Origin of the sequence: Streptomyces sp. VNUA24 (genome assembly GCF_029167005.1) — a bacterium.
Lineage (GTDB): Bacteria > Actinomycetota > Actinomycetes > Streptomycetales > Streptomycetaceae > Streptomyces > Streptomyces scabiei.
Genome location: NZ_CP119143.1, coordinates 1,324,225 through 1,438,602, shown reverse-complemented (window position 1 = coordinate 1,438,602; position 114,378 = coordinate 1,324,225). Strand labels below are relative to the sequence as shown.

97 protein-coding genes and 4 pseudogenes (2 of these 101 cut by a window edge) are annotated in these 114,378 nt (G+C 70.7%); 34 read left to right on the top strand and 67 right to left on the bottom strand.

What is annotated here, in order from left to right; all coding sequences use genetic code 11:
* The 4 genes from PYR72_RS05795 to PYR72_RS05780 form a co-directional block, all read right to left on the bottom strand.
* Positions 1 to 705, bottom strand: the beginning of a protein-coding gene (locus tag PYR72_RS05795; RefSeq protein WP_275454227.1) for a methyltransferase. It extends 999 nt beyond the left edge of the window; only the first 705 of its 1,704 coding nucleotides appear in the window; the start codon lies at positions 703 to 705; its stop codon lies beyond the left edge, outside the window.
* Positions 706 to 858: 153 nt separating this feature from the next.
* Positions 859 to 2,127, bottom strand: a complete 1,269-nt coding sequence (locus PYR72_RS05790; protein ID WP_275454226.1) for a 4-hydroxybenzoate 3-monooxygenase — start codon at positions 2,125 to 2,127, stop codon at positions 859 to 861.
* A gap of 237 nt (positions 2,128 to 2,364) precedes the next feature.
* Positions 2,365 to 3,915, bottom strand: coding sequence for a fused MFS/spermidine synthase (locus PYR72_RS05785; protein WP_275454225.1), 1,551 nt, complete (start codon positions 3,913 to 3,915; stop codon positions 2,365 to 2,367).
* Positions 3,916 to 3,987: 72 nt separating this feature from the next.
* The gene (locus PYR72_RS05780; RefSeq protein ID WP_275454224.1) at positions 3,988 to 4,878 is read right to left on the bottom strand and encodes an aminoglycoside phosphotransferase family protein; all 891 of its coding nucleotides are present in this window, start codon (positions 4,876 to 4,878) and stop codon (positions 3,988 to 3,990) included.
* A gap of 540 nt (positions 4,879 to 5,418) precedes the next feature.
* Here PYR72_RS05780 and PYR72_RS05775 point away from each other — a divergent pair.
* Entirely contained in the window at positions 5,419 to 6,447 is a 1,029-nt protein-coding gene (locus PYR72_RS05775) for a LacI family DNA-binding transcriptional regulator (protein WP_275454223.1), read from the top strand.
* A gap of 303 nt (positions 6,448 to 6,750) precedes the next feature.
* On the opposite strand, the gene PYR72_RS05770 is transcribed toward PYR72_RS05775, so the two are convergent.
* From PYR72_RS05770 to PYR72_RS05750, 5 genes are all read right to left on the bottom strand, one after another.
* Positions 6,751 to 8,031, bottom strand: a complete 1,281-nt coding sequence (locus PYR72_RS05770; RefSeq protein WP_275454222.1) for an amidohydrolase family protein — start codon at positions 8,029 to 8,031, stop codon at positions 6,751 to 6,753.
* A complete protein-coding gene (locus tag PYR72_RS05765; RefSeq protein ID WP_275454221.1) occupies positions 8,028 to 8,936 on the bottom strand; it encodes an alpha/beta hydrolase in 909 nt (302 codons plus the stop codon). Before PYR72_RS05765 ends, PYR72_RS05770 begins: the two co-directional genes overlap by 4 nt.
* Positions 8,933 to 9,844 carry a fumarylacetoacetate hydrolase family protein gene (locus PYR72_RS05760; protein ID WP_275454220.1) on the bottom strand — a complete coding sequence of 304 codons (912 nt, stop codon included), beginning with the start codon at positions 9,842 to 9,844 and terminating at the stop codon, positions 8,933 to 8,935. The genes PYR72_RS05765 and PYR72_RS05760 overlap by 4 nt, the downstream gene beginning before the upstream one ends.
* A 107-nt stretch (positions 9,845 to 9,951) precedes the next feature.
* Positions 9,952 to 11,274, bottom strand: a complete 1,323-nt coding sequence (locus tag PYR72_RS05755) for an MFS transporter (RefSeq protein ID WP_275454219.1) — start codon at positions 11,272 to 11,274, stop codon at positions 9,952 to 9,954.
* A 110-nt stretch (positions 11,275 to 11,384) separates the two neighbouring features.
* Positions 11,385 to 12,605: an NAD(P)/FAD-dependent oxidoreductase gene (locus PYR72_RS05750; protein ID WP_275454218.1), complete on the bottom strand. Its 1,221-nt coding sequence runs from the start codon at positions 12,603 to 12,605 to the stop codon at positions 11,385 to 11,387.
* Positions 12,606 to 12,898: 293 nt separating this feature from the next.
* On the opposite strand from PYR72_RS05750, the gene PYR72_RS05745 reads away from it, so the two are divergent.
* The gene (locus PYR72_RS05745) at positions 12,899 to 13,795 is read left to right on the top strand and encodes a LysR family transcriptional regulator (protein WP_275454217.1); all 897 of its coding nucleotides are present in this window, start codon (positions 12,899 to 12,901) and stop codon (positions 13,793 to 13,795) included.
* A 43-nt stretch (positions 13,796 to 13,838) separates the two neighbouring features.
* Here PYR72_RS05745 and PYR72_RS05740 read toward each other — a convergent pair whose 3' ends face one another.
* The 3 genes from PYR72_RS05740 to PYR72_RS05730 form a co-directional block, all read right to left on the bottom strand.
* Complete coding sequence (locus tag PYR72_RS05740) at positions 13,839 to 14,462, bottom strand: HAD family phosphatase (RefSeq protein WP_275454216.1); 624 nt, start codon at positions 14,460 to 14,462, stop codon at positions 13,839 to 13,841.
* A 37-nt stretch (positions 14,463 to 14,499) separates the two neighbouring features.
* Positions 14,500 to 15,489: an LLM class flavin-dependent oxidoreductase gene (locus PYR72_RS05735; RefSeq protein ID WP_275454215.1), complete on the bottom strand. Its 990-nt coding sequence runs from the start codon at positions 15,487 to 15,489 to the stop codon at positions 14,500 to 14,502.
* Between the two features lie 104 nt (positions 15,490 to 15,593).
* Entirely contained in the window at positions 15,594 to 16,844 is a 1,251-nt protein-coding gene (locus PYR72_RS05730; RefSeq protein ID WP_275454214.1) for an MFS transporter, read from the bottom strand.
* An 81-nt stretch (positions 16,845 to 16,925) separates the two neighbouring features.
* Here PYR72_RS05730 and PYR72_RS05725 point away from each other — a divergent pair, with 81 nt between their 5' ends.
* Positions 16,926 to 17,687, top strand: a complete 762-nt coding sequence (locus tag PYR72_RS05725) for a DeoR/GlpR family DNA-binding transcription regulator (protein ID WP_275454213.1) — start codon at positions 16,926 to 16,928, stop codon at positions 17,685 to 17,687.
* Positions 17,688 to 17,770: 83 nt separating this feature from the next.
* Here PYR72_RS05725 and PYR72_RS05720 read toward each other — a convergent pair whose 3' ends face one another.
* The gene (locus PYR72_RS05720) at positions 17,771 to 19,351 is read right to left on the bottom strand and encodes a GMC family oxidoreductase N-terminal domain-containing protein (protein ID WP_275454212.1); all 1,581 of its coding nucleotides are present in this window, start codon (positions 19,349 to 19,351) and stop codon (positions 17,771 to 17,773) included.
* Positions 19,352 to 19,729: 378 nt separating this feature from the next.
* Here PYR72_RS05720 and PYR72_RS05715 point away from each other — a divergent pair, with 378 nt between their 5' ends.
* Positions 19,730 to 21,313, top strand: coding sequence for a GMC family oxidoreductase (locus PYR72_RS05715; RefSeq protein ID WP_275454211.1), 1,584 nt, complete (start codon positions 19,730 to 19,732; stop codon positions 21,311 to 21,313).
* Between the two features lie 42 nt (positions 21,314 to 21,355).
* Here the strand turns inward: PYR72_RS05715 and PYR72_RS05710 are convergent, their stop codons facing one another.
* Complete coding sequence (locus tag PYR72_RS05710) at positions 21,356 to 22,963, bottom strand: PucR family transcriptional regulator (protein WP_275454210.1); 1,608 nt, start codon at positions 22,961 to 22,963, stop codon at positions 21,356 to 21,358.
* A gap of 126 nt (positions 22,964 to 23,089) precedes the next feature.
* Between PYR72_RS05710 and hisD the strand changes: the two genes are divergently transcribed.
* The 4 genes from hisD (at position 23,090) to PYR72_RS05690 (ending at position 28,610) form a co-directional block, all read left to right on the top strand.
* Entirely contained in the window at positions 23,090 to 24,415 is a 1,326-nt protein-coding gene (gene hisD, locus PYR72_RS05705; RefSeq protein WP_275454209.1) for a histidinol dehydrogenase, read from the top strand.
* A gap of 95 nt (positions 24,416 to 24,510) precedes the next feature.
* On the top strand, positions 24,511 to 26,121 hold the full coding sequence (locus tag PYR72_RS05700) for an amino acid permease (RefSeq protein WP_275454208.1): 1,611 nt from the start codon (positions 24,511 to 24,513) through the stop codon (positions 26,119 to 26,121).
* The gene (locus PYR72_RS05695) at positions 26,118 to 26,786 is read left to right on the top strand and encodes a ThuA domain-containing protein (RefSeq protein ID WP_275454207.1); all 669 of its coding nucleotides are present in this window, start codon (positions 26,118 to 26,120) and stop codon (positions 26,784 to 26,786) included. The genes PYR72_RS05700 and PYR72_RS05695 overlap by 4 nt, the downstream gene beginning before the upstream one ends.
* 36 nt (positions 26,787 to 26,822) lie before the next feature.
* Positions 26,823 to 28,610 carry a thiamine pyrophosphate-binding protein gene (locus tag PYR72_RS05690; protein WP_275454206.1) on the top strand — a complete coding sequence of 596 codons (1,788 nt, stop codon included), beginning with the start codon at positions 26,823 to 26,825 and terminating at the stop codon, positions 28,608 to 28,610.
* 77 nt (positions 28,611 to 28,687) lie between these two features.
* On the opposite strand, the gene PYR72_RS05685 is transcribed toward PYR72_RS05690, so the two are convergent.
* The 11 genes from PYR72_RS05685 to PYR72_RS05635 all read right to left on the bottom strand — a co-directional run bounded on the left by PYR72_RS05685 (position 28,688) and on the right by PYR72_RS05635 (position 43,583).
* Positions 28,688 to 30,382 carry a TROVE domain-containing protein gene (locus PYR72_RS05685; protein WP_275454205.1) on the bottom strand — a complete coding sequence of 565 codons (1,695 nt, stop codon included), beginning with the start codon at positions 30,380 to 30,382 and terminating at the stop codon, positions 28,688 to 28,690.
* 286 nt (positions 30,383 to 30,668) lie between these two features.
* Positions 30,669 to 33,770 carry an RICIN domain-containing protein gene (locus PYR72_RS05680; protein WP_275454204.1) on the bottom strand — a complete coding sequence of 1,034 codons (3,102 nt, stop codon included), beginning with the start codon at positions 33,768 to 33,770 and terminating at the stop codon, positions 30,669 to 30,671.
* A 311-nt stretch (positions 33,771 to 34,081) separates the two neighbouring features.
* Entirely contained in the window at positions 34,082 to 35,107 is a 1,026-nt protein-coding gene (locus PYR72_RS05675) for an aldo/keto reductase (protein ID WP_275454203.1), read from the bottom strand.
* Positions 35,104 to 35,865 carry an SDR family oxidoreductase gene (locus PYR72_RS05670; protein WP_275454202.1) on the bottom strand — a complete coding sequence of 254 codons (762 nt, stop codon included), beginning with the start codon at positions 35,863 to 35,865 and terminating at the stop codon, positions 35,104 to 35,106. Before PYR72_RS05670 ends, PYR72_RS05675 begins: the two co-directional genes overlap by 4 nt.
* Positions 35,862 to 36,935 (bottom strand): alcohol dehydrogenase catalytic domain-containing protein, encoded by a 1,074-nt coding sequence (locus PYR72_RS05665; RefSeq protein ID WP_275454201.1) that lies wholly within the window; start codon positions 36,933 to 36,935, stop codon positions 35,862 to 35,864. The genes PYR72_RS05670 and PYR72_RS05665 overlap by 4 nt, the downstream gene beginning before the upstream one ends.
* A gap of 38 nt (positions 36,936 to 36,973) precedes the next feature.
* Positions 36,974 to 37,852, bottom strand: coding sequence for an amidohydrolase family protein (locus tag PYR72_RS05660; RefSeq protein WP_275460338.1), 879 nt, complete (start codon positions 37,850 to 37,852; stop codon positions 36,974 to 36,976).
* Between the two features lie 75 nt (positions 37,853 to 37,927).
* A complete protein-coding gene (locus PYR72_RS05655) occupies positions 37,928 to 38,275 on the bottom strand; it encodes an L-rhamnose mutarotase (RefSeq protein ID WP_275454200.1) in 348 nt (115 codons plus the stop codon).
* The gene (locus PYR72_RS05650) at positions 38,272 to 40,269 is read right to left on the bottom strand and encodes a hypothetical protein (protein ID WP_275454199.1); all 1,998 of its coding nucleotides are present in this window, start codon (positions 40,267 to 40,269) and stop codon (positions 38,272 to 38,274) included. The genes PYR72_RS05655 and PYR72_RS05650 overlap by 4 nt, the downstream gene beginning before the upstream one ends.
* 74 nt (positions 40,270 to 40,343) lie before the next feature.
* On the bottom strand, positions 40,344 to 41,252 hold the full coding sequence (locus PYR72_RS05645) for a carbohydrate ABC transporter permease (protein WP_275454198.1): 909 nt from the start codon (positions 41,250 to 41,252) through the stop codon (positions 40,344 to 40,346).
* A 55-nt stretch (positions 41,253 to 41,307) separates the two neighbouring features.
* On the bottom strand, positions 41,308 to 42,204 hold the full coding sequence (locus PYR72_RS05640) for a sugar ABC transporter permease (protein WP_275460337.1): 897 nt from the start codon (positions 42,202 to 42,204) through the stop codon (positions 41,308 to 41,310).
* 14 nt (positions 42,205 to 42,218) lie between these two features.
* The gene (locus PYR72_RS05635; protein ID WP_275454197.1) at positions 42,219 to 43,583 is read right to left on the bottom strand and encodes an extracellular solute-binding protein; all 1,365 of its coding nucleotides are present in this window, start codon (positions 43,581 to 43,583) and stop codon (positions 42,219 to 42,221) included.
* 378 nt (positions 43,584 to 43,961) lie between these two features.
* Here PYR72_RS05635 and PYR72_RS05630 point away from each other — a divergent pair, with 378 nt between their 5' ends.
* Positions 43,962 to 44,759 carry an FCD domain-containing protein gene (locus PYR72_RS05630; RefSeq protein ID WP_275454196.1) on the top strand — a complete coding sequence of 266 codons (798 nt, stop codon included), beginning with the start codon at positions 43,962 to 43,964 and terminating at the stop codon, positions 44,757 to 44,759.
* Positions 44,760 to 44,839: 80 nt separating this feature from the next.
* Here PYR72_RS05630 and PYR72_RS05625 read toward each other — a convergent pair whose 3' ends face one another.
* Positions 44,840 to 45,175 carry a YnfA family protein gene (locus PYR72_RS05625; RefSeq protein WP_275454195.1) on the bottom strand — a complete coding sequence of 112 codons (336 nt, stop codon included), beginning with the start codon at positions 45,173 to 45,175 and terminating at the stop codon, positions 44,840 to 44,842.
* An 11-nt stretch (positions 45,176 to 45,186) separates the two neighbouring features.
* Positions 45,187 to 45,476, bottom strand: a pseudogene (locus PYR72_RS05620) (nuclear transport factor 2 family protein); the annotation flags it as partial.
* 71 nt (positions 45,477 to 45,547) lie between these two features.
* Here PYR72_RS05620 and PYR72_RS05615 point away from each other — a divergent pair.
* Positions 45,548 to 45,943 carry a hypothetical protein gene (locus PYR72_RS05615; protein ID WP_275454194.1) on the top strand — a complete coding sequence of 132 codons (396 nt, stop codon included), beginning with the start codon at positions 45,548 to 45,550 and terminating at the stop codon, positions 45,941 to 45,943.
* Positions 45,944 to 45,980: 37 nt separating this feature from the next.
* Here the strand turns inward: PYR72_RS05615 and PYR72_RS05610 are convergent, their stop codons facing one another.
* The 13 genes from PYR72_RS05610 to PYR72_RS05550 form a co-directional block, all read right to left on the bottom strand.
* Entirely contained in the window at positions 45,981 to 46,361 is a 381-nt protein-coding gene (locus tag PYR72_RS05610) for a hypothetical protein (protein WP_275454193.1), read from the bottom strand.
* Positions 46,362 to 46,446: 85 nt separating this feature from the next.
* Positions 46,447 to 47,478 (bottom strand): LacI family DNA-binding transcriptional regulator, encoded by a 1,032-nt coding sequence (locus tag PYR72_RS05605; RefSeq protein ID WP_275454192.1) that lies wholly within the window; start codon positions 47,476 to 47,478, stop codon positions 46,447 to 46,449.
* A gap of 84 nt (positions 47,479 to 47,562) precedes the next feature.
* On the bottom strand, positions 47,563 to 48,525 hold the full coding sequence (locus PYR72_RS05600) for an electron transfer flavoprotein subunit alpha/FixB family protein (protein ID WP_275454191.1): 963 nt from the start codon (positions 48,523 to 48,525) through the stop codon (positions 47,563 to 47,565).
* A gap of 93 nt (positions 48,526 to 48,618) precedes the next feature.
* A complete protein-coding gene (locus PYR72_RS05595; protein ID WP_275460336.1) occupies positions 48,619 to 49,380 on the bottom strand; it encodes an electron transfer flavoprotein subunit beta/FixA family protein in 762 nt (253 codons plus the stop codon).
* A 31-nt stretch (positions 49,381 to 49,411) separates the two neighbouring features.
* A complete protein-coding gene (locus PYR72_RS05590; protein WP_275454190.1) occupies positions 49,412 to 51,241 on the bottom strand; it encodes a putative nucleotidyltransferase substrate binding domain-containing protein in 1,830 nt (609 codons plus the stop codon).
* 26 nt (positions 51,242 to 51,267) lie between these two features.
* Positions 51,268 to 52,302 carry a proline racemase family protein gene (locus PYR72_RS05585; protein WP_275454189.1) on the bottom strand — a complete coding sequence of 345 codons (1,035 nt, stop codon included), beginning with the start codon at positions 52,300 to 52,302 and terminating at the stop codon, positions 51,268 to 51,270.
* A gap of 104 nt (positions 52,303 to 52,406) precedes the next feature.
* Positions 52,407 to 52,901 carry a hypothetical protein gene (locus PYR72_RS05580; RefSeq protein ID WP_275454188.1) on the bottom strand — a complete coding sequence of 165 codons (495 nt, stop codon included), beginning with the start codon at positions 52,899 to 52,901 and terminating at the stop codon, positions 52,407 to 52,409.
* Positions 52,898 to 54,520 (bottom strand): GMC family oxidoreductase, encoded by a 1,623-nt coding sequence (locus PYR72_RS05575; RefSeq protein ID WP_275454187.1) that lies wholly within the window; start codon positions 54,518 to 54,520, stop codon positions 52,898 to 52,900. Before PYR72_RS05575 ends, PYR72_RS05580 begins: the two co-directional genes overlap by 4 nt.
* A 74-nt stretch (positions 54,521 to 54,594) precedes the next feature.
* A complete protein-coding gene (locus PYR72_RS05570) occupies positions 54,595 to 55,887 on the bottom strand; it encodes an FAD-dependent oxidoreductase (protein WP_275454186.1) in 1,293 nt (430 codons plus the stop codon).
* The gene (locus PYR72_RS05565) at positions 55,884 to 57,290 is read right to left on the bottom strand and encodes an NAD(P)/FAD-dependent oxidoreductase (RefSeq protein WP_275454185.1); all 1,407 of its coding nucleotides are present in this window, start codon (positions 57,288 to 57,290) and stop codon (positions 55,884 to 55,886) included. The genes PYR72_RS05570 and PYR72_RS05565 overlap by 4 nt, the downstream gene beginning before the upstream one ends.
* Positions 57,287 to 58,735, bottom strand: coding sequence for an FGGY family carbohydrate kinase (locus PYR72_RS05560; RefSeq protein WP_275454184.1), 1,449 nt, complete (start codon positions 58,733 to 58,735; stop codon positions 57,287 to 57,289). The genes PYR72_RS05565 and PYR72_RS05560 overlap by 4 nt, the downstream gene beginning before the upstream one ends.
* Positions 58,736 to 58,769: 34 nt before the next feature.
* Positions 58,770 to 59,531, bottom strand: a complete 762-nt coding sequence (locus PYR72_RS05555; RefSeq protein WP_275454183.1) for an SDR family oxidoreductase — start codon at positions 59,529 to 59,531, stop codon at positions 58,770 to 58,772.
* Between the two features lie 114 nt (positions 59,532 to 59,645).
* Positions 59,646 to 60,353, bottom strand: coding sequence for a GntR family transcriptional regulator (locus tag PYR72_RS05550; protein ID WP_275454182.1), 708 nt, complete (start codon positions 60,351 to 60,353; stop codon positions 59,646 to 59,648).
* 192 nt (positions 60,354 to 60,545) lie between these two features.
* On the opposite strand from PYR72_RS05550, the gene PYR72_RS05545 reads away from it, so the two are divergent.
* The 3 genes from PYR72_RS05545 to PYR72_RS05535 all read left to right on the top strand — a co-directional run bounded on the left by PYR72_RS05545 (position 60,546) and on the right by PYR72_RS05535 (position 64,588).
* Complete coding sequence (locus PYR72_RS05545; protein ID WP_275454181.1) at positions 60,546 to 61,430, top strand: dihydrodipicolinate synthase family protein; 885 nt, start codon at positions 60,546 to 60,548, stop codon at positions 61,428 to 61,430.
* 127 nt (positions 61,431 to 61,557) lie between these two features.
* Positions 61,558 to 63,105 (top strand): amino acid permease, encoded by a 1,548-nt coding sequence (locus PYR72_RS05540; RefSeq protein WP_275454180.1) that lies wholly within the window; start codon positions 61,558 to 61,560, stop codon positions 63,103 to 63,105.
* Positions 63,106 to 63,145: 40 nt separating this feature from the next.
* Complete coding sequence (locus PYR72_RS05535) at positions 63,146 to 64,588, top strand: aldehyde dehydrogenase family protein (protein ID WP_275454179.1); 1,443 nt, start codon at positions 63,146 to 63,148, stop codon at positions 64,586 to 64,588.
* Between the two features lie 56 nt (positions 64,589 to 64,644).
* On the opposite strand, the gene PYR72_RS05530 is transcribed toward PYR72_RS05535, so the two are convergent.
* The 5 genes from PYR72_RS05530 to PYR72_RS05510 form a co-directional block, all read right to left on the bottom strand.
* The gene (locus PYR72_RS05530) at positions 64,645 to 65,502 is read right to left on the bottom strand and encodes a peptidase E (RefSeq protein WP_275460335.1); all 858 of its coding nucleotides are present in this window, start codon (positions 65,500 to 65,502) and stop codon (positions 64,645 to 64,647) included.
* Positions 65,503 to 65,601: 99 nt separating this feature from the next.
* Positions 65,602 to 66,150: a putative immunity protein gene (locus PYR72_RS05525; RefSeq protein ID WP_275454178.1), complete on the bottom strand. Its 549-nt coding sequence runs from the start codon at positions 66,148 to 66,150 to the stop codon at positions 65,602 to 65,604.
* 106 nt (positions 66,151 to 66,256) lie between these two features.
* Positions 66,257 to 66,946 carry an HAD family hydrolase gene (locus tag PYR72_RS05520; protein WP_275454177.1) on the bottom strand — a complete coding sequence of 230 codons (690 nt, stop codon included), beginning with the start codon at positions 66,944 to 66,946 and terminating at the stop codon, positions 66,257 to 66,259.
* Between the two features lie 30 nt (positions 66,947 to 66,976).
* Positions 66,977 to 67,624 (bottom strand): 3'-5' exonuclease, encoded by a 648-nt coding sequence (locus PYR72_RS05515; protein ID WP_275454176.1) that lies wholly within the window; start codon positions 67,622 to 67,624, stop codon positions 66,977 to 66,979.
* Between the two features lie 137 nt (positions 67,625 to 67,761).
* The gene (locus PYR72_RS05510; RefSeq protein WP_275454175.1) at positions 67,762 to 68,721 is read right to left on the bottom strand and encodes a helix-turn-helix domain-containing protein; all 960 of its coding nucleotides are present in this window, start codon (positions 68,719 to 68,721) and stop codon (positions 67,762 to 67,764) included.
* Between the two features lie 235 nt (positions 68,722 to 68,956).
* On the opposite strand from PYR72_RS05510, the gene PYR72_RS05505 reads away from it, so the two are divergent.
* The 8 genes from PYR72_RS05505 (at position 68,957) to PYR72_RS05470 (ending at position 77,016) form a co-directional block, all read left to right on the top strand.
* Positions 68,957 to 70,075: a DUF5938 domain-containing protein gene (locus PYR72_RS05505; RefSeq protein WP_275454174.1), complete on the top strand. Its 1,119-nt coding sequence runs from the start codon at positions 68,957 to 68,959 to the stop codon at positions 70,073 to 70,075.
* The gene (locus PYR72_RS05500) at positions 70,072 to 71,298 is read left to right on the top strand and encodes a thiolase family protein (protein ID WP_275454173.1); all 1,227 of its coding nucleotides are present in this window, start codon (positions 70,072 to 70,074) and stop codon (positions 71,296 to 71,298) included. The genes PYR72_RS05505 and PYR72_RS05500 overlap by 4 nt, the downstream gene beginning before the upstream one ends.
* Before the next feature lie 21 nt (positions 71,299 to 71,319).
* Positions 71,320 to 72,165, top strand: a complete 846-nt coding sequence (locus PYR72_RS05495; protein ID WP_275454172.1) for an enoyl-CoA hydratase/isomerase family protein — start codon at positions 71,320 to 71,322, stop codon at positions 72,163 to 72,165.
* Positions 72,165 to 72,542, top strand: a complete 378-nt coding sequence (locus PYR72_RS05490; RefSeq protein WP_275454171.1) for a hypothetical protein — start codon at positions 72,165 to 72,167, stop codon at positions 72,540 to 72,542. Before PYR72_RS05495 ends, PYR72_RS05490 begins: the two co-directional genes overlap by 1 nt.
* On the top strand, positions 72,529 to 74,094 hold the full coding sequence (locus PYR72_RS05485; protein ID WP_275454170.1) for an AMP-binding protein: 1,566 nt from the start codon (positions 72,529 to 72,531) through the stop codon (positions 74,092 to 74,094). The genes PYR72_RS05490 and PYR72_RS05485 overlap by 14 nt, the downstream gene beginning before the upstream one ends.
* A gap of 15 nt (positions 74,095 to 74,109) precedes the next feature.
* Positions 74,110 to 75,255 (top strand): acyl-CoA dehydrogenase family protein, encoded by a 1,146-nt coding sequence (locus PYR72_RS05480; protein ID WP_275454169.1) that lies wholly within the window; start codon positions 74,110 to 74,112, stop codon positions 75,253 to 75,255.
* A gap of 36 nt (positions 75,256 to 75,291) precedes the next feature.
* Complete coding sequence (locus tag PYR72_RS05475; RefSeq protein ID WP_275454168.1) at positions 75,292 to 76,323, top strand: NADP-dependent oxidoreductase; 1,032 nt, start codon at positions 75,292 to 75,294, stop codon at positions 76,321 to 76,323.
* Positions 76,324 to 76,398: 75 nt separating this feature from the next.
* Positions 76,399 to 77,016 (top strand): cadmium resistance transporter, encoded by a 618-nt coding sequence (locus PYR72_RS05470; RefSeq protein WP_275454167.1) that lies wholly within the window; start codon positions 76,399 to 76,401, stop codon positions 77,014 to 77,016.
* Positions 77,017 to 77,080: 64 nt separating this feature from the next.
* Here PYR72_RS05470 and PYR72_RS05465 read toward each other — a convergent pair whose 3' ends face one another.
* Positions 77,081 to 77,767 (bottom strand): TetR/AcrR family transcriptional regulator C-terminal domain-containing protein, encoded by a 687-nt coding sequence (locus PYR72_RS05465; RefSeq protein ID WP_275454166.1) that lies wholly within the window; start codon positions 77,765 to 77,767, stop codon positions 77,081 to 77,083.
* Positions 77,768 to 77,876: 109 nt separating this feature from the next.
* On the opposite strand from PYR72_RS05465, the gene PYR72_RS05460 reads away from it, so the two are divergent.
* A complete protein-coding gene (locus tag PYR72_RS05460; RefSeq protein WP_275454165.1) occupies positions 77,877 to 79,010 on the top strand; it encodes an NAD(P)/FAD-dependent oxidoreductase in 1,134 nt (377 codons plus the stop codon).
* Between the two features lie 63 nt (positions 79,011 to 79,073).
* Here PYR72_RS05460 and PYR72_RS05455 read toward each other — a convergent pair whose 3' ends face one another.
* The 4 genes from PYR72_RS05455 to PYR72_RS05440 form a co-directional block, all read right to left on the bottom strand.
* Entirely contained in the window at positions 79,074 to 79,847 is a 774-nt protein-coding gene (locus tag PYR72_RS05455; protein WP_275454164.1) for a DJ-1/PfpI family protein, read from the bottom strand.
* Positions 79,844 to 80,878: a DJ-1/PfpI family protein gene (locus PYR72_RS05450; protein WP_275454163.1), complete on the bottom strand. Its 1,035-nt coding sequence runs from the start codon at positions 80,876 to 80,878 to the stop codon at positions 79,844 to 79,846. The genes PYR72_RS05455 and PYR72_RS05450 overlap by 4 nt, the downstream gene beginning before the upstream one ends.
* 101 nt (positions 80,879 to 80,979) lie before the next feature.
* Entirely contained in the window at positions 80,980 to 81,723 is a 744-nt protein-coding gene (locus PYR72_RS05445; RefSeq protein WP_275454162.1) for a DUF1775 domain-containing protein, read from the bottom strand.
* Between the two features lie 266 nt (positions 81,724 to 81,989).
* Positions 81,990 to 82,646, bottom strand: coding sequence for a hypothetical protein (locus tag PYR72_RS05440; RefSeq protein ID WP_275454161.1), 657 nt, complete (start codon positions 82,644 to 82,646; stop codon positions 81,990 to 81,992).
* Positions 82,647 to 82,884: 238 nt separating this feature from the next.
* On the opposite strand from PYR72_RS05440, the gene PYR72_RS05435 reads away from it, so the two are divergent.
* Positions 82,885 to 83,553 carry a Type 1 glutamine amidotransferase-like domain-containing protein gene (locus tag PYR72_RS05435; RefSeq protein WP_275454160.1) on the top strand — a complete coding sequence of 223 codons (669 nt, stop codon included), beginning with the start codon at positions 82,885 to 82,887 and terminating at the stop codon, positions 83,551 to 83,553.
* Between the two features lie 17 nt (positions 83,554 to 83,570).
* Here the strand turns inward: PYR72_RS05435 and PYR72_RS05430 are convergent, their stop codons facing one another.
* Complete coding sequence (locus PYR72_RS05430; protein ID WP_275454159.1) at positions 83,571 to 84,080, bottom strand: MarR family transcriptional regulator; 510 nt, start codon at positions 84,078 to 84,080, stop codon at positions 83,571 to 83,573.
* Positions 84,081 to 84,371: 291 nt separating this feature from the next.
* On the opposite strand from PYR72_RS05430, the gene PYR72_RS05425 reads away from it, so the two are divergent.
* Positions 84,372 to 84,812 (top strand): DUF6069 family protein, encoded by a 441-nt coding sequence (locus PYR72_RS05425; protein ID WP_275454158.1) that lies wholly within the window; start codon positions 84,372 to 84,374, stop codon positions 84,810 to 84,812.
* Positions 84,813 to 84,834: 22 nt separating this feature from the next.
* Here PYR72_RS05425 and PYR72_RS05420 read toward each other — a convergent pair whose 3' ends face one another.
* The 3 genes from PYR72_RS05420 to PYR72_RS05410 all read right to left on the bottom strand — a co-directional run bounded on the left by PYR72_RS05420 (position 84,835) and on the right by PYR72_RS05410 (position 88,147).
* On the bottom strand, positions 84,835 to 85,875 hold the full coding sequence (locus PYR72_RS05420) for a PP2C family protein-serine/threonine phosphatase (protein ID WP_275454157.1): 1,041 nt from the start codon (positions 85,873 to 85,875) through the stop codon (positions 84,835 to 84,837).
* A 282-nt stretch (positions 85,876 to 86,157) separates the two neighbouring features.
* Positions 86,158 to 86,610 (bottom strand): hypothetical protein, encoded by a 453-nt coding sequence (locus PYR72_RS05415; protein ID WP_275454156.1) that lies wholly within the window; start codon positions 86,608 to 86,610, stop codon positions 86,158 to 86,160.
* 121 nt (positions 86,611 to 86,731) lie between these two features.
* Positions 86,732 to 88,147: a M1 family metallopeptidase gene (locus tag PYR72_RS05410; RefSeq protein ID WP_275454155.1), complete on the bottom strand. Its 1,416-nt coding sequence runs from the start codon at positions 88,145 to 88,147 to the stop codon at positions 86,732 to 86,734.
* A 314-nt stretch (positions 88,148 to 88,461) separates the two neighbouring features.
* Between PYR72_RS05410 and PYR72_RS05405 the strand changes: the two genes are divergently transcribed.
* A complete protein-coding gene (locus PYR72_RS05405) occupies positions 88,462 to 89,631 on the top strand; it encodes a DUF418 domain-containing protein (RefSeq protein WP_275454154.1) in 1,170 nt (389 codons plus the stop codon).
* A gap of 55 nt (positions 89,632 to 89,686) precedes the next feature.
* Here the strand turns inward: PYR72_RS05405 and PYR72_RS05400 are convergent, their stop codons facing one another.
* Positions 89,687 to 90,664 carry a teichoic acid biosynthesis protein C gene (locus PYR72_RS05400; protein WP_275454153.1) on the bottom strand — a complete coding sequence of 326 codons (978 nt, stop codon included), beginning with the start codon at positions 90,662 to 90,664 and terminating at the stop codon, positions 89,687 to 89,689.
* A gap of 883 nt (positions 90,665 to 91,547) precedes the next feature.
* Here PYR72_RS05400 and PYR72_RS05395 point away from each other — a divergent pair.
* Positions 91,548 to 91,700, top strand: a complete 153-nt coding sequence (locus PYR72_RS05395; protein WP_275454152.1) for a hypothetical protein — start codon at positions 91,548 to 91,550, stop codon at positions 91,698 to 91,700.
* Between the two features lie 240 nt (positions 91,701 to 91,940).
* Here PYR72_RS05395 and PYR72_RS05390 read toward each other — a convergent pair whose 3' ends face one another.
* Positions 91,941 to 93,701, bottom strand: a complete 1,761-nt coding sequence (locus PYR72_RS05390; protein WP_275460334.1) for a S8 family serine peptidase — start codon at positions 93,699 to 93,701, stop codon at positions 91,941 to 91,943.
* A 294-nt stretch (positions 93,702 to 93,995) separates the two neighbouring features.
* Entirely contained in the window at positions 93,996 to 94,694 is a 699-nt protein-coding gene (locus tag PYR72_RS05385) for a hypothetical protein (protein ID WP_275454151.1), read from the bottom strand.
* 266 nt (positions 94,695 to 94,960) lie between these two features.
* Here PYR72_RS05385 and PYR72_RS05380 point away from each other — a divergent pair, with 266 nt between their 5' ends.
* Complete coding sequence (locus tag PYR72_RS05380; RefSeq protein ID WP_275454150.1) at positions 94,961 to 95,686, top strand: ferritin-like domain-containing protein; 726 nt, start codon at positions 94,961 to 94,963, stop codon at positions 95,684 to 95,686.
* 94 nt (positions 95,687 to 95,780) lie between these two features.
* On the opposite strand, the gene PYR72_RS05375 is transcribed toward PYR72_RS05380, so the two are convergent.
* The 4 genes from PYR72_RS05375 to PYR72_RS05360 all read right to left on the bottom strand — a co-directional run bounded on the left by PYR72_RS05375 (position 95,781) and on the right by PYR72_RS05360 (position 99,310).
* On the bottom strand, positions 95,781 to 96,605 hold the full coding sequence (locus PYR72_RS05375) for a maleylpyruvate isomerase family mycothiol-dependent enzyme (protein ID WP_275454149.1): 825 nt from the start codon (positions 96,603 to 96,605) through the stop codon (positions 95,781 to 95,783).
* Positions 96,606 to 96,903: 298 nt separating this feature from the next.
* On the bottom strand, positions 96,904 to 97,509 hold the full coding sequence (locus PYR72_RS05370) for a lytic polysaccharide monooxygenase (RefSeq protein WP_037729039.1): 606 nt from the start codon (positions 97,507 to 97,509) through the stop codon (positions 96,904 to 96,906).
* Positions 97,510 to 97,835: 326 nt separating this feature from the next.
* Positions 97,836 to 98,423, bottom strand: coding sequence for a GNAT family protein (locus PYR72_RS05365; protein ID WP_275454148.1), 588 nt, complete (start codon positions 98,421 to 98,423; stop codon positions 97,836 to 97,838).
* Positions 98,424 to 98,932: 509 nt separating this feature from the next.
* The gene (locus tag PYR72_RS05360) at positions 98,933 to 99,310 is read right to left on the bottom strand and encodes a helix-turn-helix domain-containing protein (protein ID WP_275454147.1); all 378 of its coding nucleotides are present in this window, start codon (positions 99,308 to 99,310) and stop codon (positions 98,933 to 98,935) included.
* Positions 99,311 to 99,455: 145 nt separating this feature from the next.
* Between PYR72_RS05360 and PYR72_RS05355 the strand changes: the two genes are divergently transcribed.
* The 3 genes from PYR72_RS05355 (at position 99,456) to PYR72_RS05345 (ending at position 103,950) form a co-directional block, all read left to right on the top strand.
* Complete coding sequence (locus tag PYR72_RS05355; protein WP_275454146.1) at positions 99,456 to 99,863, top strand: RidA family protein; 408 nt, start codon at positions 99,456 to 99,458, stop codon at positions 99,861 to 99,863.
* Between the two features lie 1,631 nt (positions 99,864 to 101,494).
* Positions 101,495 to 102,649: a PLP-dependent cysteine synthase family protein gene (locus PYR72_RS05350; protein ID WP_275454145.1), complete on the top strand. Its 1,155-nt coding sequence runs from the start codon at positions 101,495 to 101,497 to the stop codon at positions 102,647 to 102,649.
* Entirely contained in the window at positions 102,646 to 103,950 is a 1,305-nt protein-coding gene (locus tag PYR72_RS05345) for an MFS transporter (protein WP_275454144.1), read from the top strand. Before PYR72_RS05350 ends, PYR72_RS05345 begins: the two co-directional genes overlap by 4 nt.
* 101 nt (positions 103,951 to 104,051) lie before the next feature.
* Here PYR72_RS05345 and PYR72_RS05340 read toward each other — a convergent pair whose 3' ends face one another.
* Positions 104,052 to 104,681 (bottom strand): hypothetical protein, encoded by a 630-nt coding sequence (locus tag PYR72_RS05340; protein WP_275454143.1) that lies wholly within the window; start codon positions 104,679 to 104,681, stop codon positions 104,052 to 104,054.
* A 1,252-nt stretch (positions 104,682 to 105,933) separates the two neighbouring features.
* On the opposite strand from PYR72_RS05340, the gene PYR72_RS05335 reads away from it, so the two are divergent.
* Complete coding sequence (locus PYR72_RS05335; RefSeq protein ID WP_275454142.1) at positions 105,934 to 106,578, top strand: hypothetical protein; 645 nt, start codon at positions 105,934 to 105,936, stop codon at positions 106,576 to 106,578.
* Between the two features lie 55 nt (positions 106,579 to 106,633).
* A pseudogene (locus PYR72_RS05330) lies at positions 106,634 to 107,637 on the top strand (IS5 family transposase).
* Positions 107,638 to 107,820: 183 nt separating this feature from the next.
* On the opposite strand, the pseudogene PYR72_RS05325 reads toward PYR72_RS05330, so the two are convergent.
* Positions 107,821 to 108,108, bottom strand: a pseudogene (locus PYR72_RS05325) (IS701 family transposase); the annotation flags it as partial.
* 72 nt (positions 108,109 to 108,180) lie between these two features.
* Between PYR72_RS05325 and PYR72_RS05320 the strand changes: the two are divergent.
* Positions 108,181 to 109,373, top strand: a protein-coding gene (locus tag PYR72_RS05320; RefSeq protein ID WP_275454074.1) for an IS3 family transposase whose coding sequence is annotated in 2 segments (ribosomal slippage) — positions 108,181 to 108,445 and positions 108,445 to 109,373 — 1,194 coding nt in all. Because the reading frame shifts where the segments join, the coding sequence is not laid out codon by codon here.
* A gap of 39 nt (positions 109,374 to 109,412) precedes the next feature.
* Here the strand turns inward: PYR72_RS05320 and PYR72_RS05315 are convergent.
* The 4 genes and pseudogenes from PYR72_RS05315 to PYR72_RS05300 all read right to left on the bottom strand — a co-directional run.
* Positions 109,413 to 110,312 (bottom strand): annotated as a pseudogene (locus tag PYR72_RS05315) (IS701 family transposase); the annotation flags it as partial.
* Positions 110,313 to 110,554: 242 nt separating this feature from the next.
* On the bottom strand, positions 110,555 to 111,469 hold the full coding sequence (locus tag PYR72_RS05310; protein ID WP_275454141.1) for a carbohydrate ABC transporter permease: 915 nt from the start codon (positions 111,467 to 111,469) through the stop codon (positions 110,555 to 110,557).
* A complete protein-coding gene (locus PYR72_RS05305) occupies positions 111,466 to 112,311 on the bottom strand; it encodes a sugar ABC transporter permease (RefSeq protein ID WP_275460333.1) in 846 nt (281 codons plus the stop codon). Before PYR72_RS05305 ends, PYR72_RS05310 begins: the two co-directional genes overlap by 4 nt.
* 56 nt (positions 112,312 to 112,367) lie before the next feature.
* The gene (locus PYR72_RS05300; protein WP_275454140.1) at positions 112,368 to 113,687 is read right to left on the bottom strand and encodes an extracellular solute-binding protein; all 1,320 of its coding nucleotides are present in this window, start codon (positions 113,685 to 113,687) and stop codon (positions 112,368 to 112,370) included.
* Between the two features lie 191 nt (positions 113,688 to 113,878).
* Between PYR72_RS05300 and PYR72_RS05295 the strand changes: the two genes are divergently transcribed.
* Positions 113,879 to 114,378, top strand: partial view of a LacI family DNA-binding transcriptional regulator gene (locus PYR72_RS05295; RefSeq protein WP_275454139.1) — the 5' end (the start) only. The gene runs 532 nt beyond the window's last position; only the first 500 of its 1,032 coding nucleotides appear in the window; its start codon is at positions 113,879 to 113,881; the stop codon falls past the right edge of the window.

Genomic DNA, 114,378 nt, shown 5'->3' with positions numbered 1-114,378 from the left:
CAGCAGGCGCAGGAGCGTTTCGGCAGGCTGCCGGGCGCGGTGCTCGTCGAGATGCGCGGCGAGTACGTCCCGGTGGTCGCCGGGCACGTACAGCTCCACGCGCCGGTACCCGACCTTGGCCTCCGCGGCGGCGCCGAAGTAGAAGACGGTGCCGTTCTCGTGCGGGTTGTAGCCCCCGCCGTCCGGGGTCGCTCCGAAGCGCGCGAAGGTCGCGCACAGGCCGCGCAACACCAACGAGCTGGGCGAGGCGACGTCGAAGGCGACATGCGTCTCGTGCTCGTGTGCACGCTCATGCGCGGCGATCGCGTCGAGCCCCGATCCCGGTGCCACGGTCAGTGCGAAGACCTCGACCGTACGGCGATCACCGTCCGCGCCGAGCACCCCGGGGCGCAGGATGCCGACGTCCAGTTCGGCGGCCGGACGCCGATGCCGTACGGCCAGCCGCTCGCGTACGACCACACTCGGCCGCGGCGGAGCGACCGCGTCGAGGCCGCAGCCGGAGAGCAGGGCCCGCAACTCGGCCTCGTCCGAAGGGAAGACGAGCAGGGCGGCATGGGAGAAGCGGCAGTGCTCCACGAGCGTGCGCAGCTCCGGACCGTCCAGTCCCGGAAACAGCAGCGGAAGCAGGGTGGCGGTGTCCTGCTCCTTGACGAAGTCGACCGTCGCGAGCAGCCGTGACGAGTCGTCCGGCAACGTCGTGATCATGTTGGGGAACCTCATTCGGTACATGTCGGAAAAGGCAAGACGAAAGATCGGAAAGCGAGGCGAAAAATCGGAAAGGCGGGGCGGAAGACCGGAATGCAGGGCGAAGGCAGGGCGAAGGAAACGAGGGATGTGAGGGACGTGGGGGAGGGAGCCTCATACGCCCACGTAGTGCTCGGCGAACCAGTCCTGGTGGCTGCGCGAGGTCCGCAGCGAAGCGATGCGGGAACGCCGCAGGGAGTCGTGGAACAGTGACGTGCCGCACCCTGCCCCGAGCGCCCCGCCGTCCGCCGTGCTGCCGTCCGCCGTGCTGCCGTCCGGCCTGCTGTCCGCCGGGCGGTTCGTCCCGTGCAGCAACCGGATCATCCAGTGCGAGAACTCCTGGGCACGCCACAGGTACGCCAGGCACCGGGCGGAGTAGGCGTCGAGCCCGGCGGAATCGCCGTCGACGAGGTCGGAGACGAGAGCCTCGGCGAGGATCTCCGCCTCCAGGACCGCGAGATTGGCGCCCTTGGCCGCGGAGGGGCTGACGAGACCGGCGGCGTCGCCGGCCAGGAACAGCGAGCCGTGTCGCAGTGGTTCGAGCACGTCGGACTCCAGGTCGACGACGCTCCGCTGCACGACACGGCCACGGTTGAGCGGGCCGTACTCCCTCCCGCGCATGCGCAGTTCCAGCTCGTCCCAGATCCGCTCCTCGGACCAGGCGTCGGCCGGCGTCCCGCGTGCGCACTGCAGGTAGTAGCGCGTGACCTCGGGGGTCCGCGCCATGTGCCCGGCGAAGCCCCGCTCGTGCACCGCGTACCCGACGGCGTCCATGCTCGGCGGTGCCTCGGCGAGAAGCCCGAGCCAGGTCACGCCGTGGTCGCAGTGGTACCGGCGTACGGAATCGGCCGGCAGCGACCGCCGTGCCGCGCCGTGCCGCCCGTCGCACCCGGCCACGTACCGTCCCTGCCATCGGCCGGGCCGCCCGTCCGCGTCCCGTACGGCCACGGAGGGCCGATCGGTGTCGGCGTCCAGGACGGCGACCGCCTCGGTGCCGAAGTCGATTCGTCCGCCGGAGGCGACGAACCGTGTCAACAGGTCGGTGACCAGGAGCTGTTGGGGGTACACGGTGTGCCGCTCACCGCGTCCGAGCCCGCCGTAGTCCAGTCGGAACCGGCCGTCCGCGCTGCGGAACTCGCACACGCTGTGCGCCTGCCCGCGCTGCCGCAAGCCGTCCGCCAGCCCGTGCCGTTCCAGGATGCGCACGGTGTGGGCCGCCAGGAACCCGGCACGCGCCCGCGTCCGGACGTACGCCTGCTCGGCGCGCTCCAGGACGACACAGTCGACCCCGCTGTTCTGCAGAAGATTCCCGAGCACGAGCCCGGCCGGTCCGGCTCCGAGGATGATCACATCGGTCGCATTCCGGGTTTGTTTGTCTGTCACGAAAGGGGATGGTAGGTCCCATGAAGTGACTTACTTGACATAAATCACCTGAATGGGAAGGGCCGTAGCAGTGAGGTGGGGCGCGCGCCGTGAGGCGACGCGCCCTCCGGCCGGGCGCGCGCGGCCACGGGAGTACGTCGCGACCGCGCGGGCAGCGCTCGACGCCGGACCGGACGCCGAACTGGACGCCGGCGCGGACGAGTCGGGGCCGAGCGCCGGGGCGTCAGGGGTGCCGCGTCACCGATCGCGGTGGGTGCGGGACGGCTGGAGAAGTTGGTCGACGGGCGCGTAGTCGTCGGTGAGCGGTCGGGCGTCGTCGATCCAGGCGGTGAGTGCGTCGCCGGTGGCGATCTTCCAGCCGGTTCGCCGGGCGTCGAGGATCTTCTGCGCCGCGCGCAGGTCGACGGGCCGGTCGGAGGCGAGCACCACCAGGTTGCCGCCCTCGGGCGCGGTCGTCGGGTCGAGGCCGATGTCGACCGGGGCGCCGACGAGGGCGATGTGCTCGAACGTCTCGCCGAGGGTGGCCACTTCGGCACGTGCGAAGTCCAGGTGCCCGTGGTCGATGAGGTTGGCGAGGTACACGCCGTCCTCGTCGAGCACCCGCCGTACGTCGGTCATCGCCTCCACCGTGGTCAGGTGCCACGGCACGCTCACGCCCCCGAAGGCGTCGCCGACGACGAGGTCCCGACTGCCGTCCTCCAGCCGCCGCAGACCGAGCCTGCCGTCCTCGACCCGTACGTCGATCCCGGAACCGGCTTCCGGCGAGAGACCGAGGCGCTCACGGTCGATGCGCACGACCCCGCCGTCGATCTCGGACACGAGACTGCGCGTCCCGGGCCGCGTGGCGGCGAGATAGCGGGGGAAGGTGAGTCCGCCACCGCCGAGATGATGGGCGGTGAGAGGCTCGCCCTCGGGGAAGGCGGAGTCGACCACCGACGCGAGGGCGCGCACATAGGTGAACTCCAGGAAGGTCGGATCGTCGAGGTCGACGTAGGAGTGCCGCACGCCGTCCAGCAGCAGTGTGCGGCCGCCGTCCCGGTCGGGGTCCGTGACGACCTGCGCGCAGTGGTACCGGGTCTCCGCGTCGCAGCCGCCGGGCGCCACCGTGGTGGCGAGGCCGCCGGCGACGACCACGGCCGTCAGGGCAGGGGTCCCGGTCCACCCGCGCGTGCGCCACTCGACCAGCGCCGCACCCGCCACCAGCAGCGTTCCCAGACCGATCAGGATGCCGCTGACTGGCAACCGCGCCACCAGGACGAAGCCGGTGAGAACAGTGCCGACGATGGCGCCGAACGTACCGACGCCGGACAGTCCGCCGACGACCGTCCCGGTGTCGGCGAGTCTGGTGAGACGCAACTTCGTCACGATCGGCGTCACCGCGGAGAGCAGCGCGCCCGGCACCAGGATGGTCAGCGACGCGATCAACAGCAGCAGCGCGGGCGCCCCTTCCGCGGTGCTGCGCAGCACCGCGGGGGTGAGTGCCACGACCACTCCCGACACCCCGAGGGAGGGGCCCAGGAGCCGCCGGGGATCGAGCTGGTCGGCGACGCGCCCGCCGAGCCAGGAGCCGACGGCGATGGCCGTGAGGGCGATCCCGATCACCATGGTGCTGGTCTCCAGCGTAAGGCCGAGATAGGGGGCCAGCAGGCGCAGAGCGACGATCTCGACCACCAGCACCGCGGCCGAGGAACCGAACACCAACGCGGCAGCGGCCCGTGAACCCAGGCCGCGACCACGCGGGTTGCCTTCAGCGACAGGTAAGGACGACGATCCGCTCACGGCCGCCATCCTCGCACGGGCCCCCTCGCGCGTGTCCCGTCGCACGGGCCGCACGCGGCCCCTCGTGGGCGCGCGGCGGCCTCACCCCGTCGACTTCATGATGCGGTCGAGCGTCCGGCGTCCCAAGCCGCTCATCGCGGGATTGCTCTCGACGTAGTACCAGACCAGGCCCACCGCCTGTTCGAACGCCCATGCCTTGCCGCGCTCCCACTCCAGATCGTCGCAGCGCAGTGCCCGCCGGAGCACGTCCCGGGGGCCCGGCCGCAACAGGTGCCAGGCGCTGACCAGGTCGAGCGCCGGGTCGGCCGGTCCGAAGCCACCGGTGTCGAGGACCCCGCCGAGTCGGCCTCCCGCGACCAGGACATTGCCGGGGATCAGGTCACCGTGGCTCATCACGTCGGCGCCCCGGCGTGGCAACTCCCGGAAGCGGCTCCACGCCCGGCGCAGACGGGGCACGTCGAGCAGTCCCTCGCTCTGCGCGAAGCACGTCTCCATCCAGGTGTCATGGCGCGTGAGAGCGCCGCCGCGATGGTCGCCGTCGAACGAGCGCCCTCGCGTATCGGCTTCCCGCAGCGCTGAGATGAAGGCCGCGAGGTCCTCGGCGAAGGCGTCCGACCCGCTGGGGTCGGCATCGGCGGCGACCGTTCCCGGCAGCCATGTCTGGACCGACCAGGGCATGGGGTGACCCGCGCCGGGCTTTCCCAGGGCGACCGGCTCGGGTGCGGGGAACGGGGACACTCGTGCCAGCTCGGCGCTTGCCTCCGCCTCCCGTTCCAGGGTCGCCAGCGCCTCGGCGGCGTCGGCCCGGCGGAGCGGGAAACGTGCGGAGAGACCGTCGCCGATGCGGAAGACGGCGTTGACCGTCCCGGTCGACGCCAGGGGGCGGATCTTCTTGCCGCTCCACTGAGGGAACTGTTCCCGGACCAGGGCCGCGACGGTGTCGGTGGCCACCTCCACCTGGTCATCGTGCATGGTCACCTCCCGCGGTCCCGTCCCCCGCCCCGATGCGCGACGCCGGAAGCCGATCGGAGCCCGCAGCGGATCGGACCGACCGGGAGGACAGCCGGTACGCGCTCGACAGGGTCAAGTGCGGCCGCCCCCGCTGGGAGCAGGGCAGCCGCCCCGGGCGGGTGCCGTGGACCGGCTGGGCGAGGGGGCGCCACTGCGCGGCCTCTGTCGCCGTCGCACCCTCAGCCGGTGCCACCAGGGAGGCGGATCATCCGGCTGCACAGGGGCGTCCGGCAGAGCCGAGAAGACGTCGGCCTGCGCGTGCCAGCCGCGGAACACGCTCCGGAACATCCCGTGGGGCTCGTGCGGTACGGGACCCCTCGAAGCCGTCATCATGCTCTCCTCACCGTGTGCCGTTAACGTTAACGTGACCGTTAACGGGATTGTTGCTCAGAGGGGCGGGCATCGTCAACGCCTGCGCCCGGGCCGGCGATGACGCGGCAGGCCGGTGAACCTGATTGACTGGCGCACAGGGCGGCACAGGACGAGAAGTGAGTGGGCAGCGTGGCCGGACGGCGGGAAACGGAAGACCAGCGGGCGCGGGGTGCGGGAACCGTCAAGCGCGTCACGCTCCGCGATGTCGCGCAGGCGGCGGGCGTGTCCCATCAGACCGTCTCCCGGGCGATCAACGGCAAGGGGGAGATCGACCCGAAGACCCAGCAGCGCGTGCTCGATGTCGCCCGCGAACTGCGCTACCGGCCCAGCCGGTTCGGCCGGGGCCTCGTCCAGCAGGATGTCGTCTCCGTCGGCCTCATCGTTCCCGACGTGGTCAACCCCTTCTTCCCGGAGTTCGTGGCGGGAGTGATCGCCGCCGCGGACGAACGCGGCTGGCAGGTGCTCGTGGCCAGCACGGAGAACGACCGGTCCCGGGAGCTGTCCCTGGTCCGTTCACTCGGCCGGCAGGTGGACGCTCTCGTCGGCTACCTCAGCCAACCCGACGCGGAGCTGGAGCCGCATGTGGGAACGGTGCCGCTGGTCCTGGTCGATCGCGGGCTGGACTCGTCGAAGCACGCGCTGGTCCATATCGACGCCGCGGCCGGAATCCGGGCCGGTCTGCAGCACCTCGTCGACCGGGGGCACCGCAGGATCGGCATGATCGACTGCGAGTGCGTGACCGCCCCGATGCTCCGGCGCCGCACCTTCCTGGAGGTCGTCGGCGAGCAGGCGCTGCCCGTCGACGAGGACTGGATCGTGAGGGGGGAGCAGTCCCCGGCCGGCGGCGCCGCCGCGTTCGAGGCGCTGCATGCCGCGCACCCGGACCTCACCGCGGTGGTCGCCTTCAACGACCTGGTCGCGCTCGGCGCGCTCCGGGCCACCCGTCGACTGGGCGTCCGGGTACCGGACGACTGTGCCCTGGTCGGCTACGACGGGCTGAGTGTCGTCGATCTCGTCGACCCCCCGCTGACCACGCTCCATCTCGACAAGCGACGACTGGGCGAACTGGCCGTCCACCAGGTCGACCGGCTGCTCGCGGGCGAACTGCCACCCCCGATCGTCCTGACACCGACCCTGGACGTCCGCGGCACGACGTGACCCGCCCCCGGCCCTGATCCGGCAGCGGGGTACGACCGCCCGGTGGCCCGGTGGCCCGGTGGCCCGGTGGCCCGGTGGCCCGGTGGCCCGGTGGCCCGGTGGCCCGGCGGCCCGGCGGCCCAGCGGCCCAGCGGCCCGCGGCCCGGCGGCGCGTCCGCGCGTCCGCGCATGCCGGACGGGCCGTCCCCGCACGGCCCACCTCCGGCTCCGCCGTTCACCGCGGCCATCCGTCCCCTTCCCGGGGCCGGACCAGTGCTGGTCCCGGGAAGGCGACGCATACAACCTGCCGCCGTGCGCCGGTCGTCAGGCGGAGGACGCCTGCCCTGCCGGTGTGAACAGACGCTCGTACTCCTCACGCTGCGGGCGCTTGTGGAAGCGGCCGCCCTGCATGATGTGGGTGATCCGGTCGCGGTCGCGCAGGAGCGAGATGTCCTGGAGCGGGTCGCCGTCGACCAGCAGCAGGTCGGCGAGGTACCCCTCACGGACCAGGCCGAGCTCGTCGCCCATGCCCATCAGCTGCCCGCCGTACATGGTGGCCGCGCGGAGCGCCTCGGCAGGGGTGAAGCCGTACAGCTCGACGAAGTACTGCAGGTCGCGCGCATTGGCGCCGTTGGGGTTCCACAGGAAGCCGTAGTCGCCGCCGGGCAGGACGCGGATGCCCCGGCGCCGCATCTCGGGAATGACCTTGCTCCAGCGTTCGAGGGTCTCCAGCAGCCCCTTCTCGGCGGCGGCCTCCTGCGTCACGCCGAACCGCTGTGCCTCGTGGGCGCCGGTGTAGATCACCCCGACCGCCGGTGCCACGAAGACCCGGTCCTTCGCCGCCTCCAGGAGATCCAGGGCCTCCTCGTCGGCGTGCGTGCAGTGGTAGATGATGCGGAAGCCGTTGTTCACGGCCTGCTTGATCGAGCCGGCGGCATGGGCGTGGCAGGCGAGCCACACGCCCGACTCCCTGGCCTGCTCCCCGGCCGCCCTGACCTCCTCGTCGGTGTAGAGGAGCTGCTTCGAGCCGCCGGGAACGAACGCGTCGTCGCTGGACAGCAGGAACTTGATGGTGTCCACGCCGTTCGCGGCCCACTTGCGGACGAACTCGCGTACGGCCTCGGGGCCGCGGCGGTGGTCGTCGGCGTCGTGCACGTCCGGAACCGCGGTGTCGCCCTCCGGCGCCCGCTCGATGCACGAGGCGCGCAGCCTCGGCCCCGGCAGCCACCCGCCGTCGATCTCCGCACGCAACGCGATCTCGAACCGCGCTCCGAGCGAACCGGCGGAGTACGCGCTGGTGAACCCGGCGTCCAGCAGGACACGGGCGTTGCGCGCGGTGATCAGCAGATGCTCCTCCACGGGCAGTTCCATGGTGGGGATCGGCCGGTCCACCGCCGACGGCCAGGAGATGTGCGCGTGGGCCTCGACGAGACCCGGCAGCAGGGTCTTCCCCGCGGCGTCGACGACATCGGCGCCCTCCCGGCTGACCCGTTCCCGGCCCGCGGCCAGTTGGGTGATCCGGTCGCCCTCGACGCGCACTTCCCCTTCGAAGGGATCGCTTCCGCTGCCGTCGAAGATCCGCGCGTCGGTGAACACGGTGGTCATCGGTCTCCTCCTGAAGGTGTGCCGGCGTACAGGTGCCGTCCGGCGAACTCGAGAACGGTGGCGACGAGCGGCCCGGTGTCGTCCATCCCGAACCACCCGTGCTCGCCGCCGGGCACGGCGATCAGTTCGGCCGCGGCTCCCACACGGGTCAGCGCCTCGGCCAGCTGCCGGCTCTGTTCGAAGGGCACCAGGGAGTCCGCGGTGCCGTGCATGATGAGGAACGGCGGGGCGTCCGGGCGGACATGGGTGACCGGGCCGGCCGCGCGGGCCTCGGCGGGGCGCTCGGCCGGCGGACCGCCCAGCAGCCGGGCCTCCCGGGTGCGCGGATCGGCCGGATCGCCCATCGTGAGCAGGTCGGCCGGACCGAACCAGTCGACGACGCCGACGATCGCCGGCCCCGGCGCGCCGGCGGGGGCATCCTGTCCGGCGGGCGCGCCCAGGCCCGCCAGGGCCGCGAGGTGGGCGCCCGCCGACTCGCCCCAGAGCACGACACCGGCCATGTCGAGGTCGAGTTCGGGATCCTCGCCACGGGCGGCGAGCCAGCGCAGTCCGGCGTGGACGTCGGCGAGTTGGGCGGGGAAGGCGGCCTCGCCGCTCAGCCGGTAGTCCAGGCACGCGACAGCGAATCCGGACGCGGTGATCTCCGGCACCGGCAGGGAGTGCCTGCGCCGTGAACCCCGCATCCACCCGCCTCCGTGCACATGGACGAGGAGCCCGGCGCGGCCCGGGGGAGCGGGACGGTGCACGTCCAGCAGCAGCGGCCGGTAGCCCTCCTCGGCCGCGAACTCGATGTCGCAGTAGGAGCGCACTCCCGGGTACAGCGTCCGCGCGGCCGGCAGGGGCTGGCCGAGGGGGTCGGGCTGGACGGCCTCACGCAGGGCCGCCAGCAGTGCCGGAGTGATCACGGCCTGCCTCCCAGCGGGTGAGACGTGCCCGTGCCGACCGCCCGCTCCGGCGCGGCACCGACGGTGGTGACGGCGTCCGTCATGACGTGGGACATCTCGCCGAGCCCTTCGATACGGCTGACGAGCCGGTCACCGCTGTGCAGGAAGCGGCGCGGGGTACGGCCGAGGCCCACGCCCGCCGGCGTTCCGGTGAACAGCAGGTCGCCGGGCAGCAGCGGCAGCACGCGCGAGAGGCGGGCGATGAGTTCTCCGACGCCGAACAACATCGAGGAGGTGCGGTCGCGCTGCATCACCTCGCCGTTGACGGAGCACTCCAGAGCGAGATCGTCGGGATCGGGCACCTCGTCCGTGGTGACGACGTACGGTCCCACCGGGCTGAATCCCGGTGCCGACTTGGCCAGACTGAACTGGGGCGGCGAGTCGGTGAACTGCCGTTCCCGGTCGGACAGGTCCTGTCCCACCGTCAGGCCGGCCACGTACTCCCAGGCCCGCTCCGCCGGGACGCAGCGGGCGGTGCGTCCGATCACCACGACCAGTTCGACCTCCCAGTCCACCGAGGTGCCGGTCAGGGCGACGGGGCCGGTCGGGCCGGTGAGGCTGGAGGCGTACTTGGTGAAGACCATCGGTTCCTTCGGCGGCACCACCTCCGCCTCGTCCGCATGCGCCCGGTAGTTGAGACCGATGGCGAAGATCTGATGCGGACGGGGCACCGGAGTCAGCAACTCCTCGTTCCGGTACGGCCGTCCGCCGCGCAGGTCGTGTGCGGCGGCCCAGTCGGTCAACTCGTCCCAGCGGGCGTAGACGGCCTGTGGATCCGAGGAGAAGCGGCCGGCACCGGCCTGTTCGAGGTCGAAGCAGAGTCCGGCGGCGATCAGGTGCGCGCGCCCGCCGATGTTGGCGAACTTCATGTACGTGGGTCCTTCGGTGCTCGGGGTCCGTGGCGGGATACGGGAAGGAGGCGGGCCTCCGGTCGGCGTGGTGCCGCGACGGAGGCCACGGGTCCGTCGCGACGGGGTCAGTGGGCGACCGGGGAGGCGACCGGTTCGGCGGCGGGCGGTATCAGCGGGTCGCTCTGGCGGCGCAGGCCCCACAGCACGGCTGCGGCGAGCAGCACGGCCACCGCCGTCAGCGCGGCCAGGGCCGGCCGGAGACCGCCCGCCGCGGCACTCAGGGCGGCGACGATCAGAGGGCAGAAGAACTGCCCGAGGGTCAGGGCACCGCCCCACCAGCCGGTGCCCCGGCCGCGCTGGGTGTAGCTCAGCCGGTGGACCGCCCACACCAGCAGCGTCGGCAGCAGCAGTCCGGTGCTGAATCCGGTGACCATCGAGCCGGCCACGACGACGGGCAGCGCCCCGGTCGCGAAGACGGTGGCGAGACCGAGGGCCACACCGACGAACTCGAGCGGCACGAGTACGCGCGCCGGGTGCCCGGACAGCCGGGGGAAGAGTGCCGAACCGGCGGCCGTGGCCAGCGCCATGACGGCGGAGACGGCACCGACGGTGGCGGTGGAGCGGATGCCGATCCCGTCCAGGATGAAGGGCAGTTCGACGACCAGGACGAAGAAGAACACCCCGCCGAACAGCGTCACCAGACTCGTCACCGCGACCTGGCGGCGCGGCAACGGCTCCAGAGGTGTTCTGACGCCCGGGGCGTCCGCGCGGGGCGGCTGCCACAGCAGCCGGGCCATCGGCACCAGCAACAGCAGCGGCAGCACGTACATCCAGAACGGGGTCCGCCAGCCCGACACCCCGAGGACTCCGCCGATGGCCAGGAAGACCGTCGCGGCGAGCGCCGTCACCAGCGTGGACAGGGAGAGGTACTTCGCTCGCCGCGCTCCGGACCAGTAGTCGCCGATCAGCGTCGTGCAACAGGTCATGATCACGCCTTCGCAGGCCCCCAGCAGGACCCTGCTGACGGCGATCGCCGTCAGCGAGCCCAGGTAGAGCGGGGCGCTGCCGACCACGGCGTACAGGCCCATGGCGATCAGCAGGAGCATCTTGCGGTTGGTCCGGTCGGCGAAGAAGCCGGCGAGCGGGGCGGACAGGGCGAGGAGCAGTCCCGGCAGGGCGAGCACCATGGGCACCAGGACATCGCTGCCCGGGGTGTCGGCGAAGTGCCGTTGCATCTGCGGCAGTACGGGCGCGATCAGGGCGGTGCCGAGTACCGGCATGCAGATCCCCGTCAGGAGCAGCGCCAGCTGGGCATGGCCTGCCCGGCGTCCGGTCGGCGTGGGAACCGCCTGATCTGCTGCGGTCGCTCGATCTGCCGCAGTCGCCTGGTCCGTCGAGATCGGCGACGGCTCGGTCTGCGGCCGGTCACGGTCGATGGCGTCGGTCATGAGGACACACCTCCTTGTGATGTCACGGGCGGGGCAGTGGGGGGTGATCCGTGGGGGCGCTCGGTGGCGGCGGTCACCGCGGGCGGGGGACAGCCGTCAAGAACGGCGGCTCAGACCTTCGCCACCGGAAGGTCCTCCGGCACGAACTCGGGCTCCTGCGCCCGCGGGTCGGACGCGGCGCGCAGGATCGGGAAGACCTCCGCCCGCATCTCCTCCTCGTACGCGGCGATCGCCTCCAGCAGCGGGGCCTCGCCGCGGGCGACCCGGCTCAGGGTCTCGGTGAGGGCGGCGGCGTCGCGCAGCGTGGTGTTGGCGCCGGTGCCGTACGAGGGCGGCATGCCGTGGATGGCGTCGCCGAGCAGGGTGACCCGGCTGGTGGGCCACGGGTCGGCCGGCTGCAGGTGGCGTACGGCCACGGGGAAGACGGTCGACCGGTCGGCGCGCTCCACCAGGGCGGACAGGCCGGGATGCCAGTCCTTCACGACCTCGCACATCACCGCATGGCGGGCCTCGCTCGTGGCCCGGTACAGCTCCTCGTCGCCGGGGAAGAGTTCACCGTGCGGCGGGGCGAACAGCCCGGCCATCACATACGGTCCGACGGGGTCCACGGCGGCGCCCGGCACCAGCTCGGCCACGGCCTCGGCGATCGGCCGACGCGGCTGGTAGACGCCGGCCACGAGCACGGCCCCGTTCGGGGCGGAGGCCATGGAGAACCCGTCGAAGACTCCGTCGGGCAGGGCCGCCGCCAGCGCGTCGGTGAGCGGGGCGACCGCGTACAGGCCGCGCAGACCGGTGTCGACGACCGGTACCTCGGGAAGCAGTTGTCCACGGACGACGGAGTTGATGCCGTCGGCGGCCACCAGCACGTCCCCGGTGGCGGAGGAGCCGTCCTCGAACACCACGCGTACGCCGTCCTCGTCGGCCTCGAAGCCGCTGACGGTGTGGCCGAAGTGGAGCACGTCCTCCAGGCCGACGGCCATGATCTGGCGCAGGGTGCGCCGGTTGACCGCCGTGTGCGGGCGCACCGGGTCGTTGGGCGGGTCGATGTGGGGGCGGGTGCCCAGTTCGTTGCCCAGGTGGTCGAGGTGGACCATGAGGGCGCGGCGCGGGGCGACCCGTGAGGTCTGGGCGTACAGCTCGAACAGCGGGTCGGGCAGGCATCGCTGCAGCGCCCGTCCGCCGTCACCGTTCATGTGCAGGCGGTACCCGGTCCGCACGATGTCGGGAGCGCTCTCGTACACGGCGCAGCTGACACCGGCCTTGCGCAGGCCCTGGGCCAGGCACAGCCCACCGATGCCGCCTCCGGCGACGATGACATGGAACGACGGCATGACGGCTCCTCGGCAGATGGGGGAACGCACCGGGGCGGCCGACCGGTCGGCCCGCGCGTCCCCGGGACGCGGAGTCCCGGACGGACCGGCACAGCCCGAGCAGACCGGAACGGCGGCTGCGTGGCGAAGGGTTCGGTCCGCGACGTGCGGTTCGGCGTGCGGTGCGGCGTGCGGTGCGGTGGGTTCTGAGCGGCTTCACGCACAGTTCTAGCCGTGGGCCGGGGTATCGGGGAACATGCAATCGCCGATGGTGCTCATCGGTCGGACCGATAACCCCGCGGAGGCTCGACGCCATGAGTCTGGACCTGAACCTGCTGGTGTCCCTCAACGCCCTGCTGCAGGAGCGCAGTGTGACCCGGGCGGCCCTCCGGCTCGGTCTGAGCCAGCCGACGCTGAGCGCCGCCCTGGCCCGGCTGCGCCGCCACTACGGCGACGACCTGCTCACCCGGGTCGGGAACTCCTACGAGCTGACGCCCCTGGCCGAGCGCCTGTCCGAGAACACGGCACAGGCGCTCGCCCTGGCCGACCGGGTCTTCCAGACCGGCCCCGACTTCGATCCGGCCCGTGCGGATCACCAGTTCACCCTGGTGGGCACCGACGCCCATCTGGCCCTCTTCGGCCGGGCACTGACCGGACTGATGCGCGAGGTCGCGCCGGGGGTGCGGGTGCACTTCCAGCACCTCACCTCGCAGATCGTGCGGCGCGCCCAGGAGGACCTGCGCACCGTCGACGGCATCCTGCTTCCCCAGGGGCTGCTGGCCAGGGTTCCGTCCATCGACCTCTACGACGACCGCTGGGTCTGTGTCGTGGCGTCGGAGGCCCCGCTGCCGACGAGCCCCGTGGAGCTGGCGGCCCGGCCCTGGGTGATGCCGTACAACTCCCCCCGGTTCGCGCTTCCTCCGCTGCACTGGCTGCGGGCCCGCGGGCTGGAGCCGCGGCTGGAACTGACCAGCGAGAGCTTCCTGACCGTGCCCCATCTGGTGGCCGGCACCGACCGGGTGGGCGTGGTCCCGGAGCGCGCGGCCCGTCTCTTCCTCGCGGACACCGGCACGGTCATCGTCGACCTGCCCTTCGAGGCGGGGCCCCTGGTGGAGTCCCTGTGGTGGCATCCGCTGCACGAGCGTGAACCCGCGCACATGTGGCTGCGTCAGATGGCCTCGGAGGCGGGGAGGTTGGTCCACGCCCTGTGAGTGCCGCGGCAGGGCACGGGCGGGACGCGATCCGGTCCCCGGTTCAGCCGGCCGTCGGCAGCCAGGTGTCGAGGACGGCCGCGAGTTCCTCCTGCCCTCGGAACAGATGGCCGTTCATGCCGACGGCCTCGGCCGCGAGGACGTTCTCCTCACGGTCGTCGACGAAGAGGAAGTCGGCGGGCGAGGTGTGCATCGCGTCGACGCAGTGCAGGAAGGCGGCCGGGTCCGGCTTGGCCGTAGCGATCTTGCCGGAGAAGGCGACGTGGTCGAGGTCGTGCAGCCAGGGCTGGGCGGTGAGGAAGGCGTCCGCGTGGTCCGCGGGGATGTTGGACAGCAGGGCGACCCGGGCACGGCCGCGGAGGCTGCGCACATAGGCCACCATGCCGTCGTCGACGCGGGACCAGCTGTCGATGTCGGTGAGCCGCAGCTCCTCGGCCGTCTCGGGGTCGGCGGGCCGGAACAACGACTGCAGTACGTCCGTCCAGTACGCGGAAGCGGAATGCCGGCCGGCGTCGTAGGGCGGGCGGTGGGCCCAGTAGGCCGTGGTGAACGCGTCGGGCGCGGCGTGGCAGCGGGCGGCCATCGTCTCCAGGGCACCCGGGCGCTGGTGGCGGGCGATGACCCCGAAGAGGTCGAAGAGCACGACACGGCGACGGTCGATGGACATGGGGGTCCCTTCCCTCGGGCTTTGGGTGTGGTCCGGTTCAGTGCCGCGGGGGCAGGGCGCGGGCGAGTGCGTCGAGCGCGGCCAGGGGATCGGGGCCCGCCGGGGCGAGGACGACACTGGTCGCGCCGGCCGCGTGACGGGCGTCGATCGCGGCGCGGGCCTGGGCGGGAGTGCCGGAGACGCTCAGCGCACGGACCCACTCGGCGGGCATGGTCCGGGCGAACTGCCGTCCGTCGGAGCAGGCGGCGCGGTGTGCGCGCAGCTCGGCGGCGAAGGGCAGGGGGTCGATGTGCGCGGCCCACTGCGGTTCGCCGACCGATTCCAGGACGGTGCGGACGCGGGCCAGAGCGGCCTCCTCGTCGTCGTCCACGGCGGCGGCGTCGTAGACCACGATCTCCGGGGAGTGCGCCGCGGCGGGGCCCAGGTGGCGCAGGGAGGCGGTGATGTAGCCGGGTGCGGCGGGTTCGGCCAGGAGGAGTCCGTCGGCGACCTCACCCGCGACCGCCTGCGACTTGGGGCCGCGCACACCCAGGATCACCGGGGGCACCACGTCCGGGACCTCGGTGATGACCACGCCCTCGCAGCGCACGTACCGGCCGTTCTCGGGGCCCGGCTCACCGGCGACGAGCAGGCGCAGCGCCCGCGCGTACTCCTTGATCAACGTCAGGGGGCTGGCGGGCCAGGACCCGGCCTGCCGCATCCAGCCGGGCATGCCGTGGCCGATCCCCGCGACGAGCCGGCCGGGGTGGAGCTGCGCGAGCGTGGCCAGCTCCATCGCCGCGAAGCACACGTTGCGGGCGCCGGCGGGCATGATGCCGATCCCGACCGTCAGCTTCGTGGTGGAGGCCAGGACGGTGGCGGCCTGGGCGACACCGCCGCGCCAGCCGAGGTCTTCCACCACCCAGACCTGGTCGAACCCCAGCTCCTCGGCGCGCCGGACGTAGGGCAGCACCTGGGCGACCGGGAGGTCCAGGGGCAGCATGACACCGACGGCGCCGCGGGCGGGACGTGCGGGGGACTCGGACATCGGGGGCTCCTTCGGTCGGCTGAGGGCTCGTGGACCGGCCGTGGTGACCGGGGGAGAGGAGAGCTTGTGCGGCACGGGTGTCAGGGACCGTGCCGCACAAGCGGTCAGTGGGTGTGGGCTGCCATGTCGCGCTCGCGCGCAGGGTCCGCCGTGCCTTCGCCGCGGCGGACGACGACGGGGTCGGTGCGCAGGACGCGGGCGCCCACGGCGGTGGTCAGGCACAGCAGGGCCAGCAGCACGAAGGCGTGGTCGAGGGCGACGAGGTGGGTCAGCCAGCCGATCACGGCGGGCCCGGCGAGCATGCCGACGTAGCCGAGCCCGGCGACGCGGGACATGTTCGCGCCGGCGGCGGAGGGGTCGGCGTGTCCGGCCGCGCTGAACAGCTGGGGGACGCAGCCGGACAGGCCCAGGCCGAACAGCGCCCAGCCGGTGAACACGACCGGTATCGACGGACCGAGGATCACGAGGGTGATGCCGACGGCGGCCGTGGCCGCCCCGTACCGCAGGATCGCCGGGGAACCGAACCGCATGACGACGCGGTCCGCGAGCAGTCGGCCGACGGTCATGGCCGCGGCGAACGTGCCGTAGGCGAAGGCCGCCGTGCCCGCCGAGGCGCCGAGGGCGTCCTTGAGGTGCAGGGCGCTCCAGTCGTTCGCGGCGCCTTCGCACAGCATGACCATCAGCGCCAGGACGGCCAGCAGCCAGACCCGGCCCCGGCCCGTGGGGGCACGCCCGGCGGCCGGTGACGTCCCCGACTCCCGCGCGGAAGCGGGGCTCTCGGCGGCGGGAGCGGCGGGCAGCAGACCACGGGCCGCGACCAGGGCGGTCACGATGCCCACGGCTCCCACGGCGGCCATGCCCACGGCCGGGTTCAGGCCCGTGCTCGCCGTACCCGCTCCGGCGAGCGCGGCGAGGACACCGCCGACGGAGAACGTGGCGTGGAAGCCGGACATCACGGGGCGACCGTACGCCTTCTCCACGTGTACGGCGTGGGCGTTCATGCTCACGTCCAGGCAGCCGTTGCAGAAGCCGAAGACCAGCAGCGCGCCGGCCAGCGTCCACGCGTCGTGGGCGAGACCCGGCAGGAACAGGGTCGTGCCGCAGAGCACGCCGCCGACGGGCACCACCACACGGGTGCCGAGGCGGTCGGTCAGGGGACCCGCCACCCGCATCCCCGCGAAGGCCCCGACGCCGAGCACCACCAGCAGGCCGCCGAGCTCGGCGTGGCTGATGCCCACCCGCTCCTCGACGGCGGGGATGTGCACCACCCAGGTGCCCAGCAGGGTGCCGTACAGGACGAAGTAGGCGTAGGTCGCCACACGGGCGGATCGCAGGGGGTGTTCCATGCAGACCATCGTAACGAACATCTGTGGTGTTCGAAAATGGGGATAACTCACACGTTGGATGTGCGCTTGCTGGTGGTGTTCAATCACGGCATGAGCAACGCAGACCGGCACGGGTTGATCGCGAAGACCGTCAGGGACTCCGGAGGAGCCACGGTCCAGGAACTCGCGGAGCTGACCGGAGCCTCGGAGATGACGATCCGGCGCGACCTCGACACCCTCGCCGCCCAGGGCGTCCTCGAACGGGTCCGCGGAGGAGCGCGCACCCTGCTGCTGCGGGGCGAGGAGCCGCCCTTCGCGCTGCGCGCCCACGAGGGGGTCGAGGTCAAACGCCGGATCGCCGCCGAGGTCTGCGCACTCGTCGCCGACGGTGAGACCGTCCTGCTGGACAGCGGCACCACCTGCCTGGAGGTCGCGCGCCTCCTGCGCGAGCGGCCCGTCACCGTGATGCCGCTGTCCCTGCAGGCCATCCAGCTGCTCGGCGAGACACCCGGCCCGGCCACCCTGGTCGTACCCGGCGGACAGCCCCGCGCGGCCGAGGGCGCCCTCACCGGCCCCCTCACCCTCGCCTCCCTGGCCGCCCTGCGCTTCGACACCGCCGTCATCGGCTGCTGCGGGCTGACCGCGGCGGACGGTCTCACCGCGTACGACCTCGACGACGCGGCGGTGAAGAAGGCGGGCATCGCCTCCGCCCGCCGCGTGATCGCCGCCTCCGACGCCGGCAAGCTCGGCCACACCGCCTACGCCTACGTCGGCCCCGCGGCCCTCCTGCACACCCTCGTCACCGACACCACGGCCGATGCCGGCGAAGTCGCCGCACTGGAGGCCGGCGGCACCGTCGTCCGGACCGTGTGACGGACCCGCGCACACCGCCCGACGGCCTTCCGCGCCTCGTACCGGTCCGGCGACGGCCGCCGGGGCGAGCCGGAGAGCCGGGCTCACCCCGCCGACGCCCGGATGAACGCGGCGGCCCTCTCCCCGATCATGATGGCGGGAGCATTGGTGTTCCCGGTGACGAGGGTCGGCATGATCGACGTGTCCGCCACGCGGACGTTCTCGAGCCCCCGCACCCGGAGTTCATGGTCGACGACCTTGCCCATCATGCAGGTGCCCGACGGGTGGTAGAACGAGAACGACTGCGTGCGAATGAAGTCGTCGATGTCCTGGTCACTGTCCGAGATTGGGGCGAGTCCGGCGTCGGCGGCCGCACGCAGGTCCGCCTGCAGCAGGGACGTCAGCCGCTGCTCGCGCGCGATGCGCATACACAGCCGGACGCCCTCCCGCAGCCGTCGGCGGTCGTCGGGGTCGGCGAGGTAGTTGTGGAAGATGCGGGGCTTGGCGTAGGGGTGGGAGTGCCGCAGCCGCACCGCGCCGCGGCTCGCGGGCCGCGCCACGTACGGACCGAACGACATTCCGGGCTCCAGCGGGGCGGCAAGCCCCTCGTCACGGACGATGCCCAGTGCGGCATGCACCTGGATGTCGGGCGCGGGGAGGTCGTCGCTGGAGCTGAAGAAGCCGCCGGTCTCGTTCCAGGCCATCGGGCCGATGCCCTCCCGGCGCAGGAGTTCCTCCTCGCGCGAGGTGTCCGGGCCGAGCAGCGGCTCCGTCTCGCTGAAGAAACTGATGAAGCACCCGGTGTGGTCCTGCATGTTCCGGCCCACGTCCGGCAGGTCGTGCAGCGGGGTGATCCCTCCCGCGGTCAGCTCGTCGGCCGGTCCGACACCGGACTGGAGGAGCAGGTGGGGCGAGTTGTACGCCCCGAGGGACAGCACGATCTCGCGGTCGACCCGGATCGTCCGGACGCTGCCGAGGTGGTCGACCTCCAGGCCGGTGGCCCGGGAGCCGTCGAAGCTCAGGCGCAGAGCGGTCGTCGAGGGCAGGACGGTGAGGTTCGGGCGCCCCGCGGCCGGCTCCAGGAACGCCCGCGCGCTGCTGCAGCGCAGACCGTTGCGCTGGGTGACCTGGTGGTAGCCGACGCCCTCCTGCTCGGCTCCGTTGAAGTCCGCGTTGTACTTGTGGCCCGCGTCCTGGGCCGCCTCGACCCAGGCCGTGAGCAGCGGGTGGACGGAGTTGGGGTTGCTGACGGTGAGGGGGCCGCCGACACCGTGGAAGTCGTCCGCCCCGCGCTCGTTGTCCTCGGACTTCTTGAAGAACGGCAGGACGTCGTCGTACCCCCAGCCCGGGTTGCCGAGCCGCTCCCAGGTGTCGTAGTCGTAGCGGTGACCGCGCACGTAGAGCATCGTGTTCATCGAGCTGGTGCCGCCGACCACCCGGCCGCGGGGCAGGTAGGCACGGCGCCCGCCGAGCTGCGGCTCGGGGTCCGTCTCGAAGTCCCAGTCGTACGCCGTCTTCAGCTGCTGCGAGAACAGCGCGGGGATCTCGAAGAGACGGCCCCGGGCCGGCGGCCCCGCTTCGATGAGCGCGACCGTGACGTCTGGATTCTCGGACAGGCGGGCCGCGACCGCACAGCCGGACGAGCCGGCTCCGACGACGATGTAGTCATACGATTCGCTGTCCATTGCGCCTCCATGAAAGTTCCGCGGCCCTGATCGACGCCGTGGCTCCTGGAGACGCTAGAGACGCCGGGGACACCCGGCACATGCACGAGGTGAGCAAAATTCGGCCAGGCGCATACACACCATGGTCGCCGCCGCCACGGGTGGCGGGCCGAGCGGGTGCTCCGGGAAGCCGACTTCCGCGACCGCGGGCCCGAAGCGGCGTCCAGGGGAGCGGTGGACGGTGCACACACTGTGTGCCCCGGTCGGCCGTCATTACGCATCTCGTGCATGGGACGAATCCCCACCGATGCTTAGGCTCACGGGGAACCATGGCCACAGGGGGCCTTCGAAGTCCCGCCTCCCGAGCCCGTACCCGAGCGTCCAAGGGGATTGCGACCCATGTCCGACCCGGTCCGTCAGGATTACACACCCCCGGAGCTTCGGCCCGAAGCCCTCGTCTCACCCGGCACCGCAGCAGAGATCAGCACCGACGTCCTGATCGTCGGCTCCGGCATGGGCGGGTCCTCGCTGGCCTGGGCGCTGAAGGACTCCGGACTCGACGTCCTCGTCGTGGAACGGGGCCGCTTCCTTCCCCGCGAACCCGAGAACTCGCAGCCCGCCGAGATGTACATGAAGGGCCGGTACAAGAACGCCGGCTACTGGTACGACGGCAGCAACGGCGAGCCGTTCGCGCCCGGCGTGTACTACTGGGTCGGCGGAAACACGCGCTTCTACGGCGCCATGCTGCCCCGCTTCCGCCGCAGCGACTTCACCGAGGTGGAACACCACGAAGGCGTCTCGCGGGCCTGGCCCTTCGACTACGACGACCTGGAGCCCTTCTACACCGCGATGGAGGAGCTGCTCCAGGTGCACGGGCAGACCGGCGAGGACCCGACCGAGCCGCCCCGCTCCAAGCCCTACCCCTACCCGGCGCTCCAGCACGAACCGGAGATCGAGCGGTTCGCCCGGTCGCTGCGCCGGCAGGGGCTGCACCCGTTCCACACCCCGAACGCCCTGAACATCGAGACGCAGGCCGACCGCGCCGCCGTGACCACCGCCGACGGCTGCCCGGACGAGACGGGCATGAAGTCCGACGCCGAGAACCGGATCCTGCTCCCCGCGCTGCGCGACGGCGCGCGGATCCTCACCGGCGCGGAGATCACCCGTCTGATCACCTCGCCCGACGGCCGGCGCATCGTCGCCGCCGAGGCACGGCACGCGGGCCGGACCCTCCGGATCAACGCCAAGTCCTTCGCCCTCGCCGGAGGCGCCGTCAACTCGGCCGCCCTGCTGCTCCGTTCGGCCGACGACGCGCACCCCCAGGGACTCGCCAACTCCTCGGGCCTGCTCGGCCGCAACTACATGGTCCACAACAGCACGTTCTTCGTCGGGGTGAACCCCTTGCGGACCAACCCCACCAAGTGGCAGAAGACGCTCGGCCTGAACGACTTCTACGAGGCCGGACCGGGAACCCGCTTCCCGCTCGGGAACCTCCAGATGCTGGGCAAGCTGCAGGCCCCCATGCTCAAGCCCGCGCGTCCGTGGGCGCCGACGTGGGCCCTGAAACTCATGGCGGCCAGAAGTCTCGACATCTACCTGACCACCGAGGACCTGCCGTCCCGCAACAACCGGGTCCGCGTGGACGGCGACCGCATCCTCATCGACTGGAAGCCGACCAACCTCGCACCCCATCACGAACTCGTGCGCCGGGTGACCCGGGCCGTCCGCAGGGCCGGCTATCCGCTGATCTTCACCCAGCGCATGGGGATCGAGACCAACTCCCACATGTGCGGAACGGCCGTGGCGGGTCACGACCCGGCCGAGAGCGTGCTCGATCCCCTGTGCCGCAGCCATGACATCGACAACCTCTGGGTGACCGACTCGTCGTTCTTCCCGTCCTCCGCGGCGCTCAATCCGGCGCTGACGATCGGGGCGAACGCCCTGCGCATCGCGCCGTCCCTGGCCCGGGCGACGAAGGGCTGACGTCGTGGTGGCCGGGCCCGCATCCCGGGCCCGGCCCCCTGGTCAGGTGCGCCGCAGTGTCGGCTTGCGCAGCAGATCGTGTCCGCGGACGGCCAGTTGCAGCCGCTGCTGATTGCTGACCTGCGCGAGGTCCAGGCCGAGGATCTCGGAGAGCCTGTCGAGGCGGTGGTACAGGGTGCGCCGCTGGATGAAGAGTTCCTCCGCGGCCCGCGCCTTGTTGCCCCCGCAGTCGAGGAACGTCCGCAGGGTGGGCAGCAGAGGGTTCTTCGCCAGCGCGTCGTGCTCCAGGAGCGACCCGAGTTCGTCCTCCACGTACCGCCGCAGCTCGGGACCCTCGGAGAGGGCGACCAGGAGGCGCAGCGCCCCCAGATCGTCGAAGTGACGCACCTCCGCGGTCGAGGCCGCGGCGGCGACGGACGCCGCACTGCGGCTCTGGCGCAGCGCCAAGGGCAGCACCGGCGGCTCCACGATCCGGCTGATGCCGCCCCGTATCCCGTGATCGGCCAGCAGCGTGCGCACATGACCGGCGTCGGCGCGGGTGGGCAGGCCCACGACCGCCACGTCGAAGTCCCCGGTGTCGCCCACGACGGCCGGCCATCCCGCCTCCTGCAGCAGGCGCGCGAGGAGGTGGTCCTTGGTGGGCTCCTCGTCCCCCGCCCAGGCCGTGACGACGACCAGGTCCCGCCCGCGCAGATCCTGGCCGAGCGCCAGACCGAGGGTCACGAACCGCTCTCCCGTGATGTCGCCGAGCAGCAGCCGGTTGAGCAGGGCCGTCTGGCGCTGGGAGGCGCGGGCGCCGCTCTCCCGCTCGCTCAGCAGGGAGATCGCGATGGCCGCGGCGGCCCGCTCCAGCGTGCGCAGTTCGGGCGGGCTCGGCCGTGCACCCCCGTGCAGCAGGTGGAGCCACCCCCATGACTCGCCCCGCAGCACCACCGGCTGGCGTGCGCACGGCGCGACCTCGCGGAACGACGCCGCCGGCGCGGTCGGCACCCCGGGACCCTGCGCCGAGACCGTGGGGTGGCGCTCATGGATCGCCCGGGAGTGCGCACTCCACTCGTCCACCACCCGGTCGGCCTCCGGCGTCGCGCCGCCGTACGCCAGCATCTGATGGGCGACGTCCTCCAGCACGACGGGGTGCCCCGTGCGACGGGCCAGCTCCCTCACCACCCCGACGTAGTCCTCGTCCGCCAGCAGCAGATCCATGAACGCCTGGCTGGTGGCCTCCTCGGCGATCAGCTGCTTGACGCGCATGCCGACGAGCACCTCGTGGACCTGGGCCGACGTCTCGACGAAGGGAATCTCGTCGGCGAGTCCCACCAGGGGCAGGCCGACCGCCTCGGCCTCCTCGATCGCCGCTTCCGGCATCGAGTCGAACATACGCCCGGCCAGTTCCACCACGAGGACGGCCGCGTGGGCGTCCGCGAGCCGGCGGACGAAGGCGCGCTGCTCATGGTGGGTCACGCCCATGCCGAGGCCGGCCGTCAGGAGCATCTCCTGCCCGGTGAGAAAGCGGTGGATGTCCGGGATCTCGCCGGTGTGCACCCAGCGCACCGGGCGGTCCAGATTCCTCTCCCCGGCGTACACCCGCACCGTGGTGCGCGTGAACACCTCCAGCTCCAGAGCCGCGCGGACAGTCAGGACTTCAGCCATGAGCCATTACCTCGGTGTGTGCAGGTTCCACGGCCAATATTGCACACCCTGTGCCTGTCGTCCCACCGCCCGTTTCCCCAGACTTCAGGTCAAGCCCGCAGGCAAGACCCCTGCAAGGAGTGCAGAGTGTCAGCAACACACCAGACCATCAAGGCTCCCGCCGCCGCGAAGACCCCGCGGACCAGTCGGCCGGAAATCATCGAGACCGTCGCGGACGTGATCGCCGACGTACGGGCCAACGGCGACGCCGCCGTGCGCCGCTGGTCGCAGAAGTTCGACGACTGGAGCCCGGAGTCCTATCGGCTCGGACCCGACCAGATCGCCGCCGTCGTCTCCTCCGTCCCCGAGACGGTCCTCGACGACCTGCGCTTCGTCCAGACGCAGGTCCGCGGCTTCGCCCAGGCGCAGCGCGACTCGCTCACCGACTTCGAGGTGGAGACACTGCCCGGAGTGTTCCTGGGGCAGCGCAACATCCCCATCGGCGCGGCCGGCGCCTATGTGCCCGGCGGCCGCTACCCCCTCACCGCCTCGGCCCACATGACCGTCCTGACCGCCAAGGTCGCGGGCGTCGGACGGGTCGCCGCGACGACCCCGCCCGACCGAGGCGCGCCGCCGCCCGTCAGCATCGCCGCGATGCACCTGGCCGGGGCCGACGAGATCTACGTCATGGGCGGCGTCCAGGCCGTGGCCGCACTGGCCCTGGGCACCGAGACGATCGACCCGGTCGACATGCTCGCCGGACCCGGCAACGCCTACGTGGCGGAGGCCAAGCGGCAGCTCTTCGGCGAGGTCGGGATCGACCTCTTCGCCGGGCCGACGGAGGTGCTGATCGTCGCGGACGAGACCGCGGACCCGTTCGTGGTCGCGACGGACCTGCTGTCCCAGGCCGAGCACGGACCCGACTCCCCGGTCGTCCTCATCACCACCTCGCACGACGTGGCCGACGGGACCATCGCCTGGGTGGACAAGCTGCTGCCGGACCTGTCCACCGGAGAGGTCGCCGGGCGCGCCTGGCGCGACCACGGAGAGGTGATCGTGGTCCCCGACCTGGACGCCGCCTACGCCCTCGCCGACGAGTACGCCAGCGAGCACGTCCAGATCCTGACCGCCGAGCCCCGCGAGGCCCTGCACCGGATGCGCAACTACGGCGCCCTCTTCCTCGGGGACAAGACCTGCGTCGCGTACGGCGACAAGGTCATCGGCACCAACCACGTCCTGCCCACCCTGGGAGCGGCCCGCTACACCGGCGGTCTCTGGGTCGGCAAGTACCTCAAGACCGTGACCTACCAGGAGATCGGGGACGCGGGGTCCAGCGCCCGCCTCGGCGAGATCTGCGGCAGGGCCTCACGCATCGAGAACTTCGAGGGGCACGCGCGCTCGGGAGACGTCCGCGCCGCGCGCTACGGATCGGCCCGCCTGGACTGGTCCGACCACACCTTCGAGCAGAGCTGATCCGCGATGACGGATCACGTTTTACGCCGGGCCGCCGTCGCGGTACGGCAGCCGTTCGACAAGGAGCAGTTCCCCCTCGACCCACGGAGATCGTCATGTCAGCTACGGACAACGAGGCGCACGCGGCGCCCAGACCCACCCCCGCCGGCACCTCGGGCGGGGAAGCCACCCCCATCTCGTCCGCCGAGGACGCCAACATGCTCGCCGTCCTCGGCTATGAGCAGAAGTTCGACCGCAAGGTCAGCCTGTGGGGCAACTTCGCCCTGGGCTTCGTGTACCTCTCGCCCCTCGTGGGCGTCGTGGCCCTCTTCGCCGTCGGTCTGGCGACCGGAGGCGGACCGTCCATCTTCTGGATCGGCATCGTCGGGGCCGGGCAGTTCCTGGTCGCCCTGACCTTCGGCGAGATCGTCTCGCAGTTCCCGCTCGCGGGCGGCCTGTACCAGTGGGTCAGACGCTTGTGGAACGGGCGCTACGCCTGGTTCAACGCGTGGACGTACATCTGCTGTATCACCATCGGCATCACCAGCACCGCGCTCTTCAGCTCGGACTTCGCGGCCAGCCTCTTCGCCGGAACGGCCGACGAGCCCGCCATCAGCTCCACCCCCGCCCAGCGGCTGTGGATCGCCATCGCCATGACGGTCGTCTGCCTGATCTGCAACTGCTTCGGTACCAGGACCCTGGCTCTGATCTCGAAGATCGGACTCGCCGCGGAACTGATCGGCATCGTGATCGTGGGTCTCTACCTGCTGATCTTCGAGCGGCACAACTCCGTCTCGATCTTCTTCGAGGCCAGCAGCTCCAACCACGACAGCTACCTCATGGCCTTCATCGCCGCCTCGCTCGTCGGCCTCTTCCTCTTCTACGGCTTCGAGGCGTGCGGCGAGATCGCCGAAGAGGTTCCCAACCCCTCCCGCAGCATCCCGCGGGCCATGCAGCTGACCGTGGCCGTCGGCGGAGTGGCCGCACTGCTCGCCTTCGTCGGCTACGCCCTCGCGGCCCCGGACCTCGCCTCGATCCTCGAGGGCAAGGACACCAACCCCATCCCCTCGATCCTGCAGAACTCCCTCGGCACGGTGGGCACGAAGGCGGTGCTCGCGGTCATCATCACGTCCTTCATCGCGGGTGTGATGAGCCAGCAGGCCGCCGCGAGCCGGATCGTCTTCTCCTTCGCCCGTGACGACATGTTCCCGGGATCCCGCGTCTTCTCGAAGATCTCCCGCGAGCACCGCGTTCCCCTGAACGCGCTGCTGGCCGTGAACGTCCTCCCGCTGGTGATCTTCGTGTTCGTCTACTACTCGCCCGACTCCCTCACCAAGATCGCGGCGTTCCAGATGCTGGCCGGATACGCGGCGTTCATGATGGTCGTACTGGCCGCGCTGCGAATGCGCATGAAGGGGTGGCGTCCCGCCGGAGCCTGGACCCTCGGCCGCTGGGGCATGGTGGTCAACGTGGCGGCCCTGGTCTACGGAGTGTTCGGAATGGTCCTTCTCGCCATGCCCACCGGCGGCCCGGGAACACCGCTGCTGGACCAGTGGATCGCACTCGTCGGCTTCCTCGTCGTCTCGGCCGTGGGCCTGGTGTACCTGCTGGCCGCCAAGCCGGAGCGCAAGTCGACCGCGCCGGAAGGCGACGCGATCGAGGTGGCCGAGCGCCTGCGCAGCCGCGCCGCGGCCCTCGCCGGCACGAGCGGAGGAAGCAACGCATGACCCGCGTCCTGTATCTGTACGGAGGCTGGCCGGGGCACAAGCCGTACCAGGTGGCCGAGGAATGGGCCCTCCCGATCTTCAAGAACCTCGGGTTCGACGTCGACGAGACCAACGACATCTTCGCCCTCGACGCCGACCTCACCGGCTACGACCTCATCGCCCTCAACTGGAACAACGCCCTGCTGTCCGAGGGACTGACCGCCGCCCAGGAGTCGAACCTGCTGGGCGCGGTGGAAAGCGGCACCGGGATCGCCGCCTGGCACGGCGCGGCCGCCGCGTTCCGCACCAGCCTCAAGTACCACTGGCTCCTCGGCGGCAGCTTCCTCGAACACCCCGCCGGTGAAGGAGTGAAGTACCCGTACGAGGTCGCGATCACGGACACCGACCACCCGATCACCGCCGGGGTGAAGGACTTCCGGGTCGCCTCGGAGCAGTACTACATGTCCGTCGACCCCAACAACCACGTCCTCGCCGAGTCCACCTTCACCGGCGAACACCTGCCCTGGCTGGAGGGGAGGACGATCCCCCAGGCATGGACCAGGACCTGGGGCGAGGGCCGCGTCTTCTACAGCGCGGTCGGACACGACCTCGACGACCTCCAGAACCCGGACGTCACCCGCCTGTGCACCCAGGGCTTCGCCTGGGCCGCCCGTCAGAACGCCTGATCCCTCCGTCCGACCCAAGCTGATTGGGAGCACACCATGCCTGTCCTCACCGGAGGCCAGATCGTCGCGCGGACCCTGCGCAACTACGGGGTCGACGTCGTCGCCGGCATCCCCGGCCACGGCATCTGGTCACTGACCGACGCCTTCCTCGACGACGAGTCCAGGATCCCCTTCATCCAGACCTTCCACGAGCAGAGCGCCGTCCACCTCGCCGACGGCTACTACCGCGTCACCGGCCGCCCGCAGGCCGCGGTGACCTCCATCGGCGCCGGCGCCAGCAACACCGTCATCGGCATGGGCACCGCCTTCACGGACTCCACCAGCGTCCTCGTCGTCACGGGCGGCCCGCCGACCCACATGCGCGGCCACGGACTGCTGCAGGAACTGGACCGCTACACGGCCAACGACTTCCCCAAGGTGGCCGAGGCGGTCAGCAAGCGGCACTGGGTCGTCACCCGTGTCGAGGAGCTCCCCTTCGTCCTGCACCGCTGTTTCAACTCCATGCTGACCGGCCGCCCGGGCCCGGTGCACCTCGAAGTCCCCATGGACGTCCAGGCCGAGGCCGCGAACGTCGAACTCCACGACCTGGAGCGGCGTATCCCTGTCGGCCGCCAGCACCCCGACCCGGAAGCGGTGGACCGCGCGGTCGACGTACTGCGGGCGGCCACCCGGCCGGTCATCGTGGTCGGCGGCGGTGCGATCACCTCCGAGGCGTCCGACGAGGTCCTCGCGCTCGCCGAGCGCTGGCAGATCCCGGTCGTCACCACGTGGAACGGCAAGAGCGCCTTCCCCGAGGACCACGAGCTGTTCGCCGGCAGCGTCGGCCAGACCGGCACGATGACCGGCAACGCGATCGCCAGCTCGGCCGACGTCGTCATCTCGGTCGGCTGCCGCTTCACCGACTGGTCGGCCTCCAGCTATGCCAAGGGCATCAGTTTCTCGATCCCGCCCGCGAAGCTCATCCACATCGACATCGACCCGCACGAGATCGGCAAGAACTACCCCGCCGAGGTGGGCATCGTCGCGGACGCCCAGCGCGCCGTGGCCGCCATCGTCGACTCCCTCCCCGCCAAGGGCGTCGACCGCTCCGAGTACCTCGCCGAACTCGCCCAGCTCAAGCAGGACTGGGAGGAGAAGCTCGCCGGCCGCCGCGACAGCGACCGTTTCCCGTTCACCTCGCAGCGCCCGCTCGGTGCCCTGCGCAACGTGCTCCCGCGCGACGCGATCATCGTCGCCGGCTCGGGCAACACCCAGGGCGCGGTCAAGCAGACCTTCCCGGTCTACTCGCCGCGCACCCACCTCACCTCCGGCGGCTTCTCCTCCATGGGCTGGGCCATCCCGGCCGCCGTCGGTGCCAAGCTCGCCCGGCCGAACAGCCCGGTCGTGTGCGTCCTCGGCGACGGCGACTTCCTGATGACCTCCCAGGAGATCGCCCTGAGCGTCACCGCCGGCGCACCGGTGATCTTCGTCGTCCAGAACAACGCGGGCTACATGTCGATCCGCGGCGGTCAGCGCAAGCAGACCTCCCGGCACATCGGCACGGAGTTCTCGCACCCCGACGGTTCGCCGTACAGCCCCGACTTCGCGGCCATGGGCCGGTCCTTCGGGATCGAGTCGTGGAAGGTGAACGACGCCGCGTCCCTGGAGCCGACCCTGCGCAAGGCCGTCCAGTCGGGAGCCCCCGCCCTGATCGAGGTCCCCACGGACCGCGACGCCGCGGGCCCCTGGGTCCCCGGCTGGTGGGACTTCCCGATCCCGGCGTACATCAAGGACGAGCGCCAGGACGAGTACGACCGCATCAGGGCCACCGAGCAGCACCTCTGAGACGGCCCCGCGCCACCGCACCGACCACCGCCCGTGCGGCCGAGACCCGGCCGCACGGGCGGTCCGCGTGCCCGGACTCACCCCTCGCGCGAACCCGCCTCCCAGGGCCACGTGGAGTCCCGGCCCGCCTCGATGAGCGGGATCAGCCGGAACGCGGCGTCGCTCAGGCCGCCGAAGGTGTGGTGGTGCGGGCCGGGCGGGGCATGGGCCGGGGAGTAGCCGGCCAGATTCCAGGTGTAGACGGGGACGCGGAAAGGGATCGCTCGCAACGGGTTGGACCACTGAGCGGGCCCGGTCTGTTCGTCGGTCACCATGACCACCCGGTCGTGACCGGCGTAGTGCCGCCTGAGCGCCGCGGCCGTGTGGGTGCCGCCGAGGTCGTGGAAGCGCTCCAGGACGCGCAGTACGGGCTCACCCGGGGCGAGTTCCACGCGACGGCTGTCCGACCCGAACTCCACCAGGTCGGCGGACTCGGCCCGCAGCGCCAGCGACGTACCGAAAATGGCCGCCGAATCGGCCCGGTTGAGCTGGGTGTGCTCACCGGGCGTGTCGAACATCGAGCCCGACCGGTCCACCAGGATCAGGGTGCGGCCGGGCAGTGCGGGGACGTGGGCGAGGGAGTGGCCGAGGGCCGTCTCCAGAGCCTCCTCCCAGCGGGGCGACGGCGCGTTGCGATGGGCGGCCAGATACCGGAACGGGAACTGCCGGGATCTGCGCACCTCGTCCGGGGAGGAGATCCGCGCGGCGACCTCGGCGGCCACCCGGTCGCTCACGCCGGCGAGGTCGAGGTTGCGCAGGTTGCGTACGAGGGCCATCGCCCCCATCGAGGGAATCAGCGCCTCCCACACCGCCGCGTCCAGCGGCCCCTGGAGCCAGCCTGCCACCGACTCCCAGGTCATCCCGGCCGCGTTCAGCCGTTCGGCGCCACCCGGCGCGGTGACCAGAGCACGCCGTTCCTCGACCGGTACGGCCATCAGCTCCCGGTGTGCGCCGAGCAGTGTCTCGCCGGCCGGGGGAAGAGCACGGTCCGGACGGTGACGGCGGTCGATCGCGTACTTGAACAGGGGCCCCTGCCATGGACGTCCGGGGTCGGGGGAGGGGTGGGTGAGTTCGATGACGTCGGCGAAGCGATAGGGGCGTGAGGCGGTGTCGTACTTGAGGAGTGCGCGACCGGTGTACAGACGCCGGACGGCGTCGGCGACTCCGCGCTTGAGCGGCTGCGGGAGTCCGCGCCCGTGCCGGGAGATCCAGTACGCCAGCAACTCACCCGGCTCGTCGGCCCGTTGCAGGACGGCGGACACGGCCTGCCGGGAGAAGCCGACGGCCCCCGCGTCCAGCCTGGCCCGCACGAACTCGGCGGCGCCCACGAGGGACGCGGTGCGCATATGGGCCTCGGTGCGCAGCCAGCCCAGCAGGCCGAGGGTCCACTCCGGATCGCTGACGGCGAGCGTGCGCACCAGCTGCTCGTAGCGCTCGTCGCGGGCTGCGGCGTCCTCGTAGAAGGTGTGATGGCCGACCATGTTGGCCACGGCCAACAGGAAGAGTTCCCCCTTGGGCGTGCGGGCGTACGCGGGCCCACCCTGGTGGGTGAGGCGGGGGAGTCGGCGCGTGGAGGGCCGGTGCGGGCCCGCTGCCGTGCCGGACGGCGGGAGCAGCCACCGGCCGTGGGTGGAGAGCGACGATGTCGCTCCGCCGGCGGTCAGGCCCGGTATCTCCGCCTGGATCTCGTTCCTGGCTTCGGACTTGGCTCGCTGACGGTTGAAATGGGGCATGCAGAAGGTCCCTTGGGAGACGTTCCTGGAAGAAGGAGAGACGCCTTCCGAGATCAGTAGTGGCACCGGGGTGGTGTTGCTATCTCAGACAGGAAGTAACCGGGGCACAGCGCATCGGAAGGCGTCGGGCACGCACGCTAGTCGATGCGATGAGCGGTCGCACGCCATTTATTTGCCGCCCTCCGCACGCTCCTCCTGCCTTGCCGAGCTCGCGTGGGGCGGTGCCGACTCGTGTCGTCGGCACCGCCCCACGGGCGGATCGTGCTGATCGTGGCGGCGGACCCGATCAGTCCACGTTCACGATCTTCCAGAGCTGGCCGTCGGCGCTCGTGTCGGTCGTCTGGACGAGCTGGGAGCCCGACGCGGGGAGCGCCAGCACCTTGTCGCTCTTCACGTTCTTGATCTTGTAGTAGCCGTTTCCGGTGGCGACCAGGGTCCAGTGCTGGTTCGCACCGTTGTTGTCGGACCACTGGACGACGGGCGCGCCGTCCGCGGTGGAACCGTTACTGACGTCCAGCAGTTTGCCGGTGTCCTGGCTGACGATCTCGTAACTGCCGTCTCCCACCGGGACATACCGCCAGCGCTGGTTCTGCGCCCAGCTGTCGGTCCAGTGGATGATGGACGCTCCGTCGGAATTCGATCCACCGGAGATGTCGACCGCCTTGCCGCTGCTCTTGTTGAGCATCTTGTAGAAGCCGTTCTTGGCGGGGAACGCGATGTGGGCGAACGCGTCCAGCGCGCAGACCGTGTTGGAGGAGGACGCGTTCTTCGTTCCGGTGCACACGATTCTGATCGTGTGGGGGCCGGCGGCGAGATCCGTCTTCTCGAACAGCGTGACCTGCTTGGTCACCGTGGAGGCGTAGGCGTCGATGCCCGACTGCGCGAGGGTGCCGTCGAGGTAGACGTCCACCTTGCCCATGTTCGGCTGCTTCATGGAGAGGTAGCGGATGCCCGTGCCGGTGAAGGAGTACTCGGCGTAGTTGCCCGACGCGCTCGTGAACTTCTCGGACCCGTTGAAGTCCTTCGTGTCGTTCCAGTTCGACCAGCCGGAGGAGTAGGTGACGCTCGCGGCCTTGTCGTCGGCGTAGGCCCAGCGCTGCCGCACCAGCGCCTTCGACGCGGCGGACGCGTCGCCCTGTGCGTCCACGACGTAGAGACGGTAGTCACCGGCCGACGGGGGGACGTCGATGGACGTCGCGGTCCCGCTCGCCTTGGTCATGGTGGCGCCGACGGCGAACGTCGTCGTACCGGACGGTGCGAGCCAGAGGGTCTTCGTCGCGTCGCCGGTGCTGCGGACGGGGACGGACGACACCCCCTTGCCGGCGAACGTCGCGGCGGGCAGTACGTAGTCCTGCAGGGCCACCCTGCTCCGGGGGACGAGGTCCTTGTAGGCGTCCTCCAGGCCCGCGTCGAGGGCGATGTCGTACGCCTCGGACGGCCACACGTTGTCCGCGTACGCGCGCACGTCCTGGATGGTGCTGGCCGTGACGGACTGGTCGAAGATCTTGTTGACGGTGCCGTAGGTGTTGGTGATCGACAGGTTGTTCTGGCGACCCCAGTTGCCGGAGTGGATGGTGGAGGTGAGCCCCGGGTCCACGTCGAGCACGTTGTCGTGGAAGGTGATGTGGGCGGAGCCCTCGTCGGGGTGGATGCCGTACTTGTGTCCGGCCGGGACACCCTGCATGTAGTTGCCGCTGATCTCCGTTCCCGGCTGGCTGCCCAGCGTGTAGATCGGACCGGCGTCGCCGAGCGTCTGCATCGTGTCGACGATCTCGTTGTACCTGATGGAGTTGTTCTTCGCCGTGGTGGTCGGCGTGCCGGGCCGGACCGAGTCCGAGTCCCCGTTGAAGTTCCACCAGCCCCAGCCGAGCGAGATGCCCGCCCACGGGGATTTCTCGATCCGGTTGTGCTCCACGGCCAGGGTGTCGGCGAAGTACGCCGACACGGGGTTGGAGCCCTCGAACAGCACCGCGCTGTCGTAGAGGTAGTTGTTCCTGACGGTGATGTTCTTGCAGACGCCCTCGACGTTCACCGGGTACTTCTCGTTGTTGGTCGAGGTGTAGTCCCCGATGTACACGTGCTGGGGGTGTCCCACGGTGATCGCGGACCCGGCCGTGTCATTGACGTAGTTGCCGGTCACCTGCGAGTCGGTCACGTCGTTCGCCAGGGTGATCGCGTCGGCACCGGTGTGCTGCACCGTGTTGCGCTGCAGGTTGATCCCGTCGGCGCTCTCGACCTGGATCATCGCCGGCTGCAGATCGACGTTGCGGTACGTGTAGGCGTGGAAGTTCTGTTTCGCGTACACGGTCGCGGTGACGTTGCCCTGCTGGCCCTGCCGGAAGACGGAGTCCCCGACCTTGACCAGGTTCCAGTCGGAGTGTTCGACCGTGAGCCCGGAGAACGTGATGTTGCGCGCGTGGTCGGTCCTGGACGTGCCGGCGATCTTGAGGATGGTGGAGACGTTGTTCGGCGCGAAGACCTTCGCCGTCGTCATGTCCTCGGAGCCGGACTTGTAGTAGTACAGCGTGTGACTGGTCTTGTCGAAGTAGAACTCGCCCGGCTGGTCCAGGAACTCGTACGCGTTCATGAACGTCTGGGTACCACTGGCCTGGAAGTTCGCGTTGAACGCGGCCTGGGCTATCGCGGCGCCCGGCTCCTGGAACTTCGCCACGCGATTGGTGCCGTCCGCGCTGGTGGTCACCTCCTTGACGCCCACGATCGCCGTGGTCCAGGTCGTCGCCGTCTTGATCTCCACGTCGTCCTGGTTGGACGCGATGGCGGGCAGGTCGGAGAGACTGTACTTGGAGGCGTCACATGTCTGACCCGTCTCCCAGGCCCAGGAGGGCAAGGGGGCCTCGACCTTGTAGTTCGCCCCGTAGCATCCGGCCGAGCTGATCGTCTTCGAGGCCATCTCGGCGCGCTTGCCGTCGACGTAGAGCGCGCGGAGCTTGTTGTCGCGGTCGAGGGTGGCCTTCCAGATGTTCCCGCTGTGCTGGGTCCAGCCGGTCACCGGGACGCCTCCCTCCAGGACCGGCTTCTCGCCCGGGTAGGCGGCGTACACGACACGGTTGCCGTTGGTCCCGGAGTCGGCCGAGGTGAAGTTGATCGTGCTGGTCACCGGGTAGGTGCCGCCGCGGAGAAAGACGTTGATGTCACCGGTCATGTCGTCGTTGACCGTGCGCACGACGTCCCGGGCGTGCTGCAGGGTCTTGAACGGCGCCGAGATCGTTCCGGAGTCGGAGTCGTTGCCGTCGGGGGAGACGTAGTAGGTCGCCTGGGTCGCGGCCGAGGCCGGGGTCGGCGCCGTCAGGGAGGTCAGCAGCGCGGCGGAGACCGACAGCGCGAGCACGGCTGACAACTTGCGGACGGGAGAGGTGACGTGGCTCATCGTCTGCCCCTCCTGCTGGTTCGGACGGTCGAGCGAGCGTTCATGCGGCGGCTCCTGGGTGCTACTCGATGCGGTTGACGCGGATCTTCGGTACGCCCGGTCCTGCGCCTCGGAGGCCGAGGCACGTCGGTGACCGGCACAGCCCCTCGTCGAGGGGTGGGTTCACGACGTCGGCAGCGATGGTGCGGCTCCGACGGAGACGGAGCGGGGCCGTAATCGGTCGGGCGGGCGGCGGTGGACGGTTCTGGCTCGGCGGTCACGCATGACGGGGACTTCCTCGGTGCGCGGATTCAGGGGGAGGGGGCGCGGGATTACGGGGTGGCGTCACCGTGCGCGGCGGAGGGGACGTCGGGCCTGATGAACCCCTGGGCCCGGAGGTCGTCCCAGAGGGCCTGGGGGACGACGCTGCGGTGGAGTTCCACGTTGTGCCGCACCTGCCGCGCCGTCCGCATCCCGAGCGTGACGTTCACGACGCCGGGATGCGTGTACGGGAAGGCGATGGCGGCTGCGGGCAGGGTCGTTCCGTGGGCGGCGCAGATGTCGGCGATGGCTCGTGCCCGGTCGACGAGGGCGGTGGGGGCGTCCTGGTAGTCGTACTTCATGCCTTCGGCGGGCCGGTCGCGGGAGAGGAGGCCGGAGTTGAAGACGCCGACGGCGACGACGCTCTTGCCGTGTTCGTGTGCGGCGGGGAGGACGTCGTCGAGGGCGGTCTGGTCGAGGAGGGTGTAGCGGCCGGCGAGCATGACGATGTCGGCGGGGGTGTCGCGCAGGAAGCGGGCGAGCATGGCGGACTGGTTCATGCCGGCGCCGATGGCGCCGATCATGCCTTGGTCGCGGAGGTCGGCGAGGGTGGGCATGGCCTCGTCGGCGGCTTGCTGCCAGTGGTCGTCGGGGTCGTGGAGGTAGACGATGTCGAGCCGGTCCAGGCCGGTGCGGCGCAGGGTCTCCTCGATGGACCGCAGGACGCCGTCGCGGCTGAAGTCCCACTGCCGGCGCAGGTCGTCCCGGACGACGAAGCCCTCGGAGTCGACGCCCCGGGGCGCCTCGTTGGGGACGAGGAGGCGGCCGACCTTGGAGGAGACGACGTACTCGCCGCGCGGACGGTCCCGCAGCGCGGCTCCCAGGCGCAGTTCGGACAGGCCCAGCCCGTAGTGCGGGGCCGTGTCGAAGTAGCGGATGCCCGCGTCCCAGGCGGCATCGACGGCGGCCGACGCGTCATCGGCGGTGGTCTCGCGGTAGAGGTTGCCGATGACGGAGGCCCCGAAGCCCAGCTCGCTGACGGCGACCGACGTCCGCTGAATCTTCCGGTGGTGCACGGAGGGCTCCTGGGTGGTCATCGGCCGAGCCAGCCGCCGTCGACGGGGAGGGTGGTGCCGTGGATGTAGGTGGCGGCGTCGGAGGCGAGGAAGACGGTGGCGCCGGCGAGGTCGTCGGCGTTGCCCCAGCGTCCGGCGGGGATGCGGTCGAGGATGGCCCTGCTGCGGACGGGGTCGTCCTGGAGGGCCTGGGTGTTGTCGGTGGCGATGTAGCCGGGGGCGAGGGCGTTGACGTTGACGCCGTGGGGTGCCCATTCGTTGGCGAGGGCTTTGGTGAGTCCGGTGATGCCGTGTTTGGCGGCGGTGTAGCCGGGGACGGTGATGCCGCCCTGGTAGCTGAGGAGGGAGGCGGTGAAGATGATTTTGCCGTGGCCGTGGGCGACCATCGCGGCCCCCACTGCGCGGGTGAGGGTGAACTGGGCGCTCAGGTTGACCTGGAGTACCAACTCCCAGTCGGCGTCGGTGTGTTCGGCGGCGGGTGCGCGGCGGATGGTGCCCGCGTTGTTGACGAGGATGTCGACGGGGCGCTCGCGTCCGGCGAGGTCTGCGCCGAGGGCTCGTACGGCGTCGGGGTCGGCGAAGTCGGTGCGGAGGGCTTCGAAGGTGCGGCCGGTGGCGTGGACGTCTTTTTCGATGTCGCTGCCGGTGTTTTCGAGGGTGGCGCTGACGCCGATGATGTCGGCGCCGGCTTCGGCGAGGGCGCGGGCCATGGCGCGGCCGATGCCGCGGCGGGCGCCGGTGACGACGGCGAGCTTCCCGGTGAGGTCGAAGGCGTTCATATGGCGGCCCCCTGGGCGGCGTCGTCGGTGAGGTGAGTGGGTGCCGTGGTGTCGGTGCAGTCGACGAGGATCTTCATCACGTCTCCGCCTGATTCGAGTGCTTCGAAGGCGGCCGGTGCCTCGGTGAGGGGCACGGTCTTGGTGATGAGCCGGTCGGCGGGGATGGTGCCGTCGGCGACCAGGGCGACTGCCTTCTCGAAGTCGGTGCGGTCGTAGAGTCGTGCGCCGACGAGGGTGAGTTCGCGCCAGAAGAAGCGGTGGAGGTTGATCTCGCGGGGGCGGGGGTGGATGGCGACCAGGCACAGTCGGCCGCGTACGCCGAGAACCTCGACGGCGGTGTCCACGCCGCCCGCGGCTCCGGACACCTCGAAGGCGACCTCCGCCCCTGCACCACCAGTCCACTCACCGACCAGAACGCCGATGTCGTCCGCGGCGGGGTCCCAGGCGGTCAGGCCCAGCTCCTGGGCGAGTGCCCGCCGGTGTGCGCTCAGTTCCACCACGCACACCTCGGCGCCGGCGGCCTGTGCGACCAGGGCGATGAGGATGCCGACGGGTCCGCCGCCGATGACCACGGTCTTCTCGCCGTCACGCACGGCGGCGCGGCCGACGTCGTGCACGGCGACGGCGGTGGGTTCGACCAGTGCGGCGTGGTCCAGGGGCAGGGTGTGGGGGAGGCGGATGAGGGTGGAGGCGGGTACGGTCCAGCGTTGCTGCATGGCGCCGGGGGAGTCGATGCCGATGAAGTCGAGGTGGTGGCAGATGTGGTGGTGGCCGGCCCGGCAGGCGGGGCAGGTGTCGTCCCAGCGCAGGGGCATCACGGTGACGGCGTCTCCGGGTGCCCAGCCTTCCACGTCGGGTCCGACGCGGACGACGCGGCCGGACATCTCGTGGCCCAGGACCGCGGGTGCGGCGACCCGGGCGTCCATGTCGCCGTGGAAGATGTGCAGGTCGGTCCCGCAGATCCCGACGTAGGCGGGAGCCAGCTCCACCTCACCGGGACCCGGCGGCACATCGAGTGCCGGAGCCGTGTCCAACGTACGGGCGGCCGTGTAACGAACGGCGAGCGTCATGGTCTTCTCCTGTGTTCCTGCGGCACGCGTGCCGATGGTCAGCCGCGGGCGGGGAGGCGGTAGAAGGCACCGGCGGTGCCGGCGAGCAGCGCGTGGATCTCGTCCTCGGAACAGCCGTCGAGCAGCTCGTCCACGGTGGCGGCCCAGCGGTTCCAGCCCCCCGCGAGGTTCGCTACCGGCCAGTCCGAGCCGAACATCAGCCGGCCGGGTCCGAAGGCCGCGAGCAGGACGTCCCAGAAGGGGCGGATGTCGGCGGTGGTCCAGGAGTCGTGCTCGGCCTCGGTGATCAGCCCTGACACCTTGCAGACCACCTGCGGGTGCCTGGCGAGCAGGCGGACCTGGTGTTCCCAGTCGGCCAGTTCGCCCCGGGCGACGGACGGCTTGCCCGCGTGGTTGAGCACCTGGGGCAGGTCCGGGAAGCGCTCCGCGAGCCGGATGGCCTGGTCGAGCTGGTGGCTGCGGACGAGCACGTCGTAGCCGAGCCCGCGTCCCCGGACCGCCGCCAGACCGCGTTCCACGTCGGGGCGCTGCAGCCATCCCGGATCCGTCTCGCTCTGGACGAGGTGGCGCAGGGACCGCAGATACGAGCCCCCCGGCCCGGCGAGCAGCCGGTCGAGCACGTCACCGATGGCCGGGGACGTCAGGTCCGCCCAGCCGACCACGGCCCCGATCAGCGGCTCCTGCTCCGCGAGGGCGAGCAGGTCCTCGGTCTCGGGCACGTCCGGCACGCACTGGACGACCACCGTGCTGTGCAGGGCACGGCCCGCGATCGGGCGGGTGGCGGTGGAGCGCAGGTCGGCGGGGGTGAAGGTCCGGCGGATCGTCGCCACGGTGGGATCGTCGAGCCAGGGCTGCGGGCGCCGGTCGAGATCCCACAGATGATGGTGGGCGTCGATGAGGAAGGGGCTGGAGGTCACTGGGCGGTCCAAGTCGGTTCGGTCCGGTGTGAACTGTCGGATGGCGGCGTCAGGCGGCGGCGTCAGGTGGTGGTGTCAAGCGGTGGCGCTGTCGTCGGGTGTGCCGAGGTGCCAGATCTCGGTGAGTTCCGTCCACTGGCGCGAGTCGCCCCGGTCGGGCCAGGGCTCCTGGCAGGGGTCGGTGAGCTTCCACCACTCCTGGGTCTCGGGGTCGGCTTCGAGTCCGGCGATGTCGGCGTCGAAGTCCTCGCCGTGGTACTCGAAGTAGGCGAACAGCGCGTCACCGTGCAGGAAGATGCTGTAGTTGCGGATGTGTGCCCGGTGCAGGGCGGCCTCGACTCCGGGCCAGACCGCGGCGTGCAGCGCGAGGTACTCCTCGCGTCGCTCGGGCCGGAGCCGGATGGTCTGGGCGATGCGCTTCATGAGGTCTCCCCTTCGGTGTCCGGGCCGGACGTGTGGCCCTGAGTGTCGAACGGTGTGCCGTAACTGGGAGGGTTGGCGCGCAGCCGGAGGCGGAGAGTCAGCCGGATGCGGGTCGACGCGGGCAGCTCGACGGTCAGGAGGCTGCTGTCGCAGGACTGCTCCGCCTCACCGACCACGGGCTCCGTGTGACCGTAGTCGTACATGTCCCCGATCCAGCCGTCGTCCTCGCAGGTCGTGTACCGGACGGCGGTGATGGTGTGCTCGGCGAAGGCGCCCGCCTGGACGATCACCGTGCGATCGGTGCCGGGGGAGAGGTTCACCAGCTCGACGGTGGTCGCCTCGGGGTCGATCGAGGTGACGAGCGCCGCCACCTCCGGCGGCAGGCCGGGACGGCGGGCCTCGGCGTCGTGGTAGCGCAGCCGGGCCTGTTGCAGACCGCCGTTGTACAGCACCTGCGGGCCGCCCCAGGTGAGCTGGACGAGCGCTTCGGTGGCCACCGGGTTGCACAGCTGCCACACGTGGATGTCGGCCTCGGGCACGTCCAGGTCCCGGTACCGGTCGACGCGTCGCAGGCGGTGGCGGACCTGGGCCTGGGCCGCGGCCAGGATCCGCTCCGGGTAGCCGGGGTCGTCGCCGGCGAGGAAGGCGAACCACGCCTTCTCGTGCCCGGACTCCTCCTTGGCGCGGAACGGCCGGACGGTACGCCAGTCGATGCCGTCGGCCTCCCGCAGCCGCTCCAGCCGGGACCGGTCGGCGTCGGAGGCCGTGTGGTGCCACAGGGCCACCGGTACGGGCGGGGTGAGCGGGTTGTAGTCGAACCAGCCCGAGTCGTTGTGCCGGAACGGCAGGTGCGGGGTGGGGGTGTGGATGTCCGGGCCGAGTTCGACGACCCACTTGGAGGGCAGGCTGGAGTCCGCCTCGGTGTGGGGCATCACCTTGGCGTGGCCGATGAGGGTGTCGAGCGAGGTCGCGACCATCGAGAGGTAGTCGTCGTCCCCGGTGACCGTCGCCGCCGCCAGCGCCGCCACACAGGCCGCGTGGCCCACGCTGTGCCAGCCGTGCGGCCAGGACCAGCCGTAGTGACCGCCGTACCAGCGTCCCTCCAGCAGGCTGCCGACGTTCCCGTCCGGACCGGCGTTGTCCGGGATCAGCCCCTCGTTGGCCCGGGTGCGCTCGCGCCACGCGCCCACGTACGCGACGATCCAGTCGCGGTAGCGGTCCTCGCCGGACAGGATCCAGGCGTTGAGGACCAGTCCGGCCGCGGCGAGGTTGACCGCGGTGTCGCCGGCACCCATCCGGTCGCGCATCTGCGCACCGAGGCGCGGGTCGGAGGAGAGCGGGTACGGGCCGTCCTGCGCCTCGGGGAGCCAGTCGAGCGGGTAACCGTACGTCTCCGCCTCCTTCGCCAGCCAGGGGTAGACGTCGCCGTCGAACAGGCCCCGGCGGTCCGGGTCGCTGCCGTTGTGGGGGCGGGTGATGACATGGTGCTCGGGGTCGTAGTTGCCCTTGGCCGGGTCGACGTACAGGTCGGCGAAGCGCAGCGCGCGCTCGCTCCAGCGGTCGGGGGCGGCCATGCACAGGAAGTAGAGCAGCAGCAGGCTCTCGCCCTGGTGGAACCAGTCGTAGCCGCGCTCGTACTCGTCGCGGACCATGTCCATCTCGGTGAGCTGACGGGTGACGCCCTCCCAGTGCTTCTCGCTGGCGGGGAGCAGGTCGTCGGCGCCGCCGAGGAGGTAGAGCTGCGGCCAGTTGAAGAACACCTCGTAGAAGTCGTCCACCCCGTCGCGGGTGGTCAGCCCGCCGGTGTAGTTCAGGCGTCCGTCCGGGCCGGTGAAGTCGCGGGCGAAGCGGCGCCAGGCGTGGTCGAGGAGGTCGAACAGGGCCCGCTGGGCCACGGCCCAGCCGGGCGGTTCGAGCAGCGGCACCCCGGCCCGGATGCCGGGCGAGGAGGCCGTGGCGTCCTCACCGGAGTGGTCGGCGGAGCTGGAGGGCATGGGAGGGATCTCCGTTCGGGGGTGGCTCGGTGTGCTGTCGGGGAGGGGGTCGGTGGCGGGTGCCGCGCAGGGCGTCATTCCTTGGTGGCGCCGGCGAGCATCCCGCTGACCAGGAAGCGCTGCGCGAACAGGAAGACGACGAGGACGGGGGTGATGGCCACCAGCGTCGCGAGCGCCAGTTGCGGGCGCTCGATCGCGAGCGAGCCGACCGTCGGGTTGAACGAGGGAACGCTGCTGAGCAGGTTGCCGACGCCCACCTGGATGGGCATCTGGTCGCTCGCGGGGAGCATCACGTACGGCAGGAAGTAGTTGGTCCAGTTGGCGACGAAGCTGAAGAAGCCGACGAGCGCGATGACCGGGGTAGCCAACGGCAACGCCACCAGGCGGAAGACCTCGAACTCCGAGCAGCCGTCCATCCGCGCGGCCGCCAGCAGGTCCTTCGGTACGGCGGTCGTGAAGTAGATGTACGTCAGGTACACCCCGAACGGGTAGAACGAGTAGGGCAGGATGATCGACCACATCGTGCCGATCAGACCGACCGCGTTGATCTCCAGGAACAGCGGGACCACCAGCGTGGCGTTCGGCATGAGCATCACGACGAGTGTCGAGAGCAGCAGGGCGCGTCTGCCCCGGAACTCGGTCATCGCCAGCGCGTATCCCGCGGGCACGGCCACGCAGAGCGTGATGGCCAGCGAGATCACCGCGTAGAGCGCGGAGTTGCGCAGCCACAGCAGCACGGCGTTGTCCTGGAAGGCCGTGAGCGCGTCCCAGTTGGCCTTGAGCGTGTGCCAGGAGCCGACGGAGAGCGGGTGACCGTGGACCAGTTGCTGGTCGGTCTTGGTCGCCGCGAGGACGAGCCACAGCACCGGCAGGACGAAGAACACCACGAACACGGTCAGGACGGAGCCGGCCAGCAACCGGGACGGCAGGTCGCGTGCGGGCCGACGCCGCTGCCTTGCGGCACGGTGGGGGGTCGGGCTCATGGCGCTGTGCTCCCGTTCCGTGCGGGGCCGGGCGGCGACAGGGCTGGCGGAGGTCTCAGTCGGCATCGAAGAATCCAGACCGTGCGACGAACAGGGCGGCGGCCGACACACTGACGACCAGGAGCTCCACCGAGACCGCGGCGGCGCCGTTGACGTTGTTCATCTGGAAGGCGAAGTCGTACGTCAGCTGGTTGAGCGAGTAGTCGCGTCCGGCCACGCCCACGCTGGCGAGGGAGAGCAGCTGCGGCTCGACGAAGAGCTGCGCACCGCCCGCGAAGGCCAGGATCACCATGTACACGATCCACTTGCGGAGCATGGGGATCTGGACGTGCCAGGCGGTCTGCCAGGCGCCGGCGCCGTCGATGTGCGCGGCTTCCATCACGTCCTTGGGGATGTTGTTGAGCGCGCCGTACATGACGACGATCCAGCCGCCCGCCCCGGTCCAGAACGCGATGACCGTGAACAACAGGGCCAGGTTTCCAGGGGCGATGACCTCGCCGAAGGTGTCGAATCCCAGCAGGCCCAGCAGCGAACTGACCGGACTCACCGTCGGATCGAGCATGAACAGCCACACCAGCACGCTCGCGGCCCCGGCGAGTGCCCCGGGGATGTAGTAGAGGAACCGGAGCGCCTGGCCGGCCGGACCGGAGGCAAGACGGTGCAGCAGCAGCGCGAGGCCGACCACGAACACCACCAGCGAGACGAGCCAGAGGACGAGGTACACCGCGACGTGGCCGACGGCGTCGGTGAAGCGGAAGTCCTGGGCCGTGGTGAGGAAGTTGGTGAATCCGGTGAACCGGCCGCCGGCGTCGGTGAACGCGAAGTAGACCGCGTACCCGGTGGGAAGGATGCCGAAGGCGATCAGCAGCAGAACATAGGCGGCGACGAAGGCCATGCCGGCCCGGCCCCGCCCGAGGGCGCCGCGACGGCGCCCTCGCGCTCCGGCCGCCATGGTGCGGGTGAGGGTCACTGGGAGACCTTGTATCCGTTGGACTTGGCGTACTTGACGATGGAGTCCTGCCAGGCCGGCAGCATCGAGACGATGGTCTTGCCCTGGGTCAGGCCCGGCTTGACCGTGGCGGCCCAGATCGCCTCCTGGCTGAACTGGCCCGAGCCCCAGCCCGGCCACACCTGGGAGGAGGCGGACGCCAGGGCGCCGAGGTCGGTGGCGTAGTACCCGGAGGCGTCCTGGCCCTTGAGCCAGGTCTCGGCCGCCGGCGCGTAGGCCGGGAAGCCGGGCGCCTTCTCGCCCTGGTAAGCCTTGTCGGTGGTGACCCACTTCAGGAAGTCGGTGGCCGCCTCGACGTGGGCGGAGTGCTGGGACAGCAGCCAGGTGCCGCCGCCGACGTTGCCCGTGGACGGCGAGGAGTCACCCTGCCACTGGGGGATGGGCGCCGCCGCGATCTGCCCGGCCGGGGTCTTCAGGCCGTCCTTGAACACCGCGCCGCCGAACCAGGCGGGGCCGGGCATCAGCAGGACCTTGTCGGCCTTGTTCTTGGCGAAGTCGGTGCTGAACACCCCGGTGACGGACATGGACTTGTTCTTGATCAGTACGTCCATGAGCTTCGCCATCTTGGTGCAGTTCTCGCTGGTGGTGTTCACCGACACGGACTTGGGGCCCGTGATGTCGTTCGCACCGCACTTGCTCGCCCACAGGTAGATCTCGGGGGTGAAGGAGTCCCCGGCGTCGCCGACCAGGTAACCGGGGTGGTCCTTGGCGACCTTCTTGCCGATCTGCTGGTACTCCTCCCAGGTCGTGGGGACGGCGTAGCCGAACTTCTTCAGCAGCGGCGCGTTGTACCAGAGCACCGCCTGGGAGAGGTCGTTGCGCAGGCAGTACAGGGTGCCCTTCACCGTGCAGACGTCGTTGGCACCCTTGGCGAACTGCCCCAGCGTCGACTTCGGTATCAGCCCCTTGTCGAGCGGCGCGGCGAAGCCCGCGTCGACGGCCCAGGTCACCTCGTTGTTCTGGGAGCTGAAGACGACGTCGGGCCAGCCCTTGCCGGTGCGGTTGAACAGCTGGACCTTGGTCTGGAGGTAGTTCGAGCCGTTGGCGTTGCCGTCGTAGCTGACGATGTCGAGCTTCACCTCCGGGTGCAGCTTCTGGTACAGCTTCGCGGCGTCCATGCGGGTGGCGTCCACCCAGACGGTCAACGCGCCGTCCTTCTGGGGCGCCTGGTTGAAGCCGTCCTTGGCGGTCGTGCCGGTGGTGCCTCCGCCGCCACAGGCGGTCACGGTCAGCACCACGCCGGCCGCGCAGCCGGCCAGCAACGCCGAACTTCTCTTGCCGAACGCTCTTCCCCGGTCGGCTGAAGGCTTGATGACGGTCATGAACGACTCCACTGGGTGTGCTGGCGCCCCGAGCAGCTCGGGAGTGCGGCGCGTGAGAGGTGGCGACGCCGGGCAGTCCCGGTCCGGCGTCGGATGGGTGAGGACGGCTGTGCGGCTGCCGTCGCGGTAGAAATTAGCCGCCTTATCGAGGTCTGCGTCAAGGGGTTGAGTTGGCATTCTTGTGGCGAATGTGCGGCAGTGATCGTAGAGATAATCCCCTCTTATGCCTTCAAATGTGGGCATCATGGGCATGATGCATGGCTTATCGTCAGCTCTCTGTGGCAGATAAGTACGACTCATCGAGTCTCTGGTGTACGATGAGCGAGGCTCCACAGTGGTCAGCCGCACTCCTCGCCGTCACTCCCGGAGGCTGGACAGATGAACGACACGCCCGCGCTCGCGGCGGCCCCGCCTGTACAGGCATCTCCCGCCGCGACAGCCGCGGCGAAGGACTCGGACGGGCAGCGTGACTACCGTCCCGGTTACGAGGTCGTGGCCGAGCACATCCTCGAGTTCATCGCCGAGGAACGGCTGGTGCCGGGCGACCGGATGCCCACGGAGATCGATCTCGCCCAGCGGCTGGACACCAGCAGGGCCGTCGTCCGCGAGGCTGTGAAGATCCTTTCGGCGCTGGGCCGCGTGCGGGCGCACAAGGGCCGCGGACTGTTCGTCGCGGACGACGAGGGCATGCTCAGCACCAGCCGCTGGGGCGGCTTCTTCCGGCCGGTCGACCTCGACCACGTCCTGATGCTGTTCGAGTTCCGCAGGGTCCAGGAGATGTCCGCCAGCAGCCTCGCGGCCACCCGCGCCACGCCCGCCGAACTGCGCGCGATCGAACTCGCCATGCAGGAAGGCCGGCAGGGGTTCCTCGACGGCCAGGTCGACGTCTTCAACAAGGCGGACGAGGACTTCCACGCGGCAGTGGCCGCCGCCTCGCACAACACCTTCCTGGTCAACGCCGTACGCGATGCCCGGCGGCTGCAGCGGCAGTCCAGCGCGATCGGGATCCACGACTCCTTCGGGGAGAACACGCGGTCCGCGGTCGAGGAGCACGAGGCGATCTACCGGGCCATTCGTGACGGCCTGCCCGACGAGGCGGCCCGGGCCACGGCCGCCCACCTCGACAGGACTCTGGAGGACTACCGGCGGGAGATCCAGCGGCGCGTGTTCGGGTGAACGGTGGCGAAGCCCCGCGTCTCGTCCAAGGCGTTCACGGCCGAGCCCGAAGGGTCACCCCTTCGGCAGAGCAGGCCGGCTCAGTGGCTGCGGGGCGCGTACATGATCACGGCCATGCCTGCGAGGCAGACCAGGGCTCCGACGACGTCGTACCGGTCGGGGCGGTAGCCGTCGGCGACCATGCCCCAGGCGATGGACCCGGCCACGAAGACCCCGCCGTACGCGGCGAGGACGCGTCCGAAGTTGTCCTCGGTCTGCCAGGTGGCCACCACCCCGTACAGGCCGAGGGCGATGACGCCGGCGCCGATCCAGATCCAGCCCTTGTGCTCGCGGATGCCCTGCCACACCAGCCAGGCCCCGCCGATCTCGAAGAGGGCGGCGACGGCGAACAGGGCAAGGGAGCGAGCGACGGTCATACCGAGGGACCCTACCGGCGCCCCGCCCCGCCGATCCTCAGCGGGGCGCCCGACGCCGTGCGGACGCCGAGGGGGCGCCGGGAGCGGTCAGGCAAGAGCCAGGAGCCGTCGATCGCGCGGAACGTGTCCTCGTGGGCGCGTGGCCGATGTTCGCCGGCAGCCGGGGTGCCACCGGCGCCCCGTCGGTGTAGGCGTCGCCTCGGTACGTGGCGAAGCAGGTGGTCGCCGTGGCCGTGTCCCGTGAGTCGACGGTGACCAGGATGTCGGTGCACAGACGCCGGGACAGCCGGTCCGCCGACCGCACCAGCAGAGCGGTCGGGCGCCGGGTGTGGCCCGAGGACGCTGGTCCCGGTGGTGCGGCATGATCGATGCATGCTGATCGAACTGGTGAAGGTCGCGGCTTTTCCGGGCACGCCGTTGCTGGCCCAGGTCCGAACCGGCTTCGGGCACAGCGGAGTTCGCTGGTGCGGTGACCGGGCCGCGGCACCCGGCGAGTACCACGTCGAGTGGAGCATCGACGAGGACATCGTCTGGGGGCGGAACGCCAAGCCGGCCGCTGGTGTCGGTCCCGGGCTCCGGACCGGCGGGCACTGCGTGGTGTTGCGAGGGCGGTTGATGCTCACGGAGGACGGTGCCGCTCTGCTGGACCTGGACGGCTCCGCGGTCTTGTTGGACATCGCCGACCCGCTGCCCGACGGTGTCGCCGGTTCCTGGGTCGAACTCTTCATCGCCCGGGACAACGTCTCGCTCTACCCGTGCGCACTTTGACGGTAGGTCAGTTTTCGGCTGGGTGTGCTTCGGAAGGTCACCGCACCCGCTCGGTCCATTCCCGTACGGCGGGTGCGTTCTCCATGCGGGAGGCGATGTCCGATTTCGCTGCCGCGTCCAGGGTCTCCGCCAGTGCGTGGAACGTGGCGGGCAGCACGTCGAGCAGGCTCAACACCTCCTCGCCGGTGCGGACCGTGAGCAGCAGCCGGCACCTCCATTGCGGCGACACCTCCGGCCGGTGAGTGAGCCGGTGCTCCATCACCGGGAAGAGGTAGTGCATCGCCGCGGCCCGGGTGTGTTCCCGGAGCCAGTCGACCGGCAGCCGCCGGCTGAACCCCGCCCGCTCCGCTTCCTCTTCCAGCAGCAGGAGCCGCTCGGTGTCGATGGCCCGGATCGTCCTTGGTAGCGCTGCTGTCATGCCGGGATCATGCCATCGGGTGACGGCACGGGGGGCACCTTCCTTCCGGTGGCCGGGGCCACGGTTGCCACCGTCCGTGCCGCCCTCACGTCGAGTCACGGACGACCAGATGCGCGCTCAGGGTCACCTTGCGCTCGGGAACGGCGACACCGTGGAGCTGGGCGAGCAGGAGGTGGGCGGCCCGGCGGCCCATGTCCTCGACGGGCCGGTGGACCGCGGTGAGCTGAGGTTCCGTCTCCGGGGCCTCCTCGTGGTCGCGGAAGCCGATGAGCGCGACGTCGTCCGGAACCTTGAGCCCTGCGGCACGCAGAGCGGCCAGCGCGCCGGCCGCGATCGCGTCGCCGGTGGCGAACACGGCGTCGATGTCCCTGCCGCGAGCCAGGAGTTCCCGCATCGCGGCGGCGCCGGAGTCTCGGGTGAGGCCACCGTGGGCAGTCTCGGCATGCGCATGGCCCGCCTCCGCCAGGACGGCGTCGAAGCCTCTCCGGCGGACCATGCCGGCCCGCAGACCCAAGGGTCCCGTGATGACGGCGAAGCGTCGGCGGCCGCGCCGCAGCAGGTGCTCGGCAGCGCACCGGCCCCCGCCCTCGTCGTCGAAGCCCACCGAGTGCCGGGCTGCGGAGTCGGCCGGCGCCTCTATCGTCACGGTGGGAACGCCCACCGCTTCCAGCCGGCCGGGCAGCGGGTCGTCACCGCGCGGCGAGGCAAGGAGGACACCGTCGATGTGACCCGCCGTGAGAAAGGCACCGAGTCGCGCGTGCTCCCGCTCGGACCGGGCGACGGCCGACAGCAACTGGATCCCGCCTGCGGCCAGTTCGGCTGTGGCCCCCTGCACGAGCAGGGCGGAGAACGGGTCCTCCCAGGACCGGAGGCCCTCCGTCGGCGACGCCACGAACGCACAGGTGTCGGTGCGCCGCCGGACCAGGGCGCGGGCGGCGTGGTTGGGTACGTAGCCCAGCTCACGGACGGCCTCCATGACGGCGGTGCGGGCGGCCGGGCTGACGTTGCCGGAGCCGTTGATCACACGCGAGGCCGTTCCTCTGCCGACTCCGGCGAGTGTGGCGACCGACTCCAGGGTCGGCCTGCGGCGTGGCTGGGTCTGCGAGTCTTCGATCACGAGCCGATCCGTACGGGGTTGGCCAAGAAGGCGTGGTGCGGGGGCATGACGCATGTCAGGGGCAGGAGGAGGGGCTTGCGGGGCTCAGCCCTTGCGGGTGTTGATCTCGTCGGTGAGCTGGGGGACGACGTCGAAGAGGTCGCCGACGACGCCGTAGTCGACGAGGTCGAAGATGGGGGCTTCGGCGTCCTTGTTGACGGCGACGATGGTCTTGGAGGTCTGCATACCGGCGCGGTGCTGGATGGCGCCGGAGATGCCGTTGGCGATGTACAGCTGCGGGGAGACGGACTTGCCGGTCTGGCCGACCTGGTTGGTGTGGGGGTACCAGCCGGCGTCGACGGCGGCGCGGGAGGCGCCGACGGCCGCGCCGAGGGAGTCGGCGAGGGCCTCGATGAGGGCGAAGTTCTCGCTGCCGTTGACGCCGCGGCCGCCGGAGACCACGATCGCGGCCTCGGTCAGCTCCGGACGGCCGGTCGACTCGCGCGGGGTGCGGCCGGTGACCTTGGTGCCGGTGGCCAGCGCACCGAACGTCACCTCCAGGGCCTCGACCGTGCCGGCGGCCGGGGCGGCCTCGACGGCGGCGGAGTTGGGCTTGACGGTGATGACCGGGGTGCCCTTGGTGATGCGGGTCTTGGTGGTGAAGGAGGCGGCGAACACCGACTGGGTGGCCACCGGGCCCTCGCCGGACGCTTCGAGGTCGACGGCGTCGGTGATGATGCCGGAGCCGATGCGCAGCGCCAGGCGGGCGGCGATCTCCTTGCCCTCGGCGGAGGAGGGCACGAGTACGGCGGCCGGGGAGACGGCGGCGACGGCGGCCTGCAGTGCGTCGACCTTGGGGACGACGAGGTAGTCGGCGTACTCGGCGGCGTCGTGGGTGAGGACCCGGGTCGCGCCGTGCTCGGCGAGGGCGGCGGCGGTGTCGGCGGCACCCGCGCCGAGCGCGACGGCGACGGGCTCGCCGATGCGGCGGGCCAGCGTCAGCAGTTCCAGGGTGGGCTTGCGGACGGCACCGCCCGCGTGGTCGACGTAGACGAGGACTTCAGCCATGGGATTGCTCTCCTGCGGATTGCGAAGGCGTGAGGGAAGGGGAGGGGCGGCCCCGGCCGTGACCGGCGACGGTCGCGACGGGCCGCGGGGGCCTCAGATGAACTTCTGGCCCGCGAGGAACTCGGCGAGCTGCTTGCCGCCCTCGCCCTCGTCCTTGACGATCGTGCCGGCGGTGCGCGCCGGGCGGGCGGTCGCGGAGTCCACGGCCGTCCAGGCGCCCTCCAGACCGACGTCCTCGGCCTCGATGTCGAGGTCGGACAGGTCCCAGGACTGCACCGGCTTCTTCTTCGCCGCCATGATGCCCTTGAAGGAGGGGTAACGCGCCTCGCCCGACTGGTCGGTGACGGAGACCACCGCCGGCAGGGACGCCTGAAGCTGCTCGGAAGCGGCGTCGCCGTCACGGCGGCCCGTGACGACCCCGTCCCCGACGGAGATCTCGGAGAGCAGGGTGACCTGCGGGACACCCAGCCGCTCGGCCAGCAGCGCCGGGACGACACCCATCGTGCCGTCGGTGGAGGCCATACCGGAGATCACCAGGTCGAAGCCGGCCTTCTCGATCGCCTTCGCCAGCACCAGCGAGGTGCCCAGCGCGTCGGTGCCGTGCAGGTCGTCGTCCTCGACGTGGATCGCCTTGTCCGCACCCATCGACAGCGCCTTGCGCAGCGCGTCCTTGGCGTCCTCCGGACCCACGGTCAGCACGGTGATCTCGGCGTCGTCGGCCTCGTCGGCGATCTGGAGCGCCTGCTCCACCGCGTACTCGTCCAGCTCGGAGAGCAGACCGTCCACGTCGTCACGGTCGACGGTCAGGTCATCGGCGAAGTGCCGGTCGCCAGTGGCGTCGGGCACGTACTTCACAGTGACAACGATCCTCACTTGAGCAACTTCCTTATCTCAGACGGGACTTCCACTCGCCATCGACGCGGTTCTGCACCGAGGCGATCACCCGGAAGGACTCCCGCAGATGGCGGCGGGTGAGCGTGTCCAGTTCCTTGGGGGCGATCCAGGTCGACGCGGTGCCGCCGCTGCGGATGGCGGCGACCTCTCGCTCGATGGCGAGTTCGTAGATGTCGGTGAACGCACCGATCAGGGTCTCGGCCTCTTCGTCGGTCAGCATGCCGTTCGCGGCACCGCGGCGCAGCCGGTCGGGCGTGGTGCCGTGGACGTCGCCGCTGACGATGGCGAGCCAACGGGCCAGTGACGCGACGGGCCGAAGCCCGCCGGCCTTCAGGTCGAGTCCGCCGCGGTGCTCCCCCGAGGACTCGACCACGAAGTCCCGCACGAACCCGGTGGGCGGCTTCGTGGCGAGGGTGAAGCGCAGCAGGGCGCTGAGGAACTCGGTGCTGCGGGTGGTCCGGCGGATCGTGTCCGTGACGCTGCGGCCGAGCGTGATGGCGGTGATCGGCCGGCTGTCGGCGACCATGGAGGAGAGCAGGAGCGCGCCCTCCTGGGTGGGATGCGTGATCCATCCCTGCGCGGCCTTGGTCCATGAGGCGCGGGACCGGCTGAACAGCGGGTTGTCCGCGTTCGCGCCGTCCGGGCACCGCCGCAGTCCGCAGACTTCCATCGCGTCCAGGACCTTGGCGGCCTGCGCGCGGATGGCGGCGGACGAGGGCGGGTCCACGGTGGGCAGGAGCAGGCTGTCCCACATCAGACCGGTGTCCACGTCCGAGCCGGGCAGCGGTTCGCGACGGGCGGAGGAGCCCAGCACCAGCCAGGACGTCCCACCCGCGACGGGAAAGGCGTCGGTGGCGGTCAGGGCCAGCAACCGGTGCAGTACGGCGTCGGTGACGGCGGCGAGGAGCGCGCCGATGTGGGCGGCGGGGACGTTGTTGTCGTGCAGTTCGACGGCGGTGGCGGGGATGAGGGAACATGCCTCGGCGAGTTCGGGGATGGTCGTCGCCGACTCGATCGCCGAACGGATGACGAGCGGATCGCGCACCTCCACCGACGCGAGGTCGATGGCCCGGACGACGCCGGCGGGACGCCCGTTGTCGTCGGTGACGACGAGATGGTGGACGCCGGACTCCACCATCTGGACGAAGGCCGTGGCGAGCGGGGTCCGCGCGTCCACCATGACCACCGGACGCGTGGCGAGCTCACGGGCGGGTGCGTCGGTCGTGAGGAGCCCGGTGGCCACCTTCCGGCGGAAGTCCTGGTCGGTGATGATGCCCAGTCCCTCGTGCAGCCGCACGAGGGCGCAGGACTGGTCGGCGTCGCTGATGGCGACGGCGACGTCCCGGACCGGTGTGCTGTGGCTGCACCAGACGACGGGCCGCATGAACTGGCTGACCGGGGCCCGGCTCTGGCCGAGCAGACCGTCACGGGTGAGCCGCTGCCGGGAGATCATGGTCCCGAAGTGGGCGAACCGCAGTCGTTCGGGCTGGGACACCAGGGTCCTGGGGTCGGGGATGCGGTAGCAGAGCGTGTCCTCGGCGGCCCGGACCGACAGCGCCGGGGACAGTCCGGTCAGCACCGAGATGTGGCCGAAGGTGTCGCCGGTGCCGAGCAGGTCGACGGTCCGGCCCCGGTCGAGGACCTCCACCGCGCCGCTGCGCACCACGTAGACGTGGTCGAGGGCCGGGGCGCCCTCGGCCACGATCATCGTGCCCTCGGAGAAGTACTCGACCTGGATGCTGCGTGCGAGTGCCGCCAGGTCCTTGGCGTCGAGGTCGTCGAACGGGGCCTGGGCTCCGAGGAAATCGGTGAACTCCTGCATGGGGGTCTCTCAGGATCGGGCGCGCGTCAGAGGGTGGTGAGCCAGGTGTCGGACAGGGTGTAGCCGGCGGGGAACGGGTCGCTCGGGTCGTAGCCGACCTGGCACAGTTCGGTGATCCACGCCTGTCCCGTCACGCTCGGGACGACCGCCGGGACGTCGCCGACCCGGGTGAGTTCCTCGATCCTGCTGGAGAAGCGGGTGCCGATGACCGACTCGTGGACAAAGGTCTCCCCGGCCTTGATCTGCCCGCGCCGGTGCATGACGGCCAGCCGTGCGCTGGTCCCGGTGCCGCACGGGGAACGGTCGAGGCGGCCCGGCGAGACCACCACGGCGTTGCGTGAGGTGAGGACGTCGTCCTCGCGGTGCAGGGGTCCCGCGAACTCGGTCTGGGTGATGCCGGCGTACTCCGGGTGCTCGGGGTGGACGGCCGGGAGCTGTTCGGCCGCCGCCTCCTTGATCTTCTGGCCGGTGACGCAGAGGTCGCGGCCCTCGTCCGGGGTGAGCCCGAAGCCGAGCGCCGGCGCGTCGGCGATGACGTAGGCCATGCCGCCCCAGGCCACGTCGACGGTCAGGGTGCCCAGCCCGGGTACCTCCACCTTCGCGTCGAGGTGGTACACGAAGGCGGGCTGGTTGGTGAAGCGGACGCCGGTGACCTTGCCGTCCTTGCACGCGCAGCGCAGCCGGATGAGACCGGCCGGCGACTCCAGGACCACATCGGTGTACGGCTCCCGCATGGGGAGCATGCCGGTCTCCAGCAGCACGGTCGCCGTACAGATGGTGTTGCTGCCCGACATCGCCGGATACTCGGTGGACTCGGCGATCACATAACCGAGTTGGGCCTCGGGGTGGTTGGACGGCAGCACGATGTTCGCGCTGTGCACGACGCCACCGCGCGGCTCGAAGAGAAGCAGCTTGCGGATGTCGTCGAGATGCTCTTCGAGGTAGCGCTTCTTGTCGAACATGGTCTCGCCCGGGACGTCGCCGACGCCCCCTGTGACGACCTTGCCGATCTCACCGGCGGCATGGCACTCGACCACGTTCAGGACCTTGCTCCAGCGCATGGGGACTCCTCACGCGGCGCGGTGGCCGCGTCGTGCTTCGTTGGCGTACGGGGAGGTGGGGAGGACGGGGAACAGGGTCCACCGGGTGTGACACCCGGGACCGGTCACTCGGGAGCCGGCGTGTAGAAGTGGCCGCGTTCGAGGACCGGGTCGAGGATGCCGTCGGAGATCTGGTCGACGGCCTCCTCCAGACGGGGCACGTCACGCTTCTGGCCGGGATAGCCGACGGCGGCCTTCACCTCGGGGACCATCAGCCAGGCGCCGGCGACGACCGCCGACAGCACGGCGAACGCCGGCGGTTCCTCGGCGTGCAGGCGGCGCAGGGCGGCGTCGAGGAGGGCCGGGGACTGGCCCTCCAGCGCGGCGAGCGTGCCCGCGAGCAGGTCGAAGGAGTCCGCCCGGGCGTCCACGGCGCGGCGCAGCCAGACGTCGTACTCCGCGGCCCGGGTGGCGGCGGGGTCGGTGTCGGTCTCCGGGATCAGTACGTCGGCCACGGCCCGCAGAGTGGCCAGCTCCACGTCCGTGACCAGCCGTGGAGCCCGGAACTTCGCCGGGACGGACAGGCGCGGGGGCTGTGGCGAGGAGGTCGGAGGAGTCACAGCGTCACCTTCTGATCGGAGGCGGTGTCGGCGATGTTCTCGGCCACGCGGAGGGCGAGTGCCGCGATCGTGCAGGTCGGGTTCGCCGAGCCGCTCGTGACGAAGATGCTGCCGTCCGCGAGGAAGAGGTTCGGTACGTCGTGAGCGCGGCCGTAGGAGTCGACGACGGAGGTGGCCGGGTCGTCGCCCATGCGCGCCGTGCCGAGCAGGTGCCCCGGCTGGTCGGTCCAGAGTTCGACGGCGAAGGTCCGCTCGGCTCCGGACGCCGCGTGGGCCTCCTCCATGCGAGCGACCGAGAACTTGAGGATCTTGCGGGTGTTCTCGCTGATCCGGTAGTTGATCTTCGGCGCGGGGATCCCGTGCGCGTCGGTCCGGTCGGGGGAGAGGGTGACCTGGTTGGCCTCGTCCGGCAGGTCCTCGGTGTTGGCGGCCCACAGGATGCCCCCGGCATGGGAGCGCGCCATACGGTGGATCGCCGGACCCCACAACTCGTCGTACGGCAGCGAGCGTTGGGTCTCCAGGGCGGTGAGCGGTCCGGGGGTGGGCAGCGCGTGCATCTTGCTGCCCCGGACGAAGTCGTGCTTGGGGTCGGTGTCGTAGAACTCCATCGAGTGGATGAGCTGCCCGGCGGGTCCGCGCCAGCTCTCCAGGTCCTCGTCGTAGAAGCCCGTGACGGAGCAGTTGGGGTGGAGCATCAGGTTCTTGCCGACGAGGCCGGAGGAGTTGGCCAGGCCGTCGGGGTGCTGGGCGGAGGCGGAGAGCAGGAGCAGGCGCGGGGTGCCGATGCCGTTGGCGCAGACGACGACCGCGTGGGCGAGCTGCCGGTGTTCGACGCCTTCGCGGTCGATCCACAGGGCGCCCTCGGCGCGGCCGTCCTTGCCGGTGAGGATCCGGCTGACTCGGGCGCCGGTGACCAGGGTCGCCCCGGAGCGCAGGGCGTGCGGCCAGAAGGCGATGTCGGCGGAGGCCTTGGAGCTCTCCGGACAGCCCCATTCGCAGGTGCCCCAACGGGCGCACTGCGACAGCTCCTTGAACTTCTGGCTCGGGATCGCGTTGGTGCCCGGCCACCAGTGCCGGCCCAGCGCGTTCATGCCCGCGGCCGCCCGGCGGCCCGCCTTGCCGAGGGGGTGCGGGGGCAGCGGGTAGTCGAGGCCCTCGGGGTAGGCGGGGTCGCCGCCGAGGCCGGAGACGCCGATGAACTGGTCCATCCGGTCGTAGTACGGGGCGAGGTCGGCGTACGAGATGGGCCAGTCGTCGCACACGCCGTCGAGGCTGCGGACGGCGAAGTCGGACGGCAGCAGCCGGGGCCACTCGGCGCCGTAGAAGAGGCTGGAGCCGCCGACCGCGTTGTACATGATCGGCGCCATGTCCGAGTCGGACAGGTCCAGCGGGTAGTCCGCCGGCAGGTTCCGGACGTTCGGGTCGTGGGCCCACTGGTTCTGGATCAGCAGCTCCCACTCGGGATGGTTGACCGGGTAGTCCGTCGGGTTGACCCAGTCGCCCTGCTCCAGGCAGACCACGCGGAAACCGCGTGCGGCCAGCGTGTGCGCGATGACCCCGCCGGAGGGCCCGGAGCCGATGACGAGAACGTCGGCCACGTCGCTGGGTGCTGAGACCATGCGGTCCACTCCTCTGTCGATTGTCGACTGTTGTCCATCATGTGGTGGGTTTCGAGGCAAGTCAACGCCGACCGTCAGGCGGAATCCACGCGCACCCGAACGGGCCCGCCGGAGTCGTCCACGCCGGTCGTCCAGTCCGCCGCGAGATACCGCGGCCGTCCCGGCAGCAGCGTGCGCGACCACTTCTGCCGGTGCAGCACGCGGCCGTCCTGGACCACGGTGACCGCGGGGCCCGGGATCACGGCCGCACTCCAGAGGACGAAGTGCCCGCGCGGCGGTGCGGGAGCGACGGCCGAGACGAGGTTGGGTGCCACCCAGGCCAGCGGCTCGCTGACGCGCAGGGGGACGAGACGCCTGCCCGGCGGGGTGTCTCCGCGGGCCGCGAGGTGCCCGAGCACACCGCGCGCGACGGCCCGCCCGTCGAGCGCGGCCACGTCGGCGGTCTCCACGGCGTGCAGCACGTTGCCGGCCGCGAAGACGCCCGGGACCGACGTACTCAGGTCGGTCCCCACCGCGGGCCCCAGCGTGCCCGGGTCGAGCAGCACGCCCCCGTGGCGGGCCAGTTCGTGGTCGGGGATCCAGTCGCCGGTGAAGACGACCGTGTCGCAGCCGAGGGACGCCCGCCTCCCGTCGGCGTGCCGCACCACGACGCCCTCGACGCGACGCCGTCCGACGATCTCCTCGACGCTGGTCCGGGTCAGCACGGGCGTACGCCACATCAGCCGCGCCCCGATCCGGAACGCCTCGTACGTCTGCGGCCGGTCGTGACCGGTGATCATGGCGCGTACCTTCACACCGGCGTGCGAGAGCGTCGTGAGCGCCGAGTAGCTCACGTGCTCGGCACCCACGATCACCGCCTCGCGGCCGACCGGCAGCCCGTGGGTGTACACCGTCTGCTGGAGCTGGCCCGTGGTGAAGACACCGGCCGGGCGGCTGCCCGCCACCAGGCGTGCGGTACGCGGCCGTTCGCGGGCGCCCGTCGCGAGGACGACCGCGCGGGCCGTCACCCTCTCCAGGCCCCGCGGGCTCGTCGCCTCCAGGGTCAGCGTCTCGGCCGTCCCCCCGTCCCAGCCGGTCACCGAGACACCGGTCCGTACGGTGACCCCCGCTCTCCGTGCCGCGTCGAGGAGGTGCCGCGCGTAGGCGGGTCCGCTCATGACCCGGTGCAGGTCGCGCATCCCGTAGCCGGTGTGGTGGGAGTGGCGGGGGATGCCGCCGCCCTCCTGCTCGCGTTCCAGCACCTCCACGTGCCCGGCGCCCTGCCGGGCCAGTTCCGTCGCGGCGGCGAGCCCGGCGGGGCCGGCACCGATCACGGCGACGTCCACGTGCCGCCGCGTGCGCCCGTCGGCACGGGCCTGCCCGCTCACCGGCCCTCACCCGCCGGAGCCGACTGCGCCAGCAAGTGACGGACCTCGGCACCGCAGTAGAAGCCCTGGCAGCGGCCGAGCGTGGCGCGGGTGCGACGGCGCAGGCCCTCCAGGGTGCGGGCGGGCAGCGGCGAGGCGAGGGCGTCGCGGATCTCGCCCCGGGAGACGCGCTCACAATGGCAGACCATGGTTCCGTACTCCGGGTCCTCGGCGATGAGGTCGGGCCGCTGGTAGGGCCGCAGCGAGGCCTCGCCGATCGTGGGCATGTGAGGGATGCGGGCGGGCACAGGCTCGCCGAGTTCGAGTCCGGCCTTGCCCAGCAGGTCCCGTACGTGTTCGCCGATGGCCAGGGCCGAGGTCAGCCCGGTGGAGCGGATGCCGCCGACGCAGACGTAGCGCTGGTCGGCGTGCAGGCGCAGCTGGTAGTCACCGTGCTCGGTGGCGGCGCGCAGCCCGGCGTAGACCGTGGTGACCTCATCCTCCAGGAGGTCCGGCATCAGCCGCCTGCCCTTGGCCAGCAGGGTGTCGATCCCCTCGGGGGAGGAGGCCGTCCTCGTCTTGTCGTCGAGGTCCTCGGCCGTGGGGCCGAGCATCACGTTGCCGAAGACGGTGGGGGAGATCAGGACCCCCTTGCCGAGCGCGGTCGGCACGGGCAGCAGGATGTGGCGGACGAGGGAGCGGGCGAACTTGTCGAAGACGATCAGCTCGCCGCGGCGCGGGGTGACCGTGAAGTCCTCGTGGCCGAGCATGCGGTCGATCTCGTCGCTGCGCAGCCCGGCGGCGTTGACCAGATAACGGGTGCGCAGTGTCCCGTTGCCGGTCTCGACCAGCGTGCTGCCGTCGGGCTGCGGCCGTACGCCGCGCACCTCGGTGTCGAGGAGGATCTCCACGCCGTAGCCGAGTGCCTCCACGGCGAAGGCGAACGGTGTGGTCCAGGGGCAGATGATGCTCTCCCCGGGGATCTCCAGGGCGCCCAGCGCGCCCGGGCCCAGATGGGGCTCGCGGCGGTAGAGCTCGTCACGTTCGACGTGCCGGGTCTCGGTGTAGCCGTTCCTGGCGGCCTTCTCCGCCAGACCCGGCAGGGCGTCCAGCTGCTCCCGGTCCCAGGCGACCAGCAGGGCGCCCAGGGGTTCCATGGGGATACCGGCCGCGGCGGCGTAGTCCCGCAGGAGGTGGTAGCCCTTCGCGACCAGCTCGGACTCCAGCGTGCCGGGTGTGGCGTCGAAGCCGGTGTGCAGGATCGCCGTGTTGGCCTTCGAGGTGCCGTCGCCGATGTCGGAGGAGGCTTCGGCCAGTCCCACCCGCAGCGGATGCCGGCCCAGTGTCCGGGCGATGGCGGCTCCCACGTCGCCGCCGCCGATGATGAGGACGTCGAACTGTGTCTGCCTGGACGTGAGGGTCATGTCGTCTCCCGCGCGTGTGCGACGGACGCTTCGGCGGCGCGCCGGAACCGGTCCAGCCGCTCCTGTGCCTCGTCCGGGCCGATGCGTGGTTCGTAGGTTCTGGCCGGGCCGCGTCGGGGGACCGCCGTGCCCGGTTCGCGCCGGGGGTCGATGCCGTAGGCGGCCAGGGCCGCGACGCCCAGTGCGGTGGTGTCCGCCGCGGGGTCGGCCTCGACCGGCACCTGGAGCAGGTCGGCCTGGGCCTGCATGAGGAGGGCGGAACGGGTCAGCCCGCCGTCCACCCGCAGGGACCGGATGCCGCGCCCGGTGTCGGTGCTCGCGCTGTCGACGAGACAGGCCACCTGCGCGGCGATGCCTTCGGCGAGTGCCCGGACGACATGGGCCGTCGTGGTGTCCAGGGCCAGTCCCGTCAGGGAGCCGCGGGCCTGGGGCTGCCACTGGGGCGCCCCCAGTCCCGCGAGCGCGGGCAGGAAGACGACCCCGCCGCTGTCGGGGACGCCGCCGCCGACACGGTCCAGGTCGGCGGCGCTCTCGATGAGTCCCAGATCCACCAGCCAGCGCACCGCCGACGCGGCGGTGTAGACCTGGCCGTCCAGCGAGTACGTCGCCTTCCCGTTCAGCCGCCAGGCGACCGAGGCGGTGAGGCCGGCCGTGGACCGTCTGCTGTCCGTGCCCTGGTTCAGGACCAGGAACGCGCCGGTGCCGTAGGTGCACTTGGCCGTGGCGGCGGCCAGGAGGCCGTGGCCGAACAGGGCCGCGGGCTGGTCCACGATCGCCGCGGTCACCGGGACCAGGTCACCGGTCAGGACCTCGGTCTCGCCGATCGTCCCGGCGCAGTCGACGATCTCCGGGAGCGGCTCGTCGTCCAGTCCGAAGACCGCGAGCGCCGTGTCCGACCAGCCGGTGGTGTCCAGGTCCATCAGCTGGGTGCGGGACGCGGTGGCCGCGTCGGTCACGAAGCGGCCGGTGAGCTGGTGCAGCAGCCAGGCGTCGGACGTCGTGACGACTCCCTCGCGTGTCCACCGCTCGCGCAGCCAGGCCATCTTGGGAGCGGCGAAGTAGGGGTCCAGAGGGAGGCCGGTGAGTGCGGCCAGCTCCTCGCCCCGGTCCCGCAGCCGCTCGCAGACGGTCGCGGCGCGGCGGTCCTGCCAGCCGAGGGCCGGGGTCAGCGCCTTGCCGGTGGTGCGGTCCCAGGCCAGTACCGTCTCGCCCTGGTTGGCGAGCCCCACGGCACCGACGTCCTCCCCGCTGTCACGCACCGCCTCGCGGGCGGCGGTGAGGACGGACATCAGCAGCTCCGTCGGGTCCTGTTCCACCGAGCCGCCCGGGCCGTACGAGGGGCGGACCTCCGCCTCGGCCCGGCCGATGACGCCCCGTTCGGGGCACACGACGATCGCCTTGGTTCCGGAGGTGCCCTGGTCGATGGCGAGCACATTCTCTGTCATTGCCGTACCTCACCGCTCCGTCCGACGTGGTGCCTCAGGCCTTGGAGAGCACGCCGCCGTCGACGACGAACGCGGTTCCCGTGATCGCCCTGGCATGGTCGGAGAGCAGGAAGGCGACCGACTGCGCGATCTCCACCGGCTCGATGGCCCGGCCGATCGGCTGCCACTCCGGCAGCGCCGCGTCCAGCGCCTCGCGGCCGCCGAGCCGGTTGTAGTGGGGGACGTTGAGCTTGGTGTCGACGAAGCCGGGGCAGACCGCGTTGGCGCGGATGCCCTCGCCGCCGTGGTCCAGGGCGATGGCCTTGGTCAGCATCAGGACCGCGCCCTTGCTGGCGGTGTAGAGCGCGAGCTGCTTCTCGGCCGCCAGCGAGTTGATCGATCCGATGTTCACGATGGCGCCGCCGCCGGCCGCGACCAGTGCCGGGATGGCGTACTTCGAGCCCAGGAAGACGCCCTTGACGTTCACGTCGAACGTGCGGTCGTACTCGTCGACGGTGGCGGAGGCCGTGTCGTTGGGGAGGAGGACCCCGGCGTTGTTGACGATGCCGTCCAGGCGCCCGAAGCGCCGGACGGTGAACTCCACGGCCTCCTCGACCTGTCGCTCATTGGTGACGTCGAGGATGCGGACCTCCCAGCGGTCACTGTCCACCAGGTCGGTGAGGACCTTGAGGCCGGCCTCGCTGTGGGTCGTGGCGACCACCTTGGCCCCTTCGTCGTGCAGGTGCTTGGCCGTCGCGAGACCGATGCCCGCCGACGCACCGGTCACGAGCACGACCTTCTCCAGCAGCAGACCCATGGGGATCACCTAGCTCTCGTCCAACTATCGACTGACGATTGTCGACAGAAAACTTCCAAAGGAAAGGCCCCCTGTCAAGGGGGCCTTCGCCGATCTGTTCGGCGTGGCCGGGCCCTACGCCTTCTTCCTCGCCCGGGACGGCTTCCCGGCTCGCGGGGCCGGCCTCTCCTCCTCGGGGCTGTCGGGGGCGGGGAGTCCCGGGCGGATGTGAGTGGTCAGTTCCTCCCGCACCCGGTCGAGGTCGCCCGAGCGGATGCATGCGAGCAGCCGCTGGTGGTTGGCCGCCAGGTCGGAGAGGTGGGCGAAGGACTGGTGGTCCACGGCGAGGAAGAGCCGCAGCTGGGACTCCCAGCTCAGCCACATGTCGAACAGCATTCGGTGGTCGGCCGCGCGGTAGAGCGCCCGGTGGACGGCGAGGTGGGTGTCGATGCAGCCGGCGACGTCCCCCGCCTCGGCCTTCTCCGTCAGCGCCTCGACCGCCTCCACGAGTTCCGCGCTGCCCTCCGCGGTCATGAGGGACGGCAGGGCCCGCTCGATCGCGAACGGCTCCAGGACCGACCGCAGGCTCTCGATCTCGGCGATGACCTCCCTGCTGACCTCGGCCACGAAGGAACCGCGGAAGGGGACGCGGGTGACCAGGCCCTCCTCGTCCAGCCGCTGGAGGCCCTCGCGCAGGGTCGTGCGGCTGACACCCATCTCCTCGGCGAGGTGGGTCTCGCGAAGCTGACTCCCGGCGGGGAAGGTGCCGTCGAGGATGGCGTTGCGCAGCATCGTCACCACGCTCTCCGACCTGGTATTCGACGCGATCCGTGTGACGGCCACCGGAGATCCCTGCCCCTTCGTTCTTGGTCGATTGTCGACCGCTAGCTTCCCACAGATTACCGCCCGGTTCGGGGTGGTCCCGGGTTCTCGCTGATGAGCGGGGTATTGACAGCGGCCGGATGCGTGGACTCTTGTTAGTGGAGACGGTCGAGAGTAGATTGTCGACAGTTTCCACTCGAAAGGACGAGTCCTATGACCGAGCTCGCTGGAGTGTTCTCCGCGGTGGCCACTCCGTTCCGGCCGGAGGATGCCTCCCTCGACGTGGGCGGACTGCGTGACCTCGTCGAGCGGACCATCACGGGCGGCATCCACGGCCTGGTCCCGAACGGGTCGACGGGGGAGTTCCCCTCGCTCAGCGGGGACGAGCGCCGCGAGGTGGCCGAGGTGGTCATCGACCAGGCCGCCGGACGCGTTCCGGTGGTCCCGCACGTCGCCGCCATGACGACGAAGGAGGCCGTGAGCCTCGCGCGGCACGCCGAGGCCGCCGGCGCGGCCGCGGTGATGGCCGTGGCCCCCTACTACGAGCCGCTGACCATCGAGGAGATCAAGAAGTACTTCCTCACCATCGCCGGATCGGTCTCCGTCCCGGTCGTCGTCTACAACCTCCCGGTGGCGACCGGCGTCAACCTGACCGCGGAGCACGTCGTCGACCTGGCCCGGCGGGCCGGCAACATCACGCACGTCAAGGACACCACCGGCGACCTCAGCCAGGCCGCACGCCTCATCCACGACCACGGCGACGAGATCAAGACCCTCGTGGGCTGGGACACCCTCTTCTTCGCCTCCCTCCTGGAAGGCGCCGCCGGATCCATCGTCGGCGCGGCCAACTTCATCGCCCCCGAACTGGTAGCCATCTACGACGCGGTCCAGGCCGGCCAGATCTCCTCGGCCAAGAAGGACTGGGACCGCATCTTCCCGATCATGCAGTTCCTGGTCAGCGGCGGATACGTCCCCGCGGTCCGGGCCGCACTGGACATCACCGGCCACTCCGCGGGCCCGGCCCGGGAGCCCATCGGCCCCCTGGAGAGCGAGCGCTACGCCGAGCTCGAAGCGCTGCTCAAGCCCCACAGCGCCTGACGCCGCAGGGCCGGAGCCTCCTCACCCTCCGGCCCTGCGCGGCGGCACCCGTACCGGTCCACACGCCACCCCCCGTCGCCCCCTGCCCCGCTCGTCCCCGAAGGACCCAGAGCACAGTGAGGTCACCATGTCAGACCGCTCCCCGGCGCAGTCACCCGATGCAAGACCCGCAGACTCCTACGAGTCGGACGCCCAGCTCGACGCGTCCGCCCTCGACGACACCGCCTACCTGGCCAAGCTCGGCTACAAGCAGGAACTGAACCGGGCCATCGGCCTGTTCTCCAGCTTCGGTGTCCAGTTCAGCTCCATCGCCGTGGCCTCCGCCTGCTTCACCACGCTCATCGTGGGACTGGGCTTCTTCGGGCCCGCCTCGTTCTGGTCATGGGTGATCGGCGGCTTCTTCCAGGTGTTCATCGTGGGTCTGGCGGTCGGCGAACTCGTGTCCGCCTATCCGCTCGCCGGCGGCGTCTACCAGATCAACACCCGCATCCTGTCCCAGAGCAAGAACCGCCTCGTACGCCACCCCTGGCTCGGATGGCAGTCCGGCTGGTGGATCGTCCTCGCCCACGCCGTGTCGGTGGCGGCCGTGGCCTGGAGCATGGTGCCGTACGTCGCCGGATGGTTCGACGTCGAGACCCTCACCAACGCCGAGACCATGTGGTGGGCCCTCGGCATCATCGCGTTCGTCACCCTGATCAACGTGGCCGGAGTGCGGATCGCCGCCCTCGCCAACAACATCGGTGTCGTCGCGGAACTCGTCGGTGCCGTCCTGGTCGTCGGTGCCCTGCTGTTCGTCAGCCACGACACCCAGCCCGCCTCCATCCTCAACGACACCGGCGGCACGGTCACGAACGGCCAGTGGCTCACCCCGTTCCTCTTCGCGTTCCTGCTGCCCGCCTACATCATCTCCAGCTTCGACTCGACCGGGAACGCCGCGGAGGAGACCCGCGACGCCGCCCGCAAGGCGCCGCTCGGCGCCTTCCTCGCCAACAGCGCGGCATGGCTGTACGGCATCCTGTTCATCGCCCTGCTCTACCTGGCCATCCCCGACGTCGACGCCGTCATGGGCAGCGACACCCCGGTCAAGTTCATCCTCGACAGCGCCGTCGGCACCCAGGTCACCGAGATCTTCGAGGTCGTCGCCATCGTCGCGCTCGTCGCGACGTGCACCATGCTCCAGCTCACCGGCGTCCGCGTCCTGTGGTCCCAGGCCCGCGACGGGCAGATCCCGGCCGCGAAGACCCTGCGCAAGGTCGCCGCCAACCGCATCCCGGTCAACGCCACGCTGGTGCTGTTCGCGATGTCCGTCGTGTTCGCCGTCACCGCCTCCTTCTCCGCGACCGCACTGGCGGTCCTCGCCGGACTCACCTCACTGGCCTGGGCCCTCGCCTACGGAGTGGTCGTCACCAGCGGCCTGTACGGCCTGCTGGCACGCAAGCTCCCCGCCCGCCCCTTCAACCTGGGCCGGCTCAGCCCGCTCGTCTTCGTCCTCGCCGTCGCCTGGTCCCTGCTGCTGGTCGTGGTCCTGATCTGGCAGAACCCCGAGCAGGTCGGAGGCGGCATGCTGGGCGCCATCGTCGTCGGCGCGGTGCTGTACGCCCTCATCCCCAAGCACGGACGACACTCCGAAGGGGCCTCGCATGTCGCACCCGACGATGTGGAAGCCTCGGCCTGATTGTCTCCGGACCCTCTACGACAGCGAAGGAGATGCCCTCATGAGCACCTCGCCCGAGCCCACCGTGGTCAACATCGTCGACGGGGTGAGCCGTCCGGGCTCCTCCGGCGAAACGATCGACGTGCTGGACCCGAGCACGGGGGCCCACATCGCCTCCTTCACCGACTCGACCGCGGACGACGTCGACGCGGCGGTGCGCGCCGCCCACCGGGCCGCCCCCGGCTGGGCGGCCACGCCTCCCGGCGAGCGCTCCGCGGCCCTGCACCGCCTCGCGGACCTGGTCACGTCCAGGCTGACGGAACTGGCGGACCTGGAGGTGGCCGACGCCGGCAAGCCGTGGACCGCCGCCCACACCGGCGAACTGCCCGGCATCGTGGACGCGTTGCGGCACTTCGCCGGGGCCGCGCGGGCCACCACCGGGCAGCCGGCCGGGGAGTACGCCAAGGGCAACACCTCGTTCCTGCGCCGCGAACCGGTCGGCGTGGTCGCCGCGATCACACCGTGGAACTTCCCGCTGTGGCAGGCGGTCTGGAAGATCGTGCCGGCGCTCGCCGCCGGCAACGCGGTCGTCGTCAAGCCCGCCGAGAACACGCCGCTGTCCACGACCCGCTTCGTGGAACTCGCGGGGGAGATCCTGCCGCCCGGCGTCCTGAACGTCGTCCTCGGCACGGGCGCCGTGGTGGGGGAGGCGCTGGTCGCCCACCCGCTGGTGGACCTGGTCTCCTTCACGGGCTCGACCCGGGCGGGCCGCCGCATCGGACAGGTGGCCGCGGAGGCCCCCAAGCGCGCCCTCCTGGAACTCGGCGGCAACGCCCCCGTCGTCGTCTTCGACGACGTCGACCTGGAGAAGGCCGTACCCGTCCTGACCAACGGGGCGCTCTACAACGCCGGTCAGGAATGCATGTCCGCCACCCGGCTGCTGGTGCAGGAGTCCGCCCACGACCGGGTGGTCGAAGCCCTCAAGGAGAGCCTGGGCAGTGTCGTCATCGGCGACACCTCGGACAAGAACACGGTCCTCGGCCCGCTCATCTCCCAGCACCAACGGGACAGCGTCCACCGTCTGGTGGAGAACCGCCCCGACCACGCGACGCTGGTGCTGGGCGGAGCGCCCGTGGACCGGCCGGGCTACTACTACCAGGCGACCCTCATGACCGGTCTCCGCCAGGACGACGACCTCGTCCAGGAGGAGATCTTCGGCCCGGTCGTCACCGTCCAGACCTTCACCGACGAGGCCGACGCCATCGCCAAGTCGAACGACGTCCCGTACGGCCTCGCCGCCTCGGTATGGACCCGCGACGTCGGCCGGGCCCTGCGCGTGGCCAACGCCTTCGACTTCGGCAACGTGTGGATCAACAACCACATGGTCGTCGGCCCCGAACTGCCCATCGGCGGCTTCGGCGCCTCCGGGCACGGCAAGGAAGGAGGCACCGCCGGCATCGAGGAGTTCACCCGCGTCAAGCAGGTCGTCATCAGCCTGGACTGACCACCGCGCCTCCCCGCGGTCCAGCCTCCCGAACGGGCCTGATGCCGGGCGCTGCGTCAACCCTCTTGAACGGGGGCGGACGCGGCGCCCGGCGCAGGTCTGTCCAGGAGCAAGGAACATGGCAGAGCACGCTCCGTGGCTGCCTTCCCTTCATTCGGCTCGACCCGGTACAGGCAAGCCCGCGGCGTGCGGGTCACCGTGTCCGTCAGGAGGCCGTCGGTGAAGAGAGCGCCGACGCCGTCCTCCAGCGCCCACCCTGCGGGGAGTGCGCCGGTGCCCACGGCCGCCCGGTAGGAGGAGCGGCGGCCCGGCTCACTGTCGTAGTGCGGACAGACCGAGCCGGACAACAGGCCCAGTCCGTCCGGCAGGAACGTCAGCGGTCCGAAGGAGTCGGTAAGCGACCCTTCGGCCCAGCAGTTGGCCCCGGCACTGATCCCGCACAGCACGGTGCCGGCGTCGTAGGCCTCGTGCATCAGCCGGTCCACACCATGAGCACGCCAGACCGCGAGCAGGTTCGCCGTGTTGCCGCCCCCTACGTACACGATGTCCTGGGACAGCAGAAACGTGCGCAACGCGGCGTCATCGAACTCCCGCCGGAACAGCGGCAGAACACCGGGTTCACAGGCGCGTGGCGCGAACGCGGAGAGGAACCGGTCGACGTAGGCGGGGGCATCGCCGCCGGCGGTGGGCACGAAGCACACCTTGGGCCGGGAAACCCGTGCGAGACCGAGCACCCAGTCGTCGAGCAGACCGTCGTCGTCCGTGGAGAAGCCGCCCCCGAGCAGGGCCAGACGATGTACGGGAGTGACAGCCAAGGGAAGGCCCTCCTCGGGACACGAGTCGGCCGGAACAGACGATGTCCCGACCGGAACAGACGATGTCCCGAACGATGCCGAGCCGACCCCTGCTTCCACAAGTGCCATACGCCGTCACACCACGGCCGGACCACCGACCGGTTCCCCCTCACCTGCTGACCGCTCACCGGAGAGGCCACGTCGTCCGAGCGCCGAAGGTCACCCGGCGAGCCCGCGTGCACGCAGGTCGGCGTCCAGCATGCGGATCAACTCACCCACCCGTCCGCCCCCGCTCGGTGCCACGGGGAAGCGTCGGAGCACGTCGACCACGACCGGTGTCGCACGGTGTACCGCCTGCTCGACGTACTCCGCACCGACGTTCCGGTCGTCGCCTGCGACGAGTTCGGCCGCTCTGGCCGCGTGGGCGGCGGCTCCGAGGATGTGCTTGACCTGGGTGGCCTTGGGCAGCGGGTGCAGATAGGCGGCGCCTGCCGCGGACATCGCCGCCCACGCCGCCTCGCGCGCGGCCGCGGTGTCCGCGGTCTTGGCCGCCTTGAGTGCCGCCCACGCGGTCTCGCGCAGGGACTTTCCGCGTTCGCCGCCCCGAGCGAACTCCCACGCGGTACGGACGGCGTCGCGAGGCCGCGAGTCGTCCGGCCGATCGGCCTCGAACAGCGCGAGCACCGCCTCCGCACAGGCCGCGGCGAACGCGGTGACCTCACGGAGGTCCTGTGTGCTCAGAACGATCTCTCTGATGTCCCCCGTCATACGTCCATCTTCCACGATCACGCCGGACAGCCACCCACGGCCGGCACGAGGAGCCGGAGAACACGTCACGGCACCTTGTGGTCCGAGACTTCGGAGTGGCGCAGGCTCATCTCCCAGGAACCGGCCGAGGCGAGGGGAGGGGCGCCGAGGTCAAGTGGAGCAGCAGGTCGGTCAGTTGAGAAAAGCAGGAGAGGGTCTTCCAGGGCTCGCAGCGGGCCAGATCGTCCTCGCGTCCCGTCCCCCACGTGCAGGCGACCGTCCGTACACCGGCGGCCCGTCCGGCCTCCATGTCCGCGACCGAGTCACCGACCAGCACCGCCCGCCCGGCAGCGACGTCGAGTTCTCGGAGCAGCCACCGGACTCCTTCCGCCGAGGGTTTGGGCGCGGGCTCGTCGTCGGGCGTGACCAGTGCCTCCACCAGGTGGCCGACACCGAGGAACTCCATGGTCGGTTCGATGCGGTCCCGGTCCTTGCCGGTGATCACGCCGACGCGTACGCCCCGCCCGCGCAACTCGGTCAGCAGCTCCCGGGCACCGTCGAAGAGGCGCGTCCGGTCCACCAGGGCGCGAGCCGTCCGGCTGTACGGTTCGAGCGCGGCCGGGGGGAGGCCCAGCCGCGCGAGGATGTCGGCCGCCGGCTGACCCGCCATGGCGAGGAAGCGCTCGACCGGGGGCTCGCCCGGTGCGCCGACATGCGACCAGGCCGTCCTGAGGGCGGCCACGGTGATGTGCTCCGAATCGGCCAGGGTTCCGTCCCAGTCGAAGAGGACCGCCTCGACGGATGGGGTGCTGCTCACTCGTGCCCCTTTCGTGGGTGCCGGTGTGGCTCAGTGGGCGTGCGCGTTCGACAGCGCGCACAGGTCGCGGACCGAGAGGGCGGACGGGTGGCGGGTGCGCTCCGCCCTGGCCGCCAGAGCCAGGAACACGGTCGCGGTGGTGAGGGCGTCGCCCAGGGCGTGATGAGGGGTGCACACGGGAAGCCCCAGCCGGCGGGCCAGCAGTTCCAGCGGCGGCTCGCGGCCGGAATCGTGTCCGGTCCAGCAGCCGGTGGCGCGGGCGAGCGCCGCCGTGTCGATGACCGCCCGCACCCCCGACCACCCCACGGTGCTCCGCATGCGGCCGAGGAACGCCCGCTCGATCCACGCGGCGTGGGCCACGACCACGCGGCCTGACAGGCGTGGGGAGAGCGCCTGCCCCACGGCGGCCGGATCGGGCGCGCTGTCGAGATCGCCCGGTCGCAGCCCGTGGACCTTGATGGAGGCCACCGAGACGGCACATCGTGGACGTACGAGGGAGTAGAAGCTGTCACCGAGGTCGACGCGGCCCTCGCGGACGGGCACCGCGCCCACGGAGATGATGTCGTCGCGCCGCAGGTCCAGCCCCGTCGTCTCGAGATCGATCACGCAGTACTCGGCCGAGCGCCACTCCTGCTCCAGAACGGAGTCCGTCGCGGGCCTCCTGAACGGAAATCTCACCGTGACACCCGAGCCCTCCGTGCGCGCAGCCTTCCGCGTGTGCCGCCACTCTCCGTGCGGTCCCCCATTTGTACATGGTCGATACTCGATTGTCGACAGTTGCGCACATGCTCGCGATGAACGACGAGCGCAGTGAACTACCGGGCGGACCCCCTGCGCACACTGCTCGGGGTGACGCCGTACGCCTGCTTGAAGACACGGCTGAAGTGCGCCACGTCGTTGAAGCCCCACCGGAAGGCGACGTCCGTGACCGAGGCCGTGCCGCCGGCCCGGGTCAGGTCCCGGTAGCAGGCCCGCAACCGCCGTGCGCGGATCCACCGGCCGACCGTGGTGCCGGTGTCGGCGAACGCCAGGTGCAGCGTCCGTACGGAGACGTCGTGGGCCTCGGCGACGGAGGAGGCGCACAGGTCGGCGTCGTCGAGGTGGTGATCGATGTACCGGCGCACGCGGACCAGGAGGGCCTCGCGGAGCGCCGAGCGGGCGCCGGCCGGGGCCCGGGCCGAGTCCAGGGCCGTGTCCAGGGTGTCGAAGAGGCTCTGGCACGCGATCGCGAGCCCGGCGTCGCTGAGGTGGTCGAGTTCGCGGGTGATGGCCCGGAGCTGGTCGGCGGCTATCGAGGCCAGTCCGGATCCCGCGGTGACGGACACCGCCCCGCGGCCGCTCGTCGCGACGGCCGCCAGGGCGGGCGGCGCCTGCTCGCGGGGGAGTATCAGCGACAGCTCACGGCGGGGCTCGACCGCGTCGAAGCCCTCGGCCGTCTCGCTGTCCCACAGCAGCAGCTGGTCGGGACCGAGGACCAGTGTGTCGTCACCCTGGCGGCAGACCAGCCGCCCACTGAGATTGATCATGACGCCGATGCGCGGGCCGCCGAGCCGGGAGTCCGTGTCGGGACTCCGGTGCCCGGAATACCCCCCGCCGCTGAACTGCGAGACGATCAACGAGTCGAGCTGCCGGTAGCGGACGGTGGCGTCGAGGTGGTCCTGCCGGGAGTAGGACAGGTCCCACGGCAGATGGACCTCCGCCATCTTCTCGCTCCACGCGTCCCGGACCGATGCCGGCGGCAGCCCTCGCGTCGACCAGGTGACCGTGGCGTTCACACGCACCACCTCCAGGGACCCTAGTTAACGCAGGCGGCGGCTTCCGCGCAACGAACGGTGTCACGTCCACCGGTCACCGGGCGTCCCGCGCCCGCCCCGTGCACGAATGGACAACTGCGGTTGCGCTGCCGTGCAAGCACCGCGAACCGATGTCACGCACTGTTCTCCTCACCGTCACAGAAGCCGGAGCCGCCTCCTTCGGGCACCTCCCGGCACCCCACGGAAGGGAGCAGCCGTGACCGACCTGCGTCCGGTCGTCATCTACGGAGCCAGCGGTTCCACAGGCCGTCTGGTGGCCGAGTATCTGCGTGAGTACCACATACCCTTCGTCGCCGCGGGCCGGAACAAGGCGCGGCTGCAGGAGGTGATGGACAAGGTCCCGGGCATCGAGACCGCCGACTACGAGATCGCCGAGACGGACGGCTCGGTGGAGTCCCTGACCCGCCTCTTCGAAGGCCGGCAGGTCGTCTGCAACACGGTCGGGCCGTTCCTGCGGTACGCGCCCGCCGTCGTGGAAGCGGCGATCGCGGCCGGATGCCACTACATCGACACCGCCGGCGAACAGACCCACATGCTGCGCTTCCTCGACGAGTGGGGGCCGCAGTTCGCCGCCGTCGGCCGGGCCGCGTCGAGCGCCATGTCCGTCCAGTACGCGGTCCACGACATCGCCGCCCGCATCTGTCTGGAGACCCCGGGCGTCGACACGCTCGAACTGGGGTCGTACGCCAACGCCATCCCCACCGTCGGCTCCACCCAGTCGATCTTCGACGTGATCCGGGCCGACGCCTTCTACCTGGAGGACGGCCTGCTGAAGAAGTACGACGGCGTCCAGGTCCAGGACGTGGTCGTACCCGGCTCCGGCCTGGTGCTCACCGGCACCAACTGGGGCGGCACCGCCCTCCCGGTGTTCTTCCGGGACGACCGCCGGGTGCGCGACTGCCGCATGTTCGTGGCCATGCGCAACCAGACCATCTGGCGACGGGTCGTCGACCTGGAACGCCTCTTCAAGGTCTCCCTCCAGTGGCTCCCGGAGGAAGCCCTCTATCCCGTCCTCGACAAGATGGCCTCCGGCATGACGGCGGACAGCCCGCCGCGCGAGAACCGCCAGCACCAGCGGTCCATCGACTGGTGCACCGCCCGCGGCAACACCGCCACCGCCCGGGTCGTCATCCACGGCACCACCGGCTACCAGATGACCGGACTCATCCAGGCGTACGCGGCCATGCGGCTGCTCGGCAACACCTACCACGGCACCGGCTTCCGCTCGCCCGCCGAACTCCTCGGCCACCGCGAGCTGATGGGCGCCCTGGAGTCGTACGGCTTCGCGCGCATCACCGAGGAGTCCCGGGCGTGAGCGCGACCGAGCCCGTGTGGATCGTCGGCACCGGCATGACCTCGTTCGGGGTGCGCCTCGACACCTCGGTCAAGGAACTCACCCGGGAGGCCGTGACCGAGGCACTCAAGGACGCCGGTGCCGAACTCGGCGACATCCAGGCGGCGTACTTCGGCAACACCTGCCAGGACGTGCTGGAGGGCCAGAACGTCGTGGGCGGCCAGATGGCGCTGCGCTCCATGGGCTTCGAGCGGATCCCCGTGACCAACGTCGAGAACGCCTGCGCCACCGCCACCACCGCCCTGCACCAGGCCGTGCTGCACGTCCGCTCCGGCGCGGCCGACACCGTGCTGGCCGTCGGCGTCGAGAAGACCAACACCGGCGACAAACAGCGCATGCTCGGCCTCTTCGACGGCGGCATGGACGTCCACGACCCCGAGGGCGTCGAGGCGGTCCTGCGTGAACTCGGCGGCGAGGTGCCGGACGACACGGTCCCACGCAGCCGGTTCATGGACATCTACGCGGCACTCGCCCGCGCCCACATGCGGGACTTCGGGACCACCAAGGCGCAACTGGCCCGGATCTCAGCCAAGAACCACGCCCACGCCGTCGACAACCCGCTCGCCCACTACCGCGTGGCGATGACGGCCGAGGCCGTCCTGGCCGCCCGCACGGTCAACGACCCGCTCACCGTGCCCATGTGCGCCCCGCTCACCGACGGCGCCGCGGCGGCGGTCGTGGTCGACACGGCCGGACTGCGCCGCCTCACCGCGGCCCGGCCAGTGCGGGTCCTCGCCTGCGTGCTCGGCACCGGCACCGGGCGCGCGCCGGCCGACTGGGCGACCTCCGTCAGCCGCCTCACCGCGCAGCGGGCGTACGAGGAGGCCGGTGTCGGCCCCGACGACGTCTCGGTGGCCGAGGTCCACGACGCCGCCGCCTTCGGTGAACTCCTGCAGACCGAACTGATGGGCTTCTGTCCGATCGGCGCGGGCGGCGAGTTCGCCGACTCCGGCGCCACCACCCTCGGCGGACGGCTCCCGGTCAACCCCTCCGGCGGCCTGGAGTCCAAGGGCCACCCCATGGGCGCCTCCGGCCTCGCCCAGGTCCACGAACTCGCCCGGCAGCTGCGGGGCGAGTGCGGCACCCGCCAGGTGCCCGGCGCCCGGATCGCCCTCGCCGAGAACGGCGGCGGCATGTACGCCGGCGAAGAAGCCGTCGCGGCCGTCACCCTGCTCGGCGCCTGACCAACCCACTTGGAGTCTCTGATGAGTTACCCGACGACGAGTTACCAGACCCTCTCCCTGCGCCGCGACGGCCGCATCCTGCACGTCGACCTCGACAACGGCCCGCTGAACCTGATGACGATCCAGATGGTCGGCGAACTCTTCGACCTCGCCGGGAGGCTGGTCTTCGACCGGGACACGGGCGTCGTCGTCCTCGGCAGCGCCAACCCCGACTTCTTCCTCGCCCACTTCGACCTCGACGACATGTTCCGCTCGATGAACGACCCGGACGTGCCGCAGAGCAAGTACCCGGACATCAACGTCGTCCAGGCACTGACGACCATGTGGGAAGCCCTGCCGCAGGTGACGATCGGGGTGCTCGACGGCATCGTGCGCGGCGGCGGCCTGGAGTTCCTGCTCGCCACGCAGATGAGCTTCGCCACCCCCCGGAGCAGGCTCTGTCTCCCCGAGGCCAGCGGCGGCTTCCTGCCCGCAGGCGGCGGCACGACCCGCCTCGCGCTCCGCATCGGCCCCGCGCGGACCCGTGAATTCATCCTCAGCGCACGGGACTTCACCGGGGACGAGGCGGCGGCGTACGGCATCGTCAACCGCTGCCTGCCCACCGAGGACATCCACTCCTACGTCGACGACCTCGCCCAGCGCTCCGCCGCCCGGTCCGCCGAGTCCGTCGCGGCCGTCAACCAGGTACTGGCCAAGGTCCTGAACGGCGCCGTGGACGCGCAGTTCGCGGGCTTCGCCGTCGAGAGCGAGGCCATGCGGAACCTGCTCGCGGTGCCCGCGGTGCTGGAGCGCCTGAAGAGGCTCGCACAGCTCCAGGACATCGAGCACGAGCGGGATCTGCCGGCGACGATCGCCTCGGTGTCCTGATGGCCGGCCGGGACAAGGAGCCGGGTGCACGCCCCAGGCAGCCCAAGGGCGAGATCTTCTTCGACTCGATCGAGGCACCGCCGCACCACACCGCGTCGGCCCGGGCCGCCTGCCGGCGGGGCCGCGCGGCGAGCGGGTCCTCGGCCGGCCCGGCCGTGGGCCCGGTCATGACCGGGCTCGCCCGCGCCGCGTTCGACAGGGCAGTCGGCCGCCTCCACCAGCACCGTCAGGGCGGTGCGCCGCCGGCCGGGCACCGGCCCGTCCCGCACCGGCCGGGCAGTAGCGACCGGGCGTTCCGGGGCGCCGACAAGGCCGGGACGGCCGGTTCCGTGACCGACCCGCACAGGAAGGAAGGACATCACCGTGGCGATCACTGACTTCTTCGACCGCGGGTGGCGTGCGCGGCCCGAGGGCACCGCCTTCGTCATGGACGAACGGACCTTCACCTACCGGGAGATCGGAGAGCTCTCCCACCGCGTCGCCAACGCCCTGCTGGCGTCGGGCCTCCAACCGGAGGCCAAGGGGGCCGTGCTGACGTCCAACGATCCCGTCGGCTGGGCCTGTGTCCTCGGCATATGGCGGGCCGGACTGGCCTGGGTGCCGGTCAACCCGGCCGGCACCCGCGCCGAGATCGGCCGGCTTCTCGACGGCTTCGACTGCGAGGTGCTCTTCTGCCACGAGACCCTGCTCCCTGTCGTCGAGCCCCTGCGCGCCGACCTGAAGAGGCTGCGGACCGTGGTCTCCCTGGGCGAGGACCCGCGCCTGGCGTCCAAGGCCGGCGCCGTCACACTCGACGACTTCCTCAAGGACGCGTCCACCGACCTTCCGGACCATGTTCCGGAGCCCGACGCGGTGGCGGGCATCATGCCGACCGGCGGCACGACCGGCGCCCCGAAAGGGGTCATGAACACGCATCGCGGCCTGAGCGTGAGCGCGGTCCACCAGATGCTGGCCGCCTCCTACGCGGCCGACGAACCGATCGTGAACCTGCTCGCCGCCCCCATGACCCACACCGCCGGCACCCTCACCCTGCCCTGCACCGCACGGGGCGGCACGGTCGTCGTGACGACCCGTCCCGACCCCGTCCGGCTGCTCGACCTGATCGAGAAGCACCGGGTCACCGAACTCTTCCTCCCGCCCACCGTCATCTACCGCCTGCTGGAGACCCCCGGCATCGAGCGACGCGACTTCTCCTCGCTCAAGTACCTGATGTACGGCTCCGCACCCATGTCGACCGAGAAACTGCGCCGGGCCATCGAGGTGTTCGGGCCGGTGATGTTCCAGGGGTACGGCCAGACGGAGGCGCCCTCGGGGATCGCCTTCCTGCGCCCCGAGGAGCATCTGACCGGCGACGGCAGTGACTTCCGGCTCTCGGCAGCGGGCCGCCCGGCACCCCTCGTACAGGTCGAGGTGCTGGACGGCGAGGGCCGGGTTCTGCCCCCGGGCGAGAACGGCGAGATCTGCGTACGCGGCGATCTCGTCATGAAGGGCTACTACAAGGACCCCGTCAGGACCGCCGAGACCATCGTCGACGGCCGGCTGCACACCGGTGACATCGGGTTCCTCGACGACGAGGGCTTCCTGCACCTCACCGACCGCAAGAAGGACATGATCATCTCGGGCGGGTTCAACGTCTACCCGAGCGAGGTCGAACAGGTCGTCTGGAAGCACCCGGCGGTCCAGGACTGCGCCGTCATCGGTGTCCCGGACGAGGACTGGGGCGAGGCCGTCACCGCCGTCGTGGAACTGAACGACGGCGAGGCACTGACCGAGGCGGAACTCATCGCGTACTGCCGTCCACGGCTCGGCGGCATCAAGACACCCAAGCGGGTCGTCTTCGTGTCCGAACTCCCGCGCAGCGCCAACGGAAAGGTCCTCAAGAAGGACGTCCGTGAACCCTTCTGGCGCGAGCACGCGCGGCAGATCTGAGGATCGGAGCACAGCATGGACCGCACCCTTTTCGACAAGGACCACGACAGCTTCCGTGACGCCGTCCGCCAGTTCACCGAACGCGTCCTCGCGCCCCGCCACGAGGAGATGCTCCGGCAGAAATCCATCCCCCGGGACATCTGGCAGGAGGCGGGCGCGCTCGGCATCCTCGGCCTGTCGGTCCCGGAGGAGTACGGCGGGACGGGGGCGGGGGACTTCCGCTTCAACGCCGTCGCGGACGAGGAACTCGCCGGCTTCAGTTTCGGCGTCGGGGCCAGTCTCGCCCTGCACACCGACACCTGCCCGCCGTACCTGGTGGAACTCGGCACCGAGGAACAGAAGCGGCGCTGGCTGCCCGGCATCGCCTCGGGCGACCTGATCAGCGCCATCGCCATGACCGAACCCTCCGGCGGCTCCGACCTCGCCGCGTTGAAGACCACCGCGGTCCGGGACGGCGGGAACTGGCTGCTCAACGGCTCCAAGACCTTCATCACCAACGGCCACCAGGCGGACCTCGTCATCGTGGCCGCCCGCACCGGCCCCGGCGAACGGGCCAAGGGCATCAGCCTGTTCGTCGTCGAGGCCGGCACCCCGGGCTTCGAGCGGGGCCGCAAGCTGGACAAGGTCGGACAGGAGGAGGCCGACACCGCCGAACTGTTCTTCACCGACGTCCGCGTCCCCGACTCCCACCGCCTCGGTGAGGTCGGCCAGGGGTTCGTCTCGATGATGCGGCTCCTGCCGCAGGAACGGCTCTCGACGGCCGTCACCAACATCGGCCATGTCACACGGCTCCTGCACGAGACGATCGCGTACGCCAAGGAACGCCGCGCGTTCGGGGAGACCATCGGCTCCTTCCAGCACAACAAGTTCCGGATCGCCGAACTGGTCACCCGTGTGGAGGTGACCCAGGCGTACGTCGACCAGTGCGTCCTCGCGCACACGCGCGGCAAGCTCACACACGTGGACGCGGCCAAGGCCAAATGGTGGGCCGCCGAGACGCAGAACGCCGTCCTGGACGAGTGCGTCCAACTGCACGGCGGCTACGGCTACATGAACGAGTACCGCATCGCACGCGCCTGGCGGGACGCCCGCGTGACGAAGATCTGGGCCGGGTCCAACGAGATCATGAAGGAGGTCATCGGCCGTGACCTGGGCCTGTAGCACCGTCCCCTCGAACTCCCGGATGGAGAAACACTCATGGCTCTGCCCACCGTCAACCGCCAATGGCTGCTGGCCCGTCGCCCCGTCGGCGCCGTCACCACCGAAGACTTCCGCTACACCGAGTCCGACCCGCCGCTGCCCGGGGAGGGGGACGTCCTGGTCCGCACCCTGTACTTCGGCTACGACGCCAGCCAGCGCATCTGGCTCACCGACGACGGCGGCTACATGCCGCCGATCCAGGTCGGTGAGCCGATGCGGACCATGGGCATAGGCCAGGTCGTCGCCTCACGCGACCCGGACTACCGGCCCGGCGATCTGGTCGAGGGCTTCATGAGCTGGCAGGACTACGTCCTCCTGCGCGCCGACGGCCCGATGCCCCTGCGCGTCCTGCCCGCGAGTGACTACCCGCTCTCCTGGAACCTCGGTGTGTTCGGGGTCGGCGGACTGACCGCGTACTTCGGTGTCACCGACGGTCTCCGGGTGCAGGCGGGCGACACCGTCGTGATCTCGGCCGCGACCGGAGCCACCGGGTCGCTGGCCGGAGGGATCGCCAAGGCGCTCGGCGCCAAGACGGTGATCGGCATCGCCGGCGGCCCGGAGAAATGCCGCTGGATCGTCGAGAAGGCCGGCTACGACGCGGCCATCGACTACAAGAACGACAAGCTCGACGAGCGGCTGCGCGAACTGTGCCCGGACGGTGTCGACGCCTACTTCGACAACGTCGGCGGCGACATGCTCGACACCCTGCTGCTGAGCATGGCACCGCGGGGACGCGTGTTGATCTGCGGGGCCATGTCGTCCGGCTACACGGATGTCAGAGTGCAGGGCCCCGTCAACTACATGCGCATCGCCACCCACCAGCTGACCGTCCGGGGCATCCTGCTGTTCCACTACGCCGACCGCCTCGCCGAGGGCGCAGCGCGACTCGGCCAGTGGGTGAAGGAGGGCCGACTGCACGTCGAGGAGAGTGTCGTCGAGGGGTTCGAGAACGCGCCCGCCCTGCTCCCGACGATGTTCACCGGCAAACAGCCCGGAAAGCTGCTGCTCAAGCTGGGGGACCCGCACTGAGCCGGGTGCATCGGAAGCCGGCGACACGGTGCGGATAGGGTCGTCGGCAGCCGCATCCGAGGGGGACGACCGCCGGTGGACCTGGGCATCGTGGGGCAGGCAGCCGGGCTGTTCGCCGTCACCAACATCGACGACATCCTGATCCTGTCCCTGTTCTTCGCCCAGGCCGCGGGCCACCGGCACGCGGCCCGCCGGATCGTGACCGGGCAGTATCTCGGCTTCGCCGGCATCCTCGTGGTCGCGGCCGCCGCCGCGTTCGGAGCGACGTTCCTGCCGCAGGCCGCGATCCCGTATCTCGGCCTGCTGCCGCTCGCACTGGGCCTCAAGGCGGCATGGCAGGCATGGGGGAACCACCGTGCCGGTGAGGACGCGGGCGAGGAGGGGACGGGCGAGGAGGAGAGGGGCGGGGGCGGCCCGGGCCCGCTGGAGGTCGCCGCCGTCACCTTCGCCAACGGCGGCGACAACATCGGTGTCTACGTCCCCGTGTTCGCCACCGCCGGCGTCGGCGGGATGAGCGTGTACGCCGTGATCTTTCTGATCCTGGTGGGGGTGTGGTGCTGTGCGGGAAGGTACCTCGCCACACGCCCGGTCGTCGCCAGGACGCTCAGCCGCTGGGGCCACGTCCTGCTGCCCCTGGTGCTGATCGCGATCGGCCTGCTCATCCTGGTCGAGGGCGGGGCGTTCGGCCTGTAGGCAGGGCGATTCCGGGCCTGCCCGGCACCCGCCGCGACCGTCCGCGGCAGGCCCCTCGACGCCCTCAGCCCAGGGCCGCGACACCGGCGAGGAAGATGTCGACTCCCACGAGGAACTGTTCGCGGTCGTCGTGCTCGCTCAGCCGGGTCGCCGCCGCGTGCACGAACGGGTAGCGGCCCGGATCGATCTGCGCCCACTGCGTGGCGGCGTGCTCCAGGAAGGTCTCCCGGTCGCTGTCGTCGCCCGGGCGCAGCCGTGCGTTCGCGGCGTTCTGCGCGGCGACGCCGAGGACGTAGTTCACCAGCGCCCCGGCCGCGTCGAAGCGTGCCTTCTCCGGAACGGCGAGCGCGTGCAGCAGCCGGCCGACGCTCTCGTAGAAGTCCAGCAGCGCGGGCCGCCACGGTGCGCGGGAGAGTTCCGCCCCGACCCAGGGGTGGGCGTCGATCGCATCGAACAGGCCGGCGGCGAGCTGCCGCAGCGCGGCACGGGGGTCCGTGTCGCCGGCCGCGCCGGAGACCACGCCGGTGATGACGTCGTCGGCGGCCGCGGCGAGCAGATCGCCCTTGTCCGCGACGTGGTGGTAGATCGCCCCGTAGCCGGTGCTCAGCCGCACGGTGAGCGCGCGCAGCGTCAGGGCCTTCTCGCCGCCCTCGTCCAGCATCTCGATCGCGGTCCGGATGATCAGCTCCCTCGACAGGCTGTCCGTCCGCCGCGGGGCCCGCCCGGATCCCTTCGCCGCTCTCTTCACCATGGCCCCAGCATCCCACGGATGGAGCGCCGATCCAACTCCGTGCTAGCTTGATTGGAGCGCCGATCCAACAAGACGCTCGGGCCACCCCTCAGGGGCCAGGGAGGACACCATGAAGACACCTGTCACCATCATCGGAGCGGGTCTGGGCGGGCTGACGCTCGCTCGCGTCCTGCGGGTGCACGGCATCTCGGCCACCGTCTACGAGGCGGAGCCCGCGCCGGACGCCCGCCGCCAGGGCGGCCTGCTCGATCTGCACCCCGACAGCGGCCAGGCGGCTCTGGAGGCGGCCGGCCTGATCGAGGAGTTCCGCAAGCGGGTCCTGCCCGGCCGCGAGGCGTACCGGATCATGGACCAGGCGGGAAAGGTGCTCCTCGACCTGCCCGACACCGGAACCGGCGAACGCCCGGAGATACCACGCGGCGCACTGCGGCAGATGCTGCTCGACTCCCTGCCCGCTAGCACGGTCCGCTGGGGCCGCAAGGCCACCGCCGTGCGGACCGTCGGCGACGGCCGTCACCGGGTGGACTTCGCCGACGGCACCTCCGTGGTCGCGGACCTGCTCATCGGCGCCGACGGAGCCTGGTCGCGCGTACGCCCCCTGCTCTCGCAGGCCGGCCCGCGGTACTTCGGCGTGCTGAGCGTGGAGACGTTCCTCTTCGACGCGGAAACCCGCCACCCCGCCTCCGCGAAGGCGGTCGGCGCCGGATCACTCTTCGCCCTCGCACCGGGCAGGGGCCTGCTGGCCCACCGGGAGGCCGGCGGAACCCTGCACACCTACGCGCAACTGAGGAAACCGCAGGACTGGTTCGACGGCCTCGACACCACCGATGCCGCAGCCCTCACCGCCCGGGTCGCCGGGGAGTTCGACGGCTGGGCTCCCGAACTCACCGCTCTGATCACCGCCGGCGACACCCCACCGGCCGTTCGCCCCGTCTTCACCCTGCCGGCCGTGCACCGCTGGGAGCGCGTACGAGGGGTGACCCTGCTCGGCGACGCCGCTCACTTGCGTGCGCCGAACGGCGAAGGCGCCAACTCGGCCATGCGGGACGGCGCGGAACTCGGCCGGGCCCTCGCCCGCCACCCCGGCGACGTGGAAGCCGCCCTCGCCGCACACGAGCGGACCATGTTCGCCCGCGCCGCCGAGGTGGAAGCGAACGACGACGGCTTCTACCGGATCATGATCGACGACCATGCACCGCACAGCGTCCTCGCCCTGATGACCGGCGCCGAACCAGGAGCGTGACGCCCACGCCCACCCACACGCGGGCAGCGGGAAGCGGCTCACCGGCATCGGGGCCGGCCTCGTCTACACCTGCGACGCGGCCAGCAACTGCAGTGCCCGCTCCTTCAGCCGGGGACTGGCGGCCGCTGCGTCACCGGAGTCGAAGGGGGGTCGAGGGTCGTACTCGACGGCCAGCTGGATCGCCTTCGCCGTGTCGTCGTCCGCGATCAGTGACGCCAGATACAGGGACATGTCCACGCCCGCCGACACGCCGGCCGCGGTGATGATCTTTCCGGACCGTACGTAGCGCCGTGGCAGGTAGGTGACGTCGAAGGTGGACCGGAGGTAGTCGGCGGAGGCCCAGTAGGTGGTCGCCCTGCGGCCGGTCAGCAGTCCGGCCGCCGCGAGGACGATGCTGCCGGTGCACACGGAGGTCGTCCACCGGGTGTGACGGTGCATCTCACGGATCCAGTGCAGCAGCGCCTGGTTGTTCATCGCTTCCACCGTGCCGCGGTTGCCGGCCCCGGGCACCAGCAGGACGTCGAGCCGGTCGACCTCGGAGAGGGACCGCTCGGCGAGCACGGCCACGTCGGCCGTGTCCGTACGGACGGGCCCCCGCCGCTCGGCGATCATCGTCACGGTGGCGTCAGGGAGACGGGACAGGATCTCGGCCGGGCCGGTGGGGTCCAGCAGGCTGTAGCCGTCGTAGAGCAGGATGCCGATGTGCGGGCCGGTTCCGCCACCGGCCGGAGCCCCGTGCGCCTCGTCGGCCGGGGCCACGGCCGTGGCGGTGGCCGCGAGCGCGGCGGTGGCCAGGGTCCCGCGAAGGACGTTTCTGCGTGTCGTCGAGTTGTTCATGGAAGGGGAGTCTGCTGACCGGGCGGGACGCGTGGGGGCGGGATGTCCGGCATCCTGCGCATCCTGTCCCCGGTGACTCCGTAGTGGTGGAGGAACGCCTGCCGCAGTGTCTCCGGCGACCTGAATCCACAGCGACGGGCGATCGCCGCCATGGGCAGTGAGCTGGAGCGTGTCAGGTGTGCGGCGGCTTCGGCGCGCGCCGCACGTACGGCCCGTGCCGGAGTCGTGCCGAGGTGCGCGGTGAACAGGCGGGTGAGGTGCCGGGAGCTGATTCCCGCCCGGGCGGCCAGGGCGGCGGGGGTGAGGTCCCCGGCCAGGTTTCCGGCGATGTGGCCCATCAGGTCCCGCACCAGCCGGTCCTCCGGCGGCGGGGCTGCCAGGAACATGGATATCTGGGCCTGGTCGGCGGGCCGGTGCAGATGCGTGACGAGTTCCCGGGCGACGGCGCGGGCCAGCGTCGGGCCGTGGTCGTCCTCGATCAGGGCCAGTGTCAGGTCGAGGGCACTGGTGACACCGGCCGAGGTGTAGACGTTGCCGTCGCGGACGTAGAGGGGAGCGGCGTCCACGGCCACGGCAGGATGGCGCTCGGCGAGCCGATCCGCCCATCCCCAGTGGGTGGTCACCCGTCGGTGGTCCAGCAGCCCGGCAGCGGCCAGCACGTAGGCGCCGGTGCAGACCGAGGCCACCCGTCGGCTGCGTGCGGCCAGCCGCCGCACCTGATCCAGTAATAGCCCGTCGGCCGCCGCGTCCTCGCAGCCGATGCCGCCCACGACGATGAGCGTGTCCAACGGCCCCCCGACCGCCTCCAGGCACTGCCCGGCGCCCAGCATGATCCCCGCCGAGCTCCGGGCGGCGCGGCGGCCCAGGGTGCCCAGCTCGATGGAGTAGGGCGGCCGTGCGCCGTACCGGTTGGCGATGTCGAGGGCACCGCCGGGACAGGCGACGTCGAGGAGTTGCGCGCCGTCGTAGACGACGAGCAGAACACGCCGCTCGTCGATTCCGCCGCGGTCGCCGGCACGCGGCGGCGGCATCTCATGCCGGCGGCTTCCGAGGTCCCCCGCCGTGGCGGCCGGGGGGCTTGCCGCCCGGCACCCCGGGGGAGGGGTGCCAGGCTTGGTGACCGGGTCCGGGCTCACGCCGATCCGCCGCGGCGGCTCCTCAGCCACCACGCGCCGCCGCCGAGCACGAGGACCGCGGCACCGATGCCCAGGGGGACGGACATCGGCATGCCGTCGTCGTCCTTCGTGTCGGCCGCCGCCGGCTGGGCCGACGTCTTCTCGGCCGCGGGCTCGTCGGCGGGGGTGGCCGTCGTGGGAGCGGCGGTCGTCGGTTCCGGTGTGGGGCTGGGGCTCACGGGCTTCGCGCCGGGTGCGGCGGCCTTGAGCTCCAGTCGGGGCGCGGGATGCCCGTGCCCGTGTCCGTCGCCCTCCGCCTCGTCGTCCAGTTCGATCCAGCGGTCGACCTTGCCGTCGCTGTAGGTCTGCAGGGTCTTGAAGGCCAGCGCCTTCGCGTCCGGCAGCTGCCGGACGGTCACGACGTACTCGACGTCCTCGCCCACCGGGAGCTTCGGCCCCGACACGGTGTAACCCCGGTCGGTGGGGGCGAACTTCCAGTTCTCGGGGCCTTCCCCGTAGGTGAGGTCCTGCGGCGTGATGCCCTTGGGCAGGATCACCTCCAGCTTGGTGATGCCGGCCGAGGCGGACTCCGACTCGGCGGAGAAGGTCAGTTCGACGTTCTGGTCGAGGGCGCGGGCACCGTCCGCCTCGACTTCGGCGTGGGCTGCGGCCGGGCCCGCGGCGGCGAGGGTGACCGCGAACGCGGCTGCGGAGAGGGCGCCGGCGAGGCGCAGGTTGCGTACGAGGTGCGAGCGGTGCATGGGGAACTCCCAAGTTTCGATGGTGCGGAGACTGCACTGAGTCCCTGACAGGGCAGGAGTGAGCGCCTGGCGTCTCCCCGTGCACTCGTGCGGAGCACCTGTGTCCGGGGCGATGGTCGCGGAGTCGCGCGAGCGGCACGGTGGAACGCCGGGACCGATGAGGCTCGACGAGGTGGACGGCCGGGCGCGCTGGGCGAAGGCCGAGCCCGGGGCGAGGAGTCGACGGCTCGTCGTCTCCCTGAGCGGCCCCGGTCGATCGGCTGTCGTCAGGCGACAGCGGTCCCCGTGGGTGGACCCCGAGACGTGAGGGCGTGGGCGAGCAGCAGCCGTCGCGGCATGCGGTCCGAACGCGCTCGCCCGGCGCGGACGCGAGGCCGGCACGGCGGCGCGGGCAGCCGGAGGATCAGAAGCAGCGGAGCGACGAGCCGTGCGGCGCAGGCCCGCAGGACGCGGAACGCGGCACGTTCACCGAGGGCGAGCCACAGCCCGCACAGCGACGCGGCCAGCAGGTGGGCGGCGAGCATGCCGGCCCACGACGTACCACCCGTGCCATGGTGCAGGGAATGCACGATCCCGGAGTGGTCCATGGGCCCCATGGAGTGCGCCGCACCCATCCCGTGGTGCAGGGACGCCAAGGACGTCGCCTCGCCCGATGTCCGGGGAGCGACGAGGGCTTGCGCGAGCGAGAACGACACGTGCAGCACGGCTTGGGCCGCGACCACGCAGGAGCCGACCAGGACCGGCCCGCGCTCCCGGCGGGCCAACAGCCAGCCTGTCCCGCCGGCCGTCGACGTCCCCGCGGCCATGGCCCACCAGGGAACCGCGGTTCCCGACATCGTCACGTGTCCCAGGGAGGCGAGCAGCACGCAGACGGCCGCGAACACAGCGGCCCTGAGCGTGCGAGAACACCACCCTGCAGTCATGACGCCTCATCCTCACAGTCCGGGTCCCACGCGTCACGGGATGGTACGGAACTTCCCCCGGAGTGCCACTCAATTCGGCCATGGTGATCCACACCACAGCGACGGCCGTGAGCTCGGCGAACATCGGTGGTGATCGCCACGGTCGAGCCGGGCCGGTGTGCTCGGCCGACCGAGGCCGCGGTACCGATGGCTCCTGAAGTCCGTTGCGTGGCCCCGTGAGTCGTGCTTGGCTCGCCCGATGGACTTTCTGCTGACGGCGAGTGGCCTGCGTAACGAGACGCTGCGGGAGGCGCTCAGGGAGATGCTGGGCAAGCCGTTCGGAGCGGCGAACGTCGTCTACGTGCCCACGGCGTCCGTCGCCGAGTCCGGGGACCATGGGTGGCTGCTCGCCGACATGAACCGCGTGCACGGCCTCGGCTGGCGGGAGTTCGACGTCCTGGAGCTGAACGGCCTGCCGCGGCAGACCGTGCTGGACCGGCTGCTCCGCGCCGACGTCATCTACTGTGCGGGCGGCAACCAGTACCACCTCGCGCGCAGCATCACCGGCAACGGCCTGGCCGATGGCTTCCTGGAGGCGCTCCGGAGCCGGGTCTACGTGGGATTCAGTGCCGGATCAATGATCTTCAGCCGTCAACTCACCGAACACTCCGCCGACGTCATCGGGGACACCGCCGACCTCCACGCGCTCGGCGCGACGACCGTGGAACCCCCGTTCGGCCTCTTCGACTGGTACCTCAAGCCTCACCTCTACTCGTCGGATTTCCCGAACCGGGACGACGCCTGGGCGGATCGCATCGCCGAGCGGGCCGACTTCCCGATCTACTTCCTCGACGACGAGACGGCCGTACGCGTCAGAGACGGCAAGGCGGATGTCGTCTCTGAAGGCCGGTGGCGGTTCCACCCCTGACGCGATCCGTCGAGGGGTCAGCCGGAGGGGTCGCGGCGGAGGTCGCCGTGGCCCTCGCCCGGCGCGATGGCGTGCAGGATGCGCCGGCTGACCTGGGTGAGCTGTTTGACCTGTGTTCTGGTCAACGGGTCGAACACCAGTTGGCGCACCAGTGCGACGTGTCCGGGAGCGGCGCCGAGCATCTTCTGGTGTCCCTCGTCGGTGAGGGTGGCGAGGGTGTAGCGACCGTCGGCCGGGTCGGGGCGGCGGTGGACGAAGCCCTTGCGTTCCAGACGGGCCACGACCTGGGAAAGGCGCGAGAGCGAGCCCTCGGCGCAGGCGGCCAGGTCGCTCATGCGCAGTTCACGTCGCGGTGACTCCGACAGCGCCGCCATCACGCCGTACTCGAAGTGCGTCAGCCCTTCTTCGCGCAGCTGCGCGTCGAGCGCGTGTTCCAGGCGTCGCATGATGCCGACCAGGCCGAGCCAGGCGCGGCGCTCCTCCTCGTCGAGCCAGTGCGGCGCCTCGTCGGCCGGGGGGTTCGTCATGCCCTCCAATGTAACCGGTGCTTCACGCTTGAAATTAATCAACCTCGTCATCACTTGACGCTTGAAGTCATCAGGACTACTTTTCGGTTAAACCTTGAAGTGACTGTCCGGGTGCCACCAGGCTGAGGCCCGTGTCGACGCCCTGACCGTGAGCGACACCGTCGGCCACCCCTGACGTCGCGTCCTGGACGCCTCCGCTCTCACGGTCGCCGTGAGCCGTCGTACCGACGTCGTCGTCGGCCGACCCGATCCACTCCTCGTCCCCACCCCACACCTGATCCGGAGAACGCCATGAGCCAGCAACTCGCCACCAGCCCGGCCCGCCCCCGCGGTCTCGTCGTGACCGGCGGTCTGATCGGCACCGCCGTGGTCGCGATCGCCCTCAACGCCGTTGTCGCCGCGGCAGCCCACGCCGCCGGCGCCTCGCAGGAGTTCCAGCCCCTCCAGCCGTCCGCCTACGCGCCCTTCACCGTCTTCGGTGTCCTGGCAGCCGCTGCCGCCTGGGCGATCATCCGCGCACGTGCCGCCCGGCCGGCTCGGCTGCTGCGCGTCCTGGTCCCGGTCGTCGTGATCGTCAGTCTGGTCCCGGACATCATGGTCGGCGCCACGGACAGTCAGCCCGGCAGCAGTTGGGGGGCCGCGCTCGCCCTGATGGTCATGCACGTCGTGGTCGCCGCCGTCGCCGTCCCCGCCTACCGGCGACTCCTTCCCCTCCCCGCCGACCGGGCCTGACCGTGCGTCCCCCTCGTCCACGTCAGTCCAGGTCCAGAGGGCCGGACTTCGGGTAGCGCACGGCGAGGGCCGCGATGTCGTCGTCCAGTCTGCCGCCGCTGAAGCCGAGGAGGTCCTGGTGGAGTCGGTCGAGCAGGCCGTGGGGTGACACCGGGCCCTGCCGGCCCATCCAGTCCTGCAACGGGAAGAACTCGCCGGCGTGATCCCGGGTCTCCGTCACACCGTCGGTGTAGAGCAGGAGTTCGTCGCCCGGGGCGAAGGGCACGGTGTCGGTGCGGTAGTTGTCCTGGACGAGTGCCGCGAGGTTGAGCGGTGGCGAGGGTTCGCTGGGCTCCAGGACGCGTGTCTCGCCCCGGTGCACGAGAAGCGGCGGCGGGTGCCCGCAGTTGAGAAGTGTGACGTGGCCGCCGCCGCGCGGGATCTCGGCGAGCAGGGCGGTGGCGAAGCGCTCCGGCAGATCCTGGGAGGGGTGGGCGGCGCTGTGGCGGCCGATGCTGATCTCCAGGCGCCGGATGATGCTCGTCAGGTCCGGTTCGTCGTGCGCGGCCTCTCGGAAGCAGCTGATCAGCGCCGAGGCCGCCCCCACGGCGGAGAGGCCCTTGCCCCGTACGTCGCCCAGCAGCAGCCGGACGCCGTGCGGTGTCTCGGCCGCCTCGTAGAAGTCGCCGCCGATCCGTGCCTGGGCCTGCGCCGCGACGTACAGCGATTCGATCTCGATGTCCCCCAGGTGGCTCGGCAGCGGTCGGAACAGGACCTGCTGGGCGGTGTCGGCCACGAGCCGGATCTGGAGGAGCGCCTCCTCCCGGCGGAGTCGGACGTGGCTCGCGTAGGCGGCAGCCAGGGTGACGGCGGCGATCGCGGCCGCGGTGTAGGGGGTGCCCAGGTCGCTGTAGACGAGGCCGAGGCCCAGCATGATCAGCGCGCAGAACGCACCCAGCAGGACCGTGGGGAGCACCGGCCACATCGAGGCGGCCAGGGCGGGCGCGGCAGGCAGGAGGCGGCTGATGGCGATGCCTCTCGGTGTCGCGAACGCCAGCGCGCCGATGAGGAGGGTGAGGATCACCGGTGACAGTCGGACAGCGTCCCATCGGTCACCGTATGGACGCCCGCGTCGCTGTCGCCTCGAAGTAGGCACGAAATCAATCGTAACTACAACAAAGCGGATAGTGAGCCAGGCGGGAACGCATGTTCATGCCCGGCTTGCCGCCATGATCACCGGACTCGGCCCCACCGGCAGCACTCGTCGGCGTGCTGCCGTACGGCCTGGACAGGGGGGCCTGGCGGGACCGTACGGCAGGACGGATCCCGGTCCGCGCCGCCTCGACCGACGGCTTCTTCGTCCGGATCACGGCACGGCACCGCGGGCGGCCCTCGCGGGGGCCGGCGGGGAGACGCGCGCCTCGACGGCGCATGCGGCGGCGACGCCCAGAGCAGCCACCGCCATGGCGACACCGAACACCATGTCCGGGCCGGGGCTCTGGTCGCGTACGTCGACCAGGGCCCGAGCGGCGAGGACGAGCTGGCCCAGCGCGACGGCACCGAGCCACCCCATGCGTACGGCCCGCGGGGTGCGAGCGCGGATCACGTCCAGGGCCAGGATCCCGGCGGCGCCTGCCAAGGCAACCACGATGCCGAGCAGGATCGCGGCGTACGACGGGTTCCACGGCGCGGGGTCGGTGTGGTCGAGTTCCGCCGTGTCCGGCGGGAGAACTATGACCAGCAAGGTGAACAGCGCGATGTAGGCCACCTGCAGGAGCAGAAGGACGGGCGCCACGCGCCGGTTGAGTACGGGGATCATTCGGACTCCTCACAGGCTGCCGATCGGATGACAGGGCCGACCGGCCGGGCGGCGGCTCCGTGCTCGCCACCCGGCACCGAACCGATGCGGCCGGCGCCGGGGCGAGCGAGGTGTCGGTGTGTCAGGGGGTGCTGGGCTTTCCCTGGGTGTAGAGCCACTTGTCGAACAACGGACCGAGCTTCTTCCCGGAGAGCTGTTCCGCGAGCTTCCGGAACTGGGCGGTGGTGCCGTGTCCATGACGCTGCTCTGTGGCCCAGGTGCGCAGGATACGGAAGAAGACACGGTCCCCGACCGCGGTGCGCAGGGCGTGCAGGGTCATGGCCCCGCGGTCGTAGACGGGGCGTTCGAAGATCTTGGCGCCGCTGCCGGGATCGCCGGGCGGGAACGCCCACAGGGAGTCACGCGCGGGAGTGGCGTACAGGTCGTCGAAGGTCTGCTGGGCGCTGGTGCCACCGTGCTGCTCGGCGTAGAGCCATTCGGCGTAGCCGGCGAAGCCCTCGTTGAGCCAGATGTCCTTCCAGGACGTGAGGGTGACGGAGTCACCGAACCACTGATGGGCGCTCTCGTGGACGAGGGTGCTCAGGTCCGGGGCGCTGCTGTAGACGGGCCGTGTCTGCGTTTCCAGGGCGTAGCCGACGTCGGGCGCGTGGTCGACTATGGAGCCGGCGGCGCGGTACGGGTAGGGCCCGAACAGCTTGCTTCCCCACTCCAGCACGTTCGGCAGCTGCTTCAGGACCGGTGCGGCGTCCTTCGCGAGGCGCGGATCGACGGCGTCGTAGACCTTGATCCCGTCGCGGGTCGTGTACTGCTTGACGTTGAACTTTCCGATGGTCGCGGTGGCGAGGTAGGCGGCCATGGGTTCCTTCTGCCGCCAGCGGAAGGTGGTCCTGCCCTTGCGGGTGCTCTTCCCGAGCAGGACGCCGTTGGAGACGGCGGTGCGCCCCTCGGGCACGGTGATCGTGATGTCGTACGACGACTTGTCGAGCGGGTGGTTGTTGGCCGGGAACCAGGTCATGGCGCCCTGCGGTTCGCCGGCGACGAACACACCGTCCTTCGTGGGGATCCAGCCGTCGAGGGAGCCGTCGGGGTCGGTGACCGGACCGGGCTTGCCCCGGTAGGTGACGGCGACGCGGAACTTCTGCCCCTTGTGCAGGGCGTGCCGAGGCGTGACGACGAGTTCCTGTCCGCTGCGTCTGTACGTCGCTCTGGACCGGTCGACGGTCAGGCCGGTGATCTTGAGGCCCTTGAGGTCGAGGTCGAAGCGGGTCAGCCGCTGGGTGGCGCGGGCGGTGAGGACCGCCTTTCCGGTGAGCTTCCGGCTCGTCGTGTCGTAACCGAGCGTCAGGCCGTAGTGCGTGACGTGGTAACCACCGTTGCCGGCAAGGGGGAAGTAGGGGTCACCGACGCCCGGGGCGCCCGCCTGTTCGGCCGCGGTGGCGGGTCCGGCCGCGGTGAGCAGGGCCGCGACGACGGCAGGGACGGTGAACGCGATGGTGGGGCGGCCGAGGACGGCGGGGCGCCGAGGGGATGGGGTCACGGGTGCTCTCCAGAGGGGGGTGGTGTGATCATGCGAGCCTCAGGCTATGCAACGGTCGGTCCCGACCACACCAGCTCCGGGTCAAGTCTGTGGGCCGGGCGGGGGCGGGCCGGGCCGGGTTGGTCCGTGCCGTCGATGGCGTAGGCGTTGCACGTCCTGCCGTGGCTCACGTGACGGAACCGGTAGCGGAAGCCGGTCGACCCGCGACCGGTGCCGGTGGGGCCGGCCCCGCCCCGGTCGGTGGGGTTGGCCCCACCAAGGATCCTCGGGAGCACTGGCTCGTGCCACGCTCCCACCGTTCCTAGCGTTCTCGTATGACGGAAACGCTGCCACCGCGCACCGCAACCCGGTTACTGGATGTCGACGCGCTGCGCGGGTTCGCGCTGTTCGGGATCCTTGTCGTGAACCTCGCCTTCTTCGCCTCCGGTTACCCCTTCCACCTCGTCGCCGATCCAGCCCATGACTCGTGGCCGGACCGGACTGCCGAGTTCGGGGTCCGTCTGCTGTTCGAGATGAAGTTCTACTTGCTGTTCTCCTTCCTGTTCGGATACAGCTTCACCCTGCAGCTGGCCGCCGCGGGCAGGGCCGGCGCGAACTTCACCGCACGCTTCCTCCGCCGGCTCGGCGGACTCTTCGTGCTCGGCGGCCTGCACGCGGTGCTGCTGTTCCACGGCGACATCCTGACCACCTACGCCCTGCTCGGCCTGGTCCTGCTTGCCGTGCGCCGCATCCAGCCGAGGACCGCGGTCATCACCGCGGCGGCGATCATCGGCGTCATGGCGGCCGGGGTGGCCGCGGCTGCTCTGGCCGGGGTCGAACTGGTCACCGACCAGGGCGCCGCGCTCGCCGACGGTCGCGCGTCCACCGACGCGCTGGCCGGCGGCCTTGGTTCGGTGATCGGCGAGCACGTCCGCTCGCTGCCGACGATGGCCGGGAGCCTCGCCGTGCAGGGCCCGCTCGCGTTCGCCGCGTTCCTCGTCGGGCTGGCCGCGGGCCGGCGCCGGACGCTCGCCGACGGGACGGGCAGGCACACGGTCGCGCTGCGTCGACTGGAACGGGTCGGCTACCCGATCGGGCTCGCGGGCGCGTTGGTCTTCGCGATCGGCGGCGGCACGGTCGGCCTGGCCGGGCTGGCGGTGAGCATCGTGATGGCGCCGCTGCTGGTCGGCGCCTATGTGGCGACCCTGCTACGGGTGTTCGCCACCCCGCGCGGTGCCCGCCTGGCACGGGTGCTCGCGCCGGCCGGCCAGATGGCGCTGTCGAACTATCTCGGTCAGTCCCTGCTGGGCGTGCTGATCTTCACCGGAGTGGGGCTCGGGCTGACCGGAGACACGCCGCCGGCGGCCGTGCCGGTCGTCGCCGTCGCTGTCTTCGCGCTCCAACTGTGGCTGAGCCGACACTGGATGGCGCGATACCGGTACGGCCCGGCCGAATGGGCACTCCGGGCCCTCACGAACGCGGAGCGCCCCCGGATGCGCCGCTGACCTCGGCCCCCACGCCGCGAGCCCGGGTGGGGCGGTCCTGGCACGGCGCGACGGCTCAGATCAGCGCGTTCTTGTAGAAGATGCTGGAACGCCGGTCACCCTCCACCCCGGTGGCGAAACCGATGAAGAGGCGGGCCTCACCGGCGTCGGTGCGGTAGATCGCCAGGCCCTCGGGCTCGCGATGGTGCAGGGTGGAGCCGGCCTTGGTGAGGACAGGACCCTGCTTCACGGTGCCGGTGTTGATGTCGATGCTGGTGACATAGGTGTTGCCGTCGCCGGTGGGCGTACCGTCGCCGGGGTACGCGTCACCCGTCAGGTAGTACATGTACGAGCCGTACAACGTGTAGCCCTGCGGTGTGCCGGAGATCGTCGGCTGCTTGAAGTCGACCAGAGGCGAGCCGAAGTTGCCCGTCGCGAAGGCGGAGAGGGGGTACACGGCGATGCGCTTGCCCGAGCTGGTGTGGTACCGCACGATCATGCGCTGGTAGACCGGGTCGGCGGAGCAGGTGTACTCGGTGGCCCCCGCGATCGGCCGGTAGGCGGCCGACCCGGCCGGTGAGCTGAGCGTGGTGCCGGCGGTGTACGTGACCGGGGTGAGCGCGGTGCCGTATCCGCTGGTGTTCGCGGCACACTCGATCCACAGCTCGGTGCCGGAACCGCTCGGCAGCGCGGCGAAGGCGACGCCGTGACCGAAGCCGTTGAGGTGCATGTACGAGAGGTAGTTCCCGTCGAAGTCCATCTTGTTGATGCACAGGTCACCGGCGGACTCGGGGCTGTCACTCCGCTTGGTCGCCACGAAGAGGAACTTGTTCACCCAGTCGAAGGCGAAGCTCTGCTGGACCCGCGCACCGTGTGTGTCCTTGGAACGGAACAGGTCGTACGACGGCTCCGTGAGGTCGAACCGCTTGGTGGTGGCCACCGCCGCGGAAGCCGTCTGCACGCCGGCGGCGAGCCCCAGCGCGGCGAGCGAGGCGCCGGCGCCGGTGCGTATGAGGCCGCGGCGGGAGAAGGGGAGACCGGGGGTGTGGTTCATGGGGGGACTCCAGAGCATGGTGGGGGAGAGGGCAGAAGTGCGTGATGCTATCTCCCTGGCCGACCCCCCGTCCGGACTGGGCGGGCTCCGTCACAACTGCGGCACCGGACGGGCACAACTCCCCGCGACGGCAGGGGTGCTGACCTCTTCCGGCAAGGCCGCGGAGCGCGCCCGGGAACGCGCCTCCGGTCGACCCGGACGCGGTCCGGCTCCTCCCGTCGGAGACCATCAGCAGCCTGCTGACCTCCGACGAGTTGCTGGACGAGCCGGACGTGGCCACGGCAGAGCGGATGATCGAAGGCTCGGCCGGTCTGGCGGACCACCTCGACGACCTCATTCACCACCGGTCGCGAACTGCTCGCGCTGTGCGAGGACTTCGAGGAGGAGCTTGTCGCAACGATGCGGTGGCTCCGCGCGACGGGCACCAGCGCTCACGCCGTGAGCCGAACGACGAGTGCGACAGCCAAGGGCCTCCTCACACCTTCCCCGAGCCTCGACAGCTACGGCACTGCACCCACGTGCACCGCATCCGGTCCTGCATGTGATCCCGATTCCAATCCGGCGTGCGCCCCCTGCCGCGGCACGCTCGGCACGCGTCGGGGGCGAGGGGCCGAGAGAACTCCCAGATCGTCCAGACGACGGCGACGACGATGATGAAGACGGCGAATCCATCCATGTCTCCTGCGTAGGCAGGAGCACGCCCGCCGCCAAGGCGCTGTCGCACGGCGCCGGAAGCACGTGACCGGCGCACAGGGGCGATGCACTTCCGGGCAGCCGTCGAGCACGTCGGTGAGTGTGGCCGGCCGCTGGCGTGATTGAGGACCCACCCGCTGGGCTTTGGCCGTCGACCCGTCAAGCAAAGAGCGGCAACGTATGGCTCACCGTGGCCGACGGGAAAGACCAGTCCGCGGAGGGAACATCCTGGCGCTGGGGGCAGGCCGTCCACGACGCCCTGCCCCTATACCTCCAGTCCGAACTGAACCGCGTCGGCCCGCCCCGACGGCAGTACGTCCCCGGCGAACTCGCGTACCTATGAGTCTCCCGGGGCTGGCCCGGCGGGACGCGAGCTGGCGTCTCCGAGATCAGCGCAGGGTCGTGGGGCCAGGCGAAGCGCCGTGGGGACTGCAGCCGGAGGCGTATGGGCGCGGGTTTGCCGGACGCTTTCACCGGTTCGACGGGGTGCGGCTTGCTTCATGGTGACCCGACCGCGGCGTACGCCGCCGCCGGGTCACCATGCGCGGGCCCATATGCCTCTCGGGTGTTGCCGGGTCCTGCGCTAGAAGGTCAGGTTCCAGGCGTCGATCTTGCCCGTGTCGGAGGCTGCGTTGTCGTTGACGCGCAGCTTCCAGGTGCCGTTCGCTACCTCCGAGGAGGCGTTCACGGTGTAGGTCTGGGCGATGTTGTCGGTGCTGCCACCGGTGCGGTTGTGCAGCGTGTAGACGGTGCCGTCCGGCGCCACCAGGTCGACCTTCAGATCACCGATGTAGGTGTGCTTGATGTCCACCCCCACCTTGAGCGTGGCCGGGGCGTTGCCGGTCACGCCGGTCACGGCGATCGAGCTCTCCACGGTCGCGTTGTCGTTGACCGCGACGTCCGTGAGGTTCTCGAAGTACGTGCCGGGCGGCGGGGTGGCGCCGACGGCCTTGAGGGCGTCGACCTGTCCCTCGCCGAAGAACGCGTTGTTGGCCGTCGTGCCCGTGCAGCGGCTGTCCGAGGGGCAGGCGATGTCGTTGGCCTGCGTGGCCAGCTTCGCGCGGAGTTGCGCCGGGGTGATACCCGGGTTGGCGCTGGCGATGAGCGCCGCCACACCGGCCACGTGCGGGGTGGCCATCGAGGTGCCGCTCTTGCTGCCGTAGCCGCCGCCGGGGACGGTGGAGTACACGTTGCTGCCCGGCGCCGCGACGTCGATGACGCCCTGCCCGAAGTTGGAGAACGAGGCCTTGGTGACGCCTGTGCCGTTGGCCGCGACCGTGACCACGCCCGGCAGCTCGGTCGGGATGTCGAGGCAGGCGTTGGTGATGGTGCGGGTGACCGGCGTCGAGTCGTTCGGGCTCGCGGAGTCGGTCGTCTTGTGGGCGAGGTCGTAGTTCTCGTTGCCCGCCGCGGCGACCTGGAGGGAGCCCTTGCTCTCGGCGTACTCCTGGGCGCGCTCGACGCCCTCGATGATGGCGGCCTGGTCGATGTTGTCCGGGCAGTTGAACTGCCACGGGTCCGTGTAGTAGCTGTTGTTGGTGACCTTGAAGCCGTGGTCACCGGCCCAGACGAAGCCGCAGATGGTGTTCTCGGCGAAGAAGAAGGCGTTGCCCGGCTCGGCGACCCGGACCGCGGCGATCTTCACTCCGGGGGCCACGCCGACGACTCCCTTGCCGTTCTTCGCCGCGGCGACGGTTCCCGCCACATGGGTGCCGTGCGTGTCGACGTCCCGCCAGGCGCCCGTACGGGTGTCGGGCTTGCCGTAGGCGCAGGAGACGGAGTCGGCCGCGTCGAAGTTGGGCGCCAGGTCCTGGTGCTGGTCGTCCACACCCGTGTCCAGGATGCCCACCGTGACGGAGGCGGAGCCCGGGTTGACCGCCCAGGCCTGGTCGGCCTTGATCTGGCTCATGTCGGCCCGGACCGGTTCTCCGGCCGGGGTCGAGGACTGGGACGGATTGGCGGGAAGCGCCGGGTTGTACGCGTCGGCAGGGACGTCCGAGGTGCGCGTGGCGCCGACCTGCTGCACGCCGGCGACGCCGCGCATCGTGGCGGCGAATCCGCTGGACGCCGAGTGGGCGACGATCACGCCGATGGCGTCGAAGTTCGAGAAGACGGTGCCGCCGTTGGCCGTGATCGCGGAGCGGACCGCCGCGTTGTCACCGGGGGCGGTGATCACGAGGTAGGCGCGCGTGCCGGCCACCCAGGCCGCGCTCTTCGAGACCGACATGGCCGCCGGGGCGTGGGCCTTGGCGGCCGGCGCGGTGGAGGGGACGACGGGGAGTGTGCCCGCGAGGGCGCCCGGGGCGCCGAGTGCGAGGACGGTGCCGAGCGTGGCCGCCAGCACCAGCGTGCGTCTGGTGCGGCTGGATATGTGGGGTATCAATGCGTCCTCCGGAGACGGCCCGACCGTGCCGAGGGCACAGGCCGGGCCGTACGAAACGAATGGTGGATGCAAAATGACAGGTGCATGCCCCTGTGCGGAAGTACCTTTCCGTGCAGGGATGTTGCATGGCTGAAAAGTGACATACCCCAGGCGTGCGGAGGACTGGGTCCACAGGGGCCCTGCGACACCGCCCGCGCCCTGGTGGCCGTCAGCGGCGCCCCGTCCGGCGTGCCCGCGCGTGCCAGGTGTGGTCGGTTAGGGGGTGTACGGGGCGTCGCTGTGGTGGAGTTCCACCATCGTGGGCTCGCTGACCTCGTACACGGCGGTACGGGTGAGGGTGACGACGGCCGCCGGATCGTCATCGCCGCGCGTCCGGTAGACGACGGTCACCTGTCGTGCCGGCCCGCTGGACGGGAAGTCGATGGAGACCACGGGCGTACGGTCGCCGAGCTCGGCGGCGGCCGCGGGGACGGGGGTTCCGCCGTCGTTGCGCCAGGTCACCAGCGTGTAGAACTTCCCGGTGCCGCCGGTCGAGATCTTCAGGGCCCCCACGGCGTCGGGCGCGCCGTCCCCGGTGATGTCGCCGATCGCGCACTGCGGCTGCAACTCGATCACGACGCCGTCCGCACCCTCCCAGCGTCCTGCGCTGAGGGCGGCTCCCGAGATGCCGTAGCCCTCCAGCCCTCCACCGTCCAGCGACGCGTTCCGCAGCTGATCACAGGTCAGGGCCTTGGCTCCGTCGCCTGCCGTACCACTCGGCTTCGCGGACGGGGGTGTGGTGGAGGCGCCGGGGGTCTTCGCAGGGCTGTCGGGCTTCTTGGTCGGTGCGGCGGTCGCCGGCTTGGACGTCTTGCCCGGCTTCCCGCTCACGGCCGCTTCCCCCGCAGCCGAGTCCTTCGGCCCGCAGGCCACGACCAGCCCCGCGACCAGCCCCGCGGCGGTCACCTGGGACACCCGTCTCGCCCATCCCCTGGATCGGTTCACTTGTCACTCCCGTCGCACTGTGGCCCGGCATCCCGCTGGGCAGGAGCGGAGACGCGGACGGGTGGGGGACGGTTGCACCGAGTTGTCCCTGTTCTGCAACTCCCGGACCCCGCCCGGCGGAGCGGACGCTGTCGGCCCGGCGGCTTCGGGACGGGAACTGTGCCATCTCCCGCCGCGTCCCCACGGCCGGGGGTACCCCGCCCGTCCAGGCGGGGTGGCGCAGGGAAGAGAGCAGCATGAGCGCATCGGGATTCGCGGAATGGGCCCGTCACTTCGAGACCGAACGGGACCGCCGCGCAGCCCGCCCCGACCCGCGCTGGGAGGCGGGCGCCTCACTGCCTCCGGAGGTGCGGGCGAGCATCCAGCGATTCCAGGCCGGCGAGGACGGCGACAGCTCGGCCCTGTTCGACAAGGCGGACGCGGCGGGCGATCCGGAGTACGCGGCGGCGCTGCGCCTGTTCGTTGCCGAGGAGAAGAACCACGCGAGACTCCTCGCTCTGCTGCTCAAGGCGGGCGGGGCGACGAAGCAGGCCGGGCACTGGAGCGACACGGCCTTCGCGCGACTGCGCCGCGTGCCGGGGCTGCGGACGGAGTTGCTGCTCCTGATGGTCGCGGAGGTGGTGGCCCTGCGCTACTACCGGGCGCTGCGTGACGGGTCCGGCGATCCACTGACGTCGGAGGTCGCCGGCCGCATCCTGGCGGACGAGGAGCGGCACGTGCCGTTCCACTGCGCACGGCTGCGCGCGTCGGTCGCCGAACTGCCGCGCGCGGCCCGGCGGCCCCTGCTGGCGGGCTGGCAGGTCATGCTCCTCGGCGCGGCACTCGTCGTGGCCGCCGATCACGGGCGGGCCCTGCGCAGGCTCGGCGTCGGGCGAGGGCGCTTCATGGCGGACGTCCTGAGGTCGAGTGGTCCGGTGATCGCGGCGATCCTCGGGAGCGCCGGCTTCGAAAGGGTCCGGTGAGCGCGGCGACCTGCTGCTGCGCGTGTTCGAGCTCAGCGGCGACCGCTGAGAGCCGTGGCGACTCTCAGCGCCGGGCCTGCCAAGAACGCCCAGGTCAGGGTGCGTCGAACAGAGTGGGGAAGCCGGGGGCGAGCCAGGGTTTGCGGCCCCAGGCCAGCACGGCGCCGCGTGCCATGGCCTGCCAGGGGCCCAGTCGTCCGAGCGCGATGAGGAGGAAGGCGACCGGCTCGATCTGGATGGTGCAGTCCGACCGCTCCGGCGCGTCAGCAAGAACCTCGACCGTCCCGCCGGTGAACGTGACGCCGAAGACCGAGCCGCCCCGGACCCGCAAGGTGTAACGGGCCGTCAGCGCGGAGGCGACGGCGACGCGAGGCATCGCCGTCCGGAGGAACGGCAGGCACAACTCGACCCGCCTGGAGTCGATCATGTGCGGTCGACGCAGCCCGCGGGCGAGATCGTAACCGTGACCCAGCATGTGGGTCAGCAGGTACGAGGCGAGAACGTCCTGGTCCATGGGACCGAGCGGCGTGAGGAGGGTCCGGCCCGCGGTCCCGTCCGCCACGGCTCGGTCCACCGCGTCCAGGAACACGTCGGCCTGCTCGACGATCATCGCGGCCAGCGGTTCCGCCGCGCGCTCGGGGAACTCGACGAGACTCCGTGCGTTGGCCGCCGCGAGACTCTGCGACGTCCCGTCTCCGTAGACGCGTTCCTGGCCGGACGCGAGCTCGGCCATCAAGCCGTTGGCCAAGGCAAGGTGGGCGGCAGTCTCGCCGACGGTCCACTCCAACCCCGGTACGGGTGCGGTCGTGTCCGCCGCCCCGTCCAGGAGCGCGGCGATGGCAGCGGCGGTCTCCCGTATCGCCCGACCGAGCCCTTCCGGCAGGGAGTCCCTGGTCCTCGTCCGTGTTTCCCCGTCCACGCCGCTCGCTTCTCCTCGTGTCTTCCGTGATCACGCATGTGTAGCGAGGTACAGAACCAGACCCACCGGACCGGGGCAAGGGGCGAGGGCCCCGAATCTTTCGCGGCGAAGTCCGGATTCCGTCTTCGACGGTGGACGACGGCTCACGTGAGGGACGCGGGAAGCCCCGTCGGGGCAGAGCGACCACAGGGGGCCCTTGCCTCGACGGGGCTCGGTATTCGGCCGGGCGACGACCGCCGGGATTCGACGGGTCACCGGCGCCCGGCAGAGGCCGGCGCCGTGAGCGGTGCTGCGCGGCTCAGCCGAAGTTCACGTCGCTGCACCACATGTAGGCCTGGTCGAGGTGCGAGGCCTGCCAGATCACGAACACGATGTGGTGTCCGGTGTAGCCGGAGGTCCGGACGGGGAACGTGATGTTCTGTGCCGGGGCGAAGCGGCCGGTCTGCGTGATGAAGTCGAGGTTGCTCCAGCCCAGGGTCTGGGTCTTGGGGTTGAAGCCCTGCTTGCTCACGTAGACCTTGAAGTAGTCGGCACCGTGGGACGCCTGGTCGTACAGCTGGACCGAGAAGTTGCTGCCGATGGTGGTGGTCTTCCACGCTCCGGGCTTGTCCAGGCTGGCGTTCCTCGAGAGGTTGTTGCTGCAGAGTGTCCCGTCGGGGGTCCGCGCCTGGAACTGGCCTCCGAGGCCGTCCCGGAGCGCGCTCATCCAGTTCCACATGGTGTCGGCGTTGGCCTGGAAGGCCTGCCAGCACATGGGGTCCTGGGTCTGCATGGCCGGGTTCGTGTGGTTGTTGCCCCACGTCTTCCAGCACTGGTACGCACGGGTGGCGGGGCCGACGACGGTGCCGTGGGCCTGGGCGGGGGTCGACCAGGCGAGGGCGCCGACGACCACGGCGAACAGCATGACGAGCGCCTGGAGAGACCGGCGGGGGGACGCCTGCGAACGCCCGGTTAACGGACCTTTGTTGCGCATGTGGGGGGACTCCTTCCAGTGGCGAGGCTGTTATGGGAGCGCTCCCAGCGTCAGGATTTCTGAGTGAGATGTCAATGAAGTGGACGGAGTTGATTACGGGGATGGGCGGCGAGCAGGACCTCTGGGACTGCAAGAGCGCTGTACCGGCCCTGTACCGGCCCTGTACGGCCCCGTGAACTATGCGCGGCTTGCGATCGAGTGGCCGGTGGCCCGGGTGCGTCATGTTCCACGGAGAAAGGGCGAGGGGACGGCCTGCTTCAGTGCCTCGTGCACGTCGATGCCGCGCCCTCGTGCTGGTACCAGACTGTGTCCAGTTCACGGCCGTCCGGCAGGGTGTAGCGGGCGGGGCCGGGTGCCGGGACGAATCCGGCGCGTTCCAGGGCGCCGCGGCACGCGAGGTTCGTCGTCGCCGTGCCCGCCCGTACCGTCGGGAGACCGGCGTGTTCATGGGCGAACTTCGCGCCCGCCAGGAACAGTTCGGCTCCGAGTCCCCGGCCTCGGTGGTCGGGGGCGAGGGTGCCGCCCATCTCTTGAGTGTCGCGGTGGATTTCGAGATGGCCGGCGTAGCGGCCGGTAGGGCGGTGTACGCAGACCATGAACTCGGGTGTCTCGGGGTCGGGCGCGAAGGGCTCGGCCAGTTCGGGGTTGGCCTTGGTGAACCAGCGGGGGGTGGCGCCGGCGGGGCCCAGGCGCAGCAGGGCCTGTCTGATGTCGGGGTCCGGTACGAGCTGGTCCATCTGGTTCCCGTGCCAGCGTTGGGCCTCGGGGTCGGCGGCGGCGGCGACGGCCGCCAACGCGTCGAGCTTGGTCACCGGTGTGTAGAGCAGCAGGTGCGGGGTGGCCACGGCGTGTCGGCCAGGGGTGCAGACGCCAGGGACCGGGAGAGCCGAGGCTACCCGGCGACGTCGTAGGAGCGACCGAATCATGGAACCCCCGTTGTCCTTGGTCCTTGGTCCTGGTGTGTCCGGCCGCACGTACCGGGCGTGTGCCGCCCAAGCTACTTGGCGAGGGAGAGCGCCGTACGTCCGGGTGGCTGCCGGGAGGGAGGCCGAGGGCATCGCCGCAGCCGGCGGAGCAGCCGGAGCGAGCCGCTGCGCGGGGACCTGCGGCGCTGCTGATGACGGTCCTCGGCCGCACTACCTGAAACGCCCTCCCGGCGACGGTGCCTCGACGGGCCGGGGTGGGCGTTGCCACGCCGTACCTGCGGTTCCCGACGCGGGACGCCCAGTCCGGTCGCCGCCCAGGACTGCGACGACCCTCGCGTCGATACGTTCCCCCATGTGCTGCGCCGCCGCATCCGCAGAAGGTGCCGTGGCCGCGGCGCAACGCCGGGCCGGCGACGCAGCCGTCCGCTTCAGGTGTCGAAGCGGTGGCGGGACGTCTCGATGTGCCCGAGGTATCGGTGGGTCCAGTCGCACAGTCCGTCGATGGTCACCCGCAGGGCCTGGCCCGGCTCGGTGAGGGTGTACTCGACCCGGGGCGGCACGACCGGGTGCACCGTTCGCTCGACCAGGCCGTTGCGCTCGAGCATGCGCAGGTTCTGGGTGAGCATCTTGTGGCTGATGCCCTGGATCTCGTTTCGCAGCTCGCCGAAGCGCAGGGTGTGCTCTCCCAGGGCCTCGATGATCAGAAGGGCCCATTTGTTGGCAACGTCAGAAAAGATCTCCCGTGCCAGAGAGTCCGCGCGCCGAAGATCCGCTTCGTCGGGCGAGCCCGTGAACTGCTTGGTCACCGTCAGGTACTCCAGTCACTGAAAAGTGCGTACTTCCACGTCAGCGGACACTCTCCTACGGTGCCTGAGTAACCACAAGAGACCAAGGTGCCCTTGGTCCGGTGGCGGCGAGCCCACGGGCTCCCATGACGAGGAGGCAGGCAGCATGGCCATCACACTGGTGAACCCCGGCGGATTGCCCAAGATCGACGTCTACCGGCAGGTGGCGGTCGCGACCGGGACGAAACTGGTCTTCATCGCCGGGCAGGTCGCCTGGGACGCCGAGGGGGCCACGGTGGGCGAAGGTGATCTCCCCGCCCAGGTGGAGCAGTGCTACCTCAACATCGCCACCGCCTTGGCCGAGGTCGGAGGTTCCTTCGACGATGTGGCGAAACTGACGGTCCACGTCGTCGACTGGACCCCCGACAAAATGCCCCAGCTCCTGGAGGGCATCCATCGGGCATCCGTGAAGCTGGGCGTCACCCCGGCCCCCCTGGCCACGCTGCTGGGCGTTGCGGCATTGGACGTACCCGACCACCTGGTGGAAATCGAAGCCATAGCGGTGCTGAGCTGAACGCCGGCTTCTACCGCTGAACGCCGTCCTCCACCTCCGAACGCCTTCCTTCGAGCGCCGAAACGGGCACCCACCCCGGTGGCGACCATGAGGGGAGCACCCGTCGCAGTGGGCGCACTCTCAGCGGTGACGCGGCGTCCTCGGTCGGCTCGATCGTCCGCTCGGGACGCTCCTCGTAGAGGTCGCTACCCACCGGCCGCACCGGTGCCCGTGATTCGACGCGGCGCACGGGACCAGCCGTTTGCGCATACTGAAGTACGTAACTGTGCAAGGTAGTTGGTGCCGCCTCGGTGCTACTCAGCTGCCATGTGGCTGGGTTCAGGCGTTGTTCCGCCGAGGTGGCGCGCCGGCGCCCGGCGACCGGGTTAGGATCACGACGTGATTACGGCCTGGTCCCCTTCTCGTCTGCCGAGGAGCCGCTCATCAGCGGCTCTGGTGCGTGTGCTGGGGCTGGGTCTGTTCCTCTTCGGCCTGCTGTATACGCACGCCGTCAGCCCTGACGCGACGGTGAGTCACCTCGCGTCTGGCAAGGGCGTCGTGGCGCCCGGCGGGCATTTCGAGCCAACTGTGGAACTCGAAGACGTTGCGAGTGCCACGTCGCAGCAGCCGGCAGGGGAGTCGCAGGGCCATCACGACGGGCACGGGCAGCCGCACACAGGTGAAACCTGTGTGGTCGGGCAGCCCTCCCAGAGCCCCGCTGTGGCGGTTCCCTGTCTGTCCCCGCTGAGTTCGGAAAGCGGTGACGACGAGCCGGGCTCCGCGCCCGCCCGGCTCGCCACCGCGGCACGCGACTCGGCTGTTCCGAGAACGCGGACGGCGGACTCCGCGGTCCTTCGCATCTAGGGCAACGCGTCTCGAAACGGTCGCCCCTTCCCGGCACTTGTGACTTCGGCCCATGGCCGGCCGTGTCACATCGTGTCCCGGCGACCGTTCCATGGCGTCCGACCTCCTGCGCACACCGCCCCGTGGCACACCGCCCACAGCGTGACGCAGCGACGGTCGACGGCTCCGTTCCCTCACCCCCACCGATCGCCGCCCTGACCGGGAGAGTTCCCCACGGGCAGTGACCGCCGCGCGGAGGACCTGTGCCGCCCACCCCTGTCCTCGTCCATGCCGATACCCCATGCCTGCGTTCGCTCCGAAGGAGCCGACTCGCCCAACTGGCGCTGTGCGCCATGCTGTTCGCCCTTCTGGCGTGCCCAGGCGATCACCGAAACGAGACGCTGGAGTCGCGCGCTCGTTCGGTCGCTGCGTCGACTGATGCCCTGCTGCCCGCGGAGGCCTCCGACGGTGCGGTTCATGACCCGTCCGAGCCCTTCGATCGCTGTCACGACGCACGCCCCTGGAAGGCCGTCTTCACGCAGTCGACTCCTTGGGTCCCACCGCGCACCCTCGCCGTGCCGTCGTCGGCGGACGACGCAGCGGCTTCCATGGGCCAACTCCCCGGCACCGTTCCAAGACCGCTGGTGAGCGGCTGCCGATCTGCTCTCCCGGTCATCTGCAGGTGGCGCTTATAGGAGCCACCGGGCGGGTCGGCTTCGGCCGCCCCACCCCGCCCCGACGCGCCTCGACCGCCGAGGCGCGAGATGAGCGTCCGCACGCATCCTCACCGATTCGAGAGCGAAGACACCATGCACTCCATGACCAAGAGTGACCTCAACCCGGCCGGGTCCGGCTCCGGTTCCGCCCTACGGGGGCTCGTGGGCAACACCCCGCTCCTCCACGTCTCCCAGCCCTTCACCGAGCCGGACCGCGGTTTCTGGGCGAAGCTGGAAGGCTTCAATCCCGGTGGCATCAAGGACCGTCCGGGCCTGCACATGGTCGAGCGCGCCCGCGCCCGCGGGGAACTTCAGCCGGGTGCCAGGATCATCGAGTCGACCAGCGGCACCCTCGGCCTGGGGCTCGCCCTGGCCGGGATGGTCTACGGGCACCCGGTCACGCTGGTCACCGACCCGGGTCTGGAGATGTCCATGACCCGGCTGCTGACCGCGTACGGGGCCCAGGTCAATCTCGTCTCCGAGCCACACCCCACCGGTGGCTGGCAGCAGGCCCGCCGTGACCGGGTCGGCCGGCTGATGGAGCAGCATCCCGGCTCGTGGTGCCCCGATCAGTACAACAACCCGGACAACACCACCGCGTACACCCCGCTCGCCCTCGAACTGGCCACAGAACTCGGCCATATCGACGTGCTGGTGTGCAGCGTCGGCACCGGCGGACACTCCGCCGGAGTCTCCCGCGTACTTCAGCAGCTCTACCCGGACCTCAAGCTGGTCGGCGTCGACACCATCGGCTCGACGATCTTCGGCCAGCCGGCCCGTCCCCGCCTGATGCGGGGCCTGGGCTCCAGCATCTACCCCCGCAACGTCGCCTACGACAACTTCAGCGAGGTGCACTGGGTCGCCCCGGCGGAGGCGGTGTGGAACTGCCGCCGGCTGGCTGCCTCGCACTACGCCACCGGCGGCTGGAGCGTCGGCGCGGTGGCGATGGTCGCCGGTTGGCTGGCCCGCACCCTGCCCGCCGACAGCCGGATCGCGGCGATCTTCCCCGACGGGCCGCAGCGCTATCTCGGCACGGTCTACGACGACGACTACTGCGCCGCTCACGGTCTGCTCGATGCCCCGCCCGCACCCGAACCGGAGGTCGTCGGCCGCCTGGACGAGAAGGAGATCACACGCTGGACGCGGTGCGAGAACGTCATCGACCCGCTCACGCTGGCGGGTGCGCAGGCACGGCCCGACAAGCCCGGTCGGCCCGACGAGGACGGTCGAGCGGAGGGCAACCGGTGAGGTCGATCATCACCCAGGTTCGTTCCTACGAGCGCAGCGTCCAGTTGTTGATGGTCAATCAGTTCACCATCAACCTCGGGTTCTACATGTTGATGCCGTACCTGGCCGCGCATCTGGCCGGTCCGGTGGGTCTGGCGGGCTGGCTGGTCGGGCTGATCCTCGGCGTACGCAACTTCAGCCAGCAGGGGATGTTCCTGCTCGGCGGAACGCTGGCCGACCGGCTCGGGTACAAGCCCATGATCATAGCCGGGCTGATGCTGCGCATCATCGGCTTCGCGACCCTCGGACTGGTGGAGTCCGTACCCGCCCTGCTGGCCGCTTCGGCGGCGACGGGGCTGGCCGGCGCGCTGTTCAACCCGGCCGTGCGGGCCTATCTGGCGGCGGACGCGGGCGAGCGGCGCATCGAGGCGTTCGCGCTGTTCAACATCTTCTACCAGGCCGGGATCCTGCTCGGCCCCCTGGTGGGCATGCTGCTGACTGGCGTGAGCTTCCGCGTCACGTGCCTTGTCGCGGCGGGGATCTTTGCTCTGCTGAGCGTCGTCCAGATCAGGGCCCTGCCCGCACGCCGGGGCGACGACGCCGAGGCCAGCAGGAACGAGCAGGGCGAGGGCGTGCTGAAGCAGTGGCGCGGCATCTTCGCCAACCGGCCGTTCCTGTTGTTCTCCATGGCCATGATCGGCTCGTACGTCATGTCCTTCCAGGTCTACCTTGCGCTGCCGCTCGAAGTACGGCGGCTCGGCGGACAGGGGGCCTTCGGAACGGCCGCGGTGGCGCTGCTCTTCGCCGTGTCCGGGCTGAGTACGATCCTCGGCCAGACGAAGGTGACCGCCTGGTGCAAGGCCCGTATGGAACCGGGTCGCGCACTGACCTGGGGGCTGCTGACCATGGGGCTGGCGTTCGTCCCGCTGCTGGTGGCCGCCGCGGCCCCGGTAACGGACGGCGGCCCGGGGCTGTGGCTGCTGGCGGCCGTGCCGCCGGCGCTCTCCGCGCTGCTGCTGGCGGTCGGCACGATGATCGCGTACCCCTTCGAGATGGACACCATCGTCCGCCTCTCCGGCAACCGCCTCGTCGCCACCCACTACGGCCTGTACAACACCATCTGCGGCATCGGCATCACCCTCGGCAACCTGCTGACGGGTGCGGCGCTGGACGCCGCCAGGGGCGCCGGGATGTCCGCGCTGCCGTGGGTGGCGCTGCTGGCCCTCGGCCTCGCCTGCGCGGCGGCTCTCCACGGGCTGCACCGTACGGGCCGCCTGGTACCACCAGCGCGTGAGGCACAGCCGGAGCCCACGAACGCGTAACACGACGTTCTGCGCCGGAGGGGGCGGACGAGTTGGTCCGTCCCCTCCCGTTGGTGACACCTTGAGCGCACCCGGGCACTGGATCCGCGGGCGGGAGTCGGTCATCCGCCGCGCATGGGGGAGCACGTGGGGGACGCGGCGAGGATCGGTCCGAGGAGGAGAAGGACTGCGACTCCGGCGGATGCGATCCAGACCGCGTACAACCCGACGTCGTGCATGCGACGCCGTGTCACGGCCCATGCGCCGGCACTGGCCATCGATCCGACGGCAAGCGAGGCTGCCAGGCAGACCGGGACCATGAGGACCGGATCCAGGTACACCGGCACCGGAGGCGGAATCGTTTCGCACAGGTCGGCACCGGAAGCAAACAGCAGCAACGGCAGGATGAGGCTGGTGCATGCGGCTACCGTCCAGGCGAGGGCGGACAACGAACGGCGGAGTATGCTTTTCCGCCCGGTGACGAGGGCGCCGAGGAGAGCCGCGCACATGAGCAGGATCGATGGGGCGGTTCCTGCCACCCAGAGCCAGCGCAGCGGCGGCCGGGGCCGGTAACTGTCAGCCCAGTAGTTGTCGAAGGCCGCGGCGACGGACAGCTCCAGGACAAGTACGGCCAGACCATGAGCAGCTGAGCGGGCATGCGGGGCGTCCGGGAAAGACGGCGGCCATAGGGCATGTGCGAGGCGGCCGTCCCGGCCGCCGCCTGGCCGACGGCTTTCGATCATGGTGCGCACAACGCTCCCTCAACCAGTCCGGCGTCATGGGAAGGGAAAGACGTCACCAGCAGCGTGCCAGTTCCCCTTCTGCTTTCGGCCGCAGGTCGGACAGTGCCGTGCTGCCGCTGATGATCGGTTGGGGACGCTGCAGGACACAGAAGGCTCTTTCGTCGACGGGGCCCATGAGGGGGACCTGATGGCCGTGGCCCCACGTCCCGGACGCCGACGGAGGCAAGCCCCACGTGGCTGGGCAGTCGCCGGGCGCTCCTCGTGCTCGACTCCTGACCACCTGTCGGCCGAGTGCCGGGAACTGTCCGACGCTGGTGCGGACTTGGACGCGGCCTGCTCCGTCGGCGCGGCACCGCGGTTCTGAGAGGGGGTCGGACACCCGTGGCGGAGAACACCGCGGATCGCGTGTCTGCGCGACGAGTGAGCGGAACGGCTGGTACGCCGACTGGGGGACGAGACGTAACGAGTGAGCCCTGGAGCGGGCGCCGGGATGCGGCGAAGACCTTCGTGACCGCGGAAACCGCAGATCGCGAAGACGCGAGGAGAAGCGATGCAAACCGAGCCGGAGGAGGCGCGCGGCCCGGAACACCGGCCACGGCAGGCACGAGTGGCGGACGCCCGCGATCGGGTCGGGAGTCGCAGGATTCTCGGCCACCTACTCATGGGCAGCGTGGACATTGCCGGGGATCGGCGCGCGCCGGAGGTGGTGCGCGCCGGGCGGGACCGACTCCCTAAGGCCGCCAACGGTGCGGCTGTCGGGGGCGTCCCATGTCGCCCGACTTGCGGCGTTCGGTGAACTCCCTTGTCTGGAGCGGTAGTTGAGACCGAACGCGGTCGTCCGGACCCTGGGTCCGTCGGGTGGGGGCGTCAAGATCAATGCAAGCCCATTCCCGTACCCGCTTTGGGTGGGCGTCGGACTTTGCCGACTGAATATGGCTTCCCTGTACGGAAGTTGGTCTGCGGCACTTGCGGGCTCTGAGGTGGAATTGCGCTCCAGGGAAGATGTACCGGGCGACCGGTTTGCGTTGTTAGGGCGTCACGCTGTGCGGATTGGCCCGTTACCGACAGTGCGGACCTGGCCCCGGGCAACCATACTGAGTCCGCGCGACAACGGGGGCTCATGTTGCGTCTTGGACCGCAACACCACGCAGGAAACGCGGCGCCACCGACCAGGCGCCGCCGAGGTTCACGCGGCCATCGCGTTCACTCACGCCAGTCCGTGGCCGACGTGTGCCCACGATGCCCTGGGAGGGGAAGCAGTATGAGGAATTCACGCCTGAGAGTGCTCTCCGGTGTCCTTGCCGCCGGTGCGCTCATCGCCGGTCTGTCCGGTTCGACGGCGCAGGCGTCGGAGAGCACCGCTGCCGCCGCCGTGGCGGAGATCGGCATCCGGTTCAACCCCGACGGTGATGCAGGGCAGTGCGGAGGGTTGGCGGGGCAGCAGTGGGGCCGCAGCCCGGACTTCACCCGGTCGATCCGGTTCGACACCGACAACCGCTCGGGCGGCTGCCAGCTGTCCTTCGGCATCTTCGACCCCGACAACACCCTCTCGGGCGCGTCCATCACCTACAGCTTCCGGGCCACTGCCGGTGGCGACGCGGGACAGTGCGGAAACCCGGGCACCTATCAGATGCCGATCCAGCGGTTCAAGACTTTCGGGTCCCAGGTCCGGGTCGACACCGACGGCAGGCCGGGCGGCTGCAACCTCACCTTCGCGGTCTCCGGCCGCTCCGACGTCATCCTCGAGGTGAGGTACTTCGCGGACGGCGACGGCGGCCAGTGCCTGAACTCCCTCCCCTCCGACCAGAACCACACGGCGTTCGCGGGCAGCCCGGTGACCATCGGCATCGACACCGACAACCGCTCCGGCGGCTGTCAGATGCAACTGCGGCTGCAGAAGGTCTAGGAGCCGTTCGGGGTTCGGATCTCTTTGTCGTGGTGTCTGCTGGTAGAACTCGGGTGTGGCGCGTTTTGATGTGACGGATGCCGAGTGGGCTCTGATCGAGCCGCTTCTGCCGGTGGCGGCCACGGGGCCGTTACCTCGGCGGGTGAGGGACCAGTTCAACGGGGTGATCTGGCGTTTTCGTACCGGGTCCGGCTGGCGTGATGTCCCTGAACGGTATGGGCCCTGGTCCACGGTGTACTCCCGGTTCAGCAGTTGGGCCAGGGCCGGGGTGTTCCAGGGGCTGATGGATGCGTTGATCGCGGAGGCGGCCGGGCGTGGGCTGGTCGGCCTGGAGTTGGTGAGCGTGGACTCCACTGTGGTGCGCGCGCACCAGGACTCTGCGGGGCTGGCCGTCGCCGGGGAGACCCTGGACGCTCTGGAGCAGGCGCTGACCGAGGAAAAGGGGGCTCCGCTGGAGCACCAGCCGCCGGTGTGGCGGGTGGTGCAACGCAGGCCGGGGCGGACACGGCCGGTGCGCACCGTGCCACGGAGCGGCGGCGTCGCAAGGCCCGTGCGCAGGCTGCCGGACTCGGCAGGTCCCGGGGCGGTCTGAGCAGCAAGGTCCATGCCGCGGTCGACGCGGCCGGGCTGCCGCTGGTCTTCGTCCTGACACCTGGCCAGGCGGCGGACTGCCCGCAGTTCAAGGCTGTGCTGGAGAAGATCTGGGTCCGCGGGCGGGTCGGCCGCCCACGCACCCGCCCGGACGCGGTCGCCGCCGACAAGGCCTATTCCTCCAGGGGCAACCGGGCCTACCTGCGCAAGCGGGGCATCAAGGCCGTCATCCCGGAGAAGAGGGACCAGGCCGCCAACCGCACGAAGAAAGGCAGCAAGGGAGGCCGGCCCGTCAGCCACGACACCGAGCTCTACAAGCAGAGAAACACTGTCGAACGCTGCTTTCAGAAGATCAAGACCTGGCGCGGTGTGGCCACCCGCTACGACAAGAGCCCAGAGAGCTTCGAGGCCGGACTCCACCTCCGAGGCTCGATCATGTGGCTGAAGCACCTCACCTCAACCACATGATCCGAACCCCAAACAGCCCCTAGTACTGCAACGGTGCTTGTTCTGAGTACTGGGCAGTTCAGGGGCTGTGTCCGCGTCGTTTGTAGTGGCTGATGCGGGCTTGGTGCTGGCGTCGGCGGCGCCAGTGGGACCAGTGCAGGATGTGGTCGACCGGTGCTGGTCGGCGGTTGGTGAGGCGGGTTATCAGGCGTCGGATTTCGGCGAGGCTGAGGTGGATGAGCTGGGAGGATCCGTTTCTGCTTTGTCCGTGTCCAGCTGTCGGGCCCGCAGGACGGTCAGACAGGCATGGGCGGCCATGGCCAAGGTCATGTGGCGGTGCCAGCCGGGGTAGCGGCGGACCTGGTAGTCGTCCAGGCCGCATTCCTGCTTGGCGGTCTGGAAGCATTCCTCGACAGCCCAGCGGCTGCCCGCGATGCGGATCAGCTCGTCCAGCGTGGTGTCGGCGGGACAGTAGGCGATGTAGTAGGAGATTGAGCTGTACTGAGATTTGTGGAGTCCCTGATGCCAGGGTTACGGTCCTGGCGAAGGAGATCCACCAGCACCATGCCAGCACCCCGTAAGTACCCCGATGAACTTCGTGAGCGGGCGGTCCGCGAGGTCCGCGCCACCGGCCGCCCGATCGCGCACGTCGCGAAGGACCTCGGCATCCACAAGGAGGCCCTGCGCGGCTGGGTCCGCCAGGCAGAGGCCGACCATGGCGAACGCGACGACCGGCTGACCACCGCCGAGCACGACGAGCTCAGACAACTCCGCAAAGAAGTGGCGGAGTTGAGGCGGGCCAACGAGATTCTCAAGGCCGCCTCGGTGTTTTTTGCCCAGGAGATCGGCCGTCCCCGGACGAGGCCGAGCAGGTGATCGACCACCTGCGTGACAACGGTCTCGGGGTCGATCCCGTCTGCCGGGTGCTGGACCTGTCGCCGTCGACATACTTCGCCCGCAAGAAGCGGCCGAAGTCGGCCCGCCGGCTCCGCGACGAACAGCTCGTGCCGGTGATCGAGCAGGTCCACGCCGAGTCCGGCGGCACGTATGGGGCCCGTCGGATCACCCGCGCCCTGCGGCGCAAGGGTGTTGAGGTGGCCCGCTGCACCGTCGAGCGGCTCATGGCCGAACGCGGCCTGGAGGGCGTGATCCGTGGCCGGCGGCGCCGCACCACGATCCCGGAGCCGTCGGCGCCCCGACCGCCGGACCTGGTGGACCGCAACTTCACCGCGGCGCGGCCCGATCAGCTGTGGGTGGCGGACATGACGTATGTCCGCACGTGGTCGGGCTGGGCATATGTGGCGTTCGTCCTGGACGTGTACTCACGGATGATCGTCGGCTGGCAGATCGCCGACCACATGCGGACCGAACTGCCCCTGGACGCCCTGGAGATGGCACTCTGGCGCCGACGCATCAAGAAGGACTCCGGCCTCATTCACCACAGCGACAGGGGCTCGCAATATGTGTCGATTCGCTACACCGACCGGCTCGCGGACATCGGCGCCTCCGCGTCGGTCGGTTCCGTCGCGGACTCGTACGACAATGCCATGGCCGAGGCACTGAACGGCACTTTCAAGGCCGAGCTGATCGAGATGCAGGGCCCCTGGAAGGACCCCGCCCAGGTCGAACGGGCGATCTTCCAGTGGATCACCTGGTACAACGAAGAACGCCTGCACTCCGCGCTCGACTACGTGCCACCCGCCGAGTACGAACGCGACTTCTGGCAGCGCCAGGAACGAGTCCCGCAGTCCGCCTGAAACAAGATCACCGGACTCTACGAAACTCGGGGCAGCTCAGATCTCCTCGGGCCTGCTCACGCTGCGGCGGGCGAGGACCCAGTGCCGGCGGTCCTCGCGGTGCCAGGGCCTCACTTCGACGCGGGCCCAGTCGTAGATCCGTCGGCCATGGGCTCCCTCGCCGCAGGAACGGCGTTTCCATTTCTGCCGGGGCAGGCCGGGGAACAGGTCGTGGACGGGGTGGTCGAGTGCCCAGCGGGTGACGACGGTGTCGTGCCTGGTGGTGGCCATGACGTGGAAGACGTCCGCTTGCTCGAGCTCGAACCGCCAGCCCTTGCTGTAGCCGTAGGCGGCGTCCGCCGTGACCCAGGCGAACGGGATCTTGTCGGCGATGGCCCGGCGGACCATCGCCTTGGCCATGGCCACCTTCGTGGCAAAGGCGACGTGGTCGTCGATGCCCGCCCGGCGGCAGCGTTCCCGGTCGTCCGTCCAGGACGTGGGCAGATACAGACGGCGGTCGATCAACGTGCGTCCGCGGCCGGTGGCGTAGGCGAGGAACACGCCGATCTGGCAGTTCTCCGTGCGGCCGGCGGTGCCGGAGTACTGCCTTTGCACCCCGGCCGAACGGACGCCCTTCTTCAGAAAGCCGGTGTCGTCGACGATCAGGACGGCATCGCTGTCTCCGAGGTGTTCCACCACGTAGTCGCGTACGTCGTTCAGGACCTCGTCGGCGTCCCACTCGATCCGGTTCAGCAGCCGGTGGATGCGATCGGGACCCGCGTGTCCTGCCTCCTCCGCCAGCGTCCAGCCGTTCTTGCGCTGCAGCGGCGCAACCAGCCCACGCATGTAAGCCAGCGCCGACTGACGCGGCTCCTCCCGGTTGAACCGGTGCACGAACCGCTCATGCAGAGCACCCAGTTCACCCGCCCACAACCTGACATCAGCAAGGTCCCCACCCATGACCACAACAACGACAGAGCTGGCCAGCAGTCACGGCAAAGACCGTTGCAGTACTAGCAGCCGGGTCCCAGTGCCTCGGCCGGTTCGCCCCGGTGCGGCCGGCAGGGGTGCGGCGGTAGCGGGCATGCCGGGTCTCCGGGCGCGCCCGCTCTGCCGCGGACACTGAGGCCATGCGCACCGACCGGAGACGCCGTGCGCATCGACCGGACGGTCCACCGCGGCGTTTCCGTCGGCGGCGGCTGCTACTTGCCGAAGCCGGCGGTGAGGCCGCCGATCAACTGGCGGCGGCCGAGAATGTAGAGGGCCAGGATCGGGAGGGTGGACAGGACGACCGCTGCCAGGATGGCGGGGATGTTGATGGTGAACTCACCCTGGAAGCTCCACACGAACAACGGCAGGACGCGTTTGTCGGGGCTCTGGGTGAGGATCAGCGGGAAGAGGAAGCCGTTCCAGACGTTGAGCGCGTCGTAGATCGTGACCGTGATCAGGGCGGGCCGGGAGAGCGGCAGTGCCAGATTCCACAGCATGCGCCAGTGGCCCGCGCCGTCCGCGCGCATCGACTCGTACAGCTCGTCCGGGATGTCCCTCAGGAAGTTGACGAGGATGATCACGGTGAGCGGGATGGCGAACGCCGCCGAGGGGAGCACGACCGCGCCCAGGGTGTCGTACATCTGTGCCTTGGCGATCAGGTAGTAGACGGGGATGATCGTGGCCTGCAGCGGGATGGCGAGCCCCAGCAGGAAGAGGCTGAACGCCCAGCGCAGGGCCCGGCCGGTGCCGCGGACGATGGCGTAGGCGGCCAGGAAGGACACCACCAGGGTCAGCAGTGTGGCGCCGGTCGTCACCACGACACTGTTCCACAGGAAATGGGCGAACCCGTTGTCCAGGACGAGACGGTAGTTGTCCAGCGTCGGGTGGGTCGGGACCGCGAGGGGGTTGGTGTCGAAGAAGCCCTCACGGGTGCGGAGGCTGGTGACGACGACCCAGTACACCGGTACGAGGACGATCAGCAGCCAGACCAGGCCGCCGAGGGCACCCGGCGCATTGGCGCGGCGCAGGCGGGAGAGGACACCCGGCGGCGTGGACGGCGCCGTGGACGGCGGGGTCGCACGGGCTTCGGAGTCGGTCTGCGGGGCGTGGGAGAGCGTGGACATCACACACCTGCCTGCTGGCTGCGCATCCGGGAGAAGCCGGAGAAACGGACGACGATCAGGGAGAGGAGGAGGCCGGCGGCGACCAGCACGACGGAGATCGCGCTGGCGAGGCCCATCTCGTTGCTCTGGAAGCCGGTGATGTACATGTCGAGCGGAAGGAGCCGGGTGGCATAGCCGGGGCCGCCGCCGGTGAGGACGAAGACGAGGTCGAAGTAGGTGAGCGAGCCCACCAGCATCAGCATCGACGAGGTGACGACGGTGTAGCGCAGCTGGGGGAGCGTGATGTGCCAGAACCGGGCGAGCCGGCCCGCCCCGTCGATCGCCGCGGCCTCGTACAGCGAGCCCGGGATCTGCCGGGTGCCCGCCTGGTAGAGGAGGGTGTGGAACGGCACGAACTGCCAGGCGATGACGAACACGACGGCGTAGAAGGCGAGTTCGGGATCGCCCAGCCAGTTCTGGTTCAGCAGCGGCAGGTCGAGGCTCGCGCCCAGGCCGAAGTTGGGGTCGAGCAGGTTCTTGAAGATGATGGCGACGGCCGCCGTGGAGATCAGCAGAGGGACGAAGTAGAAGACCGCGAGAAGGGCCCGGTAACGCTGTTTTCCGGCGACGAAGACCCCCAGCAGCAGGCTGATCGGGGTCTGGACCAGCCAGGAGACCAGCATGAACTTGAGGGTGAGCCAGAGGGCGTGCCGGGTGACGTCACCGGTCAGCACCTCGCGCCAGTTGTCGGCGCCTGCCCACGCCGGACTTCCCAGTCCGTCCCAGCGGGTGAAGCTGAGGTAGACCACGATCCCCATCGGCACCAGCGCGAAGACGGCGAAGAGCAGCAGGGCGGGCAGGGCCATGAGGAAGGGCGGGCCGCCGCCCTGCTGCCGGGGCGGCGCGGCGACCTTGGCGGTGCTCACTTCGCCGCCGCCTCGTCCATCTGCGCGCAGAACTGCTCGGGGCTGATCTGGCCGAGGAACAGCTGGTCGAGGTGGGTGAGCAGGTCGTTGCCGAGTTCGGGGCTGAGGGCCTGGTCCCAGGAGAGCTGGAAGCTCTCGGCGTCGCGCGTGAGGTGGTAGACGTACGACGACCAGTCCGCGTTGTCCGACGCCTTGATCTTGGCGTCCAGGTCCTTCACCGGCGGGACGTCGCCGTTCTTGAGCAGGTTGTCGATGTACGTGTCGTTGTAGACGCCGTCCTTGAGGTACGACACGGCCGTCTTCTTCTCCTTGGCGCTCGCCTGCGCGGACAGGGAGAAGAAGTTGGCGGTGTTGCCGACGATGTTGCTCGCGCTGCCCTTGCCGCCGGTGACGGCCGGGAAGCCGGTCCAGCCGAGGTTCCCCGCGGAGACGAACTCGGGTGCGGCGGTGGCGATGGTTCCGTATCCCCAGCTGCCCTGGAGGGTCATCGCGGCTTTGCCGGTGTAGAGCTGGGCCTCGGCCTGGCCGGTGTCGGCGGAGACGGAGGTGAAGCCCTTGGCGAAGCCGCCCGCGTCGACGAGTTGCTTGATCATCTGGGCGGCCTTCAGGACGGCCGGGTCGGACCAGGCGCCCTTCTTGCCGTCGGCGATGGCGGCGAAGGTGTCGGGGCCGCCGACGCGGTCGACGAGGTACTCCAGCCACATCAGGTCCGGCCACTTGGAGGCGCCGCCCATGGAGATCGGCGCGATGCCCTCGGCCTTGAACCTCTTCACCAGGGCGAGCAGGTTGTCCCAGGTCTTCGGCGGCTCGGCGCCGGCCTTCTCGAACAGCTCCTGGTTGAAGTACAGGATCACGGGCTGCACGCCGTTGACGGGGACGCCGTAGGTCTTGCCGTCGAAGGTGGCCGACTTCAGGACGGAGGGGAAGATGCGGTCCTTCCATTCCGGGTCGGCGTCGAGGTCGGCGGTGAGATCGGCGACCTTGCCCGCGTCCACGTAGCTCTTGAGCCCGCCGCCGCCCCAGTTCTCGAAGAGGACCGGGCCGTTGCCGGCGCCGACGGCGGTGCGCAGCTTCTGCTTGTAGGGGTCGTTCTGGAAGTACTGGTAGGTGACCTTGCTGTCCGGGTGCCGCTTGTTCCACTCGGTGGCGGAGGCCCGGAAGGTCGCCTCGGACCCCTGGGTCAGGGCCCAGACCAGCGCGCCGCCACCGGCTCCGCCGTCGATGCCGCGCCCGCCGCTTCCGCAGGCGGTCAGGGTGAGGGCGAGTGCCGCCGTCGAGGCGGTGACCATGGCACGGATCGGGGTTCTCAGGGCCATCGGGAGCTCCTTCGCTCTGCAGAGAGCGCGGTTCGAAAATTTTCGAAATCTCTGCGATTTCTGGCCGATAAAGTAGGTGCGCGGTTCGAGGGGGTCAAGATGGCCGACAGATGAATCTTCGCGGCAATTTCGCTCTGGACCGGTACGAAAGATTTGCGCTACCGTCCCCGTAAACGTTCGAAAGGATCAGCATGCCGAAGAGGGCCGCTCCGCGGAGCCGGACCACCCTGACCGGTGTTGCCGAAGCGGCCGGGGTCTCCGTGGCCACCGTGTCGAAGGTGGTCAACGGTCGCAGCGACGTCTCTCCCGAGACCCGGGCGCGCGTCGAACAACTGCTCGTCGAGCACGACTACGTGGCCCGTGGCCCGGGCGGCGCGCAGTCGCCGGTGCGCACGATCGACCTGACCTTCGACGCGCTGGTCAACCCCAACAACCTGGTCATCGCGCAGGGGGTGATCCAGGCGGCGGGCGAGGCGGGCGTCGACGTCGTCCTCGGTACGGCTCCCGAGGACCCGCTCGGTGCGGCCTGGGCCCGGAAGATCACCAACGCCGGCCGTGAGGGCGTCATCCTGGTGACGTCCGAGCTGAGCGCACGGCAGCGCGCCCAGTTCGCGCAGGCCGGCATCCCGGTGGTGCTGATCGACCCGGCGAACGTGCCGGACGAGAGCGTGCCGAGCATCGGCGCGACCAA

Excerpts from the sequence above, each read along its gene's own strand:
- PYR72_RS05725 (WP_275454213.1), top strand. The coding sequence starts at position 16,926 with ATGAGCAACGCAGACCGGCACGGGTTGATCGCGAAGACCGTCAGGGAC.
- PYR72_RS05760 (WP_275454220.1), bottom strand. The coding sequence starts at position 9,844 with ATGAAGTTCGCCAACATCGGCGGGCGCGCGCACCTGATCGCCGCCGGA.
- PYR72_RS05610 (WP_275454193.1), bottom strand. The coding sequence starts at position 46,361 with ATGACAGCAGCGCTACCAAGGACGATCCGGGCCATCGACACCGAGCGG.
- PYR72_RS05730 (WP_275454214.1), bottom strand. The coding sequence starts at position 16,844 with ATGGTCTGCATGGAACACCCCCTGCGATCCGCCCGTGTGGCGACCTAC.
- PYR72_RS05565 (WP_275454185.1), bottom strand. The coding sequence starts at position 57,290 with ATGACCCTCACGTCCAGGCAGACACAGTTCGACGTCCTCATCATCGGC.
- PYR72_RS05780 (WP_275454224.1), bottom strand. The coding sequence starts at position 4,878 with ATGCACGATGACCAGGTGGAGGTGGCCACCGACACCGTCGCGGCCCTG.
- PYR72_RS05450 (WP_275454163.1), bottom strand. The coding sequence starts at position 80,878 with ATGCCGCCGCCGCGTGCCGGCGACCGCGGCGGAATCGACGAGCGGCGT.
- PYR72_RS05435 (WP_275454160.1), top strand. The coding sequence starts at position 82,885 with ATGGACTTTCTGCTGACGGCGAGTGGCCTGCGTAACGAGACGCTGCGG.
- PYR72_RS05430 (WP_275454159.1), bottom strand. The coding sequence starts at position 84,080 with ATGACGAACCCCCCGGCCGACGAGGCGCCGCACTGGCTCGACGAGGAG.
- PYR72_RS05555 (WP_275454183.1), bottom strand. The coding sequence starts at position 59,531 with ATGGGTCTGCTGCTGGAGAAGGTCGTGCTCGTGACCGGTGCGTCGGCG.
- PYR72_RS05445 (WP_275454162.1), bottom strand. The coding sequence starts at position 81,723 with ATGCACCGCTCGCACCTCGTACGCAACCTGCGCCTCGCCGGCGCCCTC.
- PYR72_RS05540 (WP_275454180.1), top strand. The coding sequence starts at position 61,558 with ATGTCAGACCGCTCCCCGGCGCAGTCACCCGATGCAAGACCCGCAGAC.
- PYR72_RS05690 (WP_275454206.1), top strand. The coding sequence starts at position 26,823 with ATGCCTGTCCTCACCGGAGGCCAGATCGTCGCGCGGACCCTGCGCAAC.
- PYR72_RS05665 (WP_275454201.1), bottom strand. The coding sequence starts at position 36,935 with ATGACGCTCGCCGTTCGTTACACGGCCGCCCGTACGTTGGACACGGCT.
- PYR72_RS05785 (WP_275454225.1), bottom strand. The coding sequence starts at position 3,915 with ATGGCGGCCGTGAGCGGATCGTCGTCCTTACCTGTCGCTGAAGGCAAC.
- PYR72_RS05480 (WP_275454169.1), top strand. The coding sequence starts at position 74,110 with ATGGACCGCACCCTTTTCGACAAGGACCACGACAGCTTCCGTGACGCC.
- PYR72_RS05650 (WP_275454199.1), bottom strand. The coding sequence starts at position 40,269 with ATGCCCTCCAGCTCCGCCGACCACTCCGGTGAGGACGCCACGGCCTCC.
- PYR72_RS05355 (WP_275454146.1), top strand. The coding sequence starts at position 99,456 with ATGGCCATCACACTGGTGAACCCCGGCGGATTGCCCAAGATCGACGTC.
- PYR72_RS05635 (WP_275454197.1), bottom strand. The coding sequence starts at position 43,583 with ATGACCGTCATCAAGCCTTCAGCCGACCGGGGAAGAGCGTTCGGCAAG.
- PYR72_RS05575 (WP_275454187.1), bottom strand. The coding sequence starts at position 54,520 with ATGGTCTCAGCACCCAGCGACGTGGCCGACGTTCTCGTCATCGGCTCC.
- PYR72_RS05300 (WP_275454140.1), bottom strand. The coding sequence starts at position 113,687 with ATGGCCCTGAGAACCCCGATCCGTGCCATGGTCACCGCCTCGACGGCG.
- PYR72_RS05465 (WP_275454166.1), bottom strand. The coding sequence starts at position 77,767 with ATGGTGAAGAGAGCGGCGAAGGGATCCGGGCGGGCCCCGCGGCGGACG.
- PYR72_RS05490 (WP_275454171.1), top strand. The coding sequence starts at position 72,165 with ATGGCCGGCCGGGACAAGGAGCCGGGTGCACGCCCCAGGCAGCCCAAG.
- PYR72_RS05770 (WP_275454222.1), bottom strand. The coding sequence starts at position 8,031 with ATGACCACCGTGTTCACCGACGCGCGGATCTTCGACGGCAGCGGAAGC.
- PYR72_RS05700 (WP_275454208.1), top strand. The coding sequence starts at position 24,511 with ATGTCAGCTACGGACAACGAGGCGCACGCGGCGCCCAGACCCACCCCC.
- PYR72_RS05630 (WP_275454196.1), top strand. The coding sequence starts at position 43,962 with ATGAACGACACGCCCGCGCTCGCGGCGGCCCCGCCTGTACAGGCATCT.
- PYR72_RS05335 (WP_275454142.1), top strand. The coding sequence starts at position 105,934 with ATGAGGAATTCACGCCTGAGAGTGCTCTCCGGTGTCCTTGCCGCCGGT.
- PYR72_RS05695 (WP_275454207.1), top strand. The coding sequence starts at position 26,118 with ATGACCCGCGTCCTGTATCTGTACGGAGGCTGGCCGGGGCACAAGCCG.
- PYR72_RS05545 (WP_275454181.1), top strand. The coding sequence starts at position 60,546 with ATGACCGAGCTCGCTGGAGTGTTCTCCGCGGTGGCCACTCCGTTCCGG.
- PYR72_RS05680 (WP_275454204.1), bottom strand. The coding sequence starts at position 33,770 with ATGAGCCACGTCACCTCTCCCGTCCGCAAGTTGTCAGCCGTGCTCGCG.
- PYR72_RS05405 (WP_275454154.1), top strand. The coding sequence starts at position 88,462 with ATGACGGAAACGCTGCCACCGCGCACCGCAACCCGGTTACTGGATGTC.
- PYR72_RS05645 (WP_275454198.1), bottom strand. The coding sequence starts at position 41,252 with ATGAGCCCGACCCCCCACCGTGCCGCAAGGCAGCGGCGTCGGCCCGCA.
- PYR72_RS05590 (WP_275454190.1), bottom strand. The coding sequence starts at position 51,241 with ATGCAGGAGTTCACCGATTTCCTCGGAGCCCAGGCCCCGTTCGACGAC.
- PYR72_RS05735 (WP_275454215.1), bottom strand. The coding sequence starts at position 15,489 with ATGTCCGAGTCCCCCGCACGTCCCGCCCGCGGCGCCGTCGGTGTCATG.
- PYR72_RS05625 (WP_275454195.1), bottom strand. The coding sequence starts at position 45,175 with ATGACCGTCGCTCGCTCCCTTGCCCTGTTCGCCGTCGCCGCCCTCTTC.
- PYR72_RS05370 (WP_037729039.1), bottom strand. The coding sequence starts at position 97,509 with ATGCTGTTCGCCGTGGTCGTCGGCGCCCTCGCCTGGTCGACCCCCGCC.
- PYR72_RS05400 (WP_275454153.1), bottom strand. The coding sequence starts at position 90,664 with ATGAACCACACCCCCGGTCTCCCCTTCTCCCGCCGCGGCCTCATACGC.
- PYR72_RS05380 (WP_275454150.1), top strand. The coding sequence starts at position 94,961 with ATGAGCGCATCGGGATTCGCGGAATGGGCCCGTCACTTCGAGACCGAA.
- PYR72_RS05675 (WP_275454203.1), bottom strand. The coding sequence starts at position 35,107 with ATGACCACCCAGGAGCCCTCCGTGCACCACCGGAAGATTCAGCGGACG.
- PYR72_RS05585 (WP_275454189.1), bottom strand. The coding sequence starts at position 52,302 with ATGCGCTGGAGCAAGGTCCTGAACGTGGTCGAGTGCCATGCCGCCGGT.
- PYR72_RS05670 (WP_275454202.1), bottom strand. The coding sequence starts at position 35,865 with ATGAACGCCTTCGACCTCACCGGGAAGCTCGCCGTCGTCACCGGCGCC.
- PYR72_RS05305 (WP_275460333.1), bottom strand. The coding sequence starts at position 112,311 with ATGGCCCTGCCCGCCCTGCTGCTCTTCGCCGTCTTCGCGCTGGTGCCG.
- PYR72_RS05615 (WP_275454194.1), top strand. The coding sequence starts at position 45,548 with ATGCTGATCGAACTGGTGAAGGTCGCGGCTTTTCCGGGCACGCCGTTG.
- PYR72_RS05715 (WP_275454211.1), top strand. The coding sequence starts at position 19,730 with ATGTCCGACCCGGTCCGTCAGGATTACACACCCCCGGAGCTTCGGCCC.
- PYR72_RS05525 (WP_275454178.1), bottom strand. The coding sequence starts at position 66,150 with ATGACGGGGGACATCAGAGAGATCGTTCTGAGCACACAGGACCTCCGT.
- PYR72_RS05425 (WP_275454158.1), top strand. The coding sequence starts at position 84,372 with ATGAGCCAGCAACTCGCCACCAGCCCGGCCCGCCCCCGCGGTCTCGTC.
- PYR72_RS05685 (WP_275454205.1), bottom strand. The coding sequence starts at position 30,382 with ATGCCCCATTTCAACCGTCAGCGAGCCAAGTCCGAAGCCAGGAACGAG.
- PYR72_RS05350 (WP_275454145.1), top strand. The coding sequence starts at position 101,495 with ATGCACTCCATGACCAAGAGTGACCTCAACCCGGCCGGGTCCGGCTCC.
- PYR72_RS05495 (WP_275454172.1), top strand. The coding sequence starts at position 71,320 with ATGAGTTACCCGACGACGAGTTACCAGACCCTCTCCCTGCGCCGCGAC.
- PYR72_RS05460 (WP_275454165.1), top strand. The coding sequence starts at position 77,877 with ATGAAGACACCTGTCACCATCATCGGAGCGGGTCTGGGCGGGCTGACG.
- PYR72_RS05640 (WP_275460337.1), bottom strand. The coding sequence starts at position 42,204 with ATGGCGGCCGGAGCGCGAGGGCGCCGTCGCGGCGCCCTCGGGCGGGGC.
- PYR72_RS05535 (WP_275454179.1), top strand. The coding sequence starts at position 63,146 with ATGAGCACCTCGCCCGAGCCCACCGTGGTCAACATCGTCGACGGGGTG.
- PYR72_RS05475 (WP_275454168.1), top strand. The coding sequence starts at position 75,292 with ATGGCTCTGCCCACCGTCAACCGCCAATGGCTGCTGGCCCGTCGCCCC.
- PYR72_RS05755 (WP_275454219.1), bottom strand. The coding sequence starts at position 11,274 with ATGACCGACGCCATCGACCGTGACCGGCCGCAGACCGAGCCGTCGCCG.
- PYR72_RS05440 (WP_275454161.1), bottom strand. The coding sequence starts at position 82,646 with ATGACTGCAGGGTGGTGTTCTCGCACGCTCAGGGCCGCTGTGTTCGCG.
- PYR72_RS05740 (WP_275454216.1), bottom strand. The coding sequence starts at position 14,462 with ATGTCCATCGACCGTCGCCGTGTCGTGCTCTTCGACCTCTTCGGGGTC.
- PYR72_RS05415 (WP_275454156.1), bottom strand. The coding sequence starts at position 86,610 with ATGATCCCCGTACTCAACCGGCGCGTGGCGCCCGTCCTTCTGCTCCTG.
- PYR72_RS05655 (WP_275454200.1), bottom strand. The coding sequence starts at position 38,275 with ATGAAGCGCATCGCCCAGACCATCCGGCTCCGGCCCGAGCGACGCGAG.
- PYR72_RS05720 (WP_275454212.1), bottom strand. The coding sequence starts at position 19,351 with ATGGACAGCGAATCGTATGACTACATCGTCGTCGGAGCCGGCTCGTCC.
- PYR72_RS05455 (WP_275454164.1), bottom strand. The coding sequence starts at position 79,847 with ATGAACAACTCGACGACACGCAGAAACGTCCTTCGCGGGACCCTGGCC.
- PYR72_RS05745 (WP_275454217.1), top strand. The coding sequence starts at position 12,899 with ATGAGTCTGGACCTGAACCTGCTGGTGTCCCTCAACGCCCTGCTGCAG.
- PYR72_RS05600 (WP_275454191.1), bottom strand. The coding sequence starts at position 48,525 with ATGGCTGAAGTCCTCGTCTACGTCGACCACGCGGGCGGTGCCGTCCGC.
- PYR72_RS05710 (WP_275454210.1), bottom strand. The coding sequence starts at position 22,963 with ATGGCTGAAGTCCTGACTGTCCGCGCGGCTCTGGAGCTGGAGGTGTTC.
- PYR72_RS05560 (WP_275454184.1), bottom strand. The coding sequence starts at position 58,735 with ATGACAGAGAATGTGCTCGCCATCGACCAGGGCACCTCCGGAACCAAG.
- PYR72_RS05750 (WP_275454218.1), bottom strand. The coding sequence starts at position 12,605 with ATGCCGTCGTTCCATGTCATCGTCGCCGGAGGCGGCATCGGTGGGCTG.